The sequence below is a fragment of the Pseudotenacibaculum haliotis genome, assembly GCF_042684245.1.
GTDB classification, from domain to species: Bacteria; Bacteroidota; Bacteroidia; order Flavobacteriales; family Flavobacteriaceae; genus Polaribacter; species Polaribacter haliotis_A.
Genome location: NZ_JBHULH010000003.1, coordinates 170,810 through 286,152 on the forward strand (window position 1 = coordinate 170,810; position 115,343 = coordinate 286,152).

At 35.9% G+C, this 115,343-nt stretch carries 95 protein-coding genes (2 of these 95 running past the window's edge); 43 read left to right on the forward strand and 52 right to left on the reverse strand.

The window, feature by feature from the left end:
* Positions 1–495, forward strand: partial view of a G-D-S-L family lipolytic protein gene (locus ACFSRZ_RS06430; protein WP_379665712.1) — the final stretch only. It extends 1,038 nt beyond the left edge of the window; only the last 495 of its 1,533 coding nucleotides appear in the window; the start codon falls outside the window, past its left edge; its stop codon occupies positions 493–495.
* A 44-nt stretch (positions 496–539) separates the two neighbouring features.
* Here the strand turns inward: ACFSRZ_RS06430 and ACFSRZ_RS06435 are convergent, their stop codons facing one another.
* The 4 genes from ACFSRZ_RS06435 to ACFSRZ_RS06450 all read right to left on the reverse strand — a co-directional run bounded on the left by ACFSRZ_RS06435 (position 540) and on the right by ACFSRZ_RS06450 (position 4,739).
* Positions 540–965: a hypothetical protein gene (locus ACFSRZ_RS06435; protein WP_379665713.1), complete on the reverse strand. Its 426-nt coding sequence runs from the start codon at positions 963–965 to the stop codon at positions 540–542.
* A gap of 77 nt (positions 966–1,042) precedes the next feature.
* Complete coding sequence (locus ACFSRZ_RS06440) at positions 1,043–2,104, reverse strand: zinc metalloprotease (RefSeq protein WP_379665714.1); 1,062 nt, start codon at positions 2,102–2,104, stop codon at positions 1,043–1,045.
* Positions 2,105–2,371: 267 nt separating this feature from the next.
* Entirely contained in the window at positions 2,372–3,334 is a 963-nt protein-coding gene (locus tag ACFSRZ_RS06445; RefSeq protein ID WP_379665715.1) for a zinc metalloprotease, read from the reverse strand.
* 193 nt (positions 3,335–3,527) lie between these two features.
* Positions 3,528–4,739 (reverse strand): aminotransferase class V-fold PLP-dependent enzyme, encoded by a 1,212-nt coding sequence (locus tag ACFSRZ_RS06450; RefSeq protein WP_379665716.1) that lies wholly within the window; start codon positions 4,737–4,739, stop codon positions 3,528–3,530.
* A gap of 203 nt (positions 4,740–4,942) precedes the next feature.
* On the opposite strand from ACFSRZ_RS06450, the gene ACFSRZ_RS06455 reads away from it, so the two are divergent.
* Positions 4,943–6,265 carry a serine hydrolase domain-containing protein gene (locus ACFSRZ_RS06455; RefSeq protein ID WP_379665717.1) on the forward strand — a complete coding sequence of 441 codons (1,323 nt, stop codon included), beginning with the start codon at positions 4,943–4,945 and terminating at the stop codon, positions 6,263–6,265.
* 6 nt (positions 6,266–6,271) lie between these two features.
* Here ACFSRZ_RS06455 and ACFSRZ_RS06460 read toward each other — a convergent pair whose 3' ends face one another.
* The 11 genes from ACFSRZ_RS06460 to ACFSRZ_RS06510 all read right to left on the reverse strand — a co-directional run bounded on the left by ACFSRZ_RS06460 (position 6,272) and on the right by ACFSRZ_RS06510 (position 17,906).
* Positions 6,272–7,114 carry a hypothetical protein gene (locus ACFSRZ_RS06460; protein ID WP_379665718.1) on the reverse strand — a complete coding sequence of 281 codons (843 nt, stop codon included), beginning with the start codon at positions 7,112–7,114 and terminating at the stop codon, positions 6,272–6,274.
* Positions 7,115–7,209: 95 nt separating this feature from the next.
* On the reverse strand, positions 7,210–8,523 hold the full coding sequence (sufD, locus tag ACFSRZ_RS06465) for a Fe-S cluster assembly protein SufD (RefSeq protein WP_379665719.1): 1,314 nt from the start codon (positions 8,521–8,523) through the stop codon (positions 7,210–7,212).
* Positions 8,524–8,532: 9 nt separating this feature from the next.
* Complete coding sequence (gene sufC, locus ACFSRZ_RS06470) at positions 8,533–9,285, reverse strand: Fe-S cluster assembly ATPase SufC (protein WP_379665720.1); 753 nt, start codon at positions 9,283–9,285, stop codon at positions 8,533–8,535.
* Between the two features lie 9 nt (positions 9,286–9,294).
* Positions 9,295–10,125, reverse strand: a complete 831-nt coding sequence (locus ACFSRZ_RS06475; RefSeq protein WP_379665721.1) for an N-acyl homoserine lactonase family protein — start codon at positions 10,123–10,125, stop codon at positions 9,295–9,297.
* A gap of 12 nt (positions 10,126–10,137) precedes the next feature.
* Positions 10,138–11,586 carry a Fe-S cluster assembly protein SufB gene (gene sufB / locus ACFSRZ_RS06480; protein WP_379665722.1) on the reverse strand — a complete coding sequence of 483 codons (1,449 nt, stop codon included), beginning with the start codon at positions 11,584–11,586 and terminating at the stop codon, positions 10,138–10,140.
* An 11-nt stretch (positions 11,587–11,597) separates the two neighbouring features.
* Entirely contained in the window at positions 11,598–11,927 is a 330-nt protein-coding gene (locus ACFSRZ_RS06485) for a HesB/IscA family protein (RefSeq protein ID WP_379665723.1), read from the reverse strand.
* A 109-nt stretch (positions 11,928–12,036) separates the two neighbouring features.
* Positions 12,037–13,110 carry a cytochrome-c peroxidase gene (locus ACFSRZ_RS06490; protein ID WP_379665724.1) on the reverse strand — a complete coding sequence of 358 codons (1,074 nt, stop codon included), beginning with the start codon at positions 13,108–13,110 and terminating at the stop codon, positions 12,037–12,039.
* A 3-nt stretch (positions 13,111–13,113) separates the two neighbouring features.
* Positions 13,114–13,893, reverse strand: coding sequence for an MbnP family protein (locus ACFSRZ_RS06495; protein WP_379665725.1), 780 nt, complete (start codon positions 13,891–13,893; stop codon positions 13,114–13,116).
* Positions 13,894–13,898: 5 nt separating this feature from the next.
* Positions 13,899–15,218, reverse strand: coding sequence for a hypothetical protein (locus ACFSRZ_RS06500; RefSeq protein WP_379665726.1), 1,320 nt, complete (start codon positions 15,216–15,218; stop codon positions 13,899–13,901).
* Complete coding sequence (locus tag ACFSRZ_RS06505) at positions 15,218–16,459, reverse strand: choice-of-anchor B family protein (RefSeq protein ID WP_379665727.1); 1,242 nt, start codon at positions 16,457–16,459, stop codon at positions 15,218–15,220. Before ACFSRZ_RS06505 ends, ACFSRZ_RS06500 begins: the two co-directional genes overlap by 1 nt.
* A 4-nt stretch (positions 16,460–16,463) precedes the next feature.
* Positions 16,464–17,906, reverse strand: coding sequence for a choice-of-anchor B family protein (locus ACFSRZ_RS06510; protein ID WP_379665728.1), 1,443 nt, complete (start codon positions 17,904–17,906; stop codon positions 16,464–16,466).
* Positions 17,907–18,014: 108 nt separating this feature from the next.
* On the opposite strand from ACFSRZ_RS06510, the gene thiL reads away from it, so the two are divergent.
* Complete coding sequence (gene thiL / locus ACFSRZ_RS06515) at positions 18,015–19,061, forward strand: thiamine-phosphate kinase (protein ID WP_379665729.1); 1,047 nt, start codon at positions 18,015–18,017, stop codon at positions 19,059–19,061.
* Between the two features lie 2 nt (positions 19,062–19,063).
* On the opposite strand, the gene ACFSRZ_RS06520 is transcribed toward thiL, so the two are convergent.
* Together ACFSRZ_RS06520 and ACFSRZ_RS06525 are read right to left on the reverse strand one after the other, a co-directional pair.
* Complete coding sequence (locus ACFSRZ_RS06520) at positions 19,064–19,504, reverse strand: hypothetical protein (RefSeq protein ID WP_379665730.1); 441 nt, start codon at positions 19,502–19,504, stop codon at positions 19,064–19,066.
* Between the two features lie 281 nt (positions 19,505–19,785).
* Positions 19,786–20,559, reverse strand: a complete 774-nt coding sequence (locus ACFSRZ_RS06525; protein WP_379665731.1) for an alpha/beta fold hydrolase — start codon at positions 20,557–20,559, stop codon at positions 19,786–19,788.
* 66 nt (positions 20,560–20,625) lie between these two features.
* Between ACFSRZ_RS06525 and brnQ the strand changes: the two genes are divergently transcribed.
* From brnQ to ACFSRZ_RS06550, 5 genes are all read left to right on the forward strand, one after another.
* Positions 20,626–21,930, forward strand: a complete 1,305-nt coding sequence (gene brnQ / locus ACFSRZ_RS06530) for a branched-chain amino acid transport system II carrier protein (protein ID WP_379665732.1) — start codon at positions 20,626–20,628, stop codon at positions 21,928–21,930.
* A gap of 11 nt (positions 21,931–21,941) precedes the next feature.
* Positions 21,942–22,787: a helix-turn-helix domain-containing protein gene (locus ACFSRZ_RS06535; protein WP_379665733.1), complete on the forward strand. Its 846-nt coding sequence runs from the start codon at positions 21,942–21,944 to the stop codon at positions 22,785–22,787.
* A gap of 209 nt (positions 22,788–22,996) precedes the next feature.
* Entirely contained in the window at positions 22,997–23,554 is a 558-nt protein-coding gene (locus ACFSRZ_RS06540) for a carboxymuconolactone decarboxylase family protein (protein WP_379665734.1), read from the forward strand.
* 8 nt (positions 23,555–23,562) lie between these two features.
* The gene (locus tag ACFSRZ_RS06545; RefSeq protein WP_379665735.1) at positions 23,563–23,916 is read left to right on the forward strand and encodes a nuclear transport factor 2 family protein; all 354 of its coding nucleotides are present in this window, start codon (positions 23,563–23,565) and stop codon (positions 23,914–23,916) included.
* Positions 23,917–23,934: 18 nt separating this feature from the next.
* Positions 23,935–24,291 carry a cupredoxin domain-containing protein gene (locus tag ACFSRZ_RS06550; protein WP_379665736.1) on the forward strand — a complete coding sequence of 119 codons (357 nt, stop codon included), beginning with the start codon at positions 23,935–23,937 and terminating at the stop codon, positions 24,289–24,291.
* A 52-nt stretch (positions 24,292–24,343) separates the two neighbouring features.
* On the opposite strand, the gene ACFSRZ_RS06555 is transcribed toward ACFSRZ_RS06550, so the two are convergent.
* From ACFSRZ_RS06555 to ACFSRZ_RS06580, 6 genes are all read right to left on the reverse strand, one after another.
* Positions 24,344–24,877, reverse strand: coding sequence for a DUF3592 domain-containing protein (locus ACFSRZ_RS06555; RefSeq protein WP_379665737.1), 534 nt, complete (start codon positions 24,875–24,877; stop codon positions 24,344–24,346).
* A gap of 12 nt (positions 24,878–24,889) precedes the next feature.
* Complete coding sequence (locus tag ACFSRZ_RS06560; RefSeq protein ID WP_379665738.1) at positions 24,890–25,696, reverse strand: cyclase family protein; 807 nt, start codon at positions 25,694–25,696, stop codon at positions 24,890–24,892.
* 17 nt (positions 25,697–25,713) lie between these two features.
* Complete coding sequence (locus ACFSRZ_RS06565; RefSeq protein ID WP_379665739.1) at positions 25,714–26,016, reverse strand: hypothetical protein; 303 nt, start codon at positions 26,014–26,016, stop codon at positions 25,714–25,716.
* Between the two features lie 23 nt (positions 26,017–26,039).
* A complete protein-coding gene (locus ACFSRZ_RS06570) occupies positions 26,040–27,332 on the reverse strand; it encodes an aminopeptidase P family protein (RefSeq protein ID WP_379665740.1) in 1,293 nt (430 codons plus the stop codon).
* 85 nt (positions 27,333–27,417) lie between these two features.
* A complete protein-coding gene (locus tag ACFSRZ_RS06575) occupies positions 27,418–27,663 on the reverse strand; it encodes a GlsB/YeaQ/YmgE family stress response membrane protein (RefSeq protein WP_379665741.1) in 246 nt (81 codons plus the stop codon).
* A 95-nt stretch (positions 27,664–27,758) separates the two neighbouring features.
* Positions 27,759–29,027, reverse strand: a complete 1,269-nt coding sequence (locus ACFSRZ_RS06580; protein WP_379665742.1) for a hypothetical protein — start codon at positions 29,025–29,027, stop codon at positions 27,759–27,761.
* A gap of 221 nt (positions 29,028–29,248) precedes the next feature.
* Between ACFSRZ_RS06580 and ACFSRZ_RS06585 the strand changes: the two genes are divergently transcribed.
* From ACFSRZ_RS06585 to ACFSRZ_RS06615, 7 genes are all read left to right on the forward strand, one after another.
* Positions 29,249–30,295 carry a sensor histidine kinase gene (locus ACFSRZ_RS06585; RefSeq protein WP_379665743.1) on the forward strand — a complete coding sequence of 349 codons (1,047 nt, stop codon included), beginning with the start codon at positions 29,249–29,251 and terminating at the stop codon, positions 30,293–30,295.
* A complete protein-coding gene (locus tag ACFSRZ_RS06590) occupies positions 30,292–31,005 on the forward strand; it encodes a LytR/AlgR family response regulator transcription factor (protein WP_379665744.1) in 714 nt (237 codons plus the stop codon). The genes ACFSRZ_RS06585 and ACFSRZ_RS06590 overlap by 4 nt, the downstream gene beginning before the upstream one ends.
* A gap of 123 nt (positions 31,006–31,128) precedes the next feature.
* On the forward strand, positions 31,129–33,963 hold the full coding sequence (locus ACFSRZ_RS06595) for a VPS10 domain-containing protein (RefSeq protein ID WP_379665745.1): 2,835 nt from the start codon (positions 31,129–31,131) through the stop codon (positions 33,961–33,963).
* A gap of 201 nt (positions 33,964–34,164) precedes the next feature.
* On the forward strand, positions 34,165–35,370 hold the full coding sequence (locus tag ACFSRZ_RS06600) for a hypothetical protein (protein ID WP_379665746.1): 1,206 nt from the start codon (positions 34,165–34,167) through the stop codon (positions 35,368–35,370).
* Between the two features lie 191 nt (positions 35,371–35,561).
* Positions 35,562–36,236, forward strand: a complete 675-nt coding sequence (locus tag ACFSRZ_RS06605) for a succinate dehydrogenase cytochrome b subunit (RefSeq protein ID WP_379665747.1) — start codon at positions 35,562–35,564, stop codon at positions 36,234–36,236.
* A gap of 11 nt (positions 36,237–36,247) precedes the next feature.
* A complete protein-coding gene (locus tag ACFSRZ_RS06610) occupies positions 36,248–38,260 on the forward strand; it encodes a fumarate reductase/succinate dehydrogenase flavoprotein subunit (RefSeq protein WP_379665748.1) in 2,013 nt (670 codons plus the stop codon).
* A 7-nt stretch (positions 38,261–38,267) separates the two neighbouring features.
* Positions 38,268–39,014 (forward strand): succinate dehydrogenase/fumarate reductase iron-sulfur subunit, encoded by a 747-nt coding sequence (locus tag ACFSRZ_RS06615; protein WP_379665749.1) that lies wholly within the window; start codon positions 38,268–38,270, stop codon positions 39,012–39,014.
* Positions 39,015–39,140: 126 nt separating this feature from the next.
* Here ACFSRZ_RS06615 and ACFSRZ_RS06620 read toward each other — a convergent pair whose 3' ends face one another.
* Positions 39,141–41,516: a TonB-dependent receptor domain-containing protein gene (locus ACFSRZ_RS06620; protein WP_379665750.1), complete on the reverse strand. Its 2,376-nt coding sequence runs from the start codon at positions 41,514–41,516 to the stop codon at positions 39,141–39,143.
* A 218-nt stretch (positions 41,517–41,734) separates the two neighbouring features.
* Here ACFSRZ_RS06620 and ACFSRZ_RS06625 point away from each other — a divergent pair, with 218 nt between their 5' ends.
* Both ACFSRZ_RS06625 and ACFSRZ_RS06630 read left to right on the forward strand, forming a co-directional pair.
* Entirely contained in the window at positions 41,735–42,808 is a 1,074-nt protein-coding gene (locus ACFSRZ_RS06625; RefSeq protein ID WP_379665751.1) for a sensor histidine kinase, read from the forward strand.
* Positions 42,805–43,518 (forward strand): LytR/AlgR family response regulator transcription factor, encoded by a 714-nt coding sequence (locus ACFSRZ_RS06630; protein WP_379665752.1) that lies wholly within the window; start codon positions 42,805–42,807, stop codon positions 43,516–43,518. The genes ACFSRZ_RS06625 and ACFSRZ_RS06630 overlap by 4 nt, the downstream gene beginning before the upstream one ends.
* A 1-nt stretch (position 43,519) precedes the next feature.
* Here ACFSRZ_RS06630 and ACFSRZ_RS06635 read toward each other — a convergent pair whose 3' ends face one another.
* Positions 43,520–44,155 carry a ribonuclease H1 domain-containing protein gene (locus ACFSRZ_RS06635; RefSeq protein ID WP_379665753.1) on the reverse strand — a complete coding sequence of 212 codons (636 nt, stop codon included), beginning with the start codon at positions 44,153–44,155 and terminating at the stop codon, positions 43,520–43,522.
* Between the two features lie 30 nt (positions 44,156–44,185).
* Positions 44,186–44,758, reverse strand: coding sequence for a phosphoribosylglycinamide formyltransferase (purN, locus tag ACFSRZ_RS06640; protein WP_379665754.1), 573 nt, complete (start codon positions 44,756–44,758; stop codon positions 44,186–44,188).
* A gap of 170 nt (positions 44,759–44,928) precedes the next feature.
* Here purN and ACFSRZ_RS06645 point away from each other — a divergent pair, with 170 nt between their 5' ends.
* The 5 genes from ACFSRZ_RS06645 to pyk all read left to right on the forward strand — a co-directional run bounded on the left by ACFSRZ_RS06645 (position 44,929) and on the right by pyk (position 49,175).
* Positions 44,929–45,165 carry an acyl carrier protein gene (locus tag ACFSRZ_RS06645; protein WP_379665755.1) on the forward strand — a complete coding sequence of 79 codons (237 nt, stop codon included), beginning with the start codon at positions 44,929–44,931 and terminating at the stop codon, positions 45,163–45,165.
* 11 nt (positions 45,166–45,176) lie between these two features.
* Positions 45,177–46,427: a beta-ketoacyl-ACP synthase II gene (gene fabF / locus ACFSRZ_RS06650; RefSeq protein WP_379665756.1), complete on the forward strand. Its 1,251-nt coding sequence runs from the start codon at positions 45,177–45,179 to the stop codon at positions 46,425–46,427.
* Between the two features lie 6 nt (positions 46,428–46,433).
* Positions 46,434–47,174: a ribonuclease III gene (rnc, locus tag ACFSRZ_RS06655; RefSeq protein ID WP_379665757.1), complete on the forward strand. Its 741-nt coding sequence runs from the start codon at positions 46,434–46,436 to the stop codon at positions 47,172–47,174.
* A 100-nt stretch (positions 47,175–47,274) separates the two neighbouring features.
* A complete protein-coding gene (locus tag ACFSRZ_RS06660) occupies positions 47,275–47,745 on the forward strand; it encodes an IPExxxVDY family protein (RefSeq protein WP_379665758.1) in 471 nt (156 codons plus the stop codon).
* A 2-nt stretch (positions 47,746–47,747) separates the two neighbouring features.
* Positions 47,748–49,175 carry a pyruvate kinase gene (gene pyk, locus ACFSRZ_RS06665; protein WP_379665759.1) on the forward strand — a complete coding sequence of 476 codons (1,428 nt, stop codon included), beginning with the start codon at positions 47,748–47,750 and terminating at the stop codon, positions 49,173–49,175.
* A 2-nt stretch (positions 49,176–49,177) separates the two neighbouring features.
* Here the strand turns inward: pyk and ACFSRZ_RS06670 are convergent, their stop codons facing one another.
* Entirely contained in the window at positions 49,178–51,472 is a 2,295-nt protein-coding gene (locus tag ACFSRZ_RS06670) for a M20/M25/M40 family metallo-hydrolase (protein ID WP_379665760.1), read from the reverse strand.
* A gap of 259 nt (positions 51,473–51,731) precedes the next feature.
* On the opposite strand from ACFSRZ_RS06670, the gene ACFSRZ_RS06675 reads away from it, so the two are divergent.
* Positions 51,732–52,199 (forward strand): CBS domain-containing protein, encoded by a 468-nt coding sequence (locus tag ACFSRZ_RS06675; RefSeq protein ID WP_379665761.1) that lies wholly within the window; start codon positions 51,732–51,734, stop codon positions 52,197–52,199.
* 6 nt (positions 52,200–52,205) lie between these two features.
* Here the strand turns inward: ACFSRZ_RS06675 and ACFSRZ_RS06680 are convergent, their stop codons facing one another.
* Positions 52,206–52,559 (reverse strand): hypothetical protein, encoded by a 354-nt coding sequence (locus ACFSRZ_RS06680; protein ID WP_379665762.1) that lies wholly within the window; start codon positions 52,557–52,559, stop codon positions 52,206–52,208.
* Between the two features lie 7 nt (positions 52,560–52,566).
* On the reverse strand, positions 52,567–53,088 hold the full coding sequence (locus tag ACFSRZ_RS06685; protein ID WP_379665763.1) for a DinB family protein: 522 nt from the start codon (positions 53,086–53,088) through the stop codon (positions 52,567–52,569).
* Positions 53,089–53,180: 92 nt separating this feature from the next.
* On the opposite strand from ACFSRZ_RS06685, the gene ACFSRZ_RS06690 reads away from it, so the two are divergent.
* Positions 53,181–53,600: a JAB domain-containing protein gene (locus tag ACFSRZ_RS06690; protein ID WP_379665764.1), complete on the forward strand. Its 420-nt coding sequence runs from the start codon at positions 53,181–53,183 to the stop codon at positions 53,598–53,600.
* A 387-nt stretch (positions 53,601–53,987) separates the two neighbouring features.
* Positions 53,988–54,323 (forward strand): single-stranded DNA-binding protein, encoded by a 336-nt coding sequence (locus ACFSRZ_RS06695; protein WP_379665765.1) that lies wholly within the window; start codon positions 53,988–53,990, stop codon positions 54,321–54,323.
* A 111-nt stretch (positions 54,324–54,434) separates the two neighbouring features.
* Here the strand turns inward: ACFSRZ_RS06695 and ACFSRZ_RS06700 are convergent, their stop codons facing one another.
* From ACFSRZ_RS06700 to ACFSRZ_RS06725, 6 genes are all read right to left on the reverse strand, one after another.
* Entirely contained in the window at positions 54,435–54,812 is a 378-nt protein-coding gene (locus ACFSRZ_RS06700) for a DUF2200 domain-containing protein (RefSeq protein ID WP_379665766.1), read from the reverse strand.
* Positions 54,813–54,917: 105 nt separating this feature from the next.
* Positions 54,918–56,582, reverse strand: a complete 1,665-nt coding sequence (locus ACFSRZ_RS06705; RefSeq protein WP_379665767.1) for a hypothetical protein — start codon at positions 56,580–56,582, stop codon at positions 54,918–54,920.
* Between the two features lie 87 nt (positions 56,583–56,669).
* Positions 56,670–57,728 carry a response regulator transcription factor gene (locus ACFSRZ_RS06710; RefSeq protein ID WP_379665768.1) on the reverse strand — a complete coding sequence of 353 codons (1,059 nt, stop codon included), beginning with the start codon at positions 57,726–57,728 and terminating at the stop codon, positions 56,670–56,672.
* Positions 57,729–57,827: 99 nt separating this feature from the next.
* Positions 57,828–62,141, reverse strand: coding sequence for a DUF7948 domain-containing protein (locus ACFSRZ_RS06715; protein ID WP_379665769.1), 4,314 nt, complete (start codon positions 62,139–62,141; stop codon positions 57,828–57,830).
* 252 nt (positions 62,142–62,393) lie between these two features.
* Positions 62,394–64,742: a family 20 glycosylhydrolase gene (locus ACFSRZ_RS06720; protein WP_379665770.1), complete on the reverse strand. Its 2,349-nt coding sequence runs from the start codon at positions 64,740–64,742 to the stop codon at positions 62,394–62,396.
* 3 nt (positions 64,743–64,745) lie between these two features.
* A complete protein-coding gene (locus ACFSRZ_RS06725) occupies positions 64,746–66,278 on the reverse strand; it encodes an alpha-L-fucosidase (protein WP_379665771.1) in 1,533 nt (510 codons plus the stop codon).
* 156 nt (positions 66,279–66,434) lie between these two features.
* On the opposite strand from ACFSRZ_RS06725, the gene ACFSRZ_RS06730 reads away from it, so the two are divergent.
* The 15 genes from ACFSRZ_RS06730 to ACFSRZ_RS06800 all read left to right on the forward strand — a co-directional run bounded on the left by ACFSRZ_RS06730 (position 66,435) and on the right by ACFSRZ_RS06800 (position 85,623).
* Positions 66,435–67,316, forward strand: coding sequence for an AraC family transcriptional regulator (locus ACFSRZ_RS06730; RefSeq protein ID WP_379665772.1), 882 nt, complete (start codon positions 66,435–66,437; stop codon positions 67,314–67,316).
* Positions 67,317–67,414: 98 nt separating this feature from the next.
* Positions 67,415–68,749 carry an L-fuconate dehydratase gene (locus tag ACFSRZ_RS06735; RefSeq protein WP_379665773.1) on the forward strand — a complete coding sequence of 445 codons (1,335 nt, stop codon included), beginning with the start codon at positions 67,415–67,417 and terminating at the stop codon, positions 68,747–68,749.
* Complete coding sequence (locus ACFSRZ_RS06740) at positions 68,739–69,515, forward strand: SDR family NAD(P)-dependent oxidoreductase (protein WP_379665774.1); 777 nt, start codon at positions 68,739–68,741, stop codon at positions 69,513–69,515. Before ACFSRZ_RS06735 ends, ACFSRZ_RS06740 begins: the two co-directional genes overlap by 11 nt.
* A gap of 4 nt (positions 69,516–69,519) precedes the next feature.
* Positions 69,520–71,319 carry an alpha-L-fucosidase gene (locus ACFSRZ_RS06745; protein ID WP_379665775.1) on the forward strand — a complete coding sequence of 600 codons (1,800 nt, stop codon included), beginning with the start codon at positions 69,520–69,522 and terminating at the stop codon, positions 71,317–71,319.
* A 1-nt stretch (position 71,320) separates the two neighbouring features.
* Complete coding sequence (locus ACFSRZ_RS06750; RefSeq protein WP_379665776.1) at positions 71,321–73,666, forward strand: right-handed parallel beta-helix repeat-containing protein; 2,346 nt, start codon at positions 71,321–71,323, stop codon at positions 73,664–73,666.
* A 4-nt stretch (positions 73,667–73,670) separates the two neighbouring features.
* A complete protein-coding gene (locus ACFSRZ_RS06755; protein WP_379665777.1) occupies positions 73,671–74,525 on the forward strand; it encodes a fumarylacetoacetate hydrolase family protein in 855 nt (284 codons plus the stop codon).
* On the forward strand, positions 74,525–75,352 hold the full coding sequence (locus tag ACFSRZ_RS06760) for an amidohydrolase family protein (RefSeq protein ID WP_379665778.1): 828 nt from the start codon (positions 74,525–74,527) through the stop codon (positions 75,350–75,352). Before ACFSRZ_RS06755 ends, ACFSRZ_RS06760 begins: the two co-directional genes overlap by 1 nt.
* 8 nt (positions 75,353–75,360) lie before the next feature.
* Positions 75,361–77,730, forward strand: coding sequence for a glycoside hydrolase family 95 protein (locus ACFSRZ_RS06765; RefSeq protein WP_379665779.1), 2,370 nt, complete (start codon positions 75,361–75,363; stop codon positions 77,728–77,730).
* A gap of 18 nt (positions 77,731–77,748) precedes the next feature.
* Positions 77,749–79,167 (forward strand): alpha-L-fucosidase, encoded by a 1,419-nt coding sequence (locus ACFSRZ_RS06770; protein ID WP_379665780.1) that lies wholly within the window; start codon positions 77,749–77,751, stop codon positions 79,165–79,167.
* Positions 79,168–79,169: 2 nt separating this feature from the next.
* A complete protein-coding gene (locus ACFSRZ_RS06775) occupies positions 79,170–81,260 on the forward strand; it encodes an alpha-L-fucosidase (protein WP_379665781.1) in 2,091 nt (696 codons plus the stop codon).
* Positions 81,261–81,275: 15 nt separating this feature from the next.
* The gene (locus ACFSRZ_RS06780; RefSeq protein WP_379665782.1) at positions 81,276–82,058 is read left to right on the forward strand and encodes an SDR family oxidoreductase; all 783 of its coding nucleotides are present in this window, start codon (positions 81,276–81,278) and stop codon (positions 82,056–82,058) included.
* 12 nt (positions 82,059–82,070) lie between these two features.
* A complete protein-coding gene (fucP, locus tag ACFSRZ_RS06785) occupies positions 82,071–83,387 on the forward strand; it encodes an L-fucose:H+ symporter permease (RefSeq protein WP_379665783.1) in 1,317 nt (438 codons plus the stop codon).
* 6 nt (positions 83,388–83,393) lie between these two features.
* Complete coding sequence (locus ACFSRZ_RS06790) at positions 83,394–83,726, forward strand: L-rhamnose mutarotase (RefSeq protein WP_379665784.1); 333 nt, start codon at positions 83,394–83,396, stop codon at positions 83,724–83,726.
* 15 nt (positions 83,727–83,741) lie between these two features.
* Complete coding sequence (locus ACFSRZ_RS06795; RefSeq protein WP_379665785.1) at positions 83,742–84,899, forward strand: alpha-hydroxy acid oxidase; 1,158 nt, start codon at positions 83,742–83,744, stop codon at positions 84,897–84,899.
* 121 nt (positions 84,900–85,020) lie between these two features.
* Positions 85,021–85,623: a Crp/Fnr family transcriptional regulator gene (locus ACFSRZ_RS06800; protein WP_379665786.1), complete on the forward strand. Its 603-nt coding sequence runs from the start codon at positions 85,021–85,023 to the stop codon at positions 85,621–85,623.
* 470 nt (positions 85,624–86,093) lie between these two features.
* Here ACFSRZ_RS06800 and ACFSRZ_RS06805 read toward each other — a convergent pair whose 3' ends face one another.
* Genes ACFSRZ_RS06805 through ACFSRZ_RS06815 form a run of 3 tightly spaced genes read right to left on the reverse strand, consistent with a single transcriptional unit; the run spans position 86,094 to position 87,947 of the window.
* On the reverse strand, positions 86,094–86,981 hold the full coding sequence (locus tag ACFSRZ_RS06805; protein ID WP_379665787.1) for a DUF5777 family beta-barrel protein: 888 nt from the start codon (positions 86,979–86,981) through the stop codon (positions 86,094–86,096).
* The gene (locus ACFSRZ_RS06810) at positions 86,971–87,516 is read right to left on the reverse strand and encodes a YceI family protein (RefSeq protein ID WP_379665788.1); all 546 of its coding nucleotides are present in this window, start codon (positions 87,514–87,516) and stop codon (positions 86,971–86,973) included. Before ACFSRZ_RS06810 ends, ACFSRZ_RS06805 begins: the two co-directional genes overlap by 11 nt.
* Complete coding sequence (locus ACFSRZ_RS06815) at positions 87,513–87,947, reverse strand: OB-fold protein (RefSeq protein WP_379665789.1); 435 nt, start codon at positions 87,945–87,947, stop codon at positions 87,513–87,515. Before ACFSRZ_RS06815 ends, ACFSRZ_RS06810 begins: the two co-directional genes overlap by 4 nt.
* Before the next feature lie 196 nt (positions 87,948–88,143).
* On the opposite strand from ACFSRZ_RS06815, the gene ACFSRZ_RS06820 reads away from it, so the two are divergent.
* On the forward strand, positions 88,144–89,259 hold the full coding sequence (locus tag ACFSRZ_RS06820; protein ID WP_379665790.1) for a LytTR family transcriptional regulator DNA-binding domain-containing protein: 1,116 nt from the start codon (positions 88,144–88,146) through the stop codon (positions 89,257–89,259).
* 95 nt (positions 89,260–89,354) lie between these two features.
* On the opposite strand, the gene ACFSRZ_RS06825 is transcribed toward ACFSRZ_RS06820, so the two are convergent.
* The 12 genes from ACFSRZ_RS06825 to ACFSRZ_RS06880 form a co-directional block, all read right to left on the reverse strand.
* Positions 89,355–90,245, reverse strand: a complete 891-nt coding sequence (locus tag ACFSRZ_RS06825) for a glycoside hydrolase family 17 protein (RefSeq protein ID WP_379665791.1) — start codon at positions 90,243–90,245, stop codon at positions 89,355–89,357.
* Positions 90,246–90,266: 21 nt separating this feature from the next.
* Complete coding sequence (locus tag ACFSRZ_RS06830; RefSeq protein ID WP_379665792.1) at positions 90,267–91,694, reverse strand: MFS transporter; 1,428 nt, start codon at positions 91,692–91,694, stop codon at positions 90,267–90,269.
* Positions 91,695–91,706: 12 nt separating this feature from the next.
* On the reverse strand, positions 91,707–93,200 hold the full coding sequence (locus ACFSRZ_RS06835; RefSeq protein WP_379665793.1) for a glycoside hydrolase family 30 protein: 1,494 nt from the start codon (positions 93,198–93,200) through the stop codon (positions 91,707–91,709).
* Between the two features lie 2 nt (positions 93,201–93,202).
* A complete protein-coding gene (locus ACFSRZ_RS06840; RefSeq protein WP_379665794.1) occupies positions 93,203–94,462 on the reverse strand; it encodes a glycosyl hydrolase family 17 protein in 1,260 nt (419 codons plus the stop codon).
* A gap of 16 nt (positions 94,463–94,478) precedes the next feature.
* A complete protein-coding gene (locus ACFSRZ_RS06845) occupies positions 94,479–97,961 on the reverse strand; it encodes a hypothetical protein (RefSeq protein WP_379665795.1) in 3,483 nt (1,160 codons plus the stop codon).
* Complete coding sequence (locus tag ACFSRZ_RS06850) at positions 97,961–99,232, reverse strand: glycoside hydrolase family 2 TIM barrel-domain containing protein (protein WP_379665796.1); 1,272 nt, start codon at positions 99,230–99,232, stop codon at positions 97,961–97,963. The genes ACFSRZ_RS06845 and ACFSRZ_RS06850 overlap by 1 nt, the downstream gene beginning before the upstream one ends.
* Before the next feature lie 258 nt (positions 99,233–99,490).
* Complete coding sequence (locus ACFSRZ_RS06855) at positions 99,491–102,289, reverse strand: helix-turn-helix and ligand-binding sensor domain-containing protein (protein WP_379665797.1); 2,799 nt, start codon at positions 102,287–102,289, stop codon at positions 99,491–99,493.
* Positions 102,289–103,872 (reverse strand): solute:sodium symporter family transporter, encoded by a 1,584-nt coding sequence (locus tag ACFSRZ_RS06860; protein WP_379665798.1) that lies wholly within the window; start codon positions 103,870–103,872, stop codon positions 102,289–102,291. Before ACFSRZ_RS06860 ends, ACFSRZ_RS06855 begins: the two co-directional genes overlap by 1 nt.
* 174 nt (positions 103,873–104,046) lie before the next feature.
* Positions 104,047–104,967, reverse strand: a complete 921-nt coding sequence (locus ACFSRZ_RS06865; protein WP_379665799.1) for a glucan endo-1,3-beta-D-glucosidase — start codon at positions 104,965–104,967, stop codon at positions 104,047–104,049.
* Between the two features lie 12 nt (positions 104,968–104,979).
* Complete coding sequence (locus ACFSRZ_RS06870; RefSeq protein WP_379665800.1) at positions 104,980–107,025, reverse strand: PKD domain protein; 2,046 nt, start codon at positions 107,023–107,025, stop codon at positions 104,980–104,982.
* A gap of 10 nt (positions 107,026–107,035) precedes the next feature.
* A complete protein-coding gene (locus tag ACFSRZ_RS06875) occupies positions 107,036–108,511 on the reverse strand; it encodes a RagB/SusD family nutrient uptake outer membrane protein (protein WP_379665801.1) in 1,476 nt (491 codons plus the stop codon).
* Positions 108,512–108,521: 10 nt separating this feature from the next.
* Positions 108,522–111,536: a SusC/RagA family TonB-linked outer membrane protein gene (locus ACFSRZ_RS06880; RefSeq protein ID WP_379665802.1), complete on the reverse strand. Its 3,015-nt coding sequence runs from the start codon at positions 111,534–111,536 to the stop codon at positions 108,522–108,524.
* 392 nt (positions 111,537–111,928) lie between these two features.
* Here ACFSRZ_RS06880 and ACFSRZ_RS06885 point away from each other — a divergent pair, with 392 nt between their 5' ends.
* Positions 111,929–112,387, forward strand: a complete 459-nt coding sequence (locus ACFSRZ_RS06885) for a (2Fe-2S)-binding protein (protein WP_379665803.1) — start codon at positions 111,929–111,931, stop codon at positions 112,385–112,387.
* A 20-nt stretch (positions 112,388–112,407) separates the two neighbouring features.
* Positions 112,408–114,618, forward strand: a complete 2,211-nt coding sequence (locus tag ACFSRZ_RS06890; RefSeq protein WP_379665804.1) for a xanthine dehydrogenase family protein molybdopterin-binding subunit — start codon at positions 112,408–112,410, stop codon at positions 114,616–114,618.
* On the opposite strand, the gene ACFSRZ_RS06895 is transcribed toward ACFSRZ_RS06890, so the two are convergent.
* Complete coding sequence (locus ACFSRZ_RS06895) at positions 114,610–115,200, reverse strand: nucleotidyltransferase family protein (RefSeq protein WP_379665805.1); 591 nt, start codon at positions 115,198–115,200, stop codon at positions 114,610–114,612. The genes ACFSRZ_RS06890 and ACFSRZ_RS06895 overlap by 9 nt on opposite strands.
* Positions 115,200–115,343: the final stretch of an XdhC family protein gene (locus ACFSRZ_RS06900; RefSeq protein WP_379665806.1), read on the reverse strand. Its footprint extends 867 nt past the window's final position; 144 of the gene's 1,011 nt are visible here — the last part of the coding sequence; the start codon falls outside the window, past its right edge; the stop codon is at positions 115,200–115,202. Before ACFSRZ_RS06900 ends, ACFSRZ_RS06895 begins: the two co-directional genes overlap by 1 nt.

Here is a 115,343-nt window from a genome sequence, read left to right on the forward strand (position 1 = left end):
ACAGGAATTAATCCACAATTGCTGAGTATGAGACAAGCAACAGCTGATGATTTCTTAGTATTAACAAGTTCAAGTTTCATTGGAACAACGGTAGGAGGAAACCCTGCGTTGATCAATGGATTGACTGTTCCTTTAGCAGATAATTGGGTATTAACTCCGGAAGAGCAAAACAGTATCCAAGTTGCTACAGATGCATACAATGCTACAATTGTATCTATAGGAAATGCGAACGGATTGGCTGTTGTAGATTTAAATGGATTGTTAACGGAAGCATCAACAACCGGAACTCAGTTTGATGAATTTACAATGACTACAAGCTTAGTTTTTGGAGGAATGGTAAGTTTGGACGGAATTCACTTAACATCTAGAGGATATGCTTTAATGGCAAATAAAATATTAGAAGCGGTAGATGCGACTTATGGGTCAAACTTTATGGCTTCAGGAAATGTGGCTAAGGCAGCCAACTATCCAACAAACTATCCACCTGGAATTTAATTTCAGTTGATTGGAATAAAAAAAGCGGCTTGTAAGCCGCTTTTTTATTTTTTTACTAGACCTTTTATATAGTCAATCAATTCCTTTAATTCTTCAGGAGGATTGTTATCGTCAAAAGTTGGGGATGTATTTTTATAATCTCCAAAACTGTAAACACTTAAAGTAGCCGCCATAGCTCCATCATATTGATGCTTCTTAGAAGGGACTTTTAAACCGGAAAGGGTTTCAAGATTAATGTTTTTAAGCAGCTCATAAAGATGCTTATTATGTTTGTTTCTTATAGGTTTTCTGATAGTGTCTTGATTGTTCTGAACATATTTTATGACGCTTCTGTCTAAAGAAATATATTCTGAACTACCTCTGGTATAGGCGTTGTATTCTATTTTTTTGTAGGCGAAATGATGAGGTATAGGTGGACACGCAACTAGGAGCAAACTAAAAACAGCAAGTAAGGGAAAAACTTTTTTCATAATACTTTTATTTCTGTAAATATAAAAAAAGGTGTCTATTAGACACCTTTTCCAAGTAGTTAGTTGATTTTTAGAGATTAATTCCCTGCAATTGATGCTCTACCTCCACCAGCTGCAAAAAGAGCTCTCATACGCGCTTTTTGACCTTCGGTGAACATGTACATACAATCATCATTTACATAATCCATATAGTTCATTGTCATATCATTTGAACGACAATGAGACGTTGGATATGTAGGACATCCATAGTTTGGTCTGTCAGATTTTGGAGTATCAGCTACAAAATCATCTCTGTTACATCTACCATCCCCCCATATATGTCTTAAGTTTAAATAGTGTCCAACTTCATGAGTTAAGGTTCTTCCTCCGTCAAAAGGAGCCGAAACATACCCTGTTGTTCCAAAATACTGTGGAGATACTACAACTCCGTCTGTATCAGGATTTCCTCCCGGAAATTGAGCGTATCCTAAAATTCCTCCTCCAATGTTACACACCCAAATGTTTAAGTGAGTTGATGGAGTTACTGGAGGATAAGCCGATTTTACAGCATCATTTGTTCCCCAAGAAGTTCTTGAATCTGAATGTCTGAATACACCTGCTAAAGAAAAGGTAATTTCAGAATCAGCTGCTACTCCAGCAAATTCAGAAGGAACTTGGTTTGCATCATTGTTTGCTTTTCTGAAATCATCATTTAGAACAGTCATTTGAGAATTGATTTGAGTACTGCTGATGTTTTCATTGGTATTGCTGTAAACAACGTGTACGTATACCGGAATGTTTACAACTCCAAGGTTGTCTCCTCCGGTACCACCGTCACCGCCGTCGCCACCGTCACCGCCACCGTTACCGCCGCCGCCGTTTCCATTTCCATTTCCTGGTTTTCCGGCAATAAACTTACGTGTAGCATACTCGATATCATACATTCTTTGGAATAATTCCGGATCTTTTTCTAGCATTCTGTTTAGCACTTCCATTGAATGACATTGCTTTCCTTCTGTTGGACTTTTATCTGTCCCGTCACTGTGAACATAGAAGTCAGACATGTCGATTACTTGTTGTTCTGGGAGATTTTCAGTTTCATTCTGACACCCAATAAAAAGTGCTGCTGCGATGAGCAACAAACCATAAACTTTTTTCATGATTAATTGATTTAGTTAGTTGAATAGTTATTTAGTAAAAACTGTTAAAAAAGTTAAAAAACAAAAAGATGAAAAATATTGGTGTTTAAATTTTAACAATACTTCAAATATTTGTTTAATTTTTTAAACATGCCGCAATATGAAAAAAATAAATTAAATACACAATACCCTTTTTTGGGGATGAATTTTATCCCCTATTTTAGTGAATAGAAAAAGGCGTTATTATCCAATAACGCCTTTAAATATGTTGAGATATGACTAGTAATGTTAGTCAGCCATTGTAGCTCTGAATCCTCCAGCAGCAAAAACAGCATCCATTCTTGCTTTTTGACCTTGCGTAAACATTGCCATACAAGGATCATCTGTATAATCCATAAAGTTCATAGTCATATTATTGCTCCCACATTCTAAAACAGGGTAAGAAGGACATCCTCTTGTAGGCCCATCTGCATCCGGAGTATCAGCAACAAAATCACTAGCTCCACAACCTCCATCACCCCAAATGTGACGTAAATTTAAATAGTGACCAACTTCATGTGTAGTAGTTCTTTGATTAGCACCTACAAATCTGTGTCCCATCACAACACCATCTGTAGCTAAACTTCCACCAGGGAATTGAGCATATCCTAAAATTTGACCACCTCTATAAGGCATGCTGTTTACTACCCAAATGTTTAAAAACTCTTGAGGGTTTACAACATCACTTCCTCCGCTTGAAGTAAACTTCATAGAATCATCTGGTCTCCATGATCTCTTTTTTGAATTCTGTACTCGAATAACACTTTCGATTACAAAATCAATTTCAACATTTGCTTCTACTCCAGCAAATTCTGCCGGAATAATACTTCTGTTAGGATTTTGCATATTGAAGTCTTCATTAAGAACATCTATTTGGTCTTGTAATACTGATAAAGGTAAGTTTTCACTAGAAGTTCTGTAGATTACATGGAATACTACAGGAATCTGAATTTTACCATTTACAAGTCTGTTAAAGTTTCCTTTTTCAATAAAGCTTTTTGTTTGTTCTTCTATTGATGCCATTCTTGCTTTTAGAGCAGGATCTTTTAATAGATTGTCTTCTAATACCTCCATAGTAAAACATTGTTTAGAAGATCTATCAAACGAGAAGCCTTCAACATCTGTAGAAACAGGTTCTAGTGTTTCATCTGAATTTTGACACCCAACGAAGATTAGTGTTGCTAAAAGCAACACTCCAAAAATTTTTTTCATGATTAGTTATTTGAATAGTTAATTAATAAAAAAGTTAAAAAGAAAGAGATGCTTTAAATCCGGATTAAAATATTTTAAAGACCTCTCATTTTTAACGGATTACAATTTGAAGAAAAAATAAAGGGTGTGCAATCCCTTAATTTGGGGAAATTTTTATCCCCCTTTTTGGTGAGTGAAAAAAATAAAGAAGGTGTTAAGAAAGCATCATAATAGCTTTTTTCAAGCCCTCTATGAATACATCAATTTCTTCTTTGGTGTTGTAGAAAGCAAAGGAAGCTCTAATAGTTCCCGGGATTTGATAAAAATCCATGATAGGCTGAGCACAGTGATGTCCAGTACGCACAGCTACTCCCAACTTATCTAAAATAGAGCCGATGTCGTAAGGGTGAATGCCTTCAACATTAAAAGAGATTACTGATGTTTTGTGTGCAGTTCCGTAAATACGTAAACCCTCTATTTCTTGAAGTTTTTCTGTTCCGTAGTCTAACAACTCTTGCTCATAGGCAGCAATCTTATCCAAACCGATAGAGTTTACATAGTCTATAGCAATCCCAAAAGCGATTCCCCCACAGATGTTAGGTGTACCCGCTTCAAACTTGTGTGGTAAGCCAGCGTAAGTTGTTTTTTCAAAGGTTACGGTTTCAATCATCTCTCCACCACCTTGGTAAGGAGGTAGTTTTTCTAACCATTCTTGTTTTCCGTATAAGAACCCCATTCCGGTAGGGCCACAAACTTTATGAGCTGAGGCAACATAAAAATCGACATCCAACGCTTGAAAATCTACACTCATATGAGGAACAGACTGAGCGCCATCAACCAAAACAGCAGCGCCAACTTTGTGTGCTTTTTCAATGATTTCTTCAATAGGATTGATAGTTCCTAAAGCATTTGAAATATGGTTACAAAAAACTAACTTGGTTTTCTTAGAAAGCAATTCGTCATAAACGTCCATGATCAAAGCTCCTTCCTGATTCATAGGAATTACTTTCAATTTGGCTCCTGTTCTTTCTGCTAACATTTGCCACGGAACGATGTTGGAATGATGCTCTAACGCAGAAACGATGATCTCATCTCCTTCATTAAGTAGTTCAGAGAAGCCTGAAGCGACCATGTTGATGCTATGGGTAGTTCCGGAGGTAAAAATCATTTCATACGCGTGACGAGCGTTAAAATGCTTTTGTAGTGTAATTCTTGCTTGTTCGTACTTATCAGTTGCTTCCTGGCTCAAAGCATGCACGCCTCTATGAATATTGGCGTTGTAGTTTGAATAATAATCAACAATAGCATCAATAACAATTTGAGGTGTTTGTGATGTGGCTGCATTGTCAAAATACACCAAAGACTTTCCGTTTACCTGTCTTTGTAAAATGGGAAAATCTGCACGAATTTGTTCTACTGGAAACATGCTTTTTAGTTTGTTATACAAAGGTAGGGCTTGAAAGTCAAAACTTACAAGAAAGCTATCATTTAATTTACTTCTTTAAACATAGTTGGCAGGCAAAAAGTTCATTTCTTTATTTCGAACAGTCAATTCATATAGATAGTATTCATCAGATTGAAAATTAGAGGGTTTATTTCCTATTTTTGTGAGAAATCAAACACTTCGTTATGAAAATTCTTAAGAGGATCCTTCTTTTGTTGGCAATTGCTTTGATGATTGTCGTATTTCTAAATTATCCAAAACTGAACATTCTATCGGGATATTCAGCAAAGAATACCAGTTCTTCTGTTTTTTTAGCCCATAGGACATTAGCATTTACAGATTCTACAGACAATAATTTTTCTCCTGTAAATCTGGCTACAGACAAGATCAATAAAGAAGGAAAATACGCAACATCTTCGGCTTTAGGATTGTTAACCAGAAAAGCTGTTTATAGAGAAGGATTAGGAAGTGTATTGATTACAGACGATTTTGACCTTTCGGTAAAACCTTTGGTTCCTACAAGGAGCAAACCGGACAATGTTACTGCATACCCTTATGGAAATGGAGAGCAGCAAGACACATTGTTTGCCAATGTAGATTATGGGAAGTTAAAAACAGCTGTAGAAGCATTGTTTAAGCCTAAATACAAAACCAGAGCTGTTTTGGTAATTTACAAAGACCAGATCATTGCCGAAGCTTATGGAGATGAGTTTGATGAGAATTCCTTGATCTTAGGATGGTCGATGACCAAAAGTATCATGAGTACAGTTTATGGGATCATGCAGTACCAAGGAAAGATCAATGTGCAAGACAAGGCGCCAATTGCTGAATGGCAAAATGATGAGAGAAAAGAGATTACCATCCATAATTTATTACAAATGAATAGTGGTTTGGAGTGGGATGAGAATTATAATGAGATCTCAGATGTAACCAAGATGTTATTCTTAGAAAAAGACATGACGATCATGCAACGTAATAAGCCTTTGACCGGAAAAATAAATGCTTCTTGGAACTACTCATCAGGAACATCTAACTTATTATCCGGAATATTGCGTCAAGAAATGAGCTCACATCAAGAATATTTAGATTATTGGTACAGAGAACTTGTAGACAAGATAGGGATGAATTCTATGGTGATAGAAACTGATATGGCAGGAAACTATGTAGGGTCTTCTTACGCTTGGGGTACTGCTCGCGATTGGGGAAAGTTTGGCTTGCTGTACTTACATCGAGGAAATTGGAACGGCACACAAGTCTTTGCTCCGGAGTGGACTGATTATGTTGTACAACCAACACCTACATCAAACGGAACTTATGGAGCTCAGTTTTGGTTGAATGCCAATGGGAAATTTCCGGATATTCCTAAAAACATGTACTTTGCTGATGGATACCAAGGACAACGCGTGTATATCTTACCAGATCAAGAGATGGTAATTGTTCGTTTTGGTTTGAATGGAAACTATAGTGAGAACGCCTTCTTGAAAGGAATAATAAATGCCGTAAAATAGAAGTTGCTAAACTCTATTTGGAATCGAATTATTTTGTTGTGAGTTAGAAGGAATGAAAATATCCTTTACACGTGTAATAACACCTTGCAAAATACTAAAGATAGCATCCGAAGAGAAACCTCCGATCAGGGCTAAAATACTTTTGTTGAACAGGTTGATGTCGTTAGAGTTTTTCAAATAAACAGATAAGACCTCAGACATTAACAGTCCGGCGATGATTCCTAAAAGAATTTGTGAGATATAAGAAATAGAGTCTTCCGGAACCAAGGTTCCTCTTTTAATAGAGGTACTTACATCTTTCAATAAAAAGAAAATAACACCTAGTCCTGCAACAGAACTCAAAAAACCTAAATTTAATAACAAAGGCCATCCGTCACTACTTAAGATCCCTGCGTCTAAGGATGAGTTATTTACATCTTTAGAAAAAGCAGTTCCTACAAACATGGCTATAAAAACCAAAGCAATGATGATCAGGTTTCTAGTTAAAGGAACTTTATTAAAAACAGATTTACCACTTCCTTCCTGATGCATTTTCTTAGTATACTCAATGGATTTTGGAGTTGCCGGAGCCACATTCTTACATAGCAAATTATGAGCATTGATCAAGTCATCTACACTTGGGTTTTTAATTAAAGAGTTTACTTCTGTATTGATAATAATACCATTGTATACAGCAAAACCAATCATATTGTTGATCTCATTACTTAATTCATGAATAACAGCCTCAGAAACCCCGGGGATCTCATCACTCTTTGCTTTAGCAGTTGCCGTTTTTTTGGGTACAGAGGTAGTTTTAGCCGTTGTCTTAGGTGGAGTGTTTTGAGGTGGTGGAGTATTTGTAGTAGCCATATCAGAAAAAGTTTAGTGACTAAAATTACTGACATGAGGAAACAAAAAAACAGGCAAATTTGCCTGTTTTTACATTTATGTGTTTTTACTCGGTTTTAAATATCAAACCCAATATTTACGTTTAATTTACTGGCAATCAGCTTAGTGATTCTGGCTTTTACTTCAGGGATCTTTACACTTTCTAAAACTGTATTTGCAAAAGCATACATGAGCAAAGCTCTAGCTTCTTTCTTCGGAATTCCTCTTTGCTGCATATAGAAAAGCGCTTGCTCGTCTAACTGACCAATGGTACATCCGTGAGAACATTTTACATCGTCAGCAAAGATCTCAAGCTGAGGTTTTGCATTGATGGTTGCTCTATCACTTACCAAAACATTGTTGTTCTGTTGGTATGCATTGGTTTTCTGAGCTTCTTTCTCTACGATCACTTTTCCGTTGAACACACCTGTAGAACGCTCATCATAGATTCCTTTGTAATCTTGATGACTTTCACAGTTAGGTTCTATATGATGAACCAAAGTGTGATGATCTACGTGTTGCTTTCCTTCAATAATGGTGATTCCTTTTAAGATCGAGTTGACATGCTCTCCTTTTTGGAAGAAGTTCAAGTTGTTTCTAGTAATATTTCCTCCAAAAGAGAAAGTATGTACAGAAACTGTACTTTCTGATTGTTGCTCAATATATGTATTGTCAACCAACGAAGCAGTAACTTGATCGTTTTGAATCTTGTAATAATCTACAGTAGCATGTCTGTCTGCAAAGATCTCAGTTACAGAATTGGTGAATACCGCAGTTTCTGTTAAGCTTTGATGACGTTCTATAATCTGTACATGTGCATTTTGTCCTACAACAATTAAATTTCTTGGCTGTACCATGGTAGCAGCTTCAGAACCTGTTGTAAAGTTGATGATCTGAATAGGCTTCTCAACTTCTACATTTCTCGGAATATTGATGTAAGCTCCTTCTTTGGTAAAAGCTGTATTCAAAGACGTCATATTATCTTCTTTAGCTGCTTTGTTGAAGTAGTTTTCAATAACCGGTTTGTATTTTGATTTGGTTAATGCCGAAGACATCAAACAAACATCAATTGTATCGTGTGTTGTTTCTGATAGGAACGAACTGTATTTTCCATCAATAAAAATAACTTTATAGCTATCTATATCATGAATAAAATATTTCTTTACATCAGCCAGTGTTACCGCATGTTCTTTATCAGGGAAGATGCTGTAGTCTTCTTTTAAGATCGAGTTTAAAGAAGTGTATTTCCAAGCCTCCATCTTTTTATTTGGAAACCCAACTTTCTCAAAGTTTTGAAAGGCTTTAGAGCGAATTTCATGCACATCAGAATTGATGTTTACACCATCTTCAAACGCCACATAGGAAGAAACTATTTTTTCTTTTAAATCCATCATTCTGTTTTACGAAACTATCTCTTCTTTAATCCAATCATATCCTTTTTTCTCTAACTCTAAGGCTAAAGAAGCATCTCCTGTCTTTACAATTTTACCATCGTGTAATACATGTACAAAATCAGGAACGATATAATCTAACAAACGCTGGTAGTGTGTAATTACGATTACAGCGTTGTCTTTTGATTTTAGTTTGTTAACTCCGTTTGCTACAATACGCAAGGCATCAATATCCAATCCGGAATCTGTTTCATCCAAAATAGCCAACTTAGGCTCTAACATTGCCATTTGGAAGATCTCATTACGTTTTTTCTCACCTCCAGAAAACCCTTCATTTAAAGAACGAGATAAGAATTTACGATCGATCTCTAACAACTCAGATTTCTCACGAATCTTCTTCAACATTTCCTTTGCAGGCATCTCTTCCATTCCTCTTGCCTTTCTTGATTCATTGATGGCTGTTTTGATAAAGTTGGTTACAGTAACCCCCGGAATCTCTACAGGATATTGGAAGGATAGAAAAACACCTTCGTGAGCTCTTTCTTCAGGAGCTAACTCGCTGATATCTTCTCCATCTAATTCGATGGTACCATCAGTAACTTCGTAATCTTCTTTTCCTGCGATTACTGAAGCTAATGTACTTTTTCCGGCACCGTTAGGCCCCATAATAGCATGAATTTCACCCGGTTTAACGTTTAAATTCAGCCCTTTTAAGATGGCCTTGTCTTCAACTTCTGCATGTAAATTTTCAATCTTTAGCATGACTTCCTTTTATTTTTGATTTACATATTTCTTGATACGCTCCAAATCAGCAGGTGAATGCTGAATGAACACTTTTGCATTCTTCTCTTTTGCGAAAGCTTCGAATTTATCCATGCTTTCTAATGTTTGTTCAACATTGTAGTTGAACGAAGGAACACCTTTTGTTTTTCTATTCTCTTCAAAATGATAGAGATCCCCGGTTAATAATATCGGTTGTTCCAAACCAAGATCAACATACAAAACTTGATGACCAATGGTGTGCCCCGGCATTGATTTGATAACTACAGTTCCGTCTCCGAAAACATCGTAATCACCATTTAATTTTTTTACGTTCTTCAAAGCAGCAACAGCAGGGTTCTTTGTTTTTGCAGAATCTCCGGCTATAGCATTGTACTCATTTTCTTGTACCAACCACGTTGCATCTTTCATCAAATTTGCATGACCCGTATGATCAAAATGATGGTGTGATAAAGCGATATAGTTAAAATCTTCAACCTTGAATCCGATTGAAGCCAGTTGGTTTTTCAAAGAATCCGGTCTTTGTAAGGCAAAAGCGCCGCTTGGCTCATGAAAAGGCTCTGCCACAACCAATTGTTCCGGTAACCCGGCATCCCACATCAAGTTTCCTTTTGGATGAGAGATTACATAATACGCATCGGTAAATTGTTTAGACTGACCAGTGTAAGTTGTATCTTGAGAGAACAATTCTAACTTTTTTACCAAGATGTTTCCTCCCACCAAAGCATATAATTTTACTTCTGGTTTAACAGGTTCTTTTTTCTCAGCGTCTTTACAGCTAATAATGCTGATAGCAAGCAATAAGAATAGGATTTTTTTCATGGCTGGTTGGGTTTATCCGACACTACCTTCAAGGCTTATCTCTAACAGTTTTTGAGCTTCTACAGCAAACTCCATCGGAAGTTTGTTCAATACTTCTTTACTAAATCCATTTACGATCAACGCAATGGCTTTTTCTGTATCTATTCCTCTTTGGTTACAATAAAACAACTGATCTTCACCAATCTTACTGGTAGTGGCTTCGTGTTCTATTTGTGCTGATTTATTTTTAGATTCGATATAAGGGAATGTGTGTGCTCCACATTCGTTACCCATTAATAGACTATCACATTGTGAGAAGTTTCTAGCATTTTCTGCTCTTGAATTGATCTGAACCAATCCTCTATAACTATTTTGTGATTTTCCGGCAGAAATTCCTTTGGAAATAATAGTTGACTTGGTATTCTTACCTAAGTGGATCATTTTGGTTCCTGTATCTGCTTGTTGGAAATTGTTTGTTACTGCAATAGAGTAGAATTCTCCTACAGAATTGTTTCCTTTTAACACACAGCTTGGATACTTCCAAGTAATTGCAGAACCTGTTTCAACCTGAGTCCAAGAGATTTTTGCATTGGTTTCACACAACCCTCTTTTGGTTACAAAATTGAAAACTCCACCTTTTCCTTCACTGTCTCCAGGGAACCAGTTTTGTACGGTAGAATATTTGATCTCAGCATCATCCATTGCAATTAATTCTACAACGGCAGCATGCAATTGGTTTTCATCTCTTTGTGGAGCTGTACAACCTTCTAAATAGCTTACATAACTTCCTTTATCTGCTACAACTAAGGTTCTTTCAAACTGTCCGGTTCCTCCTTCATTGATTCGGAAATAGGTAGAAAGCTCCATTGGACATCTAACTCCTTTTGGAATGTAACAGAATGAACCGTCTGAAAATACAGCTGAATTTAATGCTGCATAGAAGTTGTCTTTAGGCGGAACTACAGACCCGATGTACTTTCTTACCAACTCAGGATGCTCTTGAATAGCTTCTGAGATAGGCATAAAAATAATTCCTTTTTCTGCTAGTGTATCTTTAAATGTTGTAGCAACGGAAACAGAATCCATTACAATATCAACTGCTACATTTGCCAATCTTTTTTGCTCTTCTAAAGAAATACCCAGTTTTTCAAAAGTTGCCAATAATTCAGGATCAACTTCATCCAAACTATTTAATTTAGGTTTTTGCTTAGGAGCTGAATAGTAGGCAATATCTTGAAAGTTAGGCTTTTGATAGTCTACATTTGCCCATTCTGGTTCTTCCATCTCAGACCAGATCTTGAAAGCTTCTAACCTCCATTCTGTCATCCATTCCGGCTCATTTTTCTTTTTAGAAATAGCACGAACGATGTCTTCATTCAGTCCTTTTGGAAATGTTTCACTTTCTATATCTGTGTAAAAGCCGTACTCGTATTCTTTGGTTTTCAGCTCTTCTCTTAAATCATCCTCTGTATACTTGCTCATCTTCTCAAAAATTAAAGTGAAAAACTCTCACCACACCCACAAGTTCTGTTGGCATTTGGGTTGTTAAATACAAATCCTTTACCGTTTAAACCTCCGGAATATTCTAATGTGGTACCTACCAGGTATAAAAAACTCTTTTTATCAACAATGATTTTTACATCATTATCTTCAAAGAGTTTATCACTATCAGATTGATTTTTATCAAAATTCAAATCGTACGAAAGTCCAGAGCACCCGCCGCTTTTAACGCCTACTCGAACAAAATCTGTAGTCGCATCAAACCCGTCATCAGTCATTAACTCTATGACTTTCTTTTTCGCTTGATCAGAAACTTTAATCATAACTTTAAATAGATTAAGTCTAAATTGTGGTTGCAAAGATACAACATAAGTCTCAAACAGCCACCTAGACTTACATTAGAATGCTTTATCTTTTAATTAAGAAAATTGATTAGTTCTGAAAAGCAGGGTTGTTTACAAATTCGTGATCTGTCAATGTCAGTAAAAATGCTTTGAGATCGGCTTTGTCTTGTGGAGTTAATTGTACACCTCCTTGATTGACTTTTTTCATCAAAGGATCGATAGTTGGAGAGACCTTAAGGCCTTCGCTGTAGTGATTGATAACTTCTTCTAAAGTGGCAAATCTACCGTCGTGCATATAGGGTGCAGTAAAGGCTAAATTTCGTAAAGATGGAGAGCGGAACTTACCATTGTCATTAGGGTCTCCGGTTACCGCTCCTAAACCTAGATCAGAAAATGTTGTATCTAAACCGTTGTTGTGAAAATCATTATCTGTCCAAAGAGGATTGTTGTCGCTTCCGTGGCAATGGAAACAATCTCCTCTGTCTTCATCCATAAATACATTAAATCCATTCAGTTCTTGAGGCGTTAGCTGGGCATTTCCTAAGAGGTATCGATCAAACTTAGAGTTTCCGGAGATCAAGGTTCTTTCAAATTGAGCAATTGCCTTGGTAATTAATGTAGAATCTATCGTTGAAGTACCAAATGCCTGTTGAAACAAAGTGGGGTATTCCGAGTCTTGTTGTAGTTTGTTTGAAACAGTAGTCCAATTGCTATGCATTTCAATCGGGTTTTTTACAGGTTCTAAAGCCTGTCTTTCTAAACCTAACTCTTTTCCGTCCCAGGCAAATCGCTCATTAAAATTCCAAGCCAAATTAAACAAAGGCATTGAGTTTCTAGTGCCAAAAAGGCCATCAATACCATCACTAAATTGAGTGTCGTCTGTAAAGGCATTTGCAGGTTTGTGGCAAGAAGCGCAAGATTGTGTATTGTCTCCTGAGAGTCTTTTGTCGAAAAACAGTTTTTTACCCAAAGCAATTCCTTCTTCCGTTAAGGGATTGTCTGTTGGAATAACGGGAGCAATCAATTTTTGTCCAAAGAGCTGAGGAATACTCAACGATGCAGGAACAGGGGTATATACATCATCTCCATCGGACCCTGACCCAGAACAGGATAATAGAGGCAAGAGTCCGATTATAAAAATATAGAGATGTGTTTTTTTCATGATTTATTGTTGTGTAACGCTTTTTAAGCTAAAAACATTGGCCGCTCCATTGGCGCTTATCATTAGTTGTGCATTAAAATTAGGCATCAAAACAGTATTCAAAACGTTCAAGTCCCAAAGATTAGGATTGGAGAACCATTGATAGATGTCCATTTCAACATTTACAGTAGTAGCACTTTGAATAGTAACAGCTCCTAAGTTAACTTCAAAAGAAGTGTCTTGAAAAACCAAATTGTTAGGGTCAGTTCTGTCTACTGCACGGATAGCGTGGTAGTTAAAAGGTGCTTCTGTGTTATTTGTGTCTAAATATTTTCCGTCAAATTGCATATAGTGATAGCCACCACCTAGCATTCCGGGAACATTAAAGTTTGCTGTATTCAGATCTTGATAAACTCCATCGGTATTGTCTTCATCTTTGAATCCAAAACGAAAAGTAACATTAGAATAATTTCCCGGTAGAATAGAAGAGGCTGTGGTGAAAGAAAGGTTTTCTCCGTTGGTAACATCTACTAAATTATAACCGCTAAGCGTTGTTACAACTCCGCTTTCATGCGTTAAGGTTACACTAGAAACCAAGTAACGAAGTCTTTCGATACTGATTTGTTGACCATTTTCATTAGTGAATTTGATATCGTTAAAGTCGGCACTGGTAACTTCAGTGTCTTGCCAAGCATGGCTAAAAGTAAAGTTTAGACTAACAGTTTCTGCAGGCACATCATCATTGCTGCTACAAGCGGTTAGTATAGAAATAAAAGCTAAATAGATTAGGAGTTTGTGTTTCATTGTAATTAATTCAGTTTGATAATTAAAAGATCGGTAAAACCTTTGTTTTCTGACAGATCCCCGTTATCACTACTGCTTTCTCCTACAGCAATAATACTACCGTTATTCAGTTCTACAGCATCATAAGCAAAATCGATTTCTGTTCCTCCTACAGTTTGTTGCCAAATCAATTGTCCGGAACTATTTACTTTGACAATCCAAGCATCGTTTTGACCTTGATTATTGGTTACATCTCCATCGGAACTTCTAGAACTTCCTGAAATGATAAAACCTCCATCATTGGTAGATCGAATGGATCTTGGAACATCAAAACCGGAACCTCCGAAAGATTGATTCCACAAGATATTTCCATTGTCATTGATCTTAACCAACCAAAGGTCGGCAGCTCCATTGTTCATCGTAACGTCTTGATCGGAACTTCGGGTATCACCTACAATTACATAGTTGCCGTCTCCTGAAGAAACAATCCCTCGAGCCTCATCAATTTCGTTACCACCATAGGATTTTTCCCAAACCATATCTCCTGAAGCAGCTGCTCTTACTGTCCAAAAATCATAGGTTCCTTTGTTGTTGGTAATGTCTACATCATTGCTGTCTGAAGAGCCAACAATAAGAAACTGATTGTTTGTGGTTTCAACAATTCCCGTAGTTGTGTCTGTAAACGACCCTCCAAAATAACGAGACCAAACCATGTTTCCTGTTTGACTTACTTTGATAGCCCAGTAATCTCCTCCGGCATGACGACCACTATTTCCTAAACCTCCTGAAGCTGATACATCTAAAACACCGGCAATAAGAAGGTGATTATCTGAAGTTTCGATCAAAGTGGTTCCTTCATCTGCTCCGGAAAAACCAAATGATTTTTGCCAACTAAGGTTTCCTTGGGCATCGGTTTTGATCAGCCAAAAATCTCTGAAACCATTGTTTTCTGTAACATCTCCATCAGAACTTACAGCGTAGCCTAAAATGGCAAATCCACCGTCTTGTGTTTGAATCAAAGCTCTTGCTCTGTCGTCGTCTGTCCCTCCGTAGGTTTTATTCCAAAGTAAGTTTGCATTGGCATCAAATTTCAGCAGCCAAAAATCGAAGCTTTCATTTGACTTGCCGGTAACATCACCATCCATACTTTGAGTATATCCTGCTACCGCAAAACCTCCATCGGAAGTAGCGATCACAGATTGGGCAACATCGTTTTTTGTTCCTCCATAGGATTTTGCGGTTTCTAATATTCCGGTTGAAGGATTATTAGGGCCACTTAAAATATTGTCGTCTTTGGTACAGCTAACTATAGCCAAAAGAGAGAAAATCAGAAGAACTCTTTTCATTAAGATCCGCTTTTTCTGATGATAAAGAAGCCATTGTCGGTATCACTAAGAATGATATTTCCGCTGGCAAAATAAGGGTATACGTTCCAGACTCCATCAAAAGAAGTATTGTTGTTAGCGGGGTTGGTATCAAAGAATCCTACTTCCGTCATAGTTCCACCACCAATATTGGTAATATCAACAATTCGTACTCCAGCAGAGTAGTTTGCTAAAAAGAAGAGGTCTCCTTTTACATATCCGTTATGATCTATTGCATTGGTAGAGCCAAAATAGTCCATGTGGAATGTTGGATTGTCTAGGTCATTAAAATCGAAAACCACAGTTCTGGTATTCAAGCCAAAATTGATCTCATCCAGTTCATCACCTAGGATAAAATAACGCATATCTTCGGTAAACCATCCTTGGTGTGTGTATCCAATATTGCTGTAATTGATGGTAGAGATCTGTACAGGGTTGCTTTTATCTGTTACATCTACGATTACTACTTCATTTTCATTACTTCCGATTAAAATTTCTTTTCCTGTGTGATCTGTATCCGGGCCGTTATAGGTAACTACTTGTGCATCGTGAGAATAGGCTCCACCGGCATACCCTCCTGCTGCAGATGGATTTGTAGGATCAGAAATATCTACAAAATGTGGTCCGCCGGAAAAAGTTCCGGTTCCTACAGCATAGGCATATCCGTTTGTCTCGTTGATCACAATATTGTGAGCATTTCCAAAACCGGAATAATGTGCATCAGAAGTAAAGGTAACAGGAGCATTATCTGTATCTACACTTCTAAGACGAGTTAGATCAAATACTTGCATTCCGTGTCCGGAAGCTTCGCTAACAATAAAGGCGTAGTTTCCATAAGTTTTTACGTCTCTCCAAATGCTATTAACAGTTTGTGTAGGCAATTGCCCTAGAATTACGGGATTCAAAGGATCAGAAATGTCAATAAAAGAAGTTCCTGTACTGGTACATACCAAAGCGTATTCTTTTTGTGTTGATGGGTCTGTCCATCCCCAGCAATCATTCCCCGAAGCTCCGGGGCCACCTAAAGTGTTGACATCTATATGGGCAACAAGATCGTAGTCGTTACAAGGGTATATGCCTGCCATTCCGTTTTCACAAGGAGATAGAACAGTTGGTGTATTATCATTTGGATCTGGGACGATCAAATTAGGATCGACAACATCAGATTTCTCACAAGAAAAAAATGCTGTGAGTGTAATGCATAGTAAAAAGAATCTTTTCATGACCTTACCTTAAAATGAGTTTTTTAGAAACAAAACCATTGATTTTTACAATGTATATTCCTTTTGATTGATTCTCAAGAGGTAGAACGAACTCAGGTTGATTTATATTTTGTTTGAAGAATATTTTCTTCCCCAGAATATTGTAAACGGCTACAGATCGAATCTGTTCATTTTGTTTTGCTTTTACTGTTGGGTTTATATTAGCAGGGTTTGGTGAAATTGAAAATTGGTTTTTAAATTCTTCTTCTGTGGTACTTAATGTGCCACTTTTTCTCACTACAAAAAGTCCTCTTTCAATATCATTGATGATAATATTTCCACTGCTAAAATATGGGTAAACACTCCAGGCACCATTAAACCCGGTACCGTTGTTGGCCGGGTGAGTATCAAAATATCCTATTTCACTTAATGAATTTGTAGCTGCTCCTACATTGCTTAGGTCTAAAACTCGCATTCCGGCTCTGTAGCTGGCCATAAAAAACTCATTTCCTTTTACATATCCATTATGATCAATGGCTGTTGAAGGGCCAGAATATGTAGAAGATTCTACCGGGTTATCAAGATCTTGGAAATCAAAAACAATGGTTCTGGTGTTAATTCCAAAGCTTTGTTCGTCAGATTCATCACCTAGTAAAAAATAGCGTTGATCATCTGTAAACCAACCTTGATGAGTATAGGCTAATTGAGAGTATACCACATCTGAGATCTTCACAACATTGTTCTTATCAGTTACATCTAAGATCACTACTTTGGTTTCATTGCTACCAATCAAAATCTCTTTTCCTGTATAATCTGTATCCGGACCATTGTATGTAACTACTTGGGCATCATGAGTAACACCTTCGCTATTGTAGTTTCCAAGAGTAACGGGATTTACAGGATCGGAAATATCTACAAAATGGACTCCTCGTCCAGTGTTTTTACAATCAACTAAATAGGCAACACCATTAGCCTCATTGATTACAATATTATGACAGCTGCTAACAACATTGTATACAGCATCCGGAGAAAAAGTTTGCGGAGTGGTTACACTGCGTAATCTAGTTAGATCAAAAACCTGCATTCCATGTGCTCCAACATTATCAGCAACAATAAAAACGTGGTTGTTATAGATTTTTACATCTCTCCAAAAACTAGTATTGCCATTTTCGGTATCAATCCTTCCTAAATAAACAGGGTTTAAAGGGTCTGATACATCTACAAAAGCCGTACTGTTTGTCATAGCGGCAATAGCATATTCTTTATTTGTTGTAGGGTCTGTCCACCCCCAAATATCGCTTCCTTCAGGTGTTCCTAGGTTGTTTGCTAAGATGCTCACGGGAACACGAGACATTAAATCGTAGTCGTTGCAAGGATATTCTCCGGCAAAACCACTTTCGCAATTAGTTTGAGAGTAAATATGTAAACTAAGGCATAAGCCTATGTAAAAGAGTAGTTTATGTTTCATAGTATAGGGATTACCTTACAAATGTAACAGATTCTAATGGAAAAACCCTAACACACTTTCTTTGAATAGGTTTGGTGTTTATTTTGAAGATGTCTCTATCTTTGCAGCATGTTAGAAGATAAAAACCAGTCGAGGACCTCATTATCTGAACTTGGAGAGTTTGGATTGATCAACCATATTACGAAACACTTTAAGATAAATCATGCATCAACTGTAAAAGCAGTGGGTGATGATGCCGCTGTATTAGATGCTTCAGAGCAACAAACATTGGTTACAACTGATTTGTTGATTGAAGGTGTGCATTTTGATTTGAGTTATATGCCGTTGAAACATTTGGGGTATAAGTCGGTTATGGTAAATCTTTCTGATGTATATGCCATGAACGGAAATGCAGAGCAGATTACTGTATCTATTGCTGTATCCAACAGGTTTCCTTTGGAAGCTATTGAAGAATTGTATGCCGGGATTCAATTGGCTTGTGAAACATACAATGTAGATTTGATTGGTGGAGATACCACTTCTTCTACCAAAGGAATTTTAATTTCTGTAACCGCAATAGGAAAAGCAGCGAAAGAGGATGTTGTGTACAGAAGCGGAGCTAAAGACACAGACCTTGTTGTGGTGAGTGGTGATCTAGGAGCTGCTTACTTAGGGTTGCAGGTTTTGGAAAGAGAAAAACAAGTATTTCAGGTAAATCCAAACAATCAGCCGGAACTAGATCAGTATACGTATTTAATAGAGCGTCAATTAAAACCGGAAGCAAGAAAAGACGTTCCTAAGTTGTTAAAAGAATTGGAAGTAAAACCTACTTCTATGATCGATATTTCTGATGGTTTGTCTTCTGAGATCATGCATATCTGTTCTCAGAGTAAAGTGGGATGTAAGATTTATGAAGAAAAGATTCCTTTAGATCCTCAGGTAATTTCTGCTTGTGAAGAGTTTGATATCGATAGTACTATGGTAGCATTGAGTGGAGGTGAAGATTACGAATTGTTATTTACGGTTTCTATTGATGACTACGAAAAGATCAAAGGAAACCCACATTTAACGGTGATTGGTCATATTACAGAGCAAAACCAAGGAATGAATTTGGTAACGAGAGCCAATCAAGAAATTGAGCTTAAAGCTCAAGGTTGGAATGCGTTGAAAGGATAGTTTTACTCTTCTTCACCTAGCACAACAATCGCTTTTTTTCCACCTTTAATGGTTCCTATCCTGAAATCTTCAGGGTACTTGTTAAGGATATTATCAATAAGCTCGGGAGTAAATGAGTGGTCAATATTTTTTTTGATTCTTTCATAACTCATTCTTGTCCAGTTTCTAGACAAAATATATTGCCTAATTTTTATAGAAGCTTTTTCTATCTTCTGATCTTTTGATTGGTAGAACTTCATGATAACCAGTGTTAATATGTAAGCCAACACAAGCAGGATTAAAACAAGTGAACTCTTTTCCCAAAGAGTCTTGTTTATTTGTTTTAAAACAACAATCCAACTACCCAGGTAGATGGGAAGAATAATTAATGAGGTAAAGAATAATTCTCCAAAGGAAGACTCTCGTACAATGTCGATAACAGATTTAGCTTCGTTAATTTTCATGATTTCTAGCAAGTTAGAACATCAAATTTAAGAAAAAGAGAATGAGTCTGAGAGATTTTTTATAGAGTTAAAAACTCTTTAGAAAGTATGAGTTTCGAAAACTATATCATACCAATAATCACATTATCCAGTAGAAAAAAGCTATCAAGAGTAAACCGGATAAAGTGATTATAGGTAAAGAGTGGATTTAGTTCTTTTTCATAGACTTATATATACAACTAACCAAACTTCTACATTATATAGATGTTGTGTTATTAAAAAGGTTGCGTAGAAAAGATAAATTATTTTACAAAAGAGATTAAAGAAGCAATTAATTTCTCTTTATTTTCAATGTGGCTCATATGTCCGCCTTCCAAGACAATATACTTTGCATGGTTCTTTTGTGCTTCTTCAACAACGGTTTCCAGGTCAAGTACAGGATCTTCTTCTGCAATGATATAAAAGACAGGAAAAGAAGCATTTTTAACAACCGATGTTCTATCGGGGCGAATTCTCATCCCTTCTTGAGCAGCTATATATCCTTGTACAGGTGTGCTCAAGGCTTCATTTTTAATGAGCTCAACTTCTTTTGAAAACAAGTTCAGACTTTCGGGCTTGAACAAATTAGAAACAGACATACGCACCATGTTCTCAAAATTGGTTTGCACCATTTTATTTGCTCTGGCTCTTAATTCTTGTCGTTCTTTAGAATCGGCTAATGCAGTTGAATTCATCAAACACAAGCCTTTTAAGAAGGAAGAATATTTTTCAGCAAAAGCAAGAGAAACATAGCCACCCATAGAGTGACCAATCATGAAAGCTCTTCTGATTCGAATTGATTTTAATACAAAATGAACCGTTTCAGCCATCATTTCCATCGGATGAACATAACCTAAACATTCTGTTTTCCCATGCCCTAACAAATCAATGGTAATGACACGTCGAGTTTTGATAAGTTCTTCTTTTACAGCATTCCACATAGAACTGTTTTCTAAAAAACCATGTAATAAGACAACAGCACTTCCTTTTCCTTCGTCTTGGTAAAAAATTGGGATTCCTTTGTGTTCTAAAATCATTATTTCAATATCTTCGGCAAAGATAGTCCGCTAGAAGCAATCAATTGAAATAAATATTCCTTTAAAATGAATAAAACAAAAGAAGTTTGGATCACCGGGTTTGCCTTGTTTTCGCTGTTCTTTGGAGCAGGAAACTTATTACTTCCTCCTCTTTTAGGATACAATGCCGGAGATCAATGGTCTTGGGTTGTTGTTGGATTTGTAATCACAGCTGTTCTAATTCCTGTTTTAGGAATCTTAGCACATGCCAAATTACAGGGAACCATGTATGACTTTGGAAAAAAGGTTTCACCTGTTTTTAGTGTAATCTATTGTGTTTTGGTATATATGATTTCCATTTCTATTCCTTCACCAAGAACAGCATCAGCAACACATGAAATAGCAATACATCCATTTTTTGAATCAACACCCTTATTAACCAGTAGTATCTATTTTGCATTGGTGTTGGTATTTGTGTTGAATAGATCGAAGATCATCAACTTAATAGGAAAGTATTTAACTCCGCTGATTGCTATCATCATTTTCTTGGTTATAGGTATCGGACTGTTTTCTAGTGATGGAGGAATGAACTTGTCAAAATTTCAAACCCCTATTGTAGACGGAATTTTAGAAGGATATCAAACCTTTGATGCTATTGGAGCTGTTGTTGTAGGTGGGGTAATTATCATTTCATTGAATTTAAAAGGAGTGGGTTCTGCTGAGGATAAGAAGATGATCATACGAAAATCCGGGTTCATTGCCGGAAGCGGACTGGCTATTATTTATGCCGGATTGATTGCTGTAGGAGCTTTTTACGGTTCTGAGATCTTTATTGATGGAAGTTTGAGCAACGATATGCAGAGAGCTACTCTATTAAGAGGAATTAGTACAGCGACTTTAGGAAACATTGGCACAGCCTTTTTAAGTGTACTAGTAGCTTTGGCTTGTTTTACAACGGCAGTAGGAATAGTAACCGGGACAGCCGACTATTTTAAAGGTTTGTTTAACAACTCACAAAAAGCATACACCGTTACAGCGGTGATTGGTTGTTTGGCCGGAATTTTGGTTGGACAGTTGGATTTCCATTCTATTATTGTGATTGCTTTACCCATATTGATGTTGATCTACCCGATTACCATTGTTTTGATCTTGTTGAATGTGGTTGCAGAACGATGGGCTTCTCAATTTGTTTTTAGAGGAGTTGTTATCGTAACAATCTTATTTAGTCTTCCAGATTTCTTAGGATTTGTGGGATTACGAGAAGATATTTCGGGAATTACAAAGCTTATTCCTTTCAGCGAACATCACTTAGGTTGGGTAATTCCTGCTATTTTTAGCTTTTTAGTGTTAAATCTGATCAAATTTACGACTAAGCCAGCACAAACGAGCTAAACATTCTTTCTATGGCGGTTCAGGAAATTGCTACATATCAATTTAAAGACACTTTTTCTCTTAGCATTGTAGACTTTGACAAGGCCTGCGTTGTAAATGAACAAAAGCAGATTAATTCGTACACGATTTTTTGGATTAAAGAAGGAAAAGGAACCTACCATATCGATTTTGAGGAATATTCTTTTGAAGACAATGTGCTTTTTTTCTTATCACCCGGACAAGTGTTTTCTGTAGATTCAGAAAAGATCAAAGAGGCGTATAAACTAAACTTTACCCGTGATTTCTATTGTATTCAAACGCATGACAAAGAGATTGCCTGTAATGGGGTTTTGTTTAACAATGTATATGAGACTCCCTTTGTAAAGCCTTGTAAAGAAGATATTCGAAAACTGGATTTCATTCTTGAAAACCTTATTGAAGAATTCAAACAAGAAGAAACAGCTCAATATGATATGTTGCAATCGTACCTAAAGCAATTTATCATTCACTCTGTTCGTATTAAAAAAGAGAACCATGAGTTGAAAGATGATAAAGAGACCAAACTTTTTAAAGACTTTAGCACTTTGGTTGATCAGAACTTTACCAATCTTCATTCGGTAACAGACTATGCAGCCCGGTTAGGTGTTTCTCCAAAATCGTTGACCAAGCATTTTCAAAAGATCGGAACCCAAACACCCAGCGATTTTATCAAACAACGCATTATTTTAGAGGCAAAGCGCAAATTGATCTACACCAACGATTCTGTAAAAGAAATTGCTTTTGATCTAGGGTATAACGACCCTGCTTACTTTACCAGATTTTTCACAAAAGCTATTGAAAAATCACCACTTCAGTTTAAAAAAGAGTTCAAAAACTAGTTTGTCCAATTACTAGGAACTTTTGTCCATTTTTCAAGGCTATTCTCCGTCGCATCTTTGTACCGTAATTCAAAGACAAGTAAAAATGATTTCAAAAAATAACATGCAATGTCCAAACTGTTGGGGCTATCAAGAATACGACAGCACAGAGATCATTCAAGGTTTTGAATGTGAATCAAATTAAACATCAATTTTTAAGATAAAACATTATGAGTACAAGAATCGAAACATTAAACCCGGAAACTACAACAGGAAAATCAAAAGAATTATTTGATGCTGTTCAAAGTAAATTAGGATTCATTCCAAATTTGATCAAAGTATTTGGAAATTCTCCAGCTACTTTACAAAGTTATTTAAGCTTAGGTGAGTTAACTGCAAGCGGAAACTTTACCAACAAGTTTAGAGAGAAATTAGCATTAGCTATCGCAGAAGAGAACGCTTGTAACTACTGTTTATCTGCACACACTGCTATTGGAAAAATGAACGGATTATCAGAAGAACAAACAGAGCAAAGTAGACAAGGAGTTTCTAGTGATGCAAAAGAGCAAGTAGCATTACAATTTGCACAAGCTGTAACTAGAAACAGAGGGCAGGTTTCAGGAGATTTGATCCAAGCTGTTAAAGATGCTGGATATACAGACGGAGACATTTTAGAGATCGTATTAAACGTGGTTTCTAACACATTAACTAACTATGTAAATCACATTGCAGAAACAGTGGTAGACTTTCCATCTGTTGAAGCAGGAAAATTTGCAGTAACTCAATAATTAATAGTATGAGCGCAGTAATAGAAAACGCTTTATTAGATCTTAAAGATCTATTGGGCAAAGGACAATTCTTAGAAGCAATGGACAAATATCTTGCAGATGATGTGGTTTTGCAAGAGGCTAATGAAGAGCCAAAAAGAGGAAAAGATGTGTGTATTGCAGCAGAGAAAGAATTGTTGGCTACCGTAACAGAATTCATCAAATATGAGATCAATAATGTAGCGATCTCAGGAGATGTTTCTTATTACGAAGCTGTTATGGAATTTAAAACAGCAGATGGACAACATCACAGATTTGAACAAGTAAACAGAACTCAGTGGAGAGATGGCAAGATTATAAACGAACGCTATTACCACGCTTAATTATAGAATTTTTAGAACATGAAAAAAATCATCGCAGTAGTTGTATTGTTTGTAGGGTTTGCTTTTACGGCAAACGCACAAAAAGTGAAGACAGTAGCTTTAGAACAAACCAAAGGAGAATTTACTCAAAAGCAAATCACATTATCTGAAGGAACGTACATTTTTGAGATCGCAAACAATGAAGTTGGACATGATGTAGGATTTGTATTGGCTCCTAAGAGCAATGTAAAGAAGCATATTAAGAATGCTTATGTGACAAAACCTGTTAAAAACAACTCAAAATCAACATCTAACAAAGTCACACTAAAGAAAGGTGAATATGTGTACTTCTGTCCGTTGAATCCAACACCACAGTACACGTTGATTGTAAAGTAAATTGGCGTCTACTTTACATGAACGAAGGCCACACTCATATGAGTGTGGTTTTTTATTTGTCTACAATTACCTTGTGATTATCAGGGTTACTGGGAAGGTATAAGATCTTTAGAGAATCTCCAACTTTTAACCCTTTAATATCTTCTCGATGATTGTATTTTTTGCCATCAACGATGTAGTCATAAAAAACATAATACCTCTTAGTGTTTTTACTGTATTTCTCTTTTGTCTTTTTTACAAAAGTATAGGTATAGACTCCTTCATTAGCTAGTTTCTCCCTACTATAAGAAACAAAAGAATAAAAGATAAAAGCTTCTAAAGCAATGTATAAAACCATTATTATGAAAGCAAATGAGGTGTGCTTTCTGGCATTTGGAATGCTCTTGAGGTTTTCTGCATTTAAATGATTAAGCCCAAACTTTAACTTAGTAAACAACCCTGCAATATCAAAAGGTAGCGTAAAGAAAACATAGAGGAGATAAAGGAAGAAAATGATCATCCAGTAATTTCCTTCTGTGAAGATAAAATTCAATAATAAAACGTTCGATACGATTAATATCAGAACTTTGATGAGAACTTTTTTCATAGCGTTTGAAATCTAATTTACAACACCTATAATTCGTAAAGGAGCACCACTTCCTCCTTTTATTTTCATAGGCAAAGCAATTATAGTAAAATCTTTTTCAGGAAGCTGATTTAAATTGGTTAGGTTTTCAAAAGCAGGAATATTATTGGTCATTAAGATCACATGTGTTTTAAAATATTGCGATTGACCATAATCTATGCTCGGTGTATCTATACCAATAGAATGAATGTTTCTGTTTTCTACCAACCAAGTTGCCGCTTCGGGGTCTAACCCCGGGAAATGCAACAGCTTTACTGCATCATCACCTCGCTGATCGGTTCCCATATACTTTACTCGGTTTGGGTAATATTCTGCAAACCCTGTTTCTAACAAAACAATACTCCCCTCAGGAATTTGTATTCCGTGCTTTTCTTCCCAAGCTTTTAGATCATCAATAGAAACCAGATAATCCGGATTGTTTTTCGCATTCTTAGAAACATCTACTTTAATAGCAGAACCTACCAATTTCTTTAGAGGAATTTCATCTACAGTTTGTTTTCCTTCTGCAAAATGAATGGGGGCATCTATGTGTGTTCCACCGTGTTCTGCAGTGGCAAAATTGTTGGCAGCGTAGTAATATCCTTTATCTGTCTGTCCTGCAAAAACAGTATCCAACTCAAACTCTTTGGCAGTTACCCAGTAGACAGTTTCTTTGGAATAAGAATGCGATAGATCTACCAATGTTGCATTGGCTAAATCCATTGCTTTGGGTTGATGAGTTTCTTTACAGCTAAAAAGAAATAAAACCAAAAAACAAACAAGAAAAGAGGAGGTTTTCATAGGTACAAGTTTTAGAATTACTTGTACAATTTATAAAACTTAAATGGTTTTGGCCATTCTTTTCTAGGTTTGAAAGCAATAGCAACCTCTTGATTTCCCAAAGCAGATTCTGTAAGTACAACATGATCATCAAACTCTTTGGCTTTTTCAAACTCCTTGTCATTTACACGACAAATTACTTTATAAAAAGTACCTGAAACCCATTCTTGAGTTTCAGGTGAATCTTCAAATTTAAGGTAAGCAGCTAAAGAACTATGCGCCGCGGCAAGCACAGCAAACCCTTCTGGGAGTGTGTCTTTCAAAAGGATATACATTTTCATAACGTGTGCGTTCTTTGAGCGAACTAAGAGTTCATCAAATCTTCAATTTCTTCAGCTTCAATCGGAATATTTTGCATCAAGTTGAAAGGTTCTCCAGATTCTTGGATAACAACATCGTCTTCAAGTCTAATTCCAAAACCTTCATCCGGAATATAGATTCCAGGCTCAACAGTAAATACCATATTGGCTTGCATTGGCTCATGAAGTAATCCGTAATCATGCGTATCTAAACCAATATGATGCGATGTTCCGTGCATAAAGTACTTCTTATAAGCCGGCCAACTTGGATCTTCGTTTTGCACATCAGCTTTGTCAATCAAACCTAACCCAAGCAATTCAGAAGTCATGATCTTTCCAACTTCAACATGATATTCTTCCCAATAAGCTCCCGGAACCAATAATTTCGTAGCTTCTTTCTTTACTCTGTTTACAGCGTTGTACACATCTTTTTGTCGATCTGTAAATCGTCCTGAAACAGGAATGGTTCTGGATAAATCGGAAGAATAATTTGCATATTCAGCACCTACATCCATTAAGATTAGATCTCCCGCTTTACATTGTTGATTGTTTTCTATATAGTGTAATACATTGGCATTGTTTCCGCTGGCAATAATTGGCGTGTAGGCAAATCCTTTTGATCGGTTTTTGATGAATTCATGAATAAACTCAGCTTCTATCTCATATTCCCAAACTCCCGGTTTTACAAACCCTAAGATTCTTCTCAATCCTTTTTCGGTAATATTACAAGCATGTTGCATTAGATCCAACTCGATCTGATCTTTTACAGAACGTAATCGTTGCAAAATAGGATTGCTCTTTGCTACAGTATGTGCAGGATATTTGTCTTTTAACCATTTTGTAAATCGATCTTCACGAGTTTCTGTTTCAACACTAGCACGATAATGTTCATTGGTGTTAATGTAAACCGTTTCGCATTGCGTCATCAACTCAAACATTACTTTTTCCATGTCTTGCAACCAGTATACAGTTTTGATTCCTGAGGTTTCAAAAGCAGCTTTTTTGGTTAGCTTTTCCCCTTCCCAAACAGCAATGTGCTCATTGGTTTCTTTTAAAAACAAGATTTCTCTGTGCTTTTCTTTCGGAGAATCCGGGAATAATACCAAAATACTTTCCTCTTGATCTACTCCACTCAAATAAAAAATATCTCTGTGTTGCTGAAAAGGCATTGTGCTATCTGCACTAATAGGATAAATATCATTAGAGTTAAAAACAGCCAAGCTATTAGGCTTCATTTGAGAAGCAAAGTTTTTGCGATTCTTAATAAAAAGGGACGAGTTGATTCTATCGTATTTCATGAAGTTCAAATTTCCTCAAAAATAGAAGTTTCAGGGCATAAAAAAAAGGCGTTCTTCAACGCCTTTTCTTAAAAAATTCTCAAAGCTATTTCTTATTAAAGAGTCCGGCTATAAACAGTACAACAACTGCACCGATAACTCCCGTGATTAGATCACTGACAATTCCATCTCCAATGTTAATTCCGGCTAATCCAAACAACCAATTTCCAACAATTCCCCCCACAATACCTAAGATGATATTGACTAAAACTCCGAAACCACCACCTTTCATTAATTTACCGGCTAAAAAACCAGCTACTGCTCCTATAAGTAAAGCATATAATAATCCCATAATAAAAAATTTAGTTAGTTAATGTGTTCTAAATTAAGTAAATAGATTTAGGAATAAAAGAAGAGTTATTAACATTTTCTCAATAAAAGGAGATTTTAGTTTGTTCTGTTGGGTGTGTTTTCTTGATCAACAGAAGGCATAATTAAATAATCGTACCCCCAAATCAATCGCTTTAATTTGTGATAATCTCCATTAGTTGGCAAGGCAACCTTTCCTTTTATGATTTGCTCTCTAACCTCTTTCAGGTTTACAATTGCCCACTGATCTTTTTGTGCAAGCGGAGTGATCATAGAGTATCTGGCATAGTTTCTTTTGTACTTTTCAAAATTATTAACCAAGCCTTTTTCTGTTTGTTTAAAAGGAATCCAGGTAGTAATAGCCGTACTCTGAGTTTTATTTCTTTGTGCCAACTCTTCGGTTAAATTTCCAATATCAAAAGCTCCGTTAGAAAGAATTTTTGAAGCATGTAAACTTCCAATTTTGGTAAAAACTTTTGGCTTCTTTTCTTTTGCAAGCGCTTCATTATAGTGTTTCATAAAGTTATTACGGATATAACTGATACGATCTACATGTGAATCATTTCTCCATCGGATATAAATGTCCCAACTAATTTTCATGTTGTTAATGATCTCTTGAGCTTCTTTGTTGTCTTTTGGAAAAGCATCAAAGAAATCATTCACCGCTTTTTCTTTTACGATCAAAGGATAAGCGTCATCAATTTTTTCTGTAACTTCATCTAAAAAGTGTTTGTACATGATTTGAATTGCTGTGTTCTTAAGCGAAGTCAATCGAGAAGCTTCAGAAGTACCCTCAACAGTTCTCATCAATTCATCTACCAAAAAGAAAGTAGCGTAGTAGTATTCCTGATCTAATCCCCATAATTGCATTCCATTTGCTCTGGCTTCCTGAAGAAACTCGGCATCACTTACTGCATCAAAAAAAGGAATTGGATGTGCAGATTCTTTTCCTTTCGAAACAGTGTATTTACTGTTGAAAGCTTTTAAATTCTCAACCGTTTTTTCAGCGGGAGTAGAAAGCTCAGTTAACTTTTTGGCAGAAGTTGGTCCTACTTCTATTGCAAAATGATTGAATCCGGCTTTTTTAAGCAAAGGCATGAAAGCTTTGGTAATGGCAGAAACCTGATAAGAACCATGAATTTCACCATAAGTAATGAATTGAGATGAGTTTACTAAATTCTTGATTGTTTTTGTTCCTTTTCCTTTGAACCCACCATTTTCTATGGTAAAGTACGAAGTGTATTTTTTAAGATGCTCGGCAGACAGGGTTTTGGGGCTTTTCTTTGTTTGTGCATCGGAGCAAAAGCTGAAAGTAGCTAGAAAAGAAAGTAAAATAAGTCGTTTCATATGTGTTTGATTTTATAAGACTGGTTTAACAATAGCACAATGTTATTCTAGAAAAGAGAAGTGAAAGCGAGGCATACAACCAACAGGAGGAATGATTACATCAAGATTGATCTTTACTCAACAAATCCATTTGTTGTATCAAAAGAGAGGTTTGTCTTATAAAAACCATAATTTGCCATAGAAAGGCATCAAAAACCAACTTGATATCTAGTTTTGTAGAGATGAATAAGGAACTTAAATACAATTTGATCATTGGAGCTCTTTTGGTTCTCATCGGAGAAACATGGGATATTTCTATAGATATGATCTTTGATTCATCAAACAAAAGATGGGGAAACTTTAGTGCCGGAGGTTTTCTGTTATTCTTCACATTCAATATTGCCTATTTTTCAGTTTATGTTTTAAACTATAGAGTTTTTGCTCCCAGATTTTTACGTTTAGATAAAATCCCACAGTTCATTTTGGCCTTTTTTACAATGGTATTGTGTTTTGCTTCTGTTCGTTTCTTTCTGGAGGAAGTATTGGCTCAATATTATTTTGGAATACACAATTATAATTTAGATCGCCCCAATATTGTTGCTATTTATTTAACAGACAGTGCCGGATATAGCTTACGGCCTATTCTCTTTAGTAGTATGGTTTATCTGTTCTTTAGGTATGCAGAAAAAACCAAGCTTTTACACGAGTTAAAAGTACAGCACCAAGAAGCTCAGATGGCTATGTTGCAGTCGCAGATTGGGCCTCACTTCTTGTTTAATACATTGAATGGATTTTATTCAGACCTCTATGATAAAAACCCGGAAGCAGCCAATGGAATCTTAAAACTATCGCAGCTTTTACGCTATGTGACTTATGAGGTAAAAGAAGACTTTATGCCTTTAGAAAAAGAGCTGAAATTCCTAAAAGATTATCTTTATTTTTACAAGAAGCGTTATGAGAATCACTTCTATGTAGATCTACAGATAAACGGTGAAGTAGGAAAGCAAAAAGTACCCTCTTTAATACTAATTCACTTTGTAGAAAATGTTTGTAAACACGGAGTGATTGATGATGAAACAAAACCGGCAAGAATTCAGATTGATATAAATAATGATTGCCTGAAGATTGCAACACAAAACAGTATTAATAGTTCTGAAAAGTATATGGACAAAGGAATTGGAACTGAGAATATAAAAAGTAGATTGAATGTCTTGTTTAAAGACAACTATGAACTGTCATATCAGTCAGAAGATCAGCAATTCAGAACCTATTTAAAAATGCCTCTATGAACAAAGAATATACTTGCATTATCGTAGATGATGAGCCACCGGCAATTAGGTTGCTAGAAAAGTATGTAGAGAAAGTTTCTTTTCTAAAACTGGAAGGCACATTTACTAAACCTTTAGAAGCATTGCTTTTTCTTGAAAAACAAAAAGTAGACCTCGTGTTTTTAGACATTCAAATGCCTGAGATTACAGGGCTACAACTTTCCAAGATCATAGACTCCAAAGTACAGATCATTTTTACAACCGCTTATCCTGAGTTTGCGTTGGAGAGTTATGATGTATCAGCAATGGATTATTTGTTAAAGCCTATTGAATTTGAACGTTTTTACAAAGCAGTAAAAAAAGTGCTGCCTAAAGAAGTTGTGATCTCACACAAAAACTCGCCGGAAAACGATTATATGTTTGTAAAAACCGATGGGAAAAACAAATACGAAAGAGTTCAGTTTGATGATGTTTTGTTCTTTCAAGGGTTGAAAAATTACGTTGCCATTCAACTTCATAACGAGCAAATAATTACCTACAGTACCTTAAAACGATTAAAAGAATCGCTTCCCGGAAACGATTTTATCCAGATTCACAAATCCTATATCATTTCTATAAAACAGATAGACCGAATAGAAAATGATGCTGTTTGGATACAAAACAAACAAGTACCTATTGGAAACACCTACAGAAAAGCATTCTTTGAAAGAATTGGGAATAAAGAATTATAAAACAGAAGTACTGTTTTTCTAACAGTTCTGTTAATTCTGTTTCATTTTTTATAAAACAATTGTGTTTGAACGTGCAAACCAACAAAAATTGGTAAATTCAGGCGTTCAAAAAATCAAACCCAAATGAAACTGTTAGTTAAATACGGATTGTGCCTTTTTTCTGCTTTTGCAATGGCGCAACAACCGGCAACTCAAGCAAACGCCGTTCAGCAATCACTTGCAGATAAAGAAAAGCTTACTCAGAACTCACCCGTTAAAAATATTTCATTTAGCAATATAGGTCCGACGATCATGAGTGGTCGTGTGGCAGATATTGACGTAAACCCTAATGATCCTACAGAATTTTATGTAGGATATGCTTCAGGAGGACTGTGGTATACCAACAACAACGGAACCACGTTTACCCCTGTTTTAGACAATTCGCCAACACAAAATGTTGGAGATATTGCTGTAGATTGGAAATCAGGTACACTATGGGTAGGAACAGGAGAAAAGAACTCTTCTCGATCTTCTTACGCAGGAATCGGAATCTTAAAATCTACCGATAAAGGAAAAACATGGCAAAACATGGGATTGCCGGATTCGCATCACGTGAGTCGAATTTTGATCAACCCAAACAATTCTAATGAAGTTGTTATTGGTGTGATCGGACACTTGTACTCTCCAAATGCAGAGCGTGGTATTTATAAGACTACTGATGGAGGAAAAACATGGAATAAAACCTTATTCATTAATAACGATACAGGAATTATTGATGTAGAAACAGCTCCAAATAACTATAATATTATGTACGCCGCTTCTTGGGAAAGAGAGCGTAAGGCGTGGAATTTTGATGGAGACGGAAAACACTCTGCAATCTATAAAAGTACCGATGGAGGAAATACATGGAAGAATATTTCTAAAAACAATGGATTTAGAAATGGAGATGGCGTAGGAAGAATTGGGTTGGCTGTTTATGACGAGAATACCGTATATGTATTACACGATAGTCAATTTAGAAGAAAGTCAGCCGGAAAAAGAAACAACAATTCAGGTGCGTTAACCAAAGAAGACTTTAAAACTATGTCTGTAGATGAGTTTTTAAAACTAACAGACAAGAAGTTGAATACTTACTTAAAAGCCAATGGTTTTCAAGAAAAATACAGAGCAGAAAATGTAAAGCAAATGGTAAGAGCCGGATCTGTAAAGCCGGTTGATCTGGCAAAATATTTAGAAAACGCAAACTCCTTATTGTTTGATACTCCTGTGGAAGGAGCTGAGGTATTCTTAACAACAAACGGAGGAAAATCTTGGAAGAAAACCCACAAAGGACACATAGATGGGTTGTACTATTCGTATGGATATTACTTTGGAGAGATTAGAGTAGACCCTCAAGATAAAAACGGAATCTACGTGTTAGGAGTGCCAATTTTAAAATCTAAAGACGGAGGTAAAACCTTTACATCTATCAGTAGAGAAAATGTACACGCAGACCATCAAGCGTTATGGGTAAATCCTAAGAGAAAAGGACACCTTTTAGATGGAAATGATGGTGGACTGAACCTTTCGTATGACGATGGAGAAAGCTGGGTAAAATTAAACGACCCATCTGTAGGACAATTCTATGCAATCTATGCAGATAACCAACAACCGTATCATGTATACGGAGGATTGCAAGACAACGGAGTTTGGGTAGCTCCAAATACAGCCAGAATGAATAAAAGATGGCATCAAACAGGAGAAAACCCATACAAATCTATTATGGGAGGAGACGGAATGCAAGTTCAAGTTGATGAAAGAAACCCAAACATTGTGTTTACAGGATATCAGTTCGGAAACTACTTCAGAATTAACCGTGAAACAGGAAGAAACAAATACATTCAACCAAAACATACACTAGGAGAAAATCCATACAGATTTAATTGGCAAACACCAATTCATTTGTCAAGACACAACCAAGACATCTTGTATTTGGGAGGAAATAAATTACATAGAAGCTTGAATCAAGGAGATACTTGGGAAACAATTTCTGGAGATCTTACTACCGGAGGTAAAAAAGGAAATGTAGCTTACGGAACCTTAACCTCAATATCAGAATCACCTTTCCAATTTGGATTGTTATATGTAGGGTCTGATGATGGTTATGTTCATGTATCTAAGAACGGAGGAGGTTCTTGGGAGCGAATTTCTAACTCTTTTCCAAAAGATCTTTGGGTGAGCAGAGTAATTTCTTCTAAGCACAAAAAAGAGCGAGTGTATGTTACATTAAACGGATATCGTTGGGATGATTTTACACCTTATGTTTACGTTTCTGATGATTATGGAAAAACATGGAAGAATATTTCTAACAACATTCCAGCATCACCGGTAAATGTAATTCGTGAAGACCCTAAAAATGAAAACCTTTTGTATGTAGGAACAGATAACGGTGTGTATGCTTCATTTGATAGAGGAGTAAACTGGCACCCATTCCAAAAAGGATTGCCTAATGTTGCAGTACATGACTTAGTGATTCAACCAAAAGCAAAAGACCTGATCATAGGAACTCACGGAAGAAGTTTGTACAAAGCAAACATTGCCTCATTACAGCTGTTGAACAGTAAACTATTGGCAAAAGACCTACATGTTTTTGCTATTTCTAATATTAGAAAAAGAGGAAACTGGGGAAGCTCTTGGAGTCAATGGGGAGACCCGTTTACGCCGGAAGTTCGCATTCCATTTTATATCAACGGAAGCAAAAAAGTATCCGTAGATATCTATCATGGAGACATCAAAGTAAACTCTATTGCTTTGAATGCAGATAACGGATACAACGAAGTGAAGTTTGATGCCTCTTTCTCAAAAAAAGGAAGAAAGAAATACTTGAGCAACTACAAAGATGCGTCTGTACAAAAAGCGCAAAACGGTGTTTACTACTTACCAAAAGGAAAATACACCGTAAAAATTGGTAATGCAAAAGGAAGTTTCGAGATCAAATAAAAAACAAGAACCACATACAAGAAAAGGCGTAAATATATTTACGCCTTTTTTTTATGCTCCATTATGTTAAAATAAACTTAATTAACAGTTTTCCTATTTAAAAGAAGGTAATGAAAAGGTTAGATTCGCGACGTCAAAGTATAGAAGAACCAACCAATGTTAAAGAAAGTGATATTTTCTCTGATCTTTCTATGTGCCCTAGTGTCACATTCTCAAGAAAAATCAGAAGACCTTAGAATATTTATTGACTGTGATCGATGCGACAATCAATATATCCGTCAAAACTTAGGAAACGTAGAATTTGTAAGAGACCAAAACCTTGCAGAAGTCCATTTGTTTTTTACCACACGACGAAACGGTAGTGGAGGAACAGAATATGTTGCCGATTTTATAGGAAGAGAATCCTATGCAGACATCAAAGACAGAATTGCTTTCAATACCAATGCTACCATGACTTGGGATGAGGTAAGAAACTTAACATTAAAATACATCAAACTAGGGTTGGTTCGTTATTGGCTAAAAGCCGGTAAAATAGATGCCGTAAGCATTCATGTAGAAAACAAACCCAAAGAAGAAGTAGAAACAAACGTTGTAGAGGAAACAGAAGACAAAGACCCTTGGAATTATTGGGTATTTAGAGTAGGCGCCAACGGAAACTTCAACGGTCAAGAAACCCGAAGAAACAGCAGAGTAAATGCGAGTATGTCAGCCAGAAGAGTTACTGAAAAAAACAAACTTTTCATTCGAGTTGGATACAATGAAAACAGAACCGTAATTGAGTTTGACGGTGATGAATCTGTGACTTCCAGAAACTCAAAAAGTTTAAACATTAATGATGCCGTTAGTATCAACGATCACTGGTCTTTAGGAGCCTTTGCAAATATCAGATCATCTATCTTTAGCAACTTAGATTTTTCATGGGGATTAAGACCTGCCATAGAATATAACTTCTTTGATTACGCAGAATCAGCTAAAAAGCAAATCACACTCTCTTACAACAACGGAATTCGATATAACGACTATATAGAATTGACTGTTTTTGGTAAAGAAGAAGAGTACTTGTGGGAACACCGTTTGGCTCTAGGAGCCAGTATCAATCAAAAATGGGGAAGCCTTTCCGGGCAAGCCTCTTTTGATCAATTCTTACAAGATCTAAGTCTAAACTCTTTAAACTTTAGAGTGAATGCTAATGTGAGAATATTTAAAGGATTTAACTTTAATGTAGGTGCGCGATATAGCATTACAAACAACCAAGTAAACCTATCGGCAGGAGGAGTTACTTTAGAAGAATTACTATTGAATCAACAACAATTACCCTCTTCATTTAATTACGGGTTAAATATTGGATTCAATTACACCTTTGGATCTATCTACAACACCATTGTAAACCCTAGATTTGGTTTCTAAGTGTAAAAGCAACAAAATCAAACACATATAAGGTCTGTTGAGGGCTGCTGATAAGTAAGACGGAAAAGAAATTTCCGACTACATGAGTCGTAGATTATAATCATTCTAAATACTAGGGAAAATAGGTCTCAAGGTTTGCGCATCAAGTCATTGAGTCTTACCTTTGTATTCATTAAAAATTAACGACTAAAATGAGTGGACTTCTCAACTCTTCAATAGGAAGAAAGTTTGCCATGGCTCTTTCGGCACTCTTTCTAATGTTTTTCCTTTTACAACATTTTGCCATCAACATCCTTTCAGTTTTTAGTGCAGATGCTTTTAATGAAGCTTCGCATTTCATGGGAACTTTCTGGGCAGTTCAATACCTACTACAACCGGTATTGATCTTTGGAGTGATCTTTCACTTTGTGATGGGATTTGTATTAGAGATCAAAAACAAAAAATCACGTCAAGTGAAATATGCAAAAAACAATGGAGCTGCCAACTCTTCATGGATGAGTAGAAACATGATCTGGAGTGGATTGGCAATTTTAGCTTTTATTGTATTGCACTTTATCGATTTCTGGATTCCGGAGATCAATACAAAATATATCCAAGGGGATATGAGCGGATTGCACAATGGAGAATTTAGATATTTCCATGAATTGGTAGAAAAATTTCATAGCCCAATTCGTGTATCAGCCTATGTTGTTGCCTTTGTATTCTTAGCAATGCACTTGCTACACGGATTCAACTCAGCTTTCCAATCTGTAGGTGCCAACAACAAGTACACCAGAGCATTGAAAGGCTTCTCTAAGATTTACGCGATTGGAATTCCGTTAGGATTCATTTTCATCGCATTGTTTCACCATTTCACAGGACATTAATCAGGTATCATATGGCTTTAGATTCAAAAATACCTCAAGGACCACTAGCAGATAAGTGGACAAAACATAAAAACGATATCAATCTTGTAAACCCTGCAAATAAACGTCTTATAGATGTGATCGTAGTAGGAACAGGATTGGCAGGAGGTTCTGCAGCAGCAACCTTAGCAGAACTAGGATATAACGTAAAAGCATTTTGCTTTCAAGATTCGCCAAGACGTGCACACTCTATTGCAGCACAAGGAGGAATCAACGCAGCAAAGAACTACCAAGGAGATGGAGACTCAACCTACAGATTGTTTTACGATACTGTAAAGGGAGGAGACTACCGTTCTCGTGAGGCCAACGTTTATCGTTTGGCAGAAGTTTCTGCAAACATCATCGATCAATGTGTAGCACAAGGAGTTCCTTTTGCACGTGATTATGGTGGATTGTTAGACAACCGTTCTTTTGGAGGAGTATTGGTATCAAGAACCTTCTACGCAAAAGGACAAACAGGTCAGCAATTATTATTAGGAGCTTACTCAGCAATGAACCGTCAGATTGGTCGTGGTAAGATCAAGATGTACAACAGACACGAAATGTTGGATGTTGTGATTGTTGATGGAAAGGCAAGAGGAATTATCACTCGTAACTTAGTAACAGGAGAGATAGAACGTCACTCAGCACACGCCGTTGTATTAGGAACGGGAGGTTACGGAAACGTATTCTTCTTATCAACCAACGCAATGGGATCTAACGTAACAGCAGCTTGGAAAGCTCACAAACGTGGAGCTTACTTTGCAAACCCATGTTACACACAAATTCACCCTACATGTATTCCGGTTTCAGGAGACCATCAATCAAAATTAACTTTGATGTCTGAGTCTTTAAGAAATGACGGACGTATTTGGGTGCCAAAACATATGAAAGATGTGGAAGCAATTAGAGCTGGAAAATTAAAACCAACTCAAATTGCTGAAGAAGATAGAGATTACTACTTAGAAAGAAGATACCCTGCCTTTGGAAACTTAGTACCACGAGATGTGGCTTCTAGAGCAGCCAAAGAGCGTTGTGATGCCGGATATGGTGTAAACGCAACAGGAGAAGCAGTATACTTAGACTTTGCTTCTGCTATTATGCGTTACGGAAAAGAGCAAGCACACATTAAAGGATTAAACGAAGACGACGCTGCCTTAGTAAAGAAACTAGGACAAGAAGTTGTTAAGACAAAATACGGAAACCTATTCCAAATGTATGAGAAGATCGTTGATGAGAATCCATATGAGACTCCAATGATGATCTATCCTGCGGTACACTATACCATGGGAGGAATTTGGGTAGATTATAACTTACAAACTACCGTACCGGGATTGTATGCAATTGGAGAAGCAAACTTCTCTGATCACGGAGCCAACCGTTTAGGAGCATCAGCATTGATGCAAGGATTGGCAGACGGATATTTTGTATTGCCATATACTATTGGAGACTACTTAGCAGATGATATCCGTACAGGACCTATTTCTACAAACTCACCAGAATTTGATGAAGCAGAAAAGAACGTTCGTGAGATCATAGACAAGTTGGTAAACAACAACGGAAAACATCCTGTAGACTACTTCCACAAGCGTTTAGGAAAGATCATGTGGAACAAAGTAGGAATGTCTCGTAACGAAAAAGGATTGAAAGAAGCGATCGATGAGATTGCTGCCTTGCGTAAAGAGTTCTGGGAAGATGTTCGTGTACCAGGAGGAGCAAATGAGTTTAATGAAGAATTGGCAAAAGCAGCACGTGTAGCAGATTTCTTAGAATTAGGAGAGTTGTTTGCAAAAGATGCATTGCATAGAAGTGAGTCTTGTGGAGGTCATTTTAGAGAAGAATCTGTAGAGGAAGACGGGCCACAAAAAGGAGAAGCGAAGCGTGATGATAATAACTTTACCTACGTAGCTGCTTGGGAATACAAAGGAGAGCCTAAAGATGCTGTCTTGCACAAAGAAGACTTAGAGTTTAACGATATAGAATTAAAACAAAGATCATATAAATAGGAAGGATATGAATTTAACTTTGAAGATTTGGCGTCAAAAGAACGCTAGCGATAAAGGAAAAATGGTAGACTATCAGATTGCTGATGTATCGTCGGATATGTCTTTCCTTGAAATGTTGGATGTTTTAAACAATCAGTTGATCGAAAACGGCGATGAGCCGGTAGCATTTGACCATGATTGTAGAGAAGGAATCTGCGGAATGTGTTCTTTATATATTAATGGTGAAGCACACGGACCGGACAGAGGAATTACAACTTGTCAGTTGCACATGCGTAAGTTCAAGGATGGAGATACCATTTATATTGAGCCATGGAGATCAAAAGCATTTCCAGTGATCAAAGATTTGGTTGTAGACAGAAGTTCTTTTGATAGAATTCAACATGCAGGAGGATTTGTTTCTGTAAACACTTCAGGAAATACGCAAGATGCGAATGCAATTCCTATTAACAAGCATGATGCAGATGCAGCTTTTGATGCAGCAACCTGTATTGGATGTGGAGCTTGTGTAGCTTCTTGTAAGAACTCAAGTGCCATGTTATTTGTATCAGCAAAAGTTTCTCAGTTTGCCTTATTACCACAAGGACAAGTAGAAGCAACAGACCGTGTATTGAACATGGTAAAGCAAATGGACGAAGAAGGATTTGGTAACTGTACCAACACAGGAGCTTGTGAGGTAGAGTGTCCGAAAGGAATCTCTTTAGAGAACATTGCCAGAATGAACCGCGAATATTTAAAAGCGAGTTTTAAAGGATAAACTAAAAAAAATGTCATCTCGGTCTGTCATATCGAGCGCCTGTGCTGAGCATAGTCGAAGTAGAGTCGAGATATCTCGTTATAACAAAAAAGCCCAAGCATTAGCTTGGGCTTTTTATTATAAACCTTAACGATTACTTCTTCCTGGTCGCCTAGTTTTTGAATTTTCTTTTTGGTTGAACCTATAGATAAGTGTAAAAGTATATTTAGGCCCTAAAAGTTTTCGGTGAGACTCATAACTAAAGCCTTCTCCTGTTCGTAAGATCTGTTCTTGTCTTGAGTTCAAAACATTTCTCACGTTAAAAGTAAGAGCAACCTTATTGTTGAAAAGTGGTTTGTTTAAACCTAGATCAAGAAAGTAATTTGCTTTGGTGATAGTTTGAGCATTTTCATTTCTTCCGGTATAGTTGAAATTAGCCTGAAATGTATATTGCTTAGGAAGCTTGAATCTGGAATTGATTCGGGCAAACCAAGAGCTATTATCGGCATCAAAATTCACTCCTTCAAAATCGCCTCTTTGTTGAAATGAAAAGTAGTTGACTTCTCCGGAAAGCTGCATCCAATTATAAGGTCTATAGTTCATAGAAAGTTCAACTCCCAATCTGCTTTCCGAGTCAATATTAATAGGTTTAGTAATTAAGATGTCGTCTTCATTACGCTCTGTAAAGAATTGGAATGGATCCACTGTATTTTGATAGTAAACAGAAGGGTTCAATCGTAATTTTCCAATCCTGGTTAGTAAACCTAATTCTAATGAACTGGTAAGAGCAGGATCCATATCAGGATTTCCCTGACGTTGTGCATTAATTCCTGCCAACCCGCCAAAAGGATTCAGGTGCCAGAAACTAGGCCTGTTAATTCTTCTGCTATAGCTCAATTGAGTGGTGGTTTTTTCAGACAAGGTATAGTTTAGGTGAACGGTTGGGAAAAAGTTGGTATAGCTTTTTGTGTCTTCAAACTCTCCTTTTCTATCTAAGATCTCAATATTGGTATATTCAGTTCTCAACCCTAACTGATAGCCTAATTTTGAAGCTTTGCCTGCATATAAAGCATAGGCTCCTGCAATGCGCTCTTTATAATCTAGTTTGTTGTCTATATTATTGATTATTTCCCATTGGTTGTTTTGAAAAGCTTCTGCTTTGTATTCACTGCTGATAATTCTAGATTCTCCTCTAAAACCGGTTTCAAAAGAACTGTCTTCAGACAAAGGGTTTGTAAAATCTACCTGTAATAAGTAGTCTTTACTGCTTTCAATGTCTCGGGTTCTAGATAAAATCTCCTCTTCAAGTATAGGAAAGGTGTTTTGTGTAGAGAAACTTTCATTCTCATCGTCATCCCAAAAATCGTATTGAAAATCAACCACCAATTTTTTTCCTTTATCTCCAAAATTCTTGGTATAGCTAAGCTCAAGCTGATTGTGATCCATAGGTTCATAGTACTTTTCACTTCTAAACGTGGTGCTGTCTAATACCTGTAAAGCATTGAAATAATCATAAGTATAATCAACACTATTATTTCTCTTTATTAAAACTTTGTAATATGCTGCAGTAAGAGTACTGCTTTCTGATAAGAAATAGTCGAAACCAAAGTACATGTTGGTGATCTTTGAATTTCTATAAGCGTCTGAACGTCTGTTTAAAATAATAGGAACAGTGTTTACAGAAGAGTTTTGAATAACATTTTCGGTAATTCGGTTGTCAACAAAACGATATCCTAGAGTAGAGAAAAGATTCAGTTTGTTTGTTTTGTAATTAAGATTGGCACTGGTGTTTACATCGGCAGGTGCAGAATTACTGATGTTTATTGATCCACTAAGACCACTGACCTTATTCTTTTTCAAGATTACATTAATGATTCCAGAAGTTCCTGCTGCTTGATAACGGGAAGAAGGATTAGTAATAACCTCTACTCGATCTATTTGCTCGGCAGGAATTTGATTTAAACCATTGTTTGCTGTTAGAACAGAAGGCTTTCCATTGATAAGAATGCTTACATTAGTATTACCTCTCAGGCTCACAGCTCCGTCGAGATCTACAGAAACAGAAGGCACATTTTCCAATACCTGTGCTAGTGATCCGCTTTGAGAAAGTAGATCTTTTCCTACCTGAAACACCTTTTTATCAATCTGCAAACTCACGGTCGATTTCTCGGCTCTAACAGAAATTTCATCGAGTATTTCCGAGGATTCGCTCAGAGAAATTGTACCTAGATTTGTTGAAGAATTAATATTGATGGGACGTTCATAAGATTTGTAGGATAAAAATTCAACCTTTATTATATAATTCCCTTTTTGGATCTTAAGCTCAAATTCACCGTTTTCATTAGTAATAACACCATCAATAATTACATTGTCTTTGGAAATGGAAACAGTAGCATAAGGAATAGGTTGTTGGGTTATACTATCTATAACCTTCCCTGAAATGTTGTGTTTAATAGTTTCGTTGCTTGAAAAAGCCAGCGTGCTGGTGAGAAGCAAAAACAATAGAACAAATACTCTAATCATTGTATATAATTTTATTTTTGAGCAAAAGAATTCAGAAAATAAAAGGAGATATCAGCTAATAGACCAATAAGAGATAAGTTGTGCTATTTAACGAGTTTCTGGGGGTGAATGTATTGGTGGGTAGATAAATGAATTTAATGGGGTGTTGGTGTGAATTGGTCTTTTTTTTCAGAGAGAAAATGAACAAGTAGTACTTTTATGGCACAAAAAGCATTTTTATGAATAAGGTGTTAGATTTTTTAGAAAAGCGGTCTTATATAGCTCATGTTTTATTCTGGGTTGGTATTTTTCTTATTCAAACATTCGACTCAAAGTATGACTTGAACGAACATTTATACTCTGTTATCATTCACAATGGAATTATGTTATTTCCTAAAATGATTGCAAGTTATATTCTAGTGTACTACCAGATTCCGCAATTACTATTTAAAAGAAAATACCTCACTTTTGCTATTTCTTTTGTGGTGGTTTGCTATTTGGTCTGTGTAGGCGCAAGAATTTTGGTGGTTTATGGTGTTGAAGAACTTACCCGCCCTAAACCTTTTGATCAAGAACCCATTCTAGAAATTTTTACAGATGTGAGAAAGCTTTACGATGGCTATTATCTATGGATGTATTTTCCGGCCATTGTTATGCTAGTCTTAAAACTGTTAAAGGATACGATCGAAAAGAAATCAACTGTAGAAAAGCTGGAGAAAGAAAAAATGTCGGCAGAATTGAGCTTTTTGAAATCTCAGATACACCCTCATTTCTTATTCAATACTCTTAACAACTTATATGTTCTTACCATAAAAAAATCAGACAAGGCGCCGGAAACAGTTTTGAAGTTGTCTGAAATCTTAGATTATATGCTGTATCAATGCAACGATTCTGAGATTAGTATAGAAAAAGAAATTCAGCTCATTAAAAACTATGTAGCCCTAGAGCAATTGCGTTATGGAGATAAGCTAGTGTTGAAACTAAATACAGAGGTAGACAATATGCAGACCAAGATCACCCCGTTGTTGTTGATCTCTATTATAGAGAACGCATTCAAGCACGGTGTAAGCGGAAGAAGCTCTAAAAGTGAAGTTGCTATAGAGCTCACAGTAAAAGAGGGGCAATTGTATTTTGAAGTGCACAACACAAAACCCTTTGTAGAGCAAAAGGATTACACGAATTTTAAAAAGGGAATCGGATTAAAGAACACACGAAAACAACTAGCTTTGGTCTATCCGGAAAAAAGCTCCATAGAAGTCATTGAAAAAAACACCACCTATACAGTGAAATTAACCATAGATTTGACATCATGAGATCAACCTGTGTAATTATAGATGATGAACCTTTAGCGGTAGAATTGATGGAAGCATATGTTTCTAAAATTCCACAATTAGAACTTGTGGTTACCTGTTCTAATGCTCTTGATGCCTATGAGGTCTTAAAAACTAAAGAAATAGATCTGCTATTTTTAGATATTCAGATGCCCAATATAACCGGAATAGAATTTTTAAAGTCGATATCCAATCCACCTAAAGTTATTTTAACAACAGCTTATAGAGAATATGCTTTGGAAAGTTATGAGCTGGAAGTGGTAGACTACCTTCTAAAACCCATTCCGTTCGATCGTTTTTTTAAAGCGGTTGATAAATTTTTTAAAACGGTAAAAACAACTGTTCAGCCCAAGCAACAGCCAATAGTGGAGAGTTTAAAAAGAGACTATCTGTTTGTTAATGTAAATAAGAAGCATCATAAACTACATTACGATGAGATTCTTTATGCAGAGAGTTTAAAAGACTATATAAGAATTCACACCCAAGATCAGGTATTAGTAACCAAGCAAAAAATAAGTGAGTTTGAAACACTCTTGCCTTCATTCTTTTTAAGAACACACAGATCCTATATTGTAAACACGCACAAAGTAACTGCCTATACACAACAAGATGTAGAGATTGGAAAGATAGAAATTCCTATAGGGATTAGTTATAAAAAAGAGGTGATTGATATCTTACGTTTAGATCAGTAAGTTATTTTCTCCCAAAATCAGCCGGAATCTCACCCCAAGCTTTGGTTTCCCATTTTAGAATAGGATTTTGATACGAATTTTCTTTGAGCCACTTTTCTGCTCTTTGGATAAGTTTTAGCAATTCACTGTTTGTAGAATCGAAGGTAATATTAGTTCTGCACTCTTTCTTTTTCAGCCAAGACATGGCAATCTTAGAGTCAGAATAAATTGGTGTTTTGTGTAAACCTTTGCTTTTTAATAAGGCAATTCCGTGAACCAAGGCCAAAAACTCACCTATATTATTGGTGCCATTTTCATAAGGCCCCATCTTAAAGACTTCTTTCTTACTATCTGTCAATACTCCACGGTATTCCATCTTACCGGGGTTTCCACTACAAGCAGCATCTACAGATAGGGTTTGTGCAATTGGCAACCCATATTTTGCTTTTTCTTTGGCAGAAAGTGTGGGTTTTTTTGTGTCTTTTCCTCTGTAGTCTTTATAGCTCTTTTTAAAAGCTTTTTCAGCTTCTGTTTTATCGGCAAAAGATTTGTATTGAGCACCATCGAAACCTTGTACCAGTTTTTTTACCTTATCCCAAGAAGAAAAAACACCGGTTTCCTTTCCTTTCCAAACAACATAGTACTTCTTTTTAGCCATCTATATATTTTGATACATGAAATATGAACCTTAGTCTTGATTCAAGATAATTGTCTTTTCAATTACTTCGGGGAAATGTTTGTATTCTAAGGTGTGGATCTTATTAGCAATATCTTCCGGACTATCTGTTGGATCTACAGCTGTTTTTGCCTGAAAAATGATAGCACCTTCATCATAATGCTCATTCACATAATGAATGGTAATTCCGGTTTCTGATTCATTATTTTCCTTCACAGCTCTATGCACATGCATCCCATACATGCCTTTTCCACCGTATTTTGGAAGCAGTGCTGGATGAATATTGACCATCTTTTTAGGGAATGCATCAATGAAATTAGCAGGAATTTTCCATAAAAATCCTGCCAAAACAATAAAATCTGCATGCAATTGCACATCATGAAGTACTCTAGAAGAATGAAGAAAAGCCTCTTTAGAGAACCATACGCACGGAACATTCAGTTGCTTACATCGATCAAAAACACCTGCATCTTTTTTATTACAATACACTTTGCTAACTGTAACATTTTCAGTGCTTTGAAAGTGTTTAATAATGTTCTCTGCATTTGTTCCCGAACCCGAAGCAAAAATGGCAATTCTTTTCATGAGTAAAATATTCCTATACAAAAGAAAGAATAATAAATGAGAATGTAATTTTTCTCTATTACTTTCGACAAAAAATGTCTATTTTTAAAATTCATTTTTACGGGAAAAATTCGTTTAGATTAATAAGATTTGTATTTTTGCCTCGATTTTAAATTTAAAAATTATAAATTATGTCAGACATTGCATCAAGAGTAAAAGCTATTATCGTTGACAAACTAGGGGTGGACGATAATGAAGTAACTGCAGAAGCTAGCTTCACAAATGATTTAGGAGCAGATTCTTTAGATACTGTTGAGTTAATTATGGAATTCGAAAAAGAATTTGATATTCAAATTCCTGACGACCAAGCAGAAAACATCGGTACTGTAGGTCAAGCAATCAGCTATATAGAAGAAGCTAAAAAGTAACATCTATTTATATGCAATTAAAACGAGTTGTAGTAACTGGACTTGGTGCATTAACACCTATAGGAAATAATATTCAAGAATATTGGAATGGCTTAGCTAATGGAGTTAGCGGGGCTGCGCCTATCACACATTTTGATGCTACCAAGTTCAAGACTCGTTTCGCTTGTGAGGTTAAGAACTTTGAGGTTCGCGATTTCATAGACCGAAAAGAATCTCGTAGAATGGATAAGTTTACGCAGTATGCGATGGTAGCTTCAGATGAAGCTATTGCAGATGCAAAGCTAAACTTAGACGAAGTAAACAAATTACGAGTAGGAGTTATTTGGGGAGCTGGTATTGGAGGTTTAGAAACATTCCAAAACGAAGTATTGAACTTCGCTGCGGGTGATGGAACACCAAAATTTAACCCTTTCTTTATTCCTAAAATGATTGCAGACATCGCACCAGGAAACATTTCTATTAAGAATGGTTTTATGGGGCCTAACTATACTACTGTGTCTGCCTGTGCATCTTCTGCCAATGCAATGATCGATGCATTAAACTACATCCGCTTAGGACATTGTGATGTTATTGTTACCGGAGGAAGTGAAGCCGCTGTAACAATTGCCGGAATGGGAGGATTTAATGCAATGCACGCTTTATCTACTAGAAATGAAAATCCTGAAAATGCTTCAAGACCTTTTGATGCAGAAAGAGATGGGTTTGTACTAGGAGAAGGAGCCGGAGCTATTATTCTGGAAGAATACGAACATGCAAAAGCTAGAGGAGCAAAAATCTATGCAGAAGTAATTGGAGGAGGAATGTCTTCTGATGCACACCATATGACAGCACCACATCCAGAAGGAATTGGAGTGATTGCTGTAATGAAAAACTGTTTAGAAAATGCCGGAATCAACCCGGAAGATGTAGATCACATCAATACACACGGAACATCAACTCCATTAGGAGACGTTGCAGAATTAAAAGCAATTTCTGAAGTGTTTGGTGATCATGCAAAAACTATCAACATCAACTCAACCAAATCAATGACAGGACACTTGTTGGGAGCTGCAGGAGCTATTGAAGCCATTGCTTCTATCTTAGCTTTAGAGCACGGAGTTATTCCGCCAACAATTAACCATAGCACAGTTGATGAAAATATCAACCCTGATTTAAATCTAACGTTAAATAAGGCCCAAAAACGAGATATTAAGATTGCTATGAGTAATACATTCGGGTTTGGAGGTCATAATGCTTGTGTAGCGTTCAAGAAAATCGATTAATTTTTAATGAATTTTATTCGCAAAATAGTAAAACCATCTTCTAAAGGCGAGGATGAGGGATTTTACAATGATATGCGAGAATTGCTAGAATTCTATCCTAAGAAGATAGAGTACTACGATATGGCGTTTACCCATCGTTCATTAAAGAAAGTAGATAAAGATGGAGAGCCTTTTAACTATGAGCGTCTAGAATTTTTAGGAGATGCCATGTTGGGTTCTGTAATTGCGTCTTACCTCTACAAAAAAGTACCCAAAGGGACAGAGGGATATTTAACTCAGATGCGCTCTAAAATTGTAAGTAGAGAGCATTTAAACGAGTTGGGTAAAGACTTAAACCTGATCAAATTTGTAAAAAGCAATATCTCACAAGACAATGTTGGAGATAATATTCATGGAAATATTTTTGAAGCATTGATTGGAGCTATTTACTTAGATAAAGGGTATAACTATTGCAAAAAATTTATCTACGAAAAGGTAATTACACCTTATGTAGACATTCCTAAGCTAGAAGGAAAAATCACTAGCTATAAAGGATTGATCATAGAATGGTGTCAAAAACAAAAGAAAAAGTATCACATCGAAACCTATGAGGATACCGGAAATGAGCCGATAAAACATTTTAGTGTTCGTATTAGTATTGATGGTGAACAAATAGCTAAAGGAAGAGCTACTTCAAAGAAAAAAGCAGAAGAGCAAGCCTCTAAAAGAGTTTACTTTAGCTTCCAAAAACAGATCGAAAATTCATAATTCGATAACGATTTCGTTAATTTTTACCACATTTTTTAAAACAATCAGTAATTTTGTTAGCTAGGGTTATTCTGTAGCCACTAGTATAAATCAATTAATAATGCAGATTCATTCGTTAGGATTAGAAGACTTTAATGAGGATAATTATACCCTGATCGGGATCCATACTGCATTGGAAGATTTTAAGTTAGCCTATCTTTTAAATAACAATTTAAACACACACTTCTCGAGAGCAAACTTTAGTTTAGACTTTGAAAAGAATGAAAGTAAAGCATCCTTTTCTATCTATAACTATACGAATGAAAAATACGATTACGAGTGGTATTTGATTTCAAATAGTTATAAAGAGGAGAGAGTTAATGAACAAGATACACTAGCATTAAGTACAGAAACAATAACGTATTTGATACCGGAAAAAAAAAGAGTAGACTACTTTATAAAAATTGTTGGCGAATCCAATCATGAAATGATTGCTAAAACAATAGACAAGATCAAAACCATTGGTCAGGTAGTAACCTCTTATACAATAGAAACAGACTCACTAAAATCGAAAGAATTTTTAATTTTTTAAGCATGCCAATAAGTAAGAAGACAAAAATCGTTGCCACATTAGGACCCGCAACACATTCCAAAGAGATCTTAAAAGAACTAGCAGAAACTGGAGTAAATGTATTCAGAATAAACTTTTCGCATGCAGATTATGAGATCGTAAAAGAGCGAATCAAGCAAATTCGTGAGATCAATGAAGAGAACGGATTCAATGTGGCTATTCTGGCCGACCTACAAGGTCCTAAACTACGTGTAGGGGTTATGGAAGAAGGTGTGGTTTTGGAAGAAGGGAGCGAGTTTGTTTTCACTACAGAAGAGTGTATTGGAACCCAAGAAAAAGCCTTTATGACCTATCAGAATTTCCCAAGGGACGTAAAACCCGGAGAGCAAATTTTGGTAGATGACGGAAAGTTATTGTTTGAAGTGATTTCTACAGATAAGAAAACAACGGTAGTTACCAAAGTTATTGTAGGAGGTATTTTATCTTCAAAAAAAGGAGTAAACCTTCCAAACACAAATATTTCACTTCCTGCATTGACAGAAAAAGATAAAAAGGATGCAATTTTTGCCTTGAGTCAAGAAATTGACTGGATCGCATTATCCTTTGTAAGAACTCCGGAAGATCTTAGAATGCTTAGAGACCTTATCAAGCATAACTCGTCTTACAGAGTTCCTGTGATTGCTAAAATTGAGAAACCTGAGGCTGTTGAGAACATCGATGCTTTGATTCCGTATTGTGACGGGTTAATGGTAGCAAGAGGAGACCTTGGAGTAGAGATTCCTATGCAAGAAGTTCCTTTGATCCAAAAACAATTGGTGATGAGAGCTAAGAGAGCAAGAATTCCGGTAATTATTGCTACGCAAATGATGGAAACCATGATAGAAAACTCGGTTCCAACAAGAGCAGAAGTAAACGATGTGGCAAACTCAATTATGGACGGAGCAGATGCCGTTATGTTATCCGGAGAAACGTCTGTTGGAAAACACCCGGTACGTGTGATCAAGAAAATGAGTGAGATCATTTTAAGCGTAGAGAACTCTCCACTAATTGAAGTTCCATTACGACCACCACATATTAGAACCAATCGTTTTATTACAAAATCGGTATGTTACCATGCAGCTTTAATGTCTAACGATACAGAAGCTGCTGCAATTTGTACATTAACCAATAGTGGATATACTGCATTTCAGATATCAGCTTGGCGTCCAAGAACACACGTAATTGCCTTTACTACAGAAAAAAGGATCTTAGGAAAACTAAACCTACTTTGGGGAGTAAGAGCTTACTACTACGATGAAGATCTAAGTACAGATGATACTGTAAAAGACATCAACAGAATTGTACAGGAAAAAGGATATGTTAAACCAGGAGAACTGGTTATTAACCTTACCTCTATGCCTGTTGAAGAACGCGGAATGGTAAATACACTTCGTGTTTCTGAGATCAAGTAAGTTTAGAGTTTTACTTTTCGAGTACTAATAATCGCATTGTTGGTTACAAATGGCATAGGCATCATGTCTTCTGACCTGGGCTGAATGTTTAGTGTTGTATTTTTTAATAGATCATCCGAAACTTCATTCACCGTGATCTCTGGTTTTAGAGTAGGATCTAAGGTCATTTGAAGGCGTAATATCGAATCTTGATTTCCAAAGTGATAAATTAAGAAAGAACCTCTTCTAACTTTATATTCTTTACCATCGTTTACCGGTATAGTATTGGCTACAAGCTTGTGAAAATGGATAGAATCTCTAGAAGAGAACTCCAACTTTCGAATCTTTCGTTGAGGTTTAAAAACAAGATCCAACAACCTTTTCCCTTCAACCACAGTGTCTTTTTCTATAGAAATATCTGAGGTTGCTATTGGTACATATGCTGCTTTTTGATGATAGCTAAAACGCGTGTTGTACTTACTCTTTGTATTGGCATTGGCAATGCTTCCTTTAACTGGATTTTCTCCAAGTTTTTGTTCTATATAGGAATCTAAGACTTGATTATAAGTTCCCCAATAAGCAGTAGAATCTGCAATGTTTTGAACATATACCAAGCTGTTTGGCTTTTTCTTATCAACATTAAACCCTGAATAATAAGTTGCTATCACAAAGAACAGAAATGCCAATATTCCTGCCAGTTTGGTAAAACCTTTTCTTGGTTTTGAGGCGTTGAGAATAGGAATTAACAAACCAAAAAGCAAAGCCAATAATACCCCACTGATAAAAAGCATCTTTAACCCTAATCCTACAGGAAACATCTTGATCAAAGGGGCAATCATATATACCGTTGGAATAGAAAAAATTGCAAATAAAATGGTTCTAGAAGATTGCTCTTTTGTAAGAATAGAAATGGCTAAGATCAGCTCAGCAATAAACACCGGAATGATCAAAAAACCGGCACCTTTAAAATCTTCAGGAATGATAAAATTGATGATCAACCAAAGAACAATAGGAGCTACAAAAAGGCTTGTAATATTCTCTTTTTTGGTGAAATACTTATAGACCTTAAACGACAACCAAAGATTTAAACCGGTAAAAGCTGCTATGTACCAATACCCATTATAGGTAAAGCCATGAAGCATGTCGTTGTAATCAGGGTGAATTAGGAGAATTCCTTTCCAAAGAGCAAAAGAAACCCCACCGCAAACTACGATTGATAGAATGGCAGGAATAAACCCTTTGGCTATTTCTTTAAGCTGAAGCCTGTGCAAAACAGTTCCAAAAAAGATGAGAATAAGTAATAAAACCAAAGCAATGATCTGCATGGTATTTACCCAAGCAAAAGGATAGGTAAGAATCTTAAGAATAGGAAAGTTTACATATACATAATCGATATCGCTATTTAGATTAGAAAGGTCAGAATTGGCAAAATAATTTAGAGTTGTCATCAAGTAATCTGCTTGATGTGCCAAAGAGGTTCTATCCAAACGCTCATAGGTGTCTTGCATGGTGTGGTAATCGAAATGATCTCCAATAAAGGCAAAATTAAATCCATTAATATTCCCTTCTTCTCTAAAAACAGTTAGGTCTGTATCGTTTGGTAATTTTTTGTAAATACTATACAGCAAAGAATTGGAAGCCGGATATCCCGGATTTGCTTTTTTAAACTCAGAGATAAGCTTGTGATTCTTTCCATTGGTTTCCATCAGCATATAACCAGGACCTCCACTACCTCTAGCTTCAAGATTTAATACCAAACCTACGTCTTTGGCCCATGGATGATATTCTACAAAAGCTTTGGCTCCAAGCAACCCTAATTCTTCGGCATCAGAGATTAAAATAATGATGTCGTTTTTAGGTTGTTCTCCACGAGCTAGAAAAGCTCGAACAGTTTCCAAAATAGTAACAACTCCAGATCCTGCATCACTGGCACCAATGGCAATGTTTGGATTAGAATCGTAATGAGATAGCAATAACAAAGCCTTTCCTTTCTCTGTTCCCTCAATTCTTGCTAAAATGTTTTCAACCGTTGTTCCTGCTACCCATTTTTTATTGATAACTGTTTGGGTTTGAACAGTAGGATTCAAGCCCATTTTTTGAAGCTCACCTACCAAGTAATTCTGAACATTCTTGTGTCCGGGAGTTCCTACGTGATGTACTTCTGTGGTGATGTTTTTTAGGTGACCCAAAGCCTTGTCTACAGAGAACTCAGTTTCACTTTTTGCCTTTTTTACCGTTATTGGCTTTTGGTCATAAAAACCCCAATACGTACCAAGAACAATAATTAAAAAGGAAATAAGGGAAATGTATTTTTTCATGGAAAAAGGATTTACGTAAAAGTAGTAAATTAAAAAGTGTAACGGTAATAATTCCTAATAGGTTGACAAACAGGGTGTAAAAATCTCTAAAAAGAAGAGATAAACTTATGTGTAGTTGATGTTATAAACAAAAACAATAGAGGTAGAATAATACCCCAAAAGACGTAGCTTTTTAACAAAAAAGGAACTGAAAAACAGTTGAGGACTATTACAAGTTGTTAAAAATCAGTAACTTTAAAGAAAGCTAAACTAATTAATTATGGGTATTATCAACTTTCAAGGGAAGCGAGACAAATCGGCCTCAAAACCTGTAGAGCAAATTTTAGTGTCGGATTACATGACCACCAAACTAATTACTTTCAGACCTGAACAAACGATTCAGGAAGTGATTGAAACTTTGATAAAGAATAGAATTTCCGGAGGACCTGTAGTGAATGAGAAGAATGAATTGATCGGAATTATTTCTGAGGGAGATTGTATCAAACACATCTCAGAAAGTAAGTATTACAATATGCCTATGGACAGAAGTCATTCTGTAGAAAACAACATGATTACCGAAGTAGAAACCATTGATAAGAACATGAATATTTTTGATGCTGCCAATAAATTTATTAGTTCCAGAAGACGACGTTTTCCTATTATAGAAAACGGAAAGCTCGTTGGGCAGATTAGTCAGAAAGATATTTTAAAAGCTGCATTAAAGATGAAAGGAAATCGCTGGAAATAAGCGATGCTAAGACTCTTTTCTGATCAACAAGTACATTTCGTTCTCCAAAGCCAGATATCCTTCGTTATACACGTAAAAATAAGTGCTGCCGGCTCTTGTTGTGTATAAAGAAGTGAACAACTGAAAATCGAAACCTTTATCATACAATCGGGTTCTCGATACTTTGGTTTTTCCTTTGGTGTTTAATTCCGATAAGATCTTGTAATTCTTTCGCAAACGATTGTTGATGTTTCGAATTAGGTTCTTGCTGTCTTTGTTTACTTTGTTGTTGTAAGAGTTTCTACAATAATCAGAACAGAACTTTTTATCAATTCTTCCTTTTACTGCTTCTCCGCATTCCAAACAGGCTCTTGTTTCCATAGTTTTTTTAATTGTTTAAGATAGAAATATAGGCCGTCCACGGACCTACTTCTTCTGTGTATTGTTTTGCCAAAACTCTTGCTATTTGAGCAATATGTCCCAGATCGTGAGTCACCCAAGTAGCTAGCAATTGTTTGGCAGTAACCTCTCCAAATTCAGGATGAATTCCTGTTTGTGCTAAATCAGATTCCGTAAGATTTAAAGATTTGAGGTAGCTCAAGTTTTTTTCACGAAGCTGTTTAAATTCATCTAAAAGATTGCGCAAGGTTTTTCCTTTTGAATCTTCAAATTGCGCAAAACGATCAAAAGGAACAAAGTGTTTATCGTTTGTAGAAAGTGTTTTGTTCAACCTGTCGATCCAATCTGTTTTCTCTCCATGAATTAAGTGCCCCATTACATCAAATGGCGACCAAGTTTCTCTACCTTCGTTGTTGTTAATCCAATCCTGCGACAAGTTTCCCAAAAAAGAGTCTAGAGTATGAGGTGTTTGTTCTAAGATTTCTAAGGCTTTGTTGATGTCAAAATTCATAATTGACGGAACTATTTAAGCAATAGCTATAAATCATAATTAAAAACTTAAAGATAGAAAACAAATACTATATTTGGTTGAAAGATTTGATTATGAATGTCCGAATACCCAAAGACGAAGATATACGCGTAGCTAATTCTAGTGATATTGCTAGAATTATGAGAAGAGTTCTTCTAAGACAAAACAGACTTCACAGAAAGAAAGAATACTTCTGGTCTATCGGACTGAATACTGCTCATGATATTGAATATATAGAACTTCTTACCATTGGAACATTGAATAAAAACAATGTTGATCCTGTTGAAGTATTTAATTTCGCAGTAGCTAAAAAATGTAAGAAAATCATTCTTTGTCATAATCACCCATCAGGAAACCTACAGCCTAGTGAAGCAGATATTCAATTAACTAAAACTATTATTAGAGGAGCAGAAACTCTTAAAATGGAAGTTTTAGATCATATCATTATTTGTGAGGATGAAGATTATACAAGTGTTTTTGGGTTATTATCTTAAAGAATTATTGAATTGATTTTATGAGGGTTGCACTTATAGCAATACTACTTTTAGCCATTTTTGGGGATATTATATTTCCTAAATATTTTATTGACCAGAAAACAGGTAAATATAAAATGTGGATTAGGATTTTTATTGGAGTTACATCTTTGGCTTTACTAGTAGAAATCTTGATTGATGAATTGGCTTAGTAAGCTGAAATAATTACTTCTATAAGGATTTTAATATCCGTTTACAAACGACTACAATTATTTACAACCGAAAGTAAGCACTTTACAACCGAGTTCAGTTTGGTTTTGGTTGCATCTTTGCCCTGTCAGTTCGAAAGAACGATAAGACTTAACTGTTTAACCAGCCTGCGTCTGGCAGGTTTAAAAATTAAATATTATGAACGCACTAAGAAACAGAGTACAGTTGATTGGAAACCTAGGAAACGAACCGGAAGTTATTGAATTGGAAAGCGGAAAGAAATTGGCAAAGTTTGCCGTAGCTACAAATGAAACCTATCGTAACGCCAAAGGAGAAAAAGTTACAGATACGCAGTGGCACAATGTAGTTGCATGGAACAAAACTGCTGAGATTATAGAAAAATATGTACAAAAAGGAAACGAAATTATTGTCGAAGGAAAATTGACCTCACGAAGCTACGAGACAAAAGAAGGAGAAAAGAGATACATTACCGAAGTGGTATGTAATGAGATCTTGATGCTAGGAGGAAAATAATGTGGGAAATTGCGCTATGAAAGGAAAGCCAAAACTATTAAGTTTTGGCTTTTTATTTTTTACAACGTTCGTTATTGGAAACGTTACGATCCTAAGAGGAAATTTGTAGACTTACTTTTTTTCTTCACGTAAAATTTTCTCCATTTTACGCCCTTTAGCTAATTCATCAATCAGCTTTTCCATACGTCTACATTGTTTATATACAACAAACTCATCCTCAATTTCTTCAATTCGATAACCACAAACTACTCCCTTAATCATGTGTGCATTGGAATGTATTTTTGCTCTTTGAAAAAAGGTTCTAAAAGTTACTTTTTCTTCAATTAGAGCTAGTAATTTTTCTTCATCAAAACCTGTAAACCATTCTAGTACCTGATGGAACTCTTCTTTAGTTCTACCATTCTTCTCCAGTCTATTCCAGTAAAGTGGGTAAATGTCTGCAAAGATCATACTTGCAACCTGTTCATTTTTTTCTACTGTTACTTTCATTTTTAGTTGATTTTTTCCTTCCTAGCCATTAATGTATAAAGAATAAAATAATAGGCAAAATGTAAGTTGCCTTTTAACTAAAGGTAACAGCCTTGAATAAGAGTGCTACTTTTTTACAACTTGCATATTGCCATTTTTTTGTTTGATAACTTTCCAGTTCGGATTAAGCTCAATTTCATAAAATTGTCCAATTATTTTTGTGTCAGTTATTTTTGTAGGTAAAGGAAACACAAAATAATTTTTTCCATCTTTTTCATAACCTAAAACACCTGCAACACCAAGTACATCTTTACCTTCTGTTGTAAAAAAGTCACCAAAGTTTTCTCCTTTTGATGTATCTCGTCCTTTGATACTTGAATAAACAGTGCCAACTCCCCTGAGAGTCATTGTACCATTCATATTATATGTTCGTCCGTAATTGTCAAAATCTGAAACAGGAACTTTTAATGTTGGTTCCTTAATTAGAAGATTTGTGTAGTATGCAATTAGCTTATTTTGCTCTTCTTCACGTTGCTTTTCTTGTTCATATATTTCAGTAAAATTATTTCTTCTTTGAGCTAGAACAAGTCTTTTTTTAGAGACATTTAATTTTGAATTGAGCACACTGTTTTCGTAAATTTTCGCAAAGTTATAGACTTGATCAAGTCCCTTTTTCCAATCAATCTTTAAATAATCGAAAATTAAACCATATGCAGGGCCTGTTGCATAAGGAAAAGGTCGGGTATAGGTTTTTGCTCTTTCTCTTTCTTCAATTTCATCAATCGCTTTTTTATATTTGTTTTCATAGGAAGAAAGCACAAAACCGGTATAGTTTGCTAACCCTTCTAACGTTTCAATTTCAACCTCATCATTTAAATATTTTGAATACTTTTTCTGCCTTTTCTTTCTGAAAACAACAGCATCTTTTAGGAAAGTTTTCACCTCATCAACGTCTTTATTTTCAATGATCGTGGTTAAAGCATTTTTTAATGCTTGAAACTCTAATCGTAATAAAATTCGCGCATCGGTTTCATCTAAATAATCGATAGAATTCCCATTTAATTTCCTGAATTTATGATGTAATAAATGAAATAACTCGTGTATTATAGTTGAGCTTTTGTCCTTTAAGTAATTACGTAAAACTGTTGCATACTCTTTATCTTGATATTTTTGCGTAGTATTTACAAACACTAATGTGTTTGGTTCCATAGTTTTGTAATACAGGGTATCGTTGTCCGATTTTGAATCAGATAGTTTTACAAGACTGTAAATAATTTTATCATAATCAATAACAATTAAATTATCACTCCAGATTTTATGTCCCCAAAGCTTGCCGTTATCTTCTTTTAATAATGCTTTAGCTTCAAGCAGTTTTGTTGTAATTTTTTTTCTATTTCTGGAAGGAAAGGTTTTCTTATTCTCAATGATCTTTGAAAGAATATCTTGATACTCTTTTTTATTCTGCCAATGTTTAAACACGTCTTGATTTTTAAACTTATCGATGTTCGAATAAAACCGCTTGTGAACCAAATAATTTAAGATCCTAAATGTTTCTTTTTCATCTTTATTGCCAGAAAAAATACTTGCTCCTATAAATAAAACATAATCGGAAAGATTTTCAATTCCATCAATTAATTCAATAACCCTAGTAAAATCATTTGCTGACTTTTTGTAATCTTTAGATTCGTAATTTTTAATTGCAGATTTATAGACTTTATTAACGTCTGTTTCTTGCGCATGAGAAATTTGAAAAACGATGCTGATAAGAAGTAATAAGAATGATTTTTTCATTTCTGTCTTGTTTAAAAATTCAGAAACAAAAGTATAGAGGGGTAACGGTTGTTTTTATGGTTATGAGGGATGAGTTTGGTACTAATCCTAGGGTTGATTTTTGAATTTTTCTATAAATTCTTTCCTATTGGTTACATTAAATTTTCCGTAAAGATTCCTAACGTGGGTTTTAACTGTACTTAATGAAATGAATAAGATTTGTGCAATTTCTTTATTGGTATGATTGTCACAAATAAGTTTTGCAATTTTCTCTTCTTGATTGGTCAGTGTTGAGTTTAGATCTTTCGATTTTATATTTTTTGGTAGAGCAACTTTTAGTCTTTTGAAGAGTAAAAGTGAAAGAAAAGCCAATAATAAAACAAGAAAACCTAGAACATAATTAAGAGCCCTGTGGCGTTTATATTTTTGTAAGACGATCTCATTTGTAATTTTTGACAATTCATCTTTATATTGAAGGTAGTATGATTTTTGAGTATAATCGGCTTTCAAAGATTCTAACAAATTATCATAAAATTGAGGGTTGTTATCGAAATCAGTTTTTAAATCAAAATTGTTTGTTTTTATACGAGAAAAAGCCAAAAGTCTAACTAAGGAAGATTCAATTGAATCTTTACTGTAGGATTTAAGTTTTTCAGAAAAATCATTAACAGTTTGTCGTTTCGCTTCTTTATTTTTTGTATTTGTATATTCACTTACTAATTGCTCTTCAAATAATTTTAGTTTGCGCCATTCTGTATCGGATGTATTCGTGTTTTTAGAACGAATAAACCAATGATCTTTAGTCTTTTTAAAAAAAATTGTATCTGTGTTTGAAAAAATAAAGTTGTGGTAATTACTTTTATCTATATCACTAACCAATTGTAAACCGTTTGTGTCAGACGCATTGGTGTGTATACGATATATTTTATCTTTTTGAGAAAGTAATTGACCTTGAAATCTAAAATACCCGAGGCTATCTGTTTTTGTTGAAAATAAAACTTGACTATCTGAAATCAATGATTCTTCATCATATCTTAACAAACTCAAATAAACAGTTGCATTTTTTTCTTTTCCATCGATATGCCCAGAAATAAGGTATTGCCCGTAACTTTTAGAAAAGGGTAGAATTAGTATGACTATCAGTAATGAAATTGTATTCTTTGGCATTTTGGGCTAATTACGTACAACGGTTTTGGCTATAATTTTTATGAATTAAGAATGAGAAGAAAATCTCACATAGAAATCAGCCAGTTTAAAATTAGTATTTTATCTTCTCAATGCGAAATTTCCGGAAAAAGATCGTCCATTACCAAGGTCTACTCTAAACCAATAATCATTTGACATCATTAGCTTGCCATTGTATTGACCATTCCAACCTAAACTATTGGATGACATTTTGGTGATTAGTTTTCCGTACCTGTTAAAAATTGAGATCTCCGCATTAGGGAAATTAGCGATTCCTTTAATTTGCCAGAGATCATTATGTCCATCATTGTTAGGGGTAAAGAACTTTGGATAATCAATTATAGTTACTTCTTTTGAATCTTGTCCGCACCCGTATTTATCTCTCACAAAAACGTTATAAATTCCTCCCTGAACATTTGAAAAGTAATTGCTTTCTTGGTAATTAAAACCATCAATAGAATATTCAAAACTTCCATCACCAGAAGCAATGATCTCAATATAATTGTCTCCTAGATCTCCAAAATTTACCTGTTGTATTTCAGGCAATTCAGAACGAACTAAGTCAAAGCTAAATGAGTTTTCACAAATTATACCGTTGTTCATCTGAGTAACTATCAAAACATAATTTCCTTCATTTGCTATTTCTGCACTATGTGTGTCTGAAATTTGAGTTCCATCTTCAAATAGCCAAGTATAGGAATGAAATCCTGAATTTACATTTAGAGTAAGAGATGGTTCTAAATTACAGATAAAGTATTCGTTTTCTAAGTTTACTTGCGGCAAATCATTTATTATTAAATTAAAAGATGTTTCTGAATAACAAACAGGACTTGAAGCATCTTCTACTCTTACATGAATGGTTTGAGAAAAAGGGTTTGTATTTTGAAACGATAAAGGTAGCGGGCTTGGTAACGGTTCATTATTTGAGTTATAATATGTAACGATTAACCCTGTTTGATTCCCAATAATTTGTTGTTCTATATCGGAAGTATCAAACTCGGCATACCCATTCCCTTGATCACAAGCGTATAAATTATTAGGTTGATTTATGGTTGGTTGTGTTACCGTTTGTAACTGTAGAGAAGTTTCGGTATAACAGGTTGAACTATCATTAGTAACCCTTACAGTTATGAGTTCATTATATGGATTGGAATTTGTATATGGATTTGGTAATGGATTTGGCAATTCATCGCCATTCTGATTAAAATAACGAACAGACATTCCTGTTTGGCCGTTTAAAACTTGATTTTCTACATTGGAAGTATCAAAATATTCTGAAACCCCATCACCATTATCATCACAAGCGGTTAATTGATCCAAGGTAAAAGCCACAGGATTAGGATTAACAATTAAATCAAACGTTGTTTCAACAAAGCAACCGGTATTGTCATTTACAACCCTTGCAGTTATAGTTTCGGTATTTTGAACTGAATTTGATAGAGGGTTTGGTAAAGGATTTGGTAAACTATTTCCGTTTCCATCAAAAAAGATCAGAGATACATTGTTTTGACTCCCTATTAAAGTAGTTTCGATGCCGGTAGTATCAAAAGTAGAATAGCCATCATTATTATCATCACAGGCAACGAGATCGTCTATTGCTGTGATTAATGGCAGTCCATTCACAACGAGATGAAATTCTGATTCTACATAACACCCCAAATTATTTTCATTAGAGATTCTTACTGTTATGGTTTCACCATTAGGAATAGAATTGGTCATAGGGTTTGGCAGGTTAGTAAACTCATTTCCATTGCTATCAAAATAGGAGACAACTACTCCTGATTGTCCGTTAAGAATTTGACTTTGAACTGTTGAAGTATCAAACGAAGTTGAAATTCCGGAATTTAATACATCTTCACATGCATAAATGGTAAATGGAGCATTAGCTGTTGGTACTTCAGAAACTGAAACTTCAAAAGTTCTTGTATCATCACATTCACCACCAGATTCTATAAAGACTGTATATACACCGCCATGACTTAAATCTGCATTTGAAATTGTAGGGTTTTGTTCGTTACTCGTAAATCCGTTTGGTCCAGACCAAGAGTAAGAAACTCCTCCTGAAGCTTGAAACGAAATATTGCCTCCTACACAAACATCTTCGGTAGCAGAGGCGGTAAATGATGATAAACAGTCTTTAAATTTGACTAGAAAATTATCCACATCTCCATTAAATACTTCTTGATGAGCTCCTGTAGTTGCTAAATCAGTAGAGCCAAATGTATAACCCAGTAGATATAGATCTCCTGCATCAGTTACTTCTACATCTAAACCATAATCCCCGGAAAATCCGCCATAATAGGTTCCCCAAATTCGGCTACCTGTAGGTGAAAATTTCACCAAAAAAGCATCAGTGCTACTAAAGCCGGGCCCAGATGAACTTTGATTTGGTTGAAAACCATCTGCGGTTGCTATTCCTGTAGGGCTTAATGTTTCTCCAACTAAAAAAATATTATTGCTAGAATCTACATCCACATTATAAATTTCATCACTTTCTAAACCTCCATATAATGTATTCCAAATGATTTGTCCGTTGGAATTAAATTTTCCGAAAAAACCTTCGTAGCTATAATAATCACCTTCTTTGGTATCTTGATGAGCACCAGGTGTGGTTGGAAAAACATTACTTCTTGTTGAACCGGCAACGATGATATGATCTTCTGAATCGATAACCATACCATATGAATTATCATAACTATCTCCTCCAAAATAAGTTCCCCATATTCTATCACCTAAAGGAGAAAACTTAACAAGAAAAGTATCATTCCATGTAAAACTGCCTTCATCTGAGTATTCTTCTTGATAAATACCTGTTGTGGCGATATTATCTCGACTAGATGTAGTTCCAAAAAAGTAAGGATTTCCGGAACTATCTATTTCAACATCAATAAAATGTTCATGTCCGTTCCCTCCATAATATGTTGCCCAAAGCCTATTACCATGCTCATCTAGTTTTACAACAAAACTATCCCAATTGTTATGGACATTAACATTTCCAACTTCTTTGAAGGCACCCGGTGAAGATATGTTTTGATTGCTGGCTGTTTGCCCAACGGCATATATATTTCCACTATCATCTGTAGTTACACCAAGTAGATTATCAAAACTTTCTCCTCCATAATACGTTCCCCAAAGTCTGATTCCGTCTACATTGAATTTAACAACAAAGCTATCTTCAAAATTATCAGGATCATTGTATAAATTTGGTTGGTGTGTACCAGCGGTTCCAATATTGGCATGACTAGTTGTTTCTCCAATACCAATAATATCTCCTTTTACATCAATGGTTATTCCTCTAAAAGTAGATCTACTACCAAAATAAGTTCCCCAAGACAAACTTCCATCAGGGAGAAATTTTGCCAAATAGCCTACCCAAGAACTTGTTGTGTTACTATAAGTACTTTGAAAGCTGCCAACTGTGGCAATATTATTATGACTTCTTGTATACCCCGAAATAAACACATTACCATCACTATCTGTTTCAACATCACCATTGTATCGGGTTTCATCTGCCTCACCACCATAATAAGTTGCCCAAAGTCTAACGGGTGTTGGGTCGATGACTAATTTCTCATTCTCTTTAACTTTTATATCATCTCCAGAAAAACCATAGGTGTTCTCTCCAACTTTAATAAAATTGAATTTTTTTTCCTGTTTTGATGTTTTGGTTTGTACCCAACTCTTAGGAATTATCTCTTTTAGCTTTCCATGAATCAAGTCTATTTCAATATTACCAGATACTTCTTTTGTATTAGCACCTTCTAATTTTATTTTTATATCAGAAATCTTAGCACCCTCATGTAGTATAAAATTATATTCTACAGGCTTGGTTTTGGAGTCTGGAACAAAAAACTCTACATCAATATTTGGATATATATTTTTATAGGTTACATGTTTGTATTGATTTACGCGTGTTACACCTTCTTCAGTATTTGAAACATTATAATAATTATAGTATTGCTTTGTTGCTTGTTTGAGTTCTATTTTCGTGTTTGGATTACTATTAACAAAGGAAAAATCTACTCTATGAAAATGATATTCTGAACAAATTTTTTGTTTAACAGTTTTTTTTCTTCTTGAAAATTTAGTTGGATCTTCATTGCAATCGTTTATTTTCTTTATCTCATATACATCATAGGAAAATCCGTCTTTCTTTAATTGTACATTTAAGCCAGGAGTGTTAAGTAAGTATAGTACATCTTGATTGAGATTTCCATTTTGATCAACAATTTGACCTTTATTTTCAATGAAATGATTTTTGTGTTTATAGCTGGGCTGCTTTATGCTATTCTGAGATATGACTATCTGATGGAGCAATACAATGCAAATGAATAGTATTCTTTTTGTTTGTCTCAACATGATTGGAGGTTTCATTTTCAACTTGCTGCTAGACATAGGGGTTGTTTATACCACCTTGTTTAACAATTAATAAAAAAACACTTGAGTTTATATTCTTTTTAAATACACGAAAAGCAATTTTTTTAGAAGCATAATGGTAGGGTCTTTTCCCTTACCACGCTGAGCAAATATAATATTTTCCTTTCTTCAAGACAATAGTTCCTGTTTTCTGTCATTTCATTGAAAATGGAAATAAAAACTCGAAGTCTTTTGACTTCGAGTTTTTATTTATTCTAAACGATAAATTAATCAAAACCCGTTCAGATGGATGCCCAACATACTTGAAGGAACTGGTTGTTTTTTCTCTTTTACTCCTTTTAAATGATATTGAAACTTAAGAGACTCACTTCCTCCTGCTTCAAAAAACTTAATAACGATAGGGTGTTTTCCTTTTTCTAAAGCAATCTGTCCTCGTACTTCTTTAGCAGCGTGTCTCCCATCATTATCAATCACCATTTTATCACCTATTTCAAGGGTACTTCCATCATCTGAGCTTAGATAAAATGAGTACACTCCTGCTTTAGGTGCAATAAAATATCCTTTGTATGATAATCCGAAATTATCACGTTTTCCACCTTCAGGAATTTTTACGGTTTCTATTACAGATGATTTTACTGGCTTTTTCTTTTCCATATCAGAGACACTTGAAAAGCTACCATGGTAACGTTTTAGAACAAGACCCGGTTTTGTCTCTGCGTTTTCCGGTTTTCTATAGGTTTGCTTTTCAAATACGGCTTCATAAACCTTAACCCTACGACCTTTTCTAAAGCTTCCAATCTTGAATGTAACTGGACTGGTAACAGTGATTGGTTTTTCATACAATGTTGAGCTAGCATCAGGAATAGAACCATCAGTTGTATATCTAACTTCATCAATAATATCCGGCTTTTCTATGTGCAATGTATCTGTAGTAACAAAAACATTACTACTTGGTAAATTAGGGAGATCTGGAAGATAAAAATTGATTCCCATCAAGTCTAAGCGAGGATAGATACCATCTACTCTTGTTAAAAAGTCGGTTTCATCTTTTTCTTTATTGCTCCAAGCCACTTCTGCCATAGACATCATACGCGGCATAGACATATAATCTAAGCGTTGTAAATTTGGAATATACTCACTCCAAAGATTTGCTTGTACTCCTTTTATATTCTCTTCGTGTTTTCCTTTTAGAGCTTCTGGGATAGGATCAAAATTATAAACATGAGATAGACTTTCACCATTAGGTTGATAATCAAAATAACTGTGAGATGTAGGAGTCATAATTACATCATGGCCACCTTCTGCAGCTTCAACAGGTTTTTCCGGTCTCCAACCACGCCAATACATAATGGTGGTACTTGAGTTGATTCCGCCTTCTAAAGCCTCATCCCATCCTATCATCTTTTTGCCTTTGCTATTCAAGAATTTCTCAACACGCTTTACAAAATAGCTTTGTAGCTCTTCTACAGATTTCAAACCTTCACGCTTCATTAATGCTTTACAATGAGGCGCTTTTGCCCATGTGTCTTTTTCCACTTCATCGGCACCAATATGAATGTATTCTCCCGGAAATAATTCTGCAACTTCGCTTAATACATTTTCAACAAAATCGAAAACACCTTCTTCGCAAGGGCACAATGGAACAGAAAAAGTTTTTCCCCAACGAGCATCTTCATTACACGCTAGAGACAACTCTGGATATGAATCTATAGCAGCTCTCATATGCCCAGGCATATCTATTTCTGGGACAATGGTAATACCTCTATCCATAGCATAATTGATAACATCTTTCATTTGCTCTTGGGTATAAAAACCTCCGTAGCGTTCTTCTCCATTAATGGTTTTAAAATGCTTTTTGGGTATCTCAAAAGTAGGATCCGTTTTTGCTCTTTCAATACAAACTTCATCATGACCGTTCATCGTTCTCCAGGCACCATTTTCGGTTAGCTTTGGATATTGATTGATCTGTAAACGCCATCCTTGATCATCTGTTAGGTGAATATGAAATCGGTTGAATTTAAAAAGCACCAATCTGTCGATAAATATTTTAAGCTCATCAACATCAAAAAAGTGACGAGAAACATCCATCTGCATTCCTCGATATTCAAAGCGAGGCTCGTCTTTTATGTTTACTGAAGGAACACTCCAAGTTACATTTGCTTGAACCGATTTAGATTCGATAGCATCCGGGAGCAATTGACGTAAACTTTGAACTCCGTACATAAGTCCAGATGCGTGATTCGCACTTATAACAACTCCTTTTGAAGAGATGTCTAAATGATAAGCTTCATCATTTCCTTGAATAGAAGTTAGGTTTAAAAACACAGTATTGTCACCTGCGCTTTTAGCAACATTCTGATCTAATGAAAAACCAGCAGCTTTGGAGAACATATTGGATAAATAACTTCCTAAAAAACGTAACTCTTCAGTATCTTGAGAAAGTACAATTTTAGTGCTGGATGAAAATTTAAAAGCCCCCTTTTTAGGTGTTAAAGATTGTGGTTTTGGAATGATCTGATATGCTTCTGTAGGGTTTGGTTTTTGATCGCTATCGCAAGCAGTAAATGTAAACCCTATTAAAATAGCCATAAGAACATGGCGTACTGTTCTGGTATTCATACGTTATTTTATTTTTAAAACAAATGCTTCTGTATTGAGTAGCCTTTTTTGTAAATATTTTGGAATTGAAATAGACATACCTTTCTCTGTCTGTTTCCATCTAAGTCTAGTTTTAGAACCCAGCAAAGAGACCTTAGCTCTTGAAGCCGGTTTGTAATCTGGAAATAGAATTTGTGAAGGTAATTCCTTTTGACCTTCTTGTACCATATAAATCAAGTAAACACTTCCGTCTTTTTTTGTAGTAATAGCTACTTGATCGAACTTATATGGAGCCATAGAATTAGTGTTGTAGATGGCTTCACTATTTATCTTCATCCAATCTCCTATTTCACGTAAAAGTCGGTAAGCTCCTTCATCCCAAGTTCCTTCCGGACTTGGAGCGATATTTAAAAGTAAGTTTCCTCCTTTAGCAACAATATCTATGAGTGTATGTATGCCTTTACGACCAGACATATACTTAGCGTTAAATGCATAAGACCAGCCTCCTCCGGCAATAATGCAAGACTCCCAAGGATATGGCAATGCTTCTTTAGGGATTCTGTTTTCAGGTGTTAAATAGTTTTGATTTTTTCCATGAACAGCTCTGTCTACCACAATCAATCCCGGTTGTTTTTTTCTAGCTTTGGCCACAAGTGCATCCATTTGAATATCTTGATTCACTTTTCTACGCTTTAAATAACCGTTTTTAGCATTCTTTAGTTGCTTGTCATACCAGCTTGTGATATCAGTTTTAGATTCTTTTGCAACCCATCCACCGTCTAACCATAGAATATCAACCTTACCATAATCCGTTAACAATTCTAAAATTTGATTGTGAGTAAAATTTTTAAACCGTTCCCATTTTTCAGGATTCGCTTCAGGTTCGTAATTTACGTTTCGATCTCTTGGAGGGAAATAAGGGTCCCAATAATCCGGATGATGCCAATCTGGTTTCGAAAAATAAGCTCCTGCCCATAATCCTTGACCTCTAAAAGCGTTAAAAATCTCTTTGGTAATATTAGCCTTAGGATTTGAACTAAACGGAGACCCTTTATCTGTGATCTTGTAATCTGTATACTTAGAATCAAACATAGAAAACCCATCATGGTGCTTGGTTGTGAAAACCATGTATTTCATGCCGGCATATTTTGCTGCTTCTGCCCATTTTTCAGGATCAAACTTAACCGGGTTAAACGTATTCTTTAATTGTTCGTATTCCTTTACATAAGCATAATAATTGTCGGGGTTTTTCCCTTTCTCTCTTTTACACCAACCGTATTCTTCAGGACAAATAGACCAAGATTCAACAATTCCCCATTGACTATAAGGCCCCCAGTGCATCAACAACCCGAACTTTAACCCTTGCCATTCTTCGATTTTTTTTAGTACAAGTGGATCGGTTTCTTTTACATATTTTCCCTCTTCATGTTCTTGTGAAAACCCTGATGTTGAAAAGGAAATCAATAAAAGAGTTACCCAAAAAAGAAGTGTGTTAACCTTATAATTGATTACTTTTTCTACCTGATAATTCTCTAAATGAATTGTTTTTTGGCGCATAGATAGATCGTTTAGTATTCAAAAAATAAAAATACACACAATCTGAAGTAAGCACTACCTTTTATTCGGCTAGAACTGATACTTTTTTTGCTCAAAATAGCATTAAAAAAATAAATAACTACATTTGATACCAATCAAAAACAAACAAAAGCATCAATGAAGCTGCATCTTCTCGATCGAAGTACTTCCAAGGATATTTCTTTTAGCGTAAAGACCAATCGCTATCCGTATTTTTTGAAAATATGGCATTATCACCCGGAGTTAGAATTGGTGTTAATGATAAGAAGTACAGGGACTCGATTTGTAGGCGATAGTATTGAGAAGTTTGAAAAAGGTGAGATTATACTCATAGGGAAAAACTTACCTCATATGTGGTTAAATGATGAAGTGTATTTTCAGAAAAATTCCCAACGTATAGCAGAAAGTATAGCCATTCATTTTAGAGAAGATTTTCTAGGGAAAGAGTTCTTCGGAGCACCAGAAATAAAGGAAGTTTCACAACTGTTTGAGCGAGCAAAACAAGGAATTAAATTCTTAAACCCGAATAAAAAAATTATCGATGAAATAAAAAAGCTTGTACGCTTAGAAGGGTTTGATAAAATGATGTTATTCATCTCTATTCTTTATAAGCTTGCTACACATAGCAACTACAAACTACTTTCCAACAAAGGATATGTTAATGCATTAGATACATCAAACAACAAGGAACTTGATAAAGTATACGAGTATATATTCAAAAATTTCAACAGAGAAATTACCTTAAATGATGTAGCAGAAATAGCCAATATGAACCCTTCAGCTTTCAGTCGTTTTTTTAAAAGGGTAAACCGAAAAACCTTTTCTAAATACCTTAATGAAATTAGAATTGGATATGCATGCAAGTTGCTAATGGAGCGTAAATATAGTGTCACCCATGTTTGCTATGAATCTGGCTTTAATAACATTTCTAATTTCAACAGGCAATTTAAAGCAATCATGCAAATGGCACCTACAGAATACTTAAACAAGCATAATAAAATAGCTGAAATCAATCAATAATAGCATTTAAGGCAAAAAAAGTATCATTGTTAATCATTATTTAGGTAGTTGAGTACTCTTTCAAAAAGTAGCTTTGTAAGGTAACATTTAGATACTTTATGACTGATTCTATTTATATAACAGAAATCGTTCCGAAAGATATTCGTTTTCCCACCAGTAAATCATTGGATGGATCAGATGCTATGAATCCAGATCCGGATTATTCTGCAGCCTATGTAATTATAAAAACCAACCACCCAGAATTAGAAGGGCACGGACTAACATTTACTATAGGGAGAGGAAATGAACTGTGCGTACAGGCACTAAAATCCTTGTCTTACCTAATTGTTGGAAAACCGTTAGAATCCTTTACCCAGAATATGGGAGCATTTTGGAAGATGATTACTGGCGACAGTCAGTTACGTTGGTTAGGTCCGGAAAAAGGAGTCATTCATTTAGCAACTGCAGCAATTGTAAATGCTGTATGGGATTTGTATGCAAAAGCAGAAAGGAAACCTCTGTGGAAACTGTTGGCAGATATGACACCGGAAGAGTTTGTTTCCTGTGTAGATTTTACATACATAACAGATGCAATTACTCCAGAGGAGGCTTTGGCACTTTTAAAAGCAAAAGAAGATACTAAGCAAAAAAGAATACAACAGTTGCGTGAAAAAGGATATCCTGCGTATACTACATCTGCCGGATGGTTAGGGTATTCTGATGAGAAAATAAGACGCTTGTCTAGAGAAGCAAAAGAGGAAGGGTTTACACACATCAAGATTAAGGTAGGAAGAGATTTAGAAGATGATGTGAGAAGAGCAGCAATTATCCGAGAAGAGATCGGGTCAGATATGAAACTCATGATGGATGCCAATCAAATATGGGATGTAGATGAAGCCATTGCCAATATGGAAGTGCTTAAAAAATTTGATCCTTGGTGGATTGAGGAGCCTACAAGTCCTGATGATGTGCTTGGGCACGCCAAAATTGCCAGAGCCGTAGCCCCTATTCATGTTGCAACAGGAGAACACTGTCAAAATAGAGTTGTATTCAAACAACTGCTTCAAGCCAACGCCATTGGAATTTGTCAGATAGATAGTTGTAGAGTAGGAGGCGTTAATGAAATTTTAGCTATTCTATTGATGGCAGCTAAATTTAATGTTCCAGTATGCCCGCATGCAGGAGGAGTAGGGCTTTGCGAATATGTGCAGCACTTATCTATGATTGATTATATTGCTATAAGTGGAACCATGGAGGATAGAATTATAGAATATGTAGATCATTTACATGAACACTTTTTCGAACCTGTGGTTATAAAACAGGGAGCTTATATGCCACCTGAAAAACCGGGATACAGTATTACAATGAAACCAGAGTCGTTGGAAACATATAGCTTTCCGAACGGAAAAGCATGGTCAGAAGAACAACCTAAGCTTACAAAAAATGAAATTTAGTTTAGCTAAGAAAACAGCAATTATTACCGGAGGAGGAAGTGGAATTGGAAAATCAATTTCATTGACTTTTGCAGCTCAAGGAGCAGAGGTTCATATTTTAGATCTTAACATAGAAGCTGCTAAGGAAACTGTTTTAGAAATTGAAGCAGGAAATGGACGCGCTCAAGCACACTTATGTGATGTAGCGAATCAGAAAAACGTGAATGAAATCATTCAAAAGATAGCACAACAAAGTTCAATTGATATTTTAGTTAATAATGCCGGAATCGCACACGTGGGAACCATTGAAACCACAGAAGAAGCAGATATGGACAAGCTCTACAACGTGAACATAAAAGGAGTGTACAACTGTGCCAAGGCTTGTATTTCTGAATTCAAAAAAAACAAAGGCGGAGTTATTTTAAATTTAGCTTCAGTAGCTTCTTGTGTGGGAATTTCTGATCGTTTTGCCTATTCTATGACCAAAGGAGCGGTACTTACTATGACCTATTCAATTGCAAAAGATTATATAAAAGATAATATTCGATGCAATGCTATTGCGCCGGGAAGGGTACATACTCCTTTTGTAGATGGTTTTATACAAAAAAATTACCCAGGTAAAGAAGATGAAATGTTTGAAGCATTATCTAAAACACAACCCATAGGTCGAATGGGAAAACCTGAAGAAGTTGCCAATTTAGCACTCTTTCTATGTTCTGATGAAGCCGGATTTATTACAGGAATTAACTACCCAATTGATGGAGGTTTTATCTCTCTAAACAGTTAAAACAATGCACAAGAAGATTCTATACATTCTCTTATTTTTTGTCTGGACAAGCAGTTTTGCTCAGCAAAAAGATACAGAAACTTTAATTCGAAAAATTAACAAGCGCCCCTATCCCCAATGGTTTAAAGATGCCAAGCTAGGTATATTTATTCATTGGGGTTTGTATTCTGTACCTGCTTATGGAGGTAAAGAATCTTATTCTGAGTGGTTTTTAAGAGGATTACAAGTAAACGATACATTGCGAACTCGTTTTATGAGAAATACATATGGTCAAAATTTCACTTATAAAGATTTTGCCCCTCTCTTTAAAGCAGAACTCTTTGATCCGAATGAGTGGGCAGACTTCTTTAAAAAAGCAGGTGCCAAGTATGTTGTTTTGGTAACAAAACATCACGACGGATATGCCCTCTGGCCTAGTAAATTTAGTAGAAATTGGAATAGTGTAGACGTAGGCCCCAAACGAGATATTGTAGGGGAACTTACCAAAGCAGTTCGAAAAAAAGGACTTAAAATGGGATTGTATTATTCTTTGTCAGAATGGAATCACCCTCTTCATAGATGGTATACAGATCCTAACGATAGCATTGGGAAATATGTGGAAACATACATGATTCCTCAATTCAAAGAACTTGTAAGTACTTACAAACCAGCTCTGATTTTTGCAGATGGAGAATGGCTTAATTCTGCCAAACAATGGCACTCGGCAGAGTTGATTGATTGGTATTACAATTTAGTAGGCAAAGATGCCATTGTAAACAATAGATGGGGAGGTGGAATTAATACAGGTTTCTTAACTCCAGAGTATAGTGCCGGAATAAAAGTAACTAACAGACCTTGGGCAGAAGTTCGCGGTTTGGGTAGATCATTTGGACTCAATAGAAATGAAGCTCTGGAAGCTTATGGAACATCAAAAGAACTCATTCATAGATTTGTTCAAACAGTAGCCAATGGTGGAGGTATGATTATTAATGTAGGACCTAAATCTGACGGTCAGATTCCGTTACTTCAGCAAGAACGATTAATTCAATTAGGAAAGTGGCTCTCTATTAATGACAAAGCCATATACAAAACAACCCCTTACAGCATTAAAGAAGAAGAAAAAGAAGTTTATGTAAAACGAATTGACTCAAATATCAACTTTAATTGGGTGAGAAATGCACCAGATAAGAAAATTAAAGAAGATGACTTTTCTGCTTCATGGAATGGTTATATCGTAGCCCCTTCTTCAGGAAACTATACTTTCGAGATCAAAGCCGATGATAATGCAATACTCTACATAAACAATCAACTTATCATAAACCAAAACTATATAGATAAAGGATCTCAGTCGGAAGTCATGAGTGCAAAAAAAGGATCCTCTACTCTTGGAAAAATACACCTAAAAGCCGGAAAAGCTTATCCGATAACTGTCAAGTACAATGAGAAAAAACAAAATGCCTCTATCTCGTTATTTTGGAGTTCAAAGCAAGTAAAGAAAAGTATTGTACCAAAGAGTGCATTCTTTCAAAACAAAAGCATGACCAACTCTGGACTTAAGGCTAAATATACTTCTCAAAAAACATATATATGCTACACAAAGAACAATGAGAATATTTATGCAATTAGTTTTGAGTGGCCGGAAAAAGAACTAGTTCTTTCCATAGAAAACCCGGGAAGAAAAGCCTCTATTCAACTTTTAGGAGTCGATAAAAAACTTCCATGGAAATACAGCAAAGGGAAATTACGTATTGATGTTCGCAGTATCAAGTACAATGAAATGCCATCTCATGATGCTTGGGCATTCGAAATCAAAAAAAGCAACTAAAATGACACGAACGGTTTTTTCATACGTATTCTTGCTCATTTTCATTTGCTCTTGCAATTCTCCTAAAGAACATACACTCTTCGTAAATTCTGTAGATAATACCTCAGACAGTTCGTACAAAAACCTACATCAGGCTTTTAAAAAAGTAAGAGCATTGCGTAATAAAGGAGAGAAAGGAAAGATTACCATTTACTTGTCTTCAGGAACGCATAGATTAGAGAAAGCAATAACGATCAAGCCATCCGATGGTCCTTTAGAATTTATTGGAGAAGGAAGAGGTAAAACTACAATTAAAGGATCTCAAAAACTTTCATTAGAATGGCAACCCCATAAAGACAATATTTGGAAGGCAAAAGTTCCTGACGGAATACAATTCGACCAGCTTTATGTAGATGAACAACCACAAATAACTGCCAGATATCCAAATTATGACGAAAATGGAGGGCATTGGCAAGGGTACGCAGCAGATGCCATTGCAAAAGAAAGAATCAAAAAATGGATAAACCCTAAAGGAGCTGTTATACACGCAATGCATCGAGGTGAATGGGGAGGATTCCATTATCTAGTAACCGGAATTGATGATAAAGGAGAACTGAAATTAAGTGGCGGACATCAAAATAACAGACCGTCTGCTATGCATCCCAAATACCGCATGGTAGAAAATGTTTTTGAAGAACTAGATGCTCCCGGAGAGTGGTTTTTAGACGATAACAATACCTTATACTTTCATCCAAGAAGCGAAACAACTCTTGAAACTGCTAACATAGAAATAGTACAGCAAAAGCATTTGATCAACATTCTTGGAACTGTTGACAATCCTGTAAAAAATGTGAGTATACGAGGCATTCGTTTTGAACACACAAAGCGAACTCTTTTTGAAAAGTACGAACCCTTATTGCGAAGTGATTGGACTGTTTACAGAGGAGGTGCTATCTTTATGGAAGGGTCAGAAGCAATTCGAATTAAAGACTGTGAATTCACCAACCTGGGAGGCAATGCCATTTTTGTTAGCAAATACAACAGAGATGTTACCGTAGAAAACAATCTCATTCACAATATTGGAGCCACAGCCATTAATTTAGTAGGTAGCCCTACTGCAGTTCGTTCACCCTCTTTTCAATATGGGCAATTTGTAGAAGCTTCAAAATTAGATACTGTGAGAGGTCCCAAAAATGATGAATACCCTGCAAATTGTACAATAGACAATAACCTCATATATCGTATAGGACGCATAGAAAAACAAACATCCGGAGTTAATATATCCATGGCAATGGATCTTACTGTAAGTAACAATAGCATTTATGAAGTTCCTAGGGCAGGAATCAATATATGTGATGGAACTTGGGGTGGACATATCATAGAATATAATGATGTTTTTAGCACGGTGTTAGAATCTGGAGATCATGGTGCTTTCAATTCTTGGGGAAGAGATCGCTTTTGGCACCCAAACAGAAGTATCATGGATTCACTTACAGAAAGTAATCCAAAAATGCCTTTGTGGGATGCTATTCATACAACAGTTATCCGAAACAACAGATTTAGGTGCGATCATGGATGGGATATTGATCTAGATGATGGCTCTACCAATTACAAGATAGAAAACAACGTTTGCTTGAACGGAGGAATCAAACTAAGAGAAGGATTTTACAGAACAGTAGAAAACAATATTACCATCAATAATAGTTTTCACCCTCATGTTTGGTTTAAGAACAGTGGAGATGTTTTTAAAAGAAATATTGTGCTGACAGATTATAAAGATATCTGGCTAAGAGGTTGGGGTAAAGAGGTTGATTATAATTTTTTCCCTGATAAAAAAGCACTGGAAAAAGCACAAAAAAACAAAACAGATTTACATAGCTCTTTTGGCGATCCGATGTTTACAGATGTTGAAAATGCAGATTATACTGTTTTAGAAAATTCACCTGCTTTAAAAGTTGGGTTTGTCAATTTTCCTATGGATAAATTTGGAGTAAAAGACAAACATTTAAAAGCTTTGGCAAAACAGCCAATAACTCCAATTATCTGGAACAAAACTTCTGAACAAAAACAAAGCAAAGTTCAATGGTTGGGAGCTACACTAAAAAACATTGAAACGATAGAAGAACGCTCGGCTTCCGGATTAAATGAGACTTCCGGAGTTTTAGTTTTAGAGATAAAAGAAGGATCTGTAATAGCTAAGTCAGAGTTGAAAAAAGGAGATGTGATTATTGGATCCGAAGGAAAAAAAATAATGACAATGGCAGACCTTATGAACTCTTATCAAGGTAATAATTGGAAAGGGGCATTAGAAGTACAGATATACAGAAATCAAGCAGCACAAAAAATAAGAATCCTCTTAAAAAAATAAATACATGAAACTGATTCGGTTTGGAAATATAGATAACGAAAAGCCCGGAATTCAATTAGAAAACGGAAACCGCATAGATGTCTCTGCTTTTGGAGAAGATTACGATGAAAACTTCTTCAAAAACAATGGCATTCAACGATTACGCGATTGGTTAAAATCCCATAAAGATGTATGTCCAACACTCACAGACGATATCAGGTTAGCTCCCCCAATAAACAAACCATCTAAGATCGTCTGTGTTGGACTTAACTATGCTAAACACGCTGCAGAAAGCGGCATGGAAATTCCTAAAGAACCAGTACTGTTTTTCAAAGCACCCTCTGCAATTGTTGGTCCTTTTGATGATATTATCATACCAAAAGGAAGTACAAAAACAGATTGGGAAGTAGAATTGGCGGTAGTGATTGGAAAAAAAGCTTCTTATGTAGATGAAAAAGATGCGATGGATTATGTTGCAGGATATGTGCTTCACAATGACGTAAGTGAGCGCGAATTTCAAATAGAACGATCCGGACAATGGGTAAAAGGAAAGAGCTGTGATACGTTTGCTCCCATTGGCCCTTGTTTAGTTACTAAAGAAGAAATTAAAGACCCAAACAACCTTAATTTATGGCTAAAGGTTAACGGAGAAATGATGCAGAACAGTTCAACCTCAGATTTTATTTTCAATATAGAAACTGTTGTTAGTTATATAAGCCAATTCATGACACTTCTTCCGGGTGATATTATTTCTACCGGAACACCTTTTGGAGTAGGACTGGGTCTAAACCCACCAACCTATTTAAAACCAGGAGATGTTGTTGAATTAGGAATAGAAGGATTAGGAAGTGCAAAACAACACGTTAAAGCATACCGGTAATGATTATTGATTCTCACCAACATTTTTGGAAATATAACTCGGTAAGAGACTCTTGGATCACAGATGAAATGAAAGTGATCCAAAAAGATTTTCTACCTCTAAATCTATTTCCGGTTTTAAGTGAGCATCATATTGAAGGATGTATTGCTGTACAAGCAGATCAATCAGAAAATGAAACTCGTTTCTTATTAGATCTTGCCAATCAATACTCTTTTATCAAAGGAGTTGTAGGGTGGGTAGACTTAAAACAACCTGATGTAGAAGAACGACTTTCTTTTTTTTCAAGAAACTCATCCTTAAAAGGAATACGCCATATTCTTCAAGCGGAATCCAATGATTTTATGTTGCAAAAAGAATTTCAAAATGGAATTTCAAAACTATCTAAGTTCAATCTTGCATACGACATTCTCATATATCCGCAGCAAATTTCTAACAGTATAGAATTGGTGAAAAAATTTCCAGAACAAGTATTTGTTTTGGATCATTTGGCCAAACCCGAAATAAAGAAACAATATATAGATTCCTGGAAAAGAGACATTCAAATGTTGGCAGAACACCCTAATGTTTATTGCAAAGTATCAGGAATGGTTACAGAAGCAGACTGGTTACAATGGGATTATAATGACTTTACCCCCTATTTAGATCACGTTCTCAATTCATTTGGTTCCAAACGATTATTGTATGGATCAGATTGGCCAGTTTGCTTATTAGCCGGAAACTACCAACAAGTACTCTCCATTGCAAAAGACTACTTTTCGAAGCTTTCTGAAAACGAACAACAGGATATTTTCAGAAATAATGCAATACAAGCCTATAACTTACAATAATTAGAAAGATGCTCCGGAAGTACTCAACATTACTCTTAACCTTCTATCTGCTCTTAACAATAGTGGCTTGTAAAAAAGAGAACATAGAACAGAGAGATGTTCTGTGGTATAAGCAACCGGCTAAAGACTGGATGAGAGAAGCATTACCCATTGGAAACGGTTATATGGGTGCCATGTTTTTTGGAGGTGTAGAAGAAGAACAAATACAATTTAATGAAGAATCGTTGTGGGCAGGAGGAAAAGGAGAATGGATAGATTACAACGGGGGAAATAAAGAAAAAGCATACTTGCACCTTCCAAAAATTAGAAAACTATTAAACGAAGGAAAATTTCAGGAAGCTCATCAATTAGCGAATAAAGAATTAACAGGTGTTATAAAAGCAAACAAAGGAAACTCTACTTGGGAAGGTTTTGGAGCATACCAAACATTTGGAGACCTTTTTATTAAAACAATCTCAGAAGGAGAAGTTAAAAACTATCATAGAGAATTAGACATCAGTAAGGCTGTGGGTAAGGTATCGTATGAAATGGGAGATACTAAATTTGAAAGAACCTATTTTGCCAGCTACCCTCAAAGAGTTTTAGTATTTCAGTTTAAGAACAATAATCCCCAAGGAGTCGATTATATTCTAAAGCAAACCTCCCCTCATAAAAACTCGACAGTAACTTTTGAAGACGGTCAATTGGTTGTAAAGGGCCATTTAGAAAATAATAATATGGGGTTTGAAAGTCGAATGCTCATTCATGCCGAAGGAAGTAATATTTCATATTCAAATGATGAACTACACATCAAATCAACAAAAGAAATCACAATATACTTAACAGCAGCTACAGACTATAAAAACGAATACCCTATATACAAAGGAAGAGACTACGTAGCATTGAACAAACAAACAATAGCCAATGTTACATCAAAAACTTTTGATGAGATCATTTCTGAACATACACAGGATTATAAAAAACTATACAGCCGAGTAAACTTTACCCTACAAGATACTACAACAACTAAAGAGCCAACAGATATACGTACTCAGATGTATGCACAAGGGAAAGACGATCTTTCTTTAGAAGCATTGTACTTCAAATACGGTCGTTATTTGCTAATTAGTAGTTCTAGACCGGGAACCCTACCTGCAAACCTACAAGGAAAATGGAATGATAAAACCAATCCTCCTTGGGCTTCTGATTATCATGCCAACATCAATATACAGATGATCTATTGGCCAGCGGAAATAACAAACTTACCCGAGTGCCATGAAGCTTTGGTAGATTACATAGATAAATTAAGAAAACCAGGTAAAAAAACAGCAAAAGACTTCTTTAATGCCAATGGTTGGGTAGTAAACACCATGAATAATGTATTTGGTTATACAGCACCCGGATGGGAATTTCCTTGGGGTTTTTTCCCCGGAGGAGCTGCATGGTACGCAAGGCATGTATGGGAACATTATGAATTTAATCAAGATGATGATTTTTTAAAGACAAAAGGCTACCCCATCATGAAAGAAGCTGCTTTGTTTTGGCTGGATTACCTAACAAAAGACTCTGAAGGATATCTGGTATCTTCTCCATCATACTCTCCGGAACATGGAGGGATTTCTACAGGAGCATATATGGATATTCAAATAGCGTGGGATCTATTTACAAACTGTATTTCTGCATGTGAAGTTTTAGGTATAGACGATGGTTTTAAACAGAAAGTAGCAGTTGCAAAATCAAAATTACTACCATTAAAAATTGGACGTTGGGGACAATTGCAAGAGTGGAAAGAAGACAGAGATTCCCCAAAAAATAAGCACAGACATTTATCTCATTTGTATGCTTTGTATCCAGGAAATCAGATCAACACAATACAAACTCCAAAATTATCTGAAGCAGCCAAAATCTCTTTAAATGCAAGAGGAGATGAAGGCACCGGATGGTCTATTGCATGGAAAATTAATTTTTGGGCAAGACTAGGAGATGGGAATCATGCGTATAAATTGTTGAACAGGGCCCTACAAATAACATCGAATGAGAACCCTATGGGCGGAGGCGGAATCTATTCAAACCTATTGTCTACACACCCTCCTTTTCAGTTAGATGGTAATATGGGAGCAACAGCAGGAATTGCTGAAATGTTAGTACAATCTCAAAACAACAAAATTCAAATATTACCGGCTCTACCTGAAAAATGGAAAACAGGAAGTATAAGAGGCCTAAAAGCTAAAGGAAATGTTGAAGTTGAAATTGAGTGGAAAAACGGAAAATTGTTCAAACTAGGACTATATGCAAAAGATAATTACGAAGGTGAAATAGTTTATCAAAAAAAAACAAAAAAGATAGTCTTATCCGGAAGCGACAAGATCTGGCTAGACCAAAATTTAAATATTCTATAAATAGAAAAATCAGAAAAAATGAAAAGAGTACATTTTTACTTTATCTGTTTAGTAATCGCAAGTTTCTTTCTGTCATGCAAAAACAATAAGCAAGCACAACATGAAGAAAAAAAGCAAATCGTTAATTACCTTGAAGAATCTAAAGAATCTCTGGATAAAAGAATGGAATGGTGGAGAGATGCACGATTTGGGATGTTCATTCATTGGGGAGTATATTCAATTCCGGCAGGAACTTACAAAGGAAAAAAGATAGAAAACATTGGAGAGTGGATTCAATTCTTTGGAAAAATTCCTGTTGAAGAATACGAAGAGTACGCGAAGCAATTCAACCCTGAAAAATTCGACGCAGATGCTTGGGTTCAACTCATTAAAGAAGCAGGAATGAAGTATTTGGTAATAACCTCCAAACACCATGATGGCTTTTGTTTATGGGATTCTGAAGTAGCCACATACGATATCATGGATTTTGCACCCTACAAGAAGGATATTTTAAAAGCATTATCTGAAGCCTGCAAAAAACAAGGAATTAAATTTGGGTTATACCACTCTATTTTAGACTGGCACCATCAAGATGCTCACTACAACGGAAACTTACGAGAAAAAGGAGATGAAAAAGTATACGCAGAACGATTTAAGAAATACTTAAAAGAATATTTAAAACCCCAACTAAAAGAGCTTGTAGATAATTATGATCCGGACATCTTATGGTTTGATGGAGAATGGGTTGGCGAATTTACTCATGAGCAAGGAAAAGAGCTGTATCAATATGTTCGTACGTTAAAACCCAGCATCCTTATCAATAACCGTGTAGATAAAGGGCGTCAAGGATATCAAGGAATGAACAAAGGAGATAAAGACTATGCGGGAGATTTTGGAACACCGGAACAAGAAATATTAAAAAATGCTTCAGATCTTGATTGGGAATCTTGTATGACCATGAATGATACATGGGGGTATAAATCCTATGACCACAATTGGAAATCTGCAAAAACTCTTATTCATAACCTAATAGATGTAACATCAAAAGGAGGGAACTATCTATTAAACGTGGGACCTACATCAGAAGGAATAATTCCTGAACCTAGTGTAGAGCGTTTAAAAACGATGGGGAATTGGCTAGACACAAACGGAGAAGCCATTTATCAGACAGAACGCTTAAAAAATCATTACAAACAAGAAGATATTCGCTTTACAAAAAAGAAGAATACAAATGATTACTATGCTATCTCTTTAGAAAAACCAGACGCTTCCTTAACCTTAAAATATTTAAAGCCTAAAAAAGACTCTGATATTTATTTACTAGGACACAACAAGGCTTTATCTTGGAAATACGTTGACGGAAAAGGGTTGGTAATACAAATTCCGAAAGCGGTACTGAATACTTGGACAGAAAAATCCTATGCTTGGGCATTTCATATTAACGGAACAGAAATATAACAATGAAGAGGTCTTACTTTCATCTTATCTATATAGTACTATTTTGTTTGTCTTGTCAAAAAGACATTCCTGCACCGGCGCCGTTTGGCCCTATTCCTACAGAAAACCAGTTGCTATGGCATGAGCTGGAGTACTATGCATTTATTCATTTCAATATGAATACATTCACTAATAAAGAATGGGGAGACGGTAGTGAAAAACCAAGTCAATTCAACCCAACAGAACTAGACACTCGCCAATGGGCTCGAGTGGCAAAAGATGCGGGAATGACCGGAATTATTATTACAGCTAAACACCATGATGGATTTTGCTTGTGGCCTTCAGAATATACAGAACATACGGTTAAAAATTCACCTTGGAGAAACGGAAAAGGAGACCTCATCAAAGAACTATCTGAAGCCTGTAAAGAGTACGGATTAAAATTGGGAATTTATTTATCTCCTTGGGATCGTAATCATGCCGAATATGGAAGACCAGAATACGTAGAGGTCTTCCACAATCAATTAAAAGAACTGCTAACCAATTACGGAGATGTTTTTGAAGTTTGGTTTGATGGAGCAAATGGAGGCTCAGGATATTATGGAGGAGCTAATGAATCCCGAACCATAGACAGAAAAAACTATTACAATTGGAATAAAACATATGCTCTTATCAAAGAATTACAGCCTAATGCTGTTATTTTCGGAGACGGAGGACCTGGAGTACGTTGGGTTGGAAATGAAGAAGGATGGGCAAACGAAACCAATTGGAGTTTATTAAGAAGAGATGAAGTATACCCTGGTTATCCTAAATATGTAGAACTTAGATCGGGGCATGAAGACGGAACCCATTGGGTACCGGCAGAAGTAGACGTGTCTATCAGACCCGGTTGGTACTATCATCCATCAGAAGATGTACAAGTAAAATCCTTAGAGCACCTAACAAAAATTTACTACGAATCTGTTGGTAGAAACGGGTCTCTTCTGTTAAACTTACCTGTAGACAAAAGAGGCTTAGTGCATGAAAGAGATGTAGAACAATTGATGGCTTTAAAAAAGCAACTCGACAGAGACTTTGCCAAAAACTTGGCAAAAGAAGCATCAATTACAGCTACAAACATCCGTGGAAATGGATCAAAGTACAGAGCAAGTCGAGTAACCGATGGAAATGGAGAAACCTATTGGGCAACAGACGATGCTGTGAAAGAAGCTAGCATCACCTTAACATTTGAGAAACCAACAGAAGTTAATAGAATCTTATTAGAAGAATACATTTCATTAGGACAAAGAGTAAAAGCATTTACAGTAGAAGCCAAAGTAGATGGAGAATGGAAATTAATAGATTCTCAAACCACAATAGGAGACAAACGTATTCTACGATTTGACACAGTAACAGCTTCAGAGATCAGAGTGCATATAAAAGCCAAAGCTGCGATTACAATCTCAAATATAGAATTGTATAGAGCACCTAACTTGTTAACCACACCAGAGATTAACAGATCTAAAGAAGGCGAAGTCACCATGAAAGTAGCCGATAAAAATATTGATATCTATTACACAACAGATGGTTCAAAACCCACAGCAAACTCTAAAAAATACAATGCCCCCTTTATAATTAACCACCCAACGAGGCTAAATGTAATAGCCTACAACCCTGAAAACGGAGAACAAACTACCCCTAAAACAGTCTCTTTAGACATAAGTAAGAAAGACTGGAAAGTTGTAGATGTGAGTTCGGGAAAAATTGCTGATGCTTATAGAGTTATTGACGATAACCCCAAAACAGTTTGGGGTTCAGGCGAGAGTAATCGTCCAAATGAGGTGGTTATAGATCTAGGAAGTGCGTATTTGCTTGAAGGATTTACTTACATGCCTTTACAAGGAAGATGGCCCTATGGAATTATCTCAAACTATGAATTCTCTGTAAGTACAAACAAAAGAACGTGGAAAACAGCAGCCACAGGAGAGTTTGGAAATATCAAAAACAACCCCATCGAACAAATTGTTACTTTTAAACCATTAAAAGCAAGATATATAAAACTAAAAGGTGTTAAAACCGTAGATGATAGCAAGAGAATATCGATTGGAGAAATAGGTGTTATCACAAAAAAATAAATACAATGTTTTCGCATGGATTTAGAGTTAAAAGATAAAGTCATTATTGTCACAGGAGGTTCAAAAGGTATAGGCAACGGAATAAGTAATGTGTTAGCCGGTGAAGGAGCAATCCCTTTTATTGTAGGAAGAACCAAAGAAGATGTTATCAATGCAGTTACTACCATCAAAAACAAAGGACTCAAAGCATCTTATGCAATAGCAGAGCTAACAAATCCTGAGCAATGTAAAGAAGCAATAAAAAAAGCAATTGAAGAATTTGGCAGAATAGATGGATTGGTCAATAATGCTGGAGTTAACGATGGTGTAAGCTTAGAGAATGGTAATTATGATGATTTCGTAAGATCCATCAATCGTAATTTAACACACTATTATGTGATGGCCAATTGTGCTTTACCAGAACTAAAGAAAAGCAAAGGAGCTATAGTAAATATTGGATCTAAGACAGCAGAAACAGGACAGGGAGGTACATCAGGTTATGCGGCAGCCAATGGAGGACGCAATGCCCTTACCAGAGAATGGGCAGTAGAATTACTTCCGTATCAAATTAGAGTCAATGCCGTGATTGTTGCCGAATGTTACACCCCTTTGTACGATCGTTGGATTAAAACATTTCCCAACCCAGAAGAAAAATTAGAAAGTATTACTAGCAAAATACCTTTGGAAAATAGAATGACTTCAGCTACTGAAATTGCCAATACAGTCGCTTTTTTAGTATCACCAAAATCAAGTCATACCACAGGACAATTGATTAATGTCGATGGAGGTTATACACATTTAGACAGAGCTTTAACTTAATTACTTAAGAATATGAACAACTTTAAGAAACCTCCCGTTGTATCTAAAAAAATGTTGATCCCATTTATTTTGGTGACTTCACTTTTTGCGCTTTGGGGATTTGCAAATGCAGTTACAGATCCCATGGTGCAAGCCTTTAAAAAAGTATTGGAGTTATCAAACTCTCAGGCAGCATGGGTACAAATGGCTTTTTATGGAGGATATTTCTGTATGGCGTTACCTGCAGCAATTTTTATGCGTAAATATTCTTATAAAGTTGGAATTTTAATCGGACTCGCATTGTATGCTTTAGGAGCTTTACTATTTTATCCGGCAGCAATTACTGAAGAGTTCTGGTTCTTTAATTTAGGGCTTTATATTCTAACCTTTGGACTCGCATTTTTAGAAACAGCTGCCAATCCGTACGTATTGGCTATGGGAGCTAAAGAAACCGCAACACAACGTTTAAATTTAGCCCAGGCTTTTAATCCGGTTGGACTCTTAGCAGGAATTATTGTAGCGCAACAGTTTGTGTTGAAAAACCTAAAATCAGATGATATTCAAGACTTCAATGCTTTGGACGAAGCGTCAAAATTACTTGTTAAAACATCCGACTTACTAGTTATTCGCAATCCATATGTAATCTTAGGGTTAGTCCTCATTGGAATTTTCATCCTCTTTGTAGTTAGTAAAATGCCACAATCTAAAGACAAAGGAGGCATGCCTAGCTTGCAACAAACATTTGTTGTACTGGGAAAAAACAAAAAATACATGCTGGGTGTTTTAGCACAGATCTTATACGTAGGAGCGCAAATCATGTGTTGGACGTACATTTATCAATATGCAGAAGCCATGGCAACAGATAGTGTTACTGCCGGATATTATCAGATAGGAGCTTTTATCTTATTCTTTGTTGGGCGTGCAGTAGGTACATATTTACTGCGTTTTTTAAGCTCAGGAAAACTCCTCATGTACTTTGCTATCTTGGCAATAGTCTTTGTTCTGGGAACAATATTTATAGAAGGAATTATAGGACTTTATAGCCTTATAGGAGTTTCTTTCTTTATGTCGTTAATGTTCCCTACGATATACGGAATTGCTTTAGGCGATTTATCCGAAGAAGAATCTAAAGTAGGCTCTGCCGGATTAGTTATGGCCATTGTAGGGGGAGCTTTAATGCCGAAGCTACAAGGAATGATTATCGACCTAGGAGGAAACGGCGTATCAGATACAACCATACTGGGAGTTTCTGAGGTAAATTTCTCATTCATTCTTCCTTTGCTTTGTTTTGTATATATCGCATGGTATGGATTTACAGTATTCAAGAAATACAATCACCAATTAGCTTAAAAAAATATGCATCGATATTGTTTTGCTCTTGACCTAAAAGATGATGATCAACTGATTGCTGAATACAAAGCATATCACAAAGCTGTTTGGCCAGAAATTATACAGAGTATCAAAGCTTCAGAAATCAAAAAATTGGACATTTATCTGGTTTCTAACAGACTTTTTATGATTCTGGAAGCCGATGTTTCATTTTCTTTAGAAAAGAAAGCAGAAATGGACGCATCGAATCCTAAAGTGCAAGAATGGGAAGAATTGATGTGGAAATATCAACAAGCATTACCAACTGCAAAGCCAGGTGAAAAATGGATGTTGATGGAAAAGATTTTCGAATTACCTTAATTCTAAACAATGAGTATGACTAATGATTTTTTGTTTGATGCCCGATACCCTTCAGTGGACGATTTAAGGAAGCGAGCTCAAAAGCGTATTCCTAAATTTGCTTTTGAATACCTAGATGGAGGATGTAATGAAGATGTGAATCTGAAAAAGAACACTACAGAGATTCGAGAAATTGAGTTGATTCCAAACTACCTAAAGAAACACCAACCTCCTTCTTTACAAACAGAGTTGTTTGGGCATATTTATGATGCTCCTTTCGGAGTTGCGCCAGTAGGACTTCAAGGACTCATGTGGCCTAATAGCCCGGAAATATTAGCCAAAGCAGCATTACAACACAACCTTCCTTTTATTCTAAGCACTGTAAGTACAAGCAGTATAGAGCGAATAGGCGAGATTACAGAAGGAAAAGCATGGTTTCAATTATATCATCCCGCCAAAAACGAATTAAGAGACGATATTATTAAAAGAGCCGCTACTAGCGGGTATGATGTGCTAGTTATTCTTTGCGACGTTCCTACTTTTGGTTACCGCCCAAGAGATATTAGAAACGGACTGGCAATGCCTCCCAAAATGAGTATGCAAAACATAATGCAAATACTAAAAAAACCACGTTGGGCTATGGAGACTCTCAAATACGGACAACCTCGTTTTAAGACCTTAGAGCCTTATATGCCTAAAAATTTAGACCTAAAACAACTCGGTAAGTTTATGAATGATACTTTCTCCGGAAAGTTAGATGAAGATAGAATTGCTGCGATACGAGATATGTGGAAAGGTAAGCTGGTTCTCAAAGGTGTAGCAAGCCTAGCTGATGCAGAAATGGCTCATAAACTAGGGCTAGATGGAATTATAGTATCCAATCATGGAGGTCGTCAATTAGATGCAGGTGAGTCTTCAATAAAACCTTTGATTCGTATCGCTGAAAAGTATAGAGATCAAATGACCATAATGATGGATAGTGGATTAAGATCCGGGCCGGATATTGCTAGATGTATGGCTGCAGGGGCACAATTTACTTTTATGGGAAGATCGTTTATGTATGGTGCAGCTGCTTTGGGAGCCAAAGGAGGAAATCATACGATGACGATGTTAAAAAAACAACTACAGCAAGTTTTGGAGCAAATTTGTTGTGAGAAGATTACAGATCTTCCAAAGTATCTTAAAATCGAGTAAACAAATAAGATCGTATCATAAATACCATTTTGGCAATAATTTTTAAGAAAGCGTTATTATTTCAAAAATATTAGTACATTAGGTACCTCTCCCATTTCTTTTTACAAAGACCATATTAAGTATGGATTTCAGAAGAATATTTCAAAACGCTGAAGTCAGCGGCTTTGATATATCTCCACTTACTGAGCTGCTTTCATTTGAGCAAATCAATGAATTGCTGAGTCTAGTAGAGATCAGGGAATTTAAAAAAGGAGAGATCTTAATTCAAAAAGGAGTTGTTGAAGATCGGTTTTTTCTATTGAGAAAAGGTGTGGTAAGCGCAGCAATAGTAGACAGTACAGGAAAAACATTTAATAGGTCTTTACTAACTACCTATCAGGTGTTTATGTCTTCTTTGGTGTTTCGAAAAAAGCCCGCTAGACTTACCTATACTTGCTTAACGAACTGTGAAGCCTATGTTGGAAACTTTAAAGATTTTCAGAAGCTAACACTCAAACATCACGAGGTTTCTATCTTCTATAATAAGATCCTTCAAGAGGTTTTTGTACACTTTGATGACAAGCTCATTCGATACGGTGCTTCCAATGCTACAGAACGATATTTACAGCTTATAAAAGAAGAGCCTAGAATAGAATCTTTGATCTCACAAAAAGAAATTGCCTTTGCTTTAGGCATCACTCCTGTGCAGTTAAGTCGTATAAAAAGTGCTCTAATTAAGAAATAGTTAGCTGAAATACAAAATACTACTGTAAAAACAATAACAAATGTTATGGTTTTTTAAAGAGATCAAAACTAGCTTTGTCTTTAGATTAGCATATTATCTTAACAGGATTAGAAAAGGTTAATATTGCATAAATACTTGTTATGTAAATTAAAAAGTTATGGGGGAATTTTAAGCTTTGAGACAATTATTTGACCAAAATAGATTCGAAGAAAAAGTCATCTTATTTCGATCATCTGAAAAATCTATTTTGGGCAATATTAACTGAAAAGAATTAGGGTAAGATTAGAAAGTAAAAGCCACTCGACATGAGTGGCTTTTGCATTAACAATAATAAGCTTAAAAATTCCCCCAAATTTTCAACTATTATTTTTCTAATTTACTTATCTGATGATACAAAGTAAATTAGTTCATAGTTGCCCAACAATTTAAGTTGGCTGAATGGGAAAATTTCTGTTTAAAAATGAAATTCTTTAGAGTTGGATGAAATATGTGGCATGAAAACCAAAGAATAAATTTCCGTCTCTGAAATTAAAATTCCTCGAACTTCTTGTTATAAAAGCATCTTCTACGAAGTGAGGAGTATGCGTGAGTTTAAACTGTAACATCAGATCACTCATTTCCCAATTTACCCCTAAAGCAAATGGATTGTATGTATTGATAGACTGAATAGGGTTGGCTACATAATAGTATTCACTGGCAATGGATACATGAGGAGAAACCTTATATCTTGCTCCAAACCCTAAAGCAAAATGATTTTGATCATCGCCCGGCCAAAACTCTGTATTTCTCTTGATAAATGTAGGAGCTATTTGAAAAGAAAAGTTTCTTGTAAACTTTCGGGCAATTAAAAGCTGAGTTGTAAAAGCTAACTTATCATTAAAACTATCATTAGGAACAATGGTATATACAGATCCGCTGCTGCTATTGTAGGTAGCCGTTTGCAATACCGTAATACTTATTTTGTTTCCTCCGTTCTCTTGCTGATGAAGCAAACGGTATTTAAAAAAGGTATCATATATATTTCCTACAGAAGAAAAACCGGCACCAAAAGTTAGACGATCTGAAATACCATATTCCAATCCAAATCTTGCAGACATTCTATCTGCAACAAACGAATTGCTTTGCTCTGCTTCTGTATTCCAATAACGGGTCATAGCAGAAACTTCAAGTACATTTTTCTTTCGTGTTTCTACAGAGTGTCCTAATAGAATTCTTGTCGCTTTAAATGTAGCAATGGTATTAAAAGGTTTGTTAGAAGATTCCTTTTTTAAAATATCGGCAAGGGTATCCTGTGCGAAAGAAGCAGGAACAATCCCAAAAGATAAAAGTGCTACAAGAAAAATGGTTCTAATTCTCATAAAGTTCGTATTGGAAGTTAAATGAAACTTGAATTTTCTTAGCAATATTGGCAGACAAAACTCTAGGAACTCTAATATCATGATCTTTGATCTTAACCTCTAGTTCACCTTCAATTTTATAAGAATTTTGTTCTTTGGTAATGGTTACTTTTACATCAAGAGGCTTTGTAATTCCACGAAGCGTAAAATCTCCTCTGACAATTCGGGTTTGAACTTTTGCATTGGGATCAAAATCCAGAATTTTCCCTTGTAAAATAGCCTCAGGGTACAAATCAGATTCAATATAGCTCTCATTAAAATGCTCATACATTAACGACTTTTTAAATTCAAATGTTCGCATTAAAACCTGAACACGAATCTCTCCTGTGCTAGATTCTAAAACACTTTGAACAGCAGTACTTGTAGCTTGAATATTTTCTACAGGAGTATACGAGAAGAACGTAATTGTACCTTCACGCTCAATAAATGGCTTTTCTTTCTTAGAAACAAAGCTTAAACAAATCACTAAAAAAAGTAATAGTAGTTTTTTTCTCATAGATCGTTGTCGTCAATGATGATGCAATTTAATAATATTGCATCTAATAAAACACCTTTAAAGATTCCTTTTACAATAACATTTTGTCCCGGGGCTAGTTCAACAACATTGGGATTCTGATTTATTTGCATTTTACACAGAACATATCGGTCTTTTAGGTTGCTTGTAAGTAATAAGGAGTATCTCCCTTCTTTTAAGGTTATTTTCTTTAAAACCCCTCTTACCTCAATAGCTTTATCAACCAGCCCTTGTATTTGAGGTTGGTTATTATCGTCAAATAAGGAAACAAATTCATTGGAGGTAAGTTGCGCATGTGTATCTATAAATCGTGTGTCCGGCATGTTTCGGTTTGCATAGATCAAAATCATCATTACACAAGTAATAAGAATGATGGTTATGATAAATCCGGATTTTTTTAGACGATCTCTCACGCGTAACAAATAAGGTCTTCTCTATAAACAAATGTAAAAGTAGGACTCTTACAGTTTACAAAGTAACTTTTGAAAGCAAAAACAAGCTGAAAAGGAAATTTTGAAGTTAAAAAGGAACTTAAAAGGTCTAGAGTTCTTCATTTTGAATAGCAATGTTGTATTTTCGTTAGGACGAATTACGATAAATATTTGCAGCGTGAAAAATTACAGATATTACATTTACACTGTAGTTACACTTTTGGTGTTTTCTGTTTTAGCTTCCTTTTTTGGGGTTCCTTATGTTTCCAAAATAAATGGAATACAATTGCTAAACAGCGAAATTACTTCAGCACAACAACAAGCAAAACAAGTAGCCTTTTTGGCAGGTGATGCTTTTGAAAAACAAGAGAAAGGTAAGATTGCATCAAGCATTCAAAACTCCTTAAAGGGAACGAAAGAACACAATGTGTTTATCTCAGTTTTGGATTGGTCAAGTACAATTATCAGTCACCCGGATATTACTTTGGTAGGAAGTAAAAATGAGCAGGAGAGCACAAGGAATATGGAAGCAATTCCTGTAGGAGAAGAGCTTTACAAAGTAATCAAATCAATGAGTAGTATAGAAGAAGGTCAAACCGAGATCTTATATACAACTCCAGTAAAAAACTCAGACTGGATTGTAGTTGCTCATTTAAATATGTCCAATATTGTAGACTTAATGAATCAGCAAAAGAACCAGATTTATCTGATCTTTTGTTTGATTATGTTGGTATTGATGGTAGTGGTTTTGGGAATTGTAAGGATCATAACCGGATATTATGAAAATCAACTAAGTCTGAAAAATTCGAGATTAGAAGACGGTGTTTTGAGCTTATCAAAATTAAATACCTCCTTAGAGAACTATCAGAAAAAACTGAATGAGATCACAACATTTAGCAGCAATACAGAAACAGTTGCTGCTGCCGATACACAACAACCTATTCCTAAAGAAAAGGAAAAGCAACGTATCCTTACTTATGTTAGAAATGAATTAATGCCTGTATCTACAGAAGATATTGGTTATATCTATGTAGAAAATACCATTACATATGTAGTTCAAAAGGATGGAAAAAGATCGACAACTAGCGAAAGTTTAGATCAGATATATTCTTATTTAGACGAAAAATCTTTCTTTAGAGCCAACAGACAAATCATTGTGGCAATCTCTGCCATAGAAAAGATCATCAAGTTTGGAAATAGCAAACTCAAGATTCAGGTAAACCCTCCATCTGAGATCGATATTATAATCGGAAAAAATAAAGCTGCTGCTTTTAAACAGTGGTTAGATTTATAAAAAGAAAACCATTCTAAAAGAACGGTTTTCACACAAGTAGTCATAATATTTCTTCAAAAATTATGACACAGGACTTTTAAACCTACTTGGTAGTTTTATTTATATTTTAAACTCTCATTTTTATCCCAAATACCCCAATAGGCTCCAACGTCTCCTTCAGAACCTACCTTCCAAGATTCATCAAAAGAAGAGAAATAAAAGATCTCGATTTCTTCTTCTTTAGACCATTTTTGGGTGTTGATAAAGTATTTGATTGCATTTTCTTCGGAAGGAAATGCTCCTTCTAAGTTGGTTCCCTCACTTGGCCAACCGGTTTCTGTGATGATCACTTTTTTTCCATTACCGGCTTGCAAAGCTCTATTATACATATCTTTCATGTATAGCAATGAGTAATCTTGGTCACAACCCTCCCAAAAAGGATAGCAATTGGCAAGAATTATATCACAAGCCTCTGTGATGGCAGGACGCTCATAAAATTCATAATAGGCATCTACATAGCCTACAGGAATATTCTTTGGAATTTGCTTTTTTACATAATTCAAATGCTCTAACAACTCTTCTTCAGTTAGATCACCTCTATACATGACTTCATTTCCAACAGCAGCAACATCTACATAACCTTCATTGGCCAGATGAATAAGATTTTCAACTTCATTGGCATTAATCTCTGGATCATCACCTAGCCAAGCTCCAACCAAGGTTTTCATTCCGTATTCTTGGGCAATTTTGGGAATCATTTCATTCCCTTCTGTACAAGAAAAGGATCGAATCCATTTTGTATAAGGCTTGATAATTTCTAAACGCCTTCTAATTTGCTCTTCAGAAAGCTGATCTCCTGGTTCTTGTCCTTCTTCATAAGGGCTAGAGCAAAAACCATGTATACCAGACTCTAGAACTTTTCTAAAGAGAGCTCTTAGATCATCAATAGATTTGTTGGCATAATCAATATTTGCCAGGGCTAATTTTTTTTCAATTCTTATAGACATAACTCATGATCATTTGAAAAATTAAACTTTATTCTTTCTCCGTTTTTCTAATTCGGTGCGTATTTCATTGGCACGTTCTTCATTAATACTATAGTTGCGCATAATGTACATGGCTAAAAGGGTTCCTAATAAAGGGAAGAAACAAAAGAAAGCATGCAAGCCGTCTACGGCAGCTTGTTGATCTGTAGTGGCCAAATCAGGATTAAACCCTACAACAGCAATAATAACACCACTTAAGGCACCAGCAATTGCAAATCCAATCTTTACCATCCACCAATAAATAGCACCAAAGATTCCTTCTCTTCGTTTTCCGGTATTAAGTTCGTCAACATCAATAACATCAGCGGTCATAGACATCATAAGTGTAAATAAACTTCCAATTCCAAATGAGAAGAATGGCAATGCTATAATGTACATCCATGGCTTACCGGGAATAAATAAGAACCACAACAGAATGTATCCTATAATTGAGATTCCTTGTGCCATTAAAAATGCTTTTTTCTTACCAAAAACTTTCGACATTTTTGTTACTACAGGAATTACAATAAAGGTAGTTCCTAGGGCGCCTAAAGCACCAAATAAAGAAACCCAAATACCTGTGGCTTCTGCATCTCCATTAAATAATTTATAGACAATGACAAAAAATGTAAGTGCGGCAACCGTATTAAAAGCATTGAAAATTAAAAAGGTAGCACCACATAATTTTCTGAATTCTTTAATCTTAAAAGCTTCAACAAAACTGTAGTAGATCTTTTTTAAACTATTTCCAATATTTGACCTGTTCAGAGGCTCATAATCTTTATCAAGTGTAGATTCACTTTTTAGAAATAATGCCGGTACCATAGCACAGATTGCACAAGGAATAGCAACCCAAATAGATAATTGTCTTACAGCAACTTCAGCTGAAGGAAACCAATCGGGATCGTACATAATGATCCAAAATAGCGGAGCGATTACCCAAGCCCACTGTCCGATCCATTGTGCAACAGCCATTATGTGAGTACGTTCATGAAAATCATCACTCATTTCATAACCCATGGCTACATAAGGAACACTAAATAAAGTAAGGCCTAAATAGAAAACGATAGACCATAAAAGGAAGTACCAGAAGTTATATTGTAACGAGCTTTCTTTAAAAAGTTGCCACATAATAATGTAGGAAACACCCATTACAATTGCACCTATCAATACATATTGTCTACGTCTTCCCCAGCGAGATTTTGTGTTATCGGAGATAAACCCCATAATTGGATCTGTGATAGAATCAAAAACCCTAGGTAAGAAAAAGATAATACCCCACATCCATCCTGGAAACCCAAGGTCTTCTACCAGAACCACCATAAAAATCCCCATAATGGCAGGAAACATCTGATTGGCAAACATTCCTAATCCAAATGCGACCTTATCTCCAAAAGGGACTTTTTGTTTTATTGCGACAGGTTTAGCCATAGTTTGTTTGTTTTAATTGTTGATCATAATAGTTTGTATAGCTTGTGGATTGATAGATAGAGGTTTTGACAGATCATTTAAATTCAATTGAAATGATTTAGGGTCTTTTGTTGGATTGAAAACAATAATAGCAATGCTATTATCAGGGTTTTTTGTGGCTGTTACCATCAAGGAATCGTCGGTATTTTTAAAATCAATGCGTTTTGCTCCCGGTCTGATATACTTGCTAAAGTGAGCTAAGGTGTAGTAGATAGGAGTATAGTATACTTCGTCTTTTTCAGGATCTACAATCACAGGAGCCACACACCAGTTTTTAAACCAGTTTGGACCTCCTTGTGTGTCTAATACCATGTTCCAGTCTACCCATCCATCTACCCAATTGTTCAAGCAACCGATAATGTCTCTTGCATAACGATACACAGGGACATATTTTGGGTGCAAGTGTTTTTGATGTTCCGGAGCCCAATCCCATCCCCAGTCTGTAGCTTCTTTGCTCCAATACCATGCGTCGTCTTTCCATTTTGGAACTTCAGAGTCTACACAGGCTTCGGTTTGGATCAAGTATTTGTTGGGTGCTTTTTTATGAGCGTATTGTAATGCTTTCGGAAAAAAATCATAAGTGCTTTCGTACCAATGAATGGCTGTTCCGTCATAGTATTTTGAGGAAGCTTCGTCTTTGTACATGACATCTACCCATTCTTTAATGCCTTCTCTGTTTTGATCGTATCCTAAAATGATCAAATCTCCTTTTCCATCAGCTTCTAATTTTGGTCCCAAATGATTTTGAACAAAATCGGTCATCTCTTCAGGAGAGAACAACATACTTTCCCAATTGTCGCCATTTCCATGAGGTTCATTTTCTACAGTAAAGCCCCATATATCAATTCCTTCTGCATTGTATGCATCAACATATTTAGAAAAGAATAAAGCCCATGTGTCATAGTATTCAGGAAGTAATTTACCACCTACCCACTTTTTATTGTCTTTCATCCAAGGAGCGGCAGTCCACGGAGATGCAAAGAGTTTGAATCCCTCTTTTGAGATAGCCATTGCATCTTTGATCATTGGGATAAGATCGTCTTTGTCTTCTTTTATAGAAAAATGCTTGAGTTCTTTATCTCCTTCAACAGGAGTATATGAGTAGTTGGTGAGCGAAAAATCACAAGAGTTCATGTGGGTGCGAGTAAGCGAATAATTAGCTCCTTTTTCACTAAAATAGGCCTCCAAAACCTCTTGACGATTTTCTTTGCTCAACTTGTTTAATAAGTATGCCGAAGATTCTGTAAAAGCTCCCCCAAAACCAGTAATGGTTTGATATTGTTTTTCAGGAAAAATGGTTACTTCAGAAGTGTTTTCTCCGAAAATTGTGAACTCATTAAGTTGAGTTAATTTATTTCCTCCTGCTGAGGTTTCCAACACAGTAACTTTAAGTTGTTTTTCTGGTATACAAGCCATAACCGATACTATCATTAGAGCAAAAAAACTATAGGTCTTGAATGGTTTCATAGTTAATGATTTGCTGTTGATGTTTTCTTTGCTGATGACGGTAATCCAACGTTTAGCAATAGTTGCTCTTTATTGCCATCAAATGTTTTTACTATAGGATTCCCTCCTCGTGTTAATCCTTTAAATATTCCCTGATCTACAAGGTTCCAAAGAGCATATTTAGCTTTACCTTCTATGGTGAAGAGGCCAAAATGATTTTCTGAGCCACCTGCATTTTGTGCATCTTTCCAGTTTTCATCAAAAGCTTCAAAATAAAAGCAAGACATTTTGGTTTCTTTGGTCCAATCACGCATGTGTTTGTAAAAGAGAGCCTCTTTGTATTCATCTGTGGCATTGCTTCCTTTCGAGCCATAATGTCCGTTTGAAAAAGAAGCCCAGCCTGTTTCTCCAATATGAATGGGTTTACGAACACCAATACTTTTCATATAATTTTTTACACTGTCGTATTGCGAAACAGCATATTGCTTTGCTTTGAGCATTAACTCATCAATTGCCTCTAAATGTGGTTTGTTTCCTTCAAACTCCCAAAAAACAGGATTGTAATGCGTATCGTGCATAGGATAGGTATGCATAGAGATGTAATCTACAGCCTTGATGAGCTTGTTAAGATCTTCTACATGATATTCCTCTGAACCGCCTCCCCAGGAAGCAAAATTGTCAGAGCTTGTGATCCACAGGTCTTTTGAAAGTTCTCCTTTTTGTTTTAACTCTTGCAAATGATTAACCCATTTTAAAATCACCCCGGGCTGTACGTAATAACTCCACGCCCATTTTACCATGGCTTCATTACCTACGGCTATTATTTTTACGATATCCGGATATTGTTTTGCTAAAGCAACGGCTTGAGCAATCTCTTTTTCATTGTTAAGACTTTCTGCATTGTGATTGGGATCAGAGGTCCAAGCATTGTCACAATCGATCCACGCGCCTAACATCACATACATTTCAAAAGATGTATTTTCCTTTTTCAGCTCATCAATTGATTTCAAAATATTTGAAGCCTGAGGCAAATGAACATTGTATGTTCTTAGAACCTTAACGCCCATTGCATGTAAGATCTTCATGTCTTCTTTGAGTTCATCTATGGTAGGTTGAACATCACGAGTAGTTTTTCGATAACCACCGTAAGAAATGGCTAAATAATCTGGATTTCCTAATATATCTTTTGCTGTCACTTGACTACGTTCTTTATTTTTATGAGTATCGCAAGACCACATGATTCCTGAAACAATGAATAGCGATAAAAGGACTTTTAATCTCATGTGGTTTGAGTTTGTTTTACTTCAATAGATCTTCTTTTACAAATACTTTTATTTGAGTAACCTCACCGGTTCTTTTGAAAACTTGCTGACTGATTGCATCACCAATAACTAACTGATCAATTACTTTTTGGCTTCCATCTTTAAAACTAATTGATAGGGCATCTTTCTCTGAAATTTCATACACAACAGGTACTTGACAGAATGTGAAGCCTAGAGAACCTTTTTCTAGTGTGATCGTTTTTCTTTCTTTGGAAAGACTCACATAGTGGAATGGTTTTGCCTTTTTGATAAACTCGCTTTTTCTCAATAAGCATGGGTGAAAATGAATTTTTCCTTGAGTTACAAAAACTCCTAATTCTCCAAAACGACTAAGAACATCTTCTTTTACCTGACCTGTCATTCCCGGTTGTTGAGCACCTTTACCTGCCGGTGTATGCGAATAAGGATCTGTTGGAAAAGCTCCATATAATGATGGAGACTTGTGTACCCCGATTCCTTCGTTGATCTCATAATAGTGTTCTAATAAATGACCAATCAACACATCACTTTCATTGTTATTCACGGCTTTGAGCGCACATTCTTGAACGGCTAACAATAATTTAGAAACCATGTGCCAATAAATAGAACCCAAACCTTCATAACCATAAAAAGTTCCGGATCTACCGGTAAATGCTTTATGGTTGAACACGTCTTCAAAAGCCTGAAGAACCTTGGGAGTATCTGAATCTACTAGAGATTGATATTTGCTCTCTGAAAGCTCATGAAGAGCTTCAGATAAATCATCGGCATTCTTAAAATTGCCATTAAAATGATATTTACCATTTACATCTTTCTCGATAATCTGAACATTACCATCTTTTAATAATTCTTGTAGAAGTTTTGAAGACAAAACGGTATCTTCAGGAATATTGTTTCGGTCTAAAAAACCTTTAAGTTCTTTGTTTGGGTACAGTAAATAACTGTATTGGTCATGTCTAAAAAGCTTGCTTTTTTTCAATGCATTTAAAACATCCAATGCTTCTTTTGATGAAAGATATCCTGAACTTAAAACAGCAACCTGACCTTCTAACATTTCGTTTAAATAAGAGATAGAAACAGAATTATCTCCGTTTACCGTCATTAAATTGTAAGCATGGTATAGATTGTCTGCTCTTTTATTGGCTTTAATAGAATGCTCTAAATATTGATTGCTGAGAGAGATAAACCTCTTAAGCTTCTTTAAAGAAAGTGCTGTTTTCCTTCCAGAAAAAGCATGCTCATAGATTTTAGTTCTGTAATCACTTCCCGATTTTCCAAGAGCATCTAAGATGATCTTTCTATTGGTATCATTAATAGAAGAATCAAGAAGAAGTGCGTGTTCTTCGAAGGTTTTTAAAACCTGATCAAAGAAGGTTAAAACCTCGTTAGAAACAGCTACCTCTTTTGTATGGGTAGTTGCTAATAGTTTATCAAAAAAAGTAAAGAAGCGATGTAAATAACAAAGCGTAACCATAGATACTCCGTTTCCTACCAAAGCGTTGTTAGCATCATTCCATTCCGGTCTTTGGGTATTCATCCAAATCCCCCCTTCAGGGATGAAATTGGATAGTTTAGCCAGTGATGTCGCCAATATTTTTTCAATGAAATTGACTTTAACAATAAATCTATTCTCATCTCTTAGCAACGCGCCATCTGCTCCTAACTCATTGCGCTCTCTGCGGATTTTTGCATCCAATTCTTCATCAAAAACAATGGTGTCTTTAGGGTTTTTCAATAAATCTTGATACGATTTTATCTTATAAGGAACATTTGCGTATACAAATAGATCTTTGCTAAAGAAACCTTCAAGTTTCCCTGGTTGATGGTTTTGAATGAACTCTAAAAACTTGAGTAAGTAGATGATTTGATGGTCTCCCCAATAACCAATATAAGACCAAGGATCATCAGGTTCAATCACCTCCCAGTCGAAACCGCTTTTGGTAACTCTATACGGGTTGTATCCATCAAAAGTTGTTGCATTCAAAAATTTATGGATCATACTTTCAATAAACTCAGGATATGAATGTGCAAGCGCTTCCCAGTTTTGGAAAATGTCTCGCCAATTTCCTTCATAATCTAAAATTTTAGAGCCGTCATCTTCATTTCTGGTATTGATCGAAAACTTGTTCCAAGGTCTACTAGGATCTCCATGTCTTCTGCTAAATTTTAACGGCATATACTCTAAACAAAGACGTCTAAAGTTCTTGTCATCGCTACTATTTGCAATATCTTGAATTGATGATAGGGAAAACACCTCGGGTAACTTAGCAAGAACTCCTTCTGATGTGCGAGCTACTTTCTTGTTTGCATTTTTTAGATAGTTGATAAAATCCCATTTTTCAATTTGATAGTTGTTGTCAAAAATTCCACCTCTCATGATGTTGAAAAGTGTATTTGAGAAATGACGTGTATCTTTTAAACTGTCTGCAGAGCACTGTATGGCATCAGATGCAGCGTTGAGATCTACAAGACGCTTTGTGCCCAATTCAATGTCTTTATATATTTCTTTCTCTAGAGAAGAGTTTTCTTGGATTTCTTTTGAAAGGCGAGCAATATCTGAATGATTTTGATTTACATTGGCTACAATCATCCACTCTTTTGACACCTCCGGAGAAAGTGAGATCTCCGCATTTACAAAATAGGCTCCCTTTTCTGCTTTGATATCTACTTCTTGCTTTACAGGTTGACAGGATCTAAAATTGTCTAGCTGCAACGATGATACTAAGTAAGTAGGATTTTCTAATCCGATAGACCATGCAACATTGGCTTTTAAGGCTTCACTAGCTTCGGCTTTATCAACCAAAATGGCGCTTAAAGCATAGATGCCTAATCCTGTAGATTCTTCCAATTCATTACGTTTGTATGCATCTACTAGGTTGCTGGATTGATTTTGTATATCACTTCCAATACTTGCCGGCATGATGTTTTGAATACCATCTAAAAGCTCCACTTTTAGAAGCTCTTTTGAAGTATTGATCAGTGTAGATTTTTTTACAAACCCAAACTGATTGCTTGAGTTCCATTCGTATCGGAAAATAAGTTCTAGATCATGATTAATTTCTTCAAAAATGATCTTGTTTCCATACTTGTTCTTGTACAAGTTTTGACTTGTACGGTAGTTTCCTAATGACCTTATCGCTAAGGGTTCCCACAAGTATTCTTGATTGTTTTTAGAAACTTTGAAAATAGATTTACTTCCAGTTATATCAGCAGATTCTGTGATCTTATCATCTGTGTAATAAGGAAACAGAGCATATTCGGCATTCTTTCTTCCGGCTGTCAAACCTCCGTTACTTGAAATAAACAACCAGTGATTGGAGTCGCTTACAATACTCATAAAAAAAGGACGCATTAAATCGCAATTAGAGATCTGGTAATACAATTCGTCATTGATACGAACAGATGTTAATGCAATGTCTTTTTTATGGTTCATGGTCTCTTTTGTCAATACGATATCACTCATCATGTGAATTGAATTCATTAATTTTTAGCCTCCTCTAGGGCTTTTTGTAAACTGATTTTTGAAAAGAACTCTTCAATACGTTTAACAGTCATGTTCTTTTCATAAGGATTGAGTTTGTGGGCTTCTTTCAGAGCGAAGTACGCAGCTCTTGGATGCAATGAATACAGTCCTTTTGAATTAGTAGGCCCTTTGACGCAAACTCCAAACCATTCCTCGTTCATATTGTTGCGCCCTTTTTTATAATCACTCTTATAGCCCCCGTTGGCCCATGATGCAGTTTTGTCATGGATCTTTAGGTTCACCGTTTGACCGGATTTCCACCACCCATCACTAAATTGGAAGGTAAACCCTCCAATAGAGTTTTCTGCTTTTCCTAAACCTGCGGCATTTTCATAAACTTCTTTCCAGTTGCCAATCATGTAGTAGGCTTGATCTTTTTGATCTTCTTGCATTTTGATGGCGTGAAAAGCATCAGCACCAAATTCTGTAAACAAAACAGGCTTGTTAAGTTGTCTTTTCACTTTTTCAAAAACATCTCCAAATGAAATACCTCTGTATACGTTTGTTCCAAAGATGTCCATGTCTTTGCATTCTTCCTTTATAATATCCAGAAATTGCAGATCGCCATTGCATATAGCAATAGGTTTAGAGCGATCTATCTTTTTCATGGCTAGGATAGCGTTATTGAAGAGTTGGTACATTGCTCGTGCCTGAGCCTTGGATTTTGGATCATCGGTTGGGATGTTTTCCGTTTCGGCTCCTTCCCAAAAAAGGCCGTAATTGTTTTCGTTTCCTAATAAGAAAAGAAGTAGCCCCGGAGTATTTTTATATTCTTCTACCATGGCAGTCACTTCTTTTAAAAGCTGCTTTTTCACTATGGGATCGCTGTAGTTTGTGTGTGCAATCCATTTTCCTTCAACAGATACACCATAACGACCAAATGCATGATTAAGCATTGTGTATATTCCGTAGTTCTTGTGAATGTATGTAATCCATTTAGGAGGAACTCCTGTGTATTGCCTAATGGCATTTACACCCATGTTCTTGAGTAAGGTCATTTCGGCATCCAACGCTTCTTTAATAATAGCATCCGGTTGCTGCCACAAACTGTAAGAATAATTTGTGCCAATAGGAAAGTAATCCCAGTTCATTCCATTGATCATAAAATTGCTTCCGTTGACCTTTAAAGTAATTCCGTCAGATTGATGATCAACAACAATACGATCAGTTTGTGCTGTGATGAATTGTATACTTAGTATCCAAACCAATGTTAGAAAAGCGTTCTTCATAAATAGGATTAACATTAGGGCACACAGTGCCGAAGCAAAAAATGCTTGATTCGTAAATTTAATACTAAGGGGTAAGGTTTTTTAAAACGAAACCTCAATAAAAAACATACATTATTAAAAAAACCTTTAAAAATTAGGGATTTCACAAAAAAAGCCCCCTGTAAATAGGATATTGCTAACATTGTAGGGGTCTGGTATATCCTTTAAAAAGCGCAAATGTTGTAGTATTGTATAGGTGTTTTTTAAAGATATTGAGGTTTACATGTGTAAAATGTAGCTTGATAAGCTCTCTTCATGCGGAAGATTCATCTTTTTACGCAATCGATACCTCTTCACTTCTACACTTCTAATTGAGATATTAAGAAGAGGTGCTATTTCTTTAGAAGATAGATTCAATCTAAGGTAGGTGCATAACCTAAGATCATTTGAGGTTAGATTTGGGTGCTGCTCTTTTAGTTTTTTAATAAAATCTTTATCGGTATTATTGAAAGCTTCTTCAAAGATTTTCCAATCATCAGTTGTGTTGAGATTTCTATTGATCATTTTTACAACTTTGGAAATATCATCTAGGTTTTTAGTGTTTCCCAACTCTTTTTTTATAGTGCTTAACAGCTCATTTCTTTTGATCAAATTCATGGCAGACATACCCAACTCTCTGTTTTTAGCTTCTATGTCTTTTTCCAGTTCTAAGTTTTTGAAATGCATCAATTGCTGTTCGTTCTCAAGTTGTTTGATCTCTAGTTCTTTTTCTTTTTGTTGAAGAAGTTTTTTTCGTTGATTTTTATAATAGCCTCTATAGATCATATGTACCAAAACAACAAAGAAAAAACCTGAAGCAAAGTAAATGACAATTGCAGAAGGCTTTAAATACCATGGCTTTTCAATAGTAAAGTTATAGCTGGCAATATTAGAAGTAACTGTGTCTCCAACTTTAGCCCTGACTTCAAATGTAAATTCTCCGTGAGGTAAATTCTCAAAAACAGCATCTGGACTTGTAGACCAATCACTCCAATTCTCGTTAAAATTCAATAATCGGTATTGGTATAATGATGGCAAATATTTGCTGTAGTCGGTTACGTTGAAGGAAAAATTCAAATGATTCTCTTTGTTTTCAAGGAGAGGTTCTTCAGAAAGGTTTAGCTTTTTGGGATCTACATTGAGTATATGGGCTGTTATGGCATCAATGGAAATACGATAATCTTCCTGGTTTTTGGTGTTTAACTCAGTGATAATGTATCCCCCGGTTGTACCAATCAAATATTTGTCGTTTCCAACATAGAGAATGTTCTCATAACCATCTTTAGTTTCTCTGATACTGTTCGATAAAGGCAAGTCTAAGAGTTGATAATTAGAGCTTAACTTACCACGTTCTGCATAGGTAATACTCCTGTTTGTAAAAGTAAATAGTCGATCATTTGTATTTACCAATCTTCCCGAACTATAATCTTTGGGATTATATAATTGACTAAAAGTATTGTCTTTAACAAATGTATTTAATGCTGTATTGTAGTAAAAAACGCCTTGATCTGAACCGTACAAAACTCTGTTGTTAAAAGTTGTAAGACTAGACTTAATGGCTTTGTCTACTTCAACTCTTGTATGTGAGATTACGTTTTCAAAATTGTTGTCAAGAACCAATTTGTAAACACCTTTGTGTTCATGACTTACCAATAGCTCGTTGGGTTTTACAAACTCGATATAACGAGAAGACATATTGTAGTTGTCCAACTTGTTTTTCAATCGCCATCTGCTGTTTCTGTTTTCTAGAATGTAAAGACCGTTGTAGTTACCTTGGATTAATAGAGTAGGAAGGTTTTCTAGTTCTTTAATTTGCCAAGTTCCTGCAACATCAGAGATTTGATCTGCCACACCGTTTTTGATGACAAAAGTTCCCTTATCGTGACCACAGAAAATAGTATTCTTCAACTTTTGCAAAGTCCATACCTGTCCTTCTGTTCCTTTGACAAAATTGAAGGTTCCTTTTTGAGTGTAATCTTTATAGAACAAACCTTGATTTGTTCCTAAGTACAGGATATTATCATCCATTAAAGTTGTGTAAACTGTACCTAAGATTCCTAAATAATCTTTGTACACTCTAAATGGCGCATTAAAATTGATGTTGTTGATTCCGTGGTCAGAGCCTAGCCAAACATTTCTTTTTTTGTCTTCAAATAAAGAGAGTACGGTATTGTTTCCAAGCCCGGTACTTTGATCGATTTGTTGGGTAATTCTTTTCGTTGCATCTATTAACAACACACCATGAGAAACGGTTCCTAGTAGGTAGCCACCATTCTTTAAACGAATGCTGTTGTATATGCTAAATTGAGCAAGTTGCCTGTTTAAATTAATATCCCAAGAAGTTACTGTGTTGTTGTTCAGAACAAAAAAACCTTTTTCTTTGGTTTGAATCAATAGTTGACCATTGTCCATAAAAATATTGACAACGACCTGATCTTTCAGTTGCCTATCATCAGTAACCAAGACCTCTTTTCCGCTTTCTATTTTGTAAATTCCTTGATTGATCTTTTGGAAATAGATGGTGTTATCAACCTTATACGCTTTGATAATGGTTGTTTCTGAATTGATAATGGAAAAGGTTTGATCCTTTGTGTTATAAATATAAATGCGGTCTAATGATTGAAAAATAATCCATTGTTCGAGTTCCAGAATGCTCCAAAACTCTTCATCTTCCAACAGATCAACTTTTAGTTGATCAACAATAGAGGTGTATTTCAAATTCCCATAATCGTCTTTTTCCCAATAGCCAAAGTCCATGTAAGAACCTGTATATATTTTGTCTTGAATGACTTTTACGGATCTTTTAATAGATGAATTTGATGACTCGTGCAATTGCCATCTAGCACCATTGTATGCTAGTAGCCCTTTGTTGTTTGCAAAGTAAATTGTTTGGTCGCTTCCCTGGTCGATTGCCCAGTTTTGATCTTCAGCACCATACACCTCAGGCATAAAAACTTCTATTGGAGGTAGCTCTTGAGCCGAACTCAATGCTCCTACAAAGAGAAATATAAAAGCTGAAATGTATTTTCTAAATCTCATTATCTAAAATAATAATACACACCAATAACGATGAAACATATAAGCAAACCAACCTTTTTGGCATACGGCCAAGGTTCAATATCTACCTGATTTGTATAAGATTGTACAAAGGCTTCTTTTCTTGGATATAACCTCCCGATCACAAGCATAATAGCTGTATTCATCACAAAAAGGAAGGCCATAATATCTAAGAAATGGAATCCGGAGAAAACCTCAGGACTATAGGCGTCAATAAAAATATAAGCAACATATAAGATCACTCCTGAAAGAAGTCCGACCTTAGCCGCAATAGCAGGAACTTTTTTAGTCAAATATCCCACTAAAAATATGGTTAGGATAGGAATACTGTAGATTCCGTTTACCTTTTGTAAATAGTCAAACAAACTGTCTTGTCCCAATAGAAGAGGAGCAATACACATGGAAGCAATTGCTAAAAAGACACCGAATATTTTCCCGGATTTCACTACTGATTTTTCTGAAGCTTCTTTGTTAATGTGTTGCTTGTAGATGTCGATTCCAAAAAGAGTAACAGAGCTGTTCAAAACACTATTGAATGAGCTTAAGATGGCTCCGAATAAAACAGCAGCAAAAAAACCAACCCATTCAGCAGGAAGCACTTTGTTTACCAACATAGGATAAGCACTATCTGCACTCTCCAAGTTTCCTTCAAACAAATGGAAGGCAACAATTCCGGGTAAAACAACAATAATAGGCCCCAATATTTTTATAAAAGAAGCCAAGAGAAGTCCTTTTTGTCCTTCTTTTAAGTTCTTTGCTCCCAGCGCTCTTTGTATGATCTGTTGATTTGTTCCCCAGTAGAAAAGTTGCACCAACATCATCCCTGTAAAAATGGTGTAAAAAGGAACCGGATCACTAGCCTCTCCCATTGATTTGAATTTGTCAGGGTTTTCTGTAGTTAAAGTAGAAAGACCATCAAAAAAGCTTCCGTCCCCTATCAAAAGGATTCCAAAAAACGGAATTAACAAACCTCCGATCAATAGACCTATAGCATTGATAGAATCTGATACGGCTACAGCTTTTAAACCTCCGAAAATGGCATAAATAGATCCTACAATTCCTATACCCCAAACACAGATCCAGATAGATTGTGTGTGACTAACGCCTAACAAGGATGGGATATCAAACATCCCACTGATAGCAATAGAACCGGAATATAAAATAATGGGAAGTAAAACAACAACATAACCGGTTAAGAACAATCCGGAGATAAGTGTTTTGGTCATGACATCAAACCTTCTTTCCAAAAATTGAGGAATGGTGGTAAGACCACCTTTTAAGTATCTTGGCAAAAGAAAAATTGCGGTTATTACCATAGCAATAGCAGCAAGTGTCTCCCAAGCCATCACAGACAAACCATTAGAATATGCCTGGCCATTTAACCCTACAATCTGTTCTGTAGATAGGTTTGTGAGTAGCAAAGAACCTGCTATAACTCCGGCAGTAAGACTTCTTCCTCCAAGAAAATAACCATCGGAAGAATGTTCGTTTGTTTTTTTTGTCGATAGATATGAAATGATAGCAACTAGAGCGGTAAACCCTACAAATGATATAATACTTAACATGTATTCAAGTTGTTTAGGTACTAATGTAGGATAAATATCTTAAAAAAAGGGCTTAACAGATTTTTTGTATAGTTAGATAAAAGGGTTAAATAAAAATTCAACATAGATAAAAAAGGAAAACTACTCTAAAAGCAGCTTTCCTTTTTTTAAGAATATTCAAAATTAATTAGTGATCTAATCTGTTGTTATAATGAACCACCAATCAAACTCATTATTTCCATCTGTTGTTCTTAACAGCATTTCATTAGGTAATGAACGATCGAAGATCTGATATTGATGATTCCCAGATGTGTAATACCCGATAAACCCAGTTCCTGTTAAGTTAATTGTCTCTACTCCGCTGGGTGCAGTTAATGCCCAATTGCCACTATAATCATCAAACGGAAAGTTTAAAACGTCAGCTCCATCAATAGTTCCTGACCCTGAATTTCCTAGATCATTATAAATTAGAGGATCTCTACCAAAGATTGTTCCGGTAGGGTCTGTTCCAGCTCCATCATTTGTATTATCTGTTATATGCATGAATGTTCCATCGGCATTAAAAATATACCTGTCATCATACATTCCAACCCCTACTTTTTCATCAACTCCAGCTCCATACCACTCTGTTGGAATAGTTCCTCCTACAGGACCTAAACCAAAATGCCCTGGCTTTTCTGATTTAATTCTCCATGTTTTCGAAGTTCCTCCATGAAGTTTATCAAGTAAATCAGCGGGAGGAGCATAAGTAGAAAGTACATCTACTTGGATGCTAGCACTAGAGGTAACTCCAGCAGTACCTGTAGCAATTACTGTTACAGTATATGTATGTACTCCGAGAATGGCAAAATTATAAGTAAGTCTTCCTGAAGGAGCAGGTGTTTCACTTCCATTGTAAACAAAAACGTATGAGACAGCATTATTTGCTGTAGCAGTAAAGTGTACTACTCCAGAGCCATCTCCATTTGGATTTGCTGCATCAGCACCTTCGATAGTAGCTGTTATCTGAATATTACTCGGAGGAATGATATCTCCAAAAACTTGATCTTCGTCTTGACAGCTTGTAAGAAGTGAAGTCAAGAATAAAGCACATATTATATATTTTATATTTTTCATAATCGTAAGTTCTTAGTTAGTGAGAGTCAGTTCATCATAGTAATAAATAGTATCATCACCTGAGTTTCCAAAGTCGAAGAAGATAACTACCCTAGTATAATCTGCAGCAGGGGCTCCACTAAAATCATAGATCAGTTCTTCCCATGTATTGGCATTCGTGGTGTTAAGGTCAACTTCATGAGTAATAGTTGCATTAGCATTTTCTAGCTTTAGCTTTACAACAGCTCCTACTTTAGGAGACCATGTTTTTACACTTATTTTACTATAGTTTGTTAAGTCTAAAGGTGAGGCTACTTCAAAGAATGTACCTGCCCAAAACTCTGCCCCATTACTTTTAGTTAATTTGGCAACATTTGCAGTAGTATTTGCACCCGTAGCATCTGGGTTAACAATTACTTCTGTTGCCGCAATATTACCAAAAACAGTAAATGCAGGTGGTGTGCCTTCAAAATCCTGGAAAGTTAATGGAGCTGGTCCTCCCGAATCATCTATTAGCTCAATCTCATCATAATAATAGATAGTATCATCACCCGAATTTCCAAAATCAAAGAAGATAACAACTCTTTTGTAATCAGCTGTGGGAGCAGCACTAAAATCATAGGTTAATTCTTCCCATGAGTTAGTGACCGTTGTGTTTAAATCTACTTCATGAGTGATGGATGCATTATCGTTTTCAAGTTTTAACTTCACAACAGCACCATTTTTAGGAGACCATGTTTTAAGACGTATCTTACTAAAATTCACTAAGTCAATAGGGGATGCAGTTTCAAAGAATGTACCTGCCCAAAATTCCGCTCCATTAGTTTTAGTCAACTTGGCAACATTTGCAGTAGTATTGGCACCCGAAGCATCAGGGTTGGCAACAACTTCTGTTGCAGCTATATTACCAAAAACAGTAAACGTAGGAGGTGTTCCTTCAAAATCTTCAATAGTACTAGTAACAATGCTACTAGGAGCTCTATGGAAATAAATATTGTCTATAAACACAGTACCAGCTGCCCATGGGTCACCAACAAATTTAAGTTGATGAATATCAGCAACGGTTAGACCTTGGTTTGTAAAGTCAGAAATAGGAATATCTATTGATGTCCATTCTCCAGCAGTTAAATCCGACCATACTGGTTTTTCACCATTTGAAACACTAATCAAAGAAGTTTCTATTCTAGAAACATCACCACTTGTCCAAACATCTAAATGAATGTATTCCATTCCGGTTACATCCTGAGGAGAACCAAATTGAATTCCTTGGTAGCTTAAATTCGTGTATTGTAGCATATCATCTCCATTAAGAGTAAACGTTCCCCAGCTACTTCCTTGTCCTCCTTGTCCCCAATCAGGGAATGTGTCTGTATTCGAAACATTGTCATAAGCAGATCCGTAAATAGAAATTACATCTTGAGGATTTCTAACAGGTGGAGTTGCAGCAGAGGCTACAGGTTGTAAGATTTCAGTTACTTCGAAATCTACTGTATATTCTGTAGTTTGGATGGCCGCTCCTTTTACTACAATTCTTAAAGAGTATGTTCCTGCATTTGCATAAGTATAAGAAATGGTTTCTCCAATATTGCTAGAAGCAACAGGGTCTGTATTTCCAGGTTCTCCTGAATAAAAATCGTAGCTAATAGCAAAATCTGCTGTTACATTAATGTTTACTTGCTTAGATACTGCAGCATCATTTTCTATGGTAACAACAAGATTTGATGGTGCTTGGAAAGAGACTGCTAAAGGAACTGTTACTTCTGTTACTTCCTCTTTGAGGTTAAAAGCTCTTACAGTAACATCATAGTTTCCTTCTGCATATGTATGTTCAATACTTTCGCCTGCAGTTATCGTAACATTATCTGATCCATCACCTAATATAACTTCGAAGGAGTTTGCTCCGTCAGCATTAGGAGTAATTGTAACAACCCCTGTATTGTCTTGCGTAACATCAAAAGTAGCAGAGACATTGGTAGGTGGTACAATGGTATCTAAAAATTCTAGGTCTCTATCTTTATCACAACTAATGATAACTAATAAGATAAGAGCTGTTTTGAATATATTTTTAAGTAGTTTCATAAGCTTAGTTTTAGTATCCTGGGTTTTGTGCCCATCTGTTCCCTGCTAATTCAATTTCAATCTGTGGGATTGGGAATAGTTCATGTTTTCCGGCCACAAAACCGTTGATTGCCTGAGCAGCTCTTCCTGTTCTTACTAGGTCAAAAAAGCGATGTCCTTCACCCACAAGCTCTAATCTTCTCTCGTCGTATATAGCATCTGTTAATGCAGAACCTGTAGAAGTAACATCATGTAACATGTCTCCAAAAGCTCTTCTTCTTACTCTATTCAAATATTCTTGAGCTCTTGCATCACTAATCCCGCCTCTATTCAAAGCTTCAGCAGCCATTAAAAGCACGTCTGCAAAACGAATAGATCTGTAATTGTTAGGATTGGTAAGATTCAAATCCGGTTGAGCTCCATTGTTACGGACTCTAGGGATGTATTTTCTGTTGAAGTACCCCGTATGTTCGAAGCCTGTTCCAAAAGTAGCGCCTGTTTGTGCTGCCCAAGCTTCGATGTCTAAAATAGCAACATCTCTTCGTAAGTCATCGGTGTCAAAGGCATTATATGCTTCTTCAACAGGAACATTAAAACTGAACCCTGAAGAAAAGTCAGGACCTGCATAGTTTCTGATTCCGTTAAAACCTACAGCTACATTTCCTTCGCTACATTGTAAGCATCCAAAACCGGCTCCTTCTGTATCAGTATATTGTACTTCAAACACAGATTCTATATTGTTTTCACCGGCCTCTTCCCAAATAGAAGCATAATCTGTTACTAGATCGTAAGGGCCAGTAGCAATCAAATCTTCTAATACTTGAGCTGCTTCTACAAACTTTTCTTGGTATAAGTATGCTTTTCCTAATAGAGCTTGAGCTGCTCCTTTGGTAATTCTACCTGCTTCAGCTTGAACAGAAGGAAGATTGTCTGCGGCAAATATCAAATCTGCTTCAATTTGTGCGTATACTTCTGCTTTTGGAGTTCTATCTAAAGAAAACTGATCTCCAAACTGAATTCTTCGATCTACAACCAAAGGAACATCTCCAAACCATTTAACTAATTCAAAATAATAATAGGCTCTTAAAAATCTTGTTTGAGCGAGTACCTCGTTCTTTCCTGAAAAATCTGTTTTGTCTTGGAATTCCATAATATAGTTGGCTCTGTTAATTCCGGCCCACATCCATCTCCAAACATCTCTTAGATTAGAGTTTACAGGAGTGTGAATCATATCATCTACTTGTTGAATCCCCGGAACATCGGTAGCACTTTCTCCTCCGGCCAAAGTGTTGTCTGAAGCAATTTCTCCTAACATCACATTGATATAGGTAGACTGCAATAGATCGTAGGCACCGATCAATGCATTTTGATAGTCTTGTTCTGAGTTGAAAAAGTTTTCAGAGGTAACTGCGTTGGGTTCAACATCTACAAAATCGTCACTACAAGCATTATAGGTAAAAGTTAATAATGCTAATATGATAGTTGTTTTTATCGTTAATTTTTTCATTGTCTTCATTTTAGAAATTAACATTTACTCCTAATAAGAAAGTTTTTGGTGCAGGGTAAAAACCTTGATCTACACCGGCTCCGATAGGATCACCTCCAGACCCTGTAGGATCAAAACCTCTGTATTTTGTTAATGTGAAAAGATTGCTGGCAGATACATAAATACGTAGCTTATCAAAGCCAGGTCTCTTTAAAAACTCTTCTCCAAAACTGTATCCTAATTGAATGTTTTGAAGTCTTACAAAAGAACCGTCTTCAACATAGAAGTCCGAGAATAACCCGTTGCTGTTAGGCCCTGTTGTTACTCTTGGAAAAGAGTTACTGGTTCCCGGACCTGTCCAACGATCTAAGTAGTAAACAGATCTGTTGGTCAACGGTTGGTTTCTTTCGTAGTTACGTACAATATCATTTCCTATGGATGCAAAAGCATACATATTAAAGTCGAAATTCTTATAGTTCATAGAGATGTTCAATCCCATGGTTGCATCAGGAATAGGATCTCCGATGTATGTTCTGTCATCAGAATTGATTACTCCATCTCCATTTTGATCTACAAAACGAAGATCTCCGGGAGCAGCATTCGATTGTGTTGCATGTGCATCCACATCAGCTTGTGTTTGGAACAATCCGTTGGTTTGCAATCCGTAGAAATAACCAATTGGAAAACCTGCTTCCATTCTAGAGATTCCTAATTCTTGCCCTACTCCAAAAGTTCCACCAAAAACAACTCCGGTATCACTCCCTACAAACAACACTTCATTGTCTAAAGTGGTTAGGTTATAGTTGATTCCGAAATTGAAATCGTCGTTGATATCTTCTTTGTAGGATATTGAGAACTCAAGACCTCTGTTTCGTACAGTTCCTGCATTTACCAATGGAACTGCAGAACCTGGAGCATTAGATCCTAACAAACCAGAAACTTCAGGATTTACCAGTAAATCTTCTGTCTCTTTATTGAAGTAATCTACTGTGATATCTATTTTGTTAAAAAGACCAATATCTAAACCGATATCTAAAGGTTTTTGCTTTTCCCATCTGATTTCCGGATTCGAAATAGCCCCTAAAGCCTGCCCGAATGTTAATTGGTTATTAAATACATAAGTAGCTTCTCCAGATAAGGTAGATACAAATCGGAAACTCTGAATTCTATCATTTCCTATTACACCATAACTGGCTCTTAATTTTAAAAGATTGATGGTTTCACTATCTTTTAAGAAATCTTCATCAGAAACAACCCAACCAACAGATCCTGTGGTAAAGTATCCGAACTTATTTTTAGGGCCAAAGTTTGAAGATCCGTCTCTTCTTACAACAGCAGAGAATAAGTATTTACCAGCATAGTTGTATTGAATCCTTGCAAAATAGGATAACAATCTGCTGTCAAAAAACTCTCTTGGTGCATTACTTATAGCTAAGTTGTTTTGAGCACCAGAACCAATGCTTGCAGAATTCAAATCGTCTCCAGAAACATTAAAACTAGTTAAGTTAACGTCGTTAATACCTTGAGATTTATTCACAGAAGTACCAACCATCAACTTTACATCATGAACATCGTTAAACTTTCTTTCGTAGCGTAAGATGGCATCAAACAAATAGTCTTTGAATGTTTGTTGAAAGAAGTTTACAGTAGGGACGTTGTTGTTGAATACTTTCCCAGCACCGTAGTCTACAGCCGGATTAAAGAATTTTCCTTTAACTACGGCATAATTGTGTTGGTATCTTACTTCGGCAGAGAAGTTTTCTAAAAACTTATAGGACAAACTGTAACTACCGGCGTACTTATTTACCCAGATTCTGTTAAATGTATTATCTCTTTGTGCTAAAGGGTTTACAACCTCAATACCAACTCCCGTTGTTGGAGCTTGTTCATTAATACCACTTGTAGATGGCATGTTCAAAGCATTGAACAATACAGATCCTAAAGCATTTTCAGGTAGTGTTTTTCTGTTGGTATTGGTATATAGAGATGATGTTTTGAGATTTAGCCCTTTGATAATTTCTGTGCTGTAATTGAATTTTACAGTTCTACGGTTAAAATTAGATTTGTCTCTTCCAATGATTCCGTCCTGATCTAAGAATGAAGCTCCAAAAGAATAGGTAGACTTCTCGGTTCCTTTATTGACTAAGAAATCTGCACTAGAGATGGGAGCAGTTTCAAAAACCTCATTTTGCCAATCGGTTCCAAACCCTAAACCTCCAACATTAGGAAATGGTAAGGCTTCTCCATTAGCAGCGTGAGCTTCGTTTGCCAACAAGGCATATTCTGTAGCATTTAATACAGGAATTTCTCTTGTTGTAGTTTGAAACCCTGTATAGGCATTAAAAGAGTATTTGAAATCGGTTTCTTTTCTTCCGGTCTTGGTAGTAATGATAATTACACCATTAGCACCTCTTACACCATAGATCCCTGCTGTTGCATCTTTTAATACGTTAATAGATTCGATGTCAGAAGGGTTGATAACACTTAGGTCTTCAATAATATTCCCATCAACAAGAATTAGTGGATTGTTATTACCATTGGTAGAGATTCCTCGAATCCTAATATTTTGAGCCGCACCCGGCGATCCTGAAGGTGAGGTTACATTTACCCCGGCTACCTGACCTTGTAAAGCTTGTTCTACTCGTGTGGGTTTTAACTCTTCAATCGTTTCGCTACCTATTACAGAAACCGCTCCTGTAACTTCTTTTTTTCGTTGTGTTCCATAACCTACAACAACGATCTCGTCTAGTTGTTCTGAACTTTCCTTCAGACTAACATTAATCGTTTCTTTATCAACCGTTACTTCTTTGGTAACATAACCGAGGTAACTAAAAACCAAGATTGCTCCTTTGGGAACAGCGGATATTCTATAGTTTCCATCAAAATCGGTGACATCACCTTTGGAAGAGTTTTTTACGATAACATTAACCCCGGGTAGTGTTTCGCCTGTTACAGCATCTGTCACAACACCTTTTACATTGAGTGTTTGAGCATATAGAAACATGGAACTGAAGATTAATGAAATTACCAATAAGAGTCTTCTCATAAACTTTTGAATTTGTGATTTTGATAAAATTATCCCGATTTATTGCTAAATCCTTAAAAAAGGACGCTACAAAAAATATACAATTTAAAAAAAAGACAAAAAAATTGAAAAGCCTTTATTTATGTGGGCTTGAGTTTCAGGTTTTAAGGCGTAAAAAAGCGAATGTTGTGGTAATGTATTGTTTTCAAATTGCCTTTTTAAGAAATGATGTGGTCTTTATTTATTTTGCTTCATTGATTTTTCAGCAGATTTGACCTTTTAGAGCTTGTTTACAGGCATTTTTAACACTTTCATGTTAAATGATTCTTAAATACAACAACACTTAAAATGAATAAGTTTAGAGGGGATGATTTTTTTGTAACTTGAAACTTCAATTTCATAATCAACTTATTATGCCCAATTATACACTTAAAGTCAACGGAAAATCAGTAAGTGTTACTGCTGATGCCGATACACCTCTTTTATGGGTGTTAAGAGATGAACTTAACATGCTAGGAACCAAATTTGGTTGCGGTATTGCCCAATGTGGTGCTTGTACAGTTCATGTTGGAGAAGATGCTATGAGAAGCTGTTCTCTACCAATTGCGACTGTTGCAGGAGAATCAATTACAACTATTGAGGGGTTATCTAAAGATGGTTCACACCCTGTACAGGAAGCTTGGAAAGAGATCGATGTACCGCAGTGCGGATATTGTCAGGCAGGACAAATGATGACAGCATCAGCATTTTTAAAGGTAAACCCGAATCCATCTAAGGAAGAAATAAGACAGGCAATGCATGGAAATATTTGTAGATGTGCTTCCTATAACAGAATTGAGAAAGCTGTAGAACTAGCAGCTAAAAAATCCTAACCAACTAAATCGAATTAATTATGAAGTCTCAAAATAATTCACTGCAATTCAGTAGAAGAAACTTTTTGCGCACAACAGCGTTAGCTGGAGGAGGAATGTTAATTGGATTCAATCTGTTTACGGCATGTAAGTCGGAAGCAAAACCACCGGTTGATATTTCGAAATTAAACTTTAATGATTTCAATGCATTTATTAAGATATCTGATGAAGGTTATGTAACCATTTTTTCTCCCAACCCGGAAATTGGACAAGGAGTAAAAACATCAATGCCAATGATCATAGCAGAAGAATTAGATGTTCCTTGGGATAAGGTAAATGTAGCTCAAGGAAAATTAGATTCTAAAAATTACCAAAGACAGGTAGCAGGAGGAAGTCAGTCTATACGTTTCGGATGGGATGCACTACGTCAAACCGGGGCTACTACAAGGCAAATGCTGGTTAATGCAGCAGCAGCTAAGTGGGGTGTAGATGCTTCTACATGCTCTGCTTCACAAGGAGTTATTACAAATGCTAACGGAGATAAGCTGGGTTATGGAGATGTTGTAAAAGAAGCAGCATCATTAGAAGTTCCAGAAAATGTAAAGCTAAAAGACCCAAAAGAATATAAGTTGATCGGTCAAGATGTTCGCAATGTAGATATCGATAAGATCAGAACAGGAAAGCCTTTGTTTGGAATTGATTACAAACCGGAAGGAATGCTATTTGCTTCGGTAATGAGACCACCGGCTTTTGGAAAAAAACTAGTGAGTTTTGACGATTCTAAAGCAAAAGCGGTAAACGGAGTTGTAGACGTGATTAGGTTTGGAGAAAAAATAAAAGTTCTCGAAAATCAAATCAATTTTACCACAGTTACAGATAAAATAGCAGTGATCGCAACCAGTACTTGGGCGGCAATGAAAGGGAAAAAAGCATTAATCGCTACTTGGGAAGATGCTGAGAAGTTAGAAAGTACAGAAGATCACGATAAAGAATTGCTAAAGATCTTAGACGGAAAGAAATTTGATATTCGTCGTGAAGACGGGAATGTGAAAAAAGCATTTGCACAAGCAGATAAAGTGATAGAGCGCACATACTCATCACCTTTTTTACCTCATAACTGTATGGAGCCAATGAATTTTTATGCAGATATGACAAAGGAAGTAGCTCATTTAGTAGGACCTATACAAACTCCGGCATGGTCGGCATCAATGATCTCCAGAATATTTGATAAGAAACCGGAACAAATTCATTTAGAAATGACCCGAATGGGAGGTGGTTTTGGGCGACGCTTGTATGGAGACTTTGTGTTAGAAGCTGCAGAGATTTCTGATAAGATTCAAAAACCGGTAAAAGTAATGTACTCAAGAGAGGACGATATGGCTGCCGGAACTTACAGGCCTGCTATTAAATACAGAATAGCAGCCTCTTTAAAAGACGGAAAAATTACAGGATACCACTTAAAGGAAGCAGCGATCAATTCTAATATGTATGGATTGATTCCAAACTTTTTCCCGGCAGGATGTATTCCAAACTACAAAGTAAGTACCGCCAATTATAAGAGTAAGATGACAACAGGTGCATGGAGAGCTCCTTATACCAATTTCTTAGCATTTGCTGAGCAAACTTTCTTTAGAGAGTTGGCAGATGAATTAGGAAAAGATCATCCTCAACTGTTAATAGAACTTCTTCAGAATGTAAAAGGAACTACAGACAAACGAATTGAATATTCGGGGCAACGAATGGAAGACACCATTAAACTGGCAGTTTCTAAATCTAACTGGGGGAATGCTCCGAAAGGAAGATATCAAGGTTTTGCAGCATACTATAGTCACAACACACATGTGGCAGAGGTTGCAGAAATAGAAATGAAAGACGGGGTTCCTGTTGTGAAAAAAGTAACAGCCGCAGTAGATTGTGGAATTGTTGTAAACCCATTAGGAGCCAAGAATCAAGTTGAAGGAGGTGTGATTGATGGGATTGGACATGCTATGTACGGAGATTTGTCATTCAAAGATGGAGCACCATTAGCAACAAACTTTGATCGTTATAGATTGATAAGAATGCAAGAAACACCTGAGGTAGATGTACACTTTGTACAAAATGGAGAATCGCCAACAGGACTTGGTGAGCCTGGGTTACCACCAGCCGGAGGAGCAATTGCAAATGCCGTTAAAGCAGCTACGGGAACTCAAATGTTTGAGCAACCATTTATCAATTACTTCGATAAAAAGAAGAATGCAATATTAGGATAACTCTAATAGTTTTTGATACGCATCATTCGTATCAATATCAAAATATGGGGTTTTGGAACTTAGTTTCAAAACCTCTTTTTTGTACTTTTTAATCAATGCTTTGGCTCCTTGATCATTAGATAGGTAAGAAAGCGCATTGAAAAGAGACTTATCAAAGATCACAGGAACACCAGAAGTGTCTTCATAAGAAGTTTGTACAATTCTTTTTCTGGAAGATATAGATAAATCTATGAGCTCTTGGTAATGAGAAGCTTCTACCAAAGGAAGATCACACAAGGTAACTAAAACACGGTCAAAAAGATTTTTCTTACGAATCAATTCTACACCTTTACTTATAGAGCTACCCATTCCATTCATCCATGCGTTATTTTTTATAACCGTCACAGATTTATTCCTTATCTGTGGAAAGATATCTTCAAAATAAGCTCCCAAAACCACAAAAACATGCGCGTTTTGTATGTCTTGAAATTGCTCAATGGTGTGCAATAAAAGATTAGACTCTTTATAAGATAACAACTGTTTAGGACTTCCTAAACGCTTCGATTCTCCTGCAGCTAGGATTAAAATGGCTGTTTTGGACATTATTGGTGAATTCCTCCTGTTTTATGCCTCAAAGATATGGGTTTTTGTTTTCTGATAACAGTAAGAATTTCAGCTAAAATAGAAATTGCAATTTCCTGAGGTGTCTCCGCGCCAATGTTTATGCCGGCTGGGCCGTGTATACG

Bases quoted from the DNA above. Each gene is read 5' to 3' on its own strand.
- ACFSRZ_RS06435 (WP_379665713.1), bottom strand. From the start codon at position 965: ATGAAAAAAGTTTTTCCCTTACTTGCTGTTTTTAGTTTGCTCCTAGTT.
- ACFSRZ_RS06440 (WP_379665714.1), bottom strand. From the start codon at position 2,104: ATGAAAAAAGTTTATGGTTTGTTGCTCATCGCAGCAGCACTTTTTATT.
- ACFSRZ_RS06445 (WP_379665715.1), bottom strand. From the start codon at position 3,334: ATGAAAAAAATTTTTGGAGTGTTGCTTTTAGCAACACTAATCTTCGTT.
- ACFSRZ_RS06450 (WP_379665716.1), bottom strand. From the start codon at position 4,739: ATGTTTCCAGTAGAACAAATTCGTGCAGATTTTCCCATTTTACAAAGA.
- ACFSRZ_RS06455 (WP_379665717.1), top strand. From the start codon at position 4,943: ATGAAAATTCTTAAGAGGATCCTTCTTTTGTTGGCAATTGCTTTGATG.
- ACFSRZ_RS06460 (WP_379665718.1), bottom strand. From the start codon at position 7,114: ATGGCTACTACAAATACTCCACCACCTCAAAACACTCCACCTAAGACA.
- sufD (WP_379665719.1), bottom strand. From the start codon at position 8,523: ATGGATTTAAAAGAAAAAATAGTTTCTTCCTATGTGGCGTTTGAAGAT.
- sufC (WP_379665720.1), bottom strand. From the start codon at position 9,285: ATGCTAAAGATTGAAAATTTACATGCAGAAGTTGAAGACAAGGCCATC.
- ACFSRZ_RS06475 (WP_379665721.1), bottom strand. From the start codon at position 10,125: ATGAAAAAAATCCTATTCTTATTGCTTGCTATCAGCATTATTAGCTGT.
- sufB (WP_379665722.1), bottom strand. From the start codon at position 11,586: ATGAGCAAGTATACAGAGGATGATTTAAGAGAAGAGCTGAAAACCAAA.
- ACFSRZ_RS06485 (WP_379665723.1), bottom strand. From the start codon at position 11,927: ATGATTAAAGTTTCTGATCAAGCGAAAAAGAAAGTCATAGAGTTAATG.
- ACFSRZ_RS06490 (WP_379665724.1), bottom strand. From the start codon at position 13,110: ATGAAAAAAACACATCTCTATATTTTTATAATCGGACTCTTGCCTCTA.
- ACFSRZ_RS06495 (WP_379665725.1), bottom strand. From the start codon at position 13,893: ATGAAACACAAACTCCTAATCTATTTAGCTTTTATTTCTATACTAACC.
- ACFSRZ_RS06500 (WP_379665726.1), bottom strand. From the start codon at position 15,218: ATGAAAAGAGTTCTTCTGATTTTCTCTCTTTTGGCTATAGTTAGCTGT.
- ACFSRZ_RS06505 (WP_379665727.1), bottom strand. From the start codon at position 16,459: ATGAAAAGATTCTTTTTACTATGCATTACACTCACAGCATTTTTTTCT.
- ACFSRZ_RS06510 (WP_379665728.1), bottom strand. From the start codon at position 17,906: ATGAAACATAAACTACTCTTTTACATAGGCTTATGCCTTAGTTTACAT.
- thiL (WP_379665729.1), top strand. From the start codon at position 18,015: ATGTTAGAAGATAAAAACCAGTCGAGGACCTCATTATCTGAACTTGGA.
- ACFSRZ_RS06520 (WP_379665730.1), bottom strand. From the start codon at position 19,504: ATGAAAATTAACGAAGCTAAATCTGTTATCGACATTGTACGAGAGTCT.
- ACFSRZ_RS06525 (WP_379665731.1), bottom strand. From the start codon at position 20,559: ATGATTTTAGAACACAAAGGAATCCCAATTTTTTACCAAGACGAAGGA.
- brnQ (WP_379665732.1), top strand. From the start codon at position 20,626: ATGAATAAAACAAAAGAAGTTTGGATCACCGGGTTTGCCTTGTTTTCG.
- ACFSRZ_RS06535 (WP_379665733.1), top strand. From the start codon at position 21,942: ATGGCGGTTCAGGAAATTGCTACATATCAATTTAAAGACACTTTTTCT.
- ACFSRZ_RS06540 (WP_379665734.1), top strand. From the start codon at position 22,997: ATGAGTACAAGAATCGAAACATTAAACCCGGAAACTACAACAGGAAAA.
- ACFSRZ_RS06545 (WP_379665735.1), top strand. From the start codon at position 23,563: ATGAGCGCAGTAATAGAAAACGCTTTATTAGATCTTAAAGATCTATTG.
- ACFSRZ_RS06550 (WP_379665736.1), top strand. From the start codon at position 23,935: ATGAAAAAAATCATCGCAGTAGTTGTATTGTTTGTAGGGTTTGCTTTT.
- ACFSRZ_RS06555 (WP_379665737.1), bottom strand. From the start codon at position 24,877: ATGAAAAAAGTTCTCATCAAAGTTCTGATATTAATCGTATCGAACGTT.
- ACFSRZ_RS06560 (WP_379665738.1), bottom strand. From the start codon at position 25,696: ATGAAAACCTCCTCTTTTCTTGTTTGTTTTTTGGTTTTATTTCTTTTT.
- ACFSRZ_RS06565 (WP_379665739.1), bottom strand. From the start codon at position 26,016: ATGAAAATGTATATCCTTTTGAAAGACACACTCCCAGAAGGGTTTGCT.
- ACFSRZ_RS06570 (WP_379665740.1), bottom strand. From the start codon at position 27,332: ATGAAATACGATAGAATCAACTCGTCCCTTTTTATTAAGAATCGCAAA.
- ACFSRZ_RS06575 (WP_379665741.1), bottom strand. From the start codon at position 27,663: ATGGGATTATTATATGCTTTACTTATAGGAGCAGTAGCTGGTTTTTTA.
- ACFSRZ_RS06580 (WP_379665742.1), bottom strand. From the start codon at position 29,027: ATGAAACGACTTATTTTACTTTCTTTTCTAGCTACTTTCAGCTTTTGC.
- ACFSRZ_RS06585 (WP_379665743.1), top strand. From the start codon at position 29,249: ATGAATAAGGAACTTAAATACAATTTGATCATTGGAGCTCTTTTGGTT.
- ACFSRZ_RS06590 (WP_379665744.1), top strand. From the start codon at position 30,292: ATGAACAAAGAATATACTTGCATTATCGTAGATGATGAGCCACCGGCA.
- ACFSRZ_RS06595 (WP_379665745.1), top strand. From the start codon at position 31,129: ATGAAACTGTTAGTTAAATACGGATTGTGCCTTTTTTCTGCTTTTGCA.
- ACFSRZ_RS06605 (WP_379665747.1), top strand. From the start codon at position 35,562: ATGAGTGGACTTCTCAACTCTTCAATAGGAAGAAAGTTTGCCATGGCT.
- ACFSRZ_RS06610 (WP_379665748.1), top strand. From the start codon at position 36,248: ATGGCTTTAGATTCAAAAATACCTCAAGGACCACTAGCAGATAAGTGG.
- ACFSRZ_RS06615 (WP_379665749.1), top strand. From the start codon at position 38,268: ATGAATTTAACTTTGAAGATTTGGCGTCAAAAGAACGCTAGCGATAAA.
- ACFSRZ_RS06620 (WP_379665750.1), bottom strand. From the start codon at position 41,516: ATGATTAGAGTATTTGTTCTATTGTTTTTGCTTCTCACCAGCACGCTG.
- ACFSRZ_RS06625 (WP_379665751.1), top strand. From the start codon at position 41,735: ATGAATAAGGTGTTAGATTTTTTAGAAAAGCGGTCTTATATAGCTCAT.
- ACFSRZ_RS06630 (WP_379665752.1), top strand. From the start codon at position 42,805: ATGAGATCAACCTGTGTAATTATAGATGATGAACCTTTAGCGGTAGAA.
- ACFSRZ_RS06635 (WP_379665753.1), bottom strand. From the start codon at position 44,155: ATGGCTAAAAAGAAGTACTATGTTGTTTGGAAAGGAAAGGAAACCGGT.
- purN (WP_379665754.1), bottom strand. From the start codon at position 44,758: ATGAAAAGAATTGCCATTTTTGCTTCGGGTTCGGGAACAAATGCAGAG.
- ACFSRZ_RS06645 (WP_379665755.1), top strand. From the start codon at position 44,929: ATGTCAGACATTGCATCAAGAGTAAAAGCTATTATCGTTGACAAACTA.
- fabF (WP_379665756.1), top strand. From the start codon at position 45,177: ATGCAATTAAAACGAGTTGTAGTAACTGGACTTGGTGCATTAACACCT.
- rnc (WP_379665757.1), top strand. From the start codon at position 46,434: ATGAATTTTATTCGCAAAATAGTAAAACCATCTTCTAAAGGCGAGGAT.
- ACFSRZ_RS06660 (WP_379665758.1), top strand. From the start codon at position 47,275: ATGCAGATTCATTCGTTAGGATTAGAAGACTTTAATGAGGATAATTAT.
- pyk (WP_379665759.1), top strand. From the start codon at position 47,748: ATGCCAATAAGTAAGAAGACAAAAATCGTTGCCACATTAGGACCCGCA.
- ACFSRZ_RS06670 (WP_379665760.1), bottom strand. From the start codon at position 51,472: ATGAAAAAATACATTTCCCTTATTTCCTTTTTAATTATTGTTCTTGGT.
- ACFSRZ_RS06675 (WP_379665761.1), top strand. From the start codon at position 51,732: ATGGGTATTATCAACTTTCAAGGGAAGCGAGACAAATCGGCCTCAAAA.
- ACFSRZ_RS06680 (WP_379665762.1), bottom strand. From the start codon at position 52,559: ATGGAAACAAGAGCCTGTTTGGAATGCGGAGAAGCAGTAAAAGGAAGA.
- ACFSRZ_RS06685 (WP_379665763.1), bottom strand. From the start codon at position 53,088: ATGAATTTTGACATCAACAAAGCCTTAGAAATCTTAGAACAAACACCT.
- ACFSRZ_RS06690 (WP_379665764.1), top strand. From the start codon at position 53,181: ATGAATGTCCGAATACCCAAAGACGAAGATATACGCGTAGCTAATTCT.
- ACFSRZ_RS06695 (WP_379665765.1), top strand. From the start codon at position 53,988: ATGAACGCACTAAGAAACAGAGTACAGTTGATTGGAAACCTAGGAAAC.
- ACFSRZ_RS06700 (WP_379665766.1), bottom strand. From the start codon at position 54,812: ATGAAAGTAACAGTAGAAAAAAATGAACAGGTTGCAAGTATGATCTTT.
- ACFSRZ_RS06705 (WP_379665767.1), bottom strand. From the start codon at position 56,582: ATGAAAAAATCATTCTTATTACTTCTTATCAGCATCGTTTTTCAAATT.
- ACFSRZ_RS06710 (WP_379665768.1), bottom strand. From the start codon at position 57,728: ATGCCAAAGAATACAATTTCATTACTGATAGTCATACTAATTCTACCC.
- ACFSRZ_RS06715 (WP_379665769.1), bottom strand. From the start codon at position 62,141: ATGTCTAGCAGCAAGTTGAAAATGAAACCTCCAATCATGTTGAGACAA.
- ACFSRZ_RS06720 (WP_379665770.1), bottom strand. From the start codon at position 64,742: ATGAATACCAGAACAGTACGCCATGTTCTTATGGCTATTTTAATAGGG.
- ACFSRZ_RS06725 (WP_379665771.1), bottom strand. From the start codon at position 66,278: ATGCGCCAAAAAACAATTCATTTAGAGAATTATCAGGTAGAAAAAGTA.
- ACFSRZ_RS06730 (WP_379665772.1), top strand. From the start codon at position 66,435: ATGAAGCTGCATCTTCTCGATCGAAGTACTTCCAAGGATATTTCTTTT.
- ACFSRZ_RS06735 (WP_379665773.1), top strand. From the start codon at position 67,415: ATGACTGATTCTATTTATATAACAGAAATCGTTCCGAAAGATATTCGT.
- ACFSRZ_RS06740 (WP_379665774.1), top strand. From the start codon at position 68,739: ATGAAATTTAGTTTAGCTAAGAAAACAGCAATTATTACCGGAGGAGGA.
- ACFSRZ_RS06745 (WP_379665775.1), top strand. From the start codon at position 69,520: ATGCACAAGAAGATTCTATACATTCTCTTATTTTTTGTCTGGACAAGC.
- ACFSRZ_RS06750 (WP_379665776.1), top strand. From the start codon at position 71,321: ATGACACGAACGGTTTTTTCATACGTATTCTTGCTCATTTTCATTTGC.
- ACFSRZ_RS06755 (WP_379665777.1), top strand. From the start codon at position 73,671: ATGAAACTGATTCGGTTTGGAAATATAGATAACGAAAAGCCCGGAATT.
- ACFSRZ_RS06760 (WP_379665778.1), top strand. From the start codon at position 74,525: ATGATTATTGATTCTCACCAACATTTTTGGAAATATAACTCGGTAAGA.
- ACFSRZ_RS06765 (WP_379665779.1), top strand. From the start codon at position 75,361: ATGCTCCGGAAGTACTCAACATTACTCTTAACCTTCTATCTGCTCTTA.
- ACFSRZ_RS06770 (WP_379665780.1), top strand. From the start codon at position 77,749: ATGAAAAGAGTACATTTTTACTTTATCTGTTTAGTAATCGCAAGTTTC.
- ACFSRZ_RS06775 (WP_379665781.1), top strand. From the start codon at position 79,170: ATGAAGAGGTCTTACTTTCATCTTATCTATATAGTACTATTTTGTTTG.
- ACFSRZ_RS06780 (WP_379665782.1), top strand. From the start codon at position 81,276: ATGGATTTAGAGTTAAAAGATAAAGTCATTATTGTCACAGGAGGTTCA.
- fucP (WP_379665783.1), top strand. From the start codon at position 82,071: ATGAACAACTTTAAGAAACCTCCCGTTGTATCTAAAAAAATGTTGATC.
- ACFSRZ_RS06790 (WP_379665784.1), top strand. From the start codon at position 83,394: ATGCATCGATATTGTTTTGCTCTTGACCTAAAAGATGATGATCAACTG.
- ACFSRZ_RS06795 (WP_379665785.1), top strand. From the start codon at position 83,742: ATGACTAATGATTTTTTGTTTGATGCCCGATACCCTTCAGTGGACGAT.
- ACFSRZ_RS06800 (WP_379665786.1), top strand. From the start codon at position 85,021: ATGGATTTCAGAAGAATATTTCAAAACGCTGAAGTCAGCGGCTTTGAT.
- ACFSRZ_RS06805 (WP_379665787.1), bottom strand. From the start codon at position 86,981: ATGAGAATTAGAACCATTTTTCTTGTAGCACTTTTATCTTTTGGGATT.
- ACFSRZ_RS06810 (WP_379665788.1), bottom strand. From the start codon at position 87,516: ATGAGAAAAAAACTACTATTACTTTTTTTAGTGATTTGTTTAAGCTTT.
- ACFSRZ_RS06825 (WP_379665791.1), bottom strand. From the start codon at position 90,245: ATGTCTATAAGAATTGAAAAAAAATTAGCCCTGGCAAATATTGATTAT.
- ACFSRZ_RS06830 (WP_379665792.1), bottom strand. From the start codon at position 91,694: ATGGCTAAACCTGTCGCAATAAAACAAAAAGTCCCTTTTGGAGATAAG.
- ACFSRZ_RS06835 (WP_379665793.1), bottom strand. From the start codon at position 93,200: ATGAAACCATTCAAGACCTATAGTTTTTTTGCTCTAATGATAGTATCG.
- ACFSRZ_RS06840 (WP_379665794.1), bottom strand. From the start codon at position 94,462: ATGAGATTAAAAGTCCTTTTATCGCTATTCATTGTTTCAGGAATCATG.
- ACFSRZ_RS06845 (WP_379665795.1), bottom strand. From the start codon at position 97,961: ATGAATTCAATTCACATGATGAGTGATATCGTATTGACAAAAGAGACC.
- ACFSRZ_RS06850 (WP_379665796.1), bottom strand. From the start codon at position 99,232: ATGAAGAACGCTTTTCTAACATTGGTTTGGATACTAAGTATACAATTC.
- ACFSRZ_RS06855 (WP_379665797.1), bottom strand. From the start codon at position 102,289: ATGAGATTTAGAAAATACATTTCAGCTTTTATATTTCTCTTTGTAGGA.
- ACFSRZ_RS06860 (WP_379665798.1), bottom strand. From the start codon at position 103,872: ATGTTAAGTATTATATCATTTGTAGGGTTTACCGCTCTAGTTGCTATC.
- ACFSRZ_RS06865 (WP_379665799.1), bottom strand. From the start codon at position 104,967: ATGAAAAATATAAAATATATAATATGTGCTTTATTCTTGACTTCACTT.
- ACFSRZ_RS06870 (WP_379665800.1), bottom strand. From the start codon at position 107,025: ATGAAACTACTTAAAAATATATTCAAAACAGCTCTTATCTTATTAGTT.
- ACFSRZ_RS06875 (WP_379665801.1), bottom strand. From the start codon at position 108,511: ATGAAAAAATTAACGATAAAAACAACTATCATATTAGCATTATTAACT.
- ACFSRZ_RS06880 (WP_379665802.1), bottom strand. From the start codon at position 111,536: ATGAGAAGACTCTTATTGGTAATTTCATTAATCTTCAGTTCCATGTTT.
- ACFSRZ_RS06885 (WP_379665803.1), top strand. From the start codon at position 111,929: ATGCCCAATTATACACTTAAAGTCAACGGAAAATCAGTAAGTGTTACT.
- ACFSRZ_RS06890 (WP_379665804.1), top strand. From the start codon at position 112,408: ATGAAGTCTCAAAATAATTCACTGCAATTCAGTAGAAGAAACTTTTTG.
- ACFSRZ_RS06895 (WP_379665805.1), bottom strand. From the start codon at position 115,200: ATGTCCAAAACAGCCATTTTAATCCTAGCTGCAGGAGAATCGAAGCGT.